This window comes from Paenibacillus cucumis (ex Kampfer et al. 2016) (assembly GCF_019748695.1).
Lineage (GTDB): Bacteria > Bacillota > Bacilli > Paenibacillales > Paenibacillaceae > Paenibacillus > Paenibacillus polysaccharolyticus.
The window spans coordinates 1-115,343 of the sequence record NZ_JACLIC010000025.1; the positions used below are offsets into that span (position 1 = coordinate 1).

Here is a 115,343-nt window from a genome sequence, read left to right on the forward strand (position 1 = left end):
ATCGCACCCCGGACATCCTTGGAAAAAACGTTACTATCCATTTGGGAGGGCGTACTTGGTATAGATACAGTTTCTTTGATGTAGGAGGTAACTCTTTACGCGCGACAAAGCTGGTGTACAAAATCAATCAACACCTGAGTGTTCGTATCTCCGTTAGAAACGTCTTTGAATGGCAGACAATAGAACAGATGGCCCAGTACATTAATCAGATGGAGCAGCAGGTTAACCAGTCTATTGTAAAAGCGACGGAAAAAGAATATTATCCTATTTCTTCAGCACAAATGAGAATGTACATTATGAGCATGAAAGCCGGTGAAGAGCTCACCTACAACATGTCAGGCCTGTTTATGCTGGAAGGAGCGCTTGATCAGACACGATTGGACGCAGCTTTTCAGCAGTTAGTAGATCGTCATGAATCGCTCCGGACTGCTTTCAAAGCCATCCACGGAGAACCCAAACAAATCATATATCCTGAAGTGAAGTTTGTCATTGAATCCATTCAGGCGGTGGAAGAAGAGGTGGAAGACCAGGTAGAGCAATTTGTTCGTGCCTTTGATCTGGGACAAGCACCGCTTATGAGAGCAGGGCTGATTGAACTTCGACAGGATTGCCATGTACTGTTAGTAGATCTGCACCATATCATTGCAGATGGGCTATCTGTGCAGATTTTAATGACCGAACTCGGTCAGTTATATCGCGAGGAAAAGTTACCCCCTCTTCGAATTCAGTACAAGGATTATGCGGAGTGGCAGCAATTCCAACTTCACAGTGATTGGATGAAAAAGCAGGAGCAGTATTGGCTCGAGGTCTTCAGTGAAAAGATTCCACTATTAGAATTGCCAATAGATTATGAAAGACGTGAATCGCCGCGTTATGAGGGAGATTTATTGGAAATTGCTGTGAACGAAGAGCTGGTCATAAGCTTGAGAAAATTGGAAGCTCAGACAGGAGCAACGTTATACATGATCCTGCTCGCGGCTTATACCATTTTGTTGTCTAAATATAGTGGACAAGAGGATATTATCGTGGGTATGCCGATTGCGGGAAGAACACATGCGGAACTGGAGCCGGTGATGGGCATGTTCGTGAATACACTTGCTGTTCGACATCAGCCTGCAGCAGATAAAACATTTGCAGCATATCTACTGGAAGTCAAAGAACATATGCTGAACGCTTATGAGAATCAGGATTATCCGTTTGAGGAATTGATTAAAAAAGTTGATTTAAACAAGGATGTACGGCGGAACCCGCTGTTTGACACGATGTTTGTATTGCAAAATTCAGGTCCGTCAGAGATGCATATGGATGGACTCACCTGTAAACCAGTTGCTCCAAATAATCGCGTATCCAAGTTTGATTTAACGCTGTATGTTACCGAGTCGGATCAGCAGATTGATGCCGCTTTTGAATATAGCACGATTCTATTTGAAAAAACCACGATTGCAGCCATGTCACAACACTTGCTTCTCATTCTGACAACGATATGCTGTGAGCCTCATATTAAAATCAATCAGATTAAATTCCCTGAAGAGGACATGAATGAAGGTACACTGACCGATCTGATCGAGATGGATTTTTTCTAAGTGAATATAAAATATAAATTCTGATTGGGGTGTCGTATGTCTATATTTAAGAAACAAGAATTGTATTGGGAGAGCCGATTCCAAGAAGATGATGTTCTTGTTCATTTGCCTTATTGCAAGATCAATTCCAAACACACATACGATATAAACCAACAAAATTACATTAATAAACCATTGTCAGACGAAGTATCTACTAGAATCAAATCTATTTCAAGAAACATCCCTATGGCCATGTACACGATATTATTATCCGGAGTTCAGTGTCTTTTATATAAATACACCAATGAAACCCAAATAATTATCGGCATGAGAGCGATGGAAGAGAAGAACAGTGACCCGACGCTCTCAAATAAGGTTCTCCTCTTAAAAAATAATATCGATCACACGATGTCTTTTAAGTCCATATTTAATCAAATGAAGGTCAGTTTCAGTGAGGCTGTTCAACATCAACGAATCTCTTTCAGAAAAATGGTTGAACGTTTAAGCATAGAGTACGATTCGAATCACATACCCATGATTCATACATTGGTTTCATTGGGGAAAGCTCAAACTGTTTCTGATGACAATAACGTAAGAGCAGCCACGTTATTTCACTTTAATCTGGAGAACGAGAGGATTCACTTGAAATTAACCTATGACGCAGAGCGTTATGATCGAGATTATATGTTTCAGGCTGCAGAGCATCTCGATCAATTGTTCGCTATCCTATTGAACCAACCCGATCTGGGGTTAAGTCGCGTCGACCTGTTGTCAGTTTCCGAGCGGAACAAACTGTTGTTCGATTTTAACGATACAAAAGTGGTTTATCCACAGCATAAGTTAATGCATCAATTATTTGAAGAACAGGTGGAGAGGACGCCGGATCATCCTGCAGTCGTATTTGAGAACAGTGCATTAACCTACAAAGATTTAAATCAACAGTCCAATCAATTGGCTCGCACACTTCAAGCAAAGGGATTGCAGACAGGGCAATTCGTTGGAATCATGGCAGAACGATCGCTGGAAATGATTGTGGGATTATTGGGTATTCTGAAAGCTGGTGGGGCGTATGTTCCCATTGATCCGGAATATCCGGCAGATCGTATCCGGTTTATCCTTGAGGACTTCAATGCGGCTTGGTTGCTGCATCACAGTTACATGCAAATACCTGAATCATATGAGGGTACGTCTGTTTTTCTCGAAGATGATGCCCATCGCAGCAACAGTCATTTGAATCTGGAGCATTCGACCAGTGATAGTGACCTAGCATATATGATCTACACGTCAGGAACAACGGGCAACCCCAAAGGTGTCATGATTGAACATGCCAGCATTGTGAATTCCCTGCAATGGAAATCGGACTTTTATCATTTTAGCAAAAACGACCGGGTGTTAATGCTGAATCCCTTTGTGTTTGATTCGTTCATTACTCACTTTTTTGGCCCGATCATCTCTGGATCAACCGTGCACGTATTGAACGGGCAACAGTGTAAAGATGCGGTGGCCATCAATTCGATGATCAAAACAAAGGCAATTACGCATATTCAAAGCCCGCCGAGTTTCTTGATGACTCTTTTGGAACAAGCGGAAGCTGCAGATTGGGCTTCGATGAAAAATGTAGTCGCAGCGGGAGAGAAAATTGTACCTTCTTTGATCCAGCGATTGAAACATATCAATCCACGGATCGAAGTATGTAACGAGTATGGCCCGACGGAAAATAGTGTGGTATCTACCGTTCTTCCGATTAATTCGACAGAGCAATATATCTCGATTGGAAAGCCAATTGCGAACAATAGAGTCTACATTTTAAGTGAACACCGTGAATTGCAGCCTATCGGAGTGCAGGGAGAATTATGTGTAGCGGGAGCGGGGATCGCCAGAGGTTACTTGAATCGCCTTGACCTGACGGCAGAGAAGTTTGTCGATGATCCGTTTGTACCTAGAGCGAAGATGTACAAAACGGGTGACTTTGCAAGATGGCTGCCTGATGGAAATATTGAATATATCGGAAGAATGGACCATCAAGAGAAAATTCGTGGATACCGGATTGAACTTGGTGAAGTGGAGGGTGCCCTTTTAAATATAACCCGGATTCAAGAGGCTATCGTGATCGCTATTGAAGATGAAGCGGGAACAAAGCAATTATGTGCCTATTTCGTAGGAGCTGAAGCAATGACCATTGCGGAGCTACGGGAAGAGTTAGCTTGGCATTTGCCAAGCTACATGATTCCATCCTATTTTGTACAGCTGGATCAGATGCCGCTTACGTCCAATGGAAAGGTGGATCGCAAAGCATTGCCTTCTCCCAAAGAACATATGTTGAAGGGAATGCAATACGAAGCGCCGCGCACCATCATGGAACAACAGCTGGTATCTATCTGGGAAAGTGTGCTGGGAGTACAAAATATCGGACTGCGGGATAATTTTTTCGAGCTGGGCGGGGATTCGATTAAATCCATTCAGGTATCGTCGAGGTTATATCAGGACGGTTATCAGGTACAGATGGAACAGCTATTTAAGAACCCAACCATTGCAAGCTTGATTCCGCATGTTCAGCCCGTAAGCACTAAATCAGAACAGGGAACCGTTTCGGGCAAAGTGTTACTGACGCCTATCCAACATTGGTTTTTTGAGCAGTACAAGGTGGATCCCCATCACTATAATCAGTCCATTATGCTATATCGGCAAGAAGGTTTTCACGAGGCCGTCCTACGCCAGGTGTTCGATAAAATGATTGAGCATCATGATGCACTACGCATGGAGTATCATTACAACGAACAAGGTTATGAACCGTGGAATCAAAGGCTGGACTCACCAAAATCATTCTATACGTTTGAAACGATGGATTTTACGTCGTTAGCAGATCCATCTGATCCAATCGAGAAGAAAGCCAATGAACTGCAACGGTTGCTCAGCTTGGAGTGCGGCCCTTTGATGAGGTTGTGTTTATTTCAATGCGCGGACGGTGATCATCTATTGATTGTGATCCATCATTTGGTGATCGACGGGGTTTCATGGCGAATTCTGATTGAAGATATATCAAAGAGCTATGAACAATTCATGCTTGAAAAACCGATGCAGCTACCACAGAAAACGGCATCGTTTCAATTATGGGCGGAGCAGCTTCAGTTGTATGCGGACAGCGAAGTTATGAAACAGGAATTGGACTACTGGAGAGAAATGGAACAAGCCTCCTTTACGCCATTACCGACCGATTTCAGAACGAACGATGCCCTGGAAAAAGACAGCGAAGAACTAACGCTAGAATGGACGGTAGCCGAAACAGAGCAGCTATTGAAACATGCAAATCGTGCGTATAATACGGAGATTACCGATCTTCTGCTTACTGCATTAGCTATGTCTATTTATCAATGGACGGGCAGTGATCAAATTCTTGTGAATCTAGAGGGACATGGCAGAGAACCGATTATTCCGGATCTTGATATTACACGAACGGTCGGATGGTTTACAAGCCAATACCCAGTTGTGCTTAACATGAAAGAACATTCCAATCTATCTCTGCTCATTAGAACAAACAAAGAGGTCCTTCGCAATATCCCTAAAAAAGGGATTGGATACGGGATTTTAAGATATTTAAGCACACATCTGAAAGAGACTCCATTTACCTTGAATCCTGAAATTAGCTTCAACTATTTGGGACAATTCGATCAGGACCTCCAACATAGCGGGATGCAAATGTCTCCTTATTCCGGTGGAGCCGCAGCAAGCGAGAATCATAGAAGAAATGTCCTTATCGATGTTAATGCTTTGATTATGGATGGGAAGTTGTCCTTGTCCTTGAAGTTCAGTCGTACACAATATCATAAAGAAACGATGGGGCGAGTGGAGGCCTATTTCAAGAACCATGTGCGAGAATTAACCAAGCACTGCTTGAGCAAAGAGAAACCGGAATTAACACCAAGTGATCTATCCTTGAAAGGTATGACCATTGAAGAGCTAGAAGGTCTGGTTCGCGAAGTTGAACTCATTGGTGAAGTCGAAGACATATATGCGCTGTCTCCGATGCAAAATGGAATGTTATTTCACGGTTTACTTCATTCGAATTCGGAAGCTTATGTGCTTCAAACGACACTGGATCTTCATGGATTGTTAGACGTGAAAGCATTTGCGAAAAGTTTGGATCAACTGATCGAGCGGAATTCGATTCTCAGAACGAATTTTCATAGCCAATGGAAACACGGTCCCCTGCAAGTGGTTTACCGTCATAAACCAAACGCGATTCTATATGAAGATTTGCGAGAAATGAAAGAAGAAGATCGTGACGCATATGTGGCAGCTTATATTCGAAAAGATAAAAATAAAGGTTTTGATTTGTCCAAGGATGTGTTGATGCGGATATCGATTTTGCAGACGGATGATCAAACCTATCGTTTCATTTGGAATTATCATCATATTTTAATGGATGGCTGGTGTCTTTCTCTTGTGATCCAGGAGCTGTTCGATGGTTATTTTGCAATCCTGGAACGACGGAAAAGTGAACAACAAACAGCTGCGCCTTACAAACACTATATTGAATGGCTAGATAAACAGGATCATAAAGCATCGCTGAAATACTGGAGCGACTATTTGGAAGGTTATGAGGAGCAGACCGCTTTGCCAAAAGAGCATAGCATTCGAAAAAGCAGCGAATATCATTCCGAAAATCTAATTTGCCCACTGAGTCAGGAATTAACTGAACGCATCACACAGGTCGCAAGTCAGAATCAGGTAACGCTGAACACGCTAATGCAGACAGCTTGGGGAATGTTGCTGCAGAAATACAACAACAGTGAGGATGTCGTATTTGGGAGTGTGGTATCCGGCAGACCAGCAGAGATTGCTGGTGTTGAGCGTATAATCGGGCTATTCATTAATACGATCCCTGTGCGAATTCAAACGCAAGGAAACGAAACATTCGCGGCGATGATGAGACGGATCCAGGAGCAAGCTGTCGCTTCGCATCCGCATGAAACGTATCCATTATACGAGATTCAAGCGGAAACCAAGCAAAAGCAAAATTTGATCGATCACATTCTCGTGTTTGAGAATTATCCGGTACAGGGCATCACGGAACAGTTTGGGGATCAAGAGCAGACAGCTCTTCGCATTACGAATGTAGAAGCAGATGAACAAACCAATTATGATTTTAACCTGATTATCAAACCGGGCCAAGAAATGAAATGCATGTTCTATTACAATGCCAACGTCTATGATCGGGCAAGCATAGAACGGATCCAAGGGCACTTGATTCAACTGTTAGAGCGGGTATGCCTGAATCCATATATCTCCATCGATGATATAGACCTGATGACAGCACAGGAGAAAATGCAGATATTGAAATCTTTTAATGACACAAAGGCCGCATACCCTATGGACAAAACGATTCATGGATTGTTTGAAGAACAGGTGGAACAAAACCCTGGAAACGTCGCGGTGGTGTTCGAAGGTCAACAGCTCACCTATCAGGAACTGAACAGTAAAGCCAATCAATTGGCAAGAACATTGCATGCTAAAGGGATTCAACAAGATCAGTTAATTGGAATTATCGCTGAACGATCGTTAGATATGGTCGTGGGAATGCTTGCGATTTTGAAAGCTGGCGGTGCGTATGTACCGATTGATCCCGAATATCCAGAGGAACGTGTGAATTACATGCTTGAAGATTCGGGTGTACATGTATTGCTGCTGCAGCGGCATCTACAGGAACGTATCTCTTATACAGGAGAAAGCATCTATCTCGACGAGTTAGGCGTTTGTCATGAAGATGATTCTAATTTGGGAGTCACGGTGTGCCCGACAGGGCTGGCCTACGTAATCTATACTTCGGGAACAACAGGAAGACCCAAAGGCACATGCATTGAACATAAAAATGTGGTTCGATTGTTGTTTAACAGTCAAAATAGATTTGATTTTCAATCATCAGATACATGGACGCTGTTCCACTCCTTTTGCTTTGATTTCTCCGTATGGGAAATGTACGGTGCCTTGCTCTATGGAGGCAAACTGGTTATCGTCCCCCAAATGACAGCCAGAAGTCCGCAGCAATTTTTACAATTGTTAAGAGATGAGCGAGTAACCATTTTGAATCAAACGCCAACGTATTTCTACCATCTCCTTCAGGAGGAGTTAACAAGTCAAGAAGAAAGGCTGAATGTTAGAAAAGTGATTTTTGGAGGGGAAGCTCTTAATCCGGCTTTATTAAAAAACTGGAGAGAGAAATATCCATCTATTCAGTTAATCAATATGTATGGCATAACGGAAACCACCGTTCATGTAACCTATAAGGAAATTACTGAAATTGAGATACAGGCGGGAAAAAGCAACATCGGTAAACCGATCCCGACACTGCAGACCTATATATTGAACACGCATCAACAGCTGCAGCCGATTGGGGTTCCGGGAGAGTTATATGTTGCCGGAGAGGGACTGGCCAGGGGATATCTGAATCGACCTGAGTTGACAGCAGAGAAATTCGTAGAACATGCCTGGATTACTGAAGGAAAGATGTACCGAACTGGAGATGCTGCCAGATGGCTGGCAGATGGAAATATTGAATATTTGGGACGAATCGATCAGCAGGTGAAAATTCGAGGTTATCGAATTGAACTGGGAGAAGTGGAGACCGCTATTTTAAAAATAGAAACGGTCCAAGAAGCGGTTGTAATCGCCCATGAACAGGAGGACGGATCCAAGCAATTATGTGCTTATTGGAAAGGCAACAGTGCATTTTCAGCCAAGGAGATTAGATCAGCATTAGCTCATGAAATCCCGGATTACATGATTCCGTCTTATTTTGTTCATGTAGATCATATTCCGTTAACTTCCAATGGTAAGGTTGACCGGAAGGCATTACCTTTACCACAAAAAAATGTAGATCAGATAGCCGAATATGAGGCACCGCAGAGCCCAGTGGAACAAGCGATTATCTCTGCCTGGGAAGCCGTGCTTGGTGTTCAGAGAATCGGCAGATCAGATCATTTCTTTGAGCTTGGGGGAGATTCGATCAAATGTATTCAAGTGGCATCACGATTGCTTCAGTCAGGCTATAAAGTGGAAATGAAGCATTTTTTCACCTATCCGGTCGTATCCGAATTAAGTGAACACGTCACCTCTGTGAACACTCATTATGATCAAGGGGAAGTGACAGGGGAAGTCTTACTGACACCTGTTCAGCGTTGGTTCTTTGATCAAAACATGGTGGATGCACATCATTACAACCAGGAAATGATGTTCTTCCGTAAAGATGGTTTCGATATCGGCTTCATTCACAGCATGTTGAAGAAAATGGTCAAGCAGCATGATGCACTTCGCATCGTTTATCGTCAGGTACCAGAAGGTGGATATGAAGCGTGGAACCGCGGAGCTGAAGAAGACGGATTATACAGTTTGGATATCTTCAATCTGACGAATGTAACGGATCCGGCACCTTTGGTTGAAATAAAAGCAAAAGAAATCCAGAGCAGCTTGGACCTGGCTCACGGCCCATTGATTAAACTTGGCTTGTTTCAATGCGCTGAAGGGGATCATTTGCTCATTGCCATTCATCATCTGGTGATTGATGGAGTGTCATGGCGTATTTTGTATGAAGATATTCAAACAGGGCTTGATCAGTTCCTCAGAGGGGAAGAAATCTGCCTGCCTCAAAAAACGACTTCGTATAAACAATGGGCAGAAAAGTTATCTGCCTTTGCTGTTCAGCCTGTGATGAAGCAGGAATATGCATACTGGTGTTCTGTGGATCAAGTCGAGCGAACTCCGTTGCCTAAAGATATGGATTGTAAAGAAAGCATTGGAAAAGACAGCGAAACGATTACCTTGCATTGGACGGCAGAGGAAACGGAGCTGTTATTAAAGCAGACCCATCGTGCGTACAATACGGAGATTAACGACATTTTGCTAACGGCATTGGGAATGGCAGTTCATGATTGGACAGGCATGGATAAAGTGGTCGTGAACCTGGAAGGGCACGGCAGGGAGGATATTCTTCCAGAGCTGGATATTACGCGTACCGTGGGATGGTTTACGAGCATGTATCCAGTCATGATTAGGATGGAAGCGGGAGCTGACATATCTAAAAGAATCAAGTCTGTCAAGGAAGGACTGCGCCAGGTCCCGAGTAAAGGGATCGGTTACGGGATCTTAAGGTATTTGTCAGCATGGACTGAAGGAGACAAATTAGAGCGAAATCCCGAAATCAGTTTTAATTATATGGGTCAAATAAACCAGAATTCGGACCAGGCTGGTATTCAGTTTTCAACGTATTCCAGTGGACCTTCCGTCAGTGAAAATAACAAGAGACCGTTTGTGCTTAATATCAACAGCATCGTTGTAGAGGGGAAATTGGCACTGACTATCAATTATAGTCAAAAGCAATATCAACGAGAAACGATGGAGCAACTGGCCTATTCTTATAAGGATAACCTTCGTAAAATAATCGAGCATTGCACCATTAAAGAACAAAGGGAGCTCACCCCAAGTGATTTTTCACTTAAGGGATTGACGATAAATCAATGGGATCAGATAGTCGAATATACCCGAAGTATCGGTCAAATTGAGAATGTGTATCCACTTACCCCTTTGCAAAAGGAAATGCTGTACGAGAGCGAGCGGAATCCTGTTTCGGGTGCGTACTTTGTACAAATCTTGTTTGATATGGCCGGGAATTTGGATGTGACCTCTTTTGCACAAAGTTTGGATCAAATCATGCAAAGACATGCGATATTAAGAACTAATTTTTACACTGGAATGCTGGACATTCCCCTTCAAATTGTGTATCAGGAGAAGAAATTCGAATTTAAAGTTGAGGATATAACAGGCATAAGCGAATCACAGCGTAAAACGTATATCGATCAACACATCGAGCAGGATCAGGCTAGAGGATTTGATTTGCAAAAAGATTCGTTAATCCGGATGTCTGTTATAAGAACAGCCCCAGAAAGCTATCATGTCATTTGGAGTTTTCATCATATTTTGATGGATGGTTGGTGTATGTCTCTGATCAGTAAAGAGATTTTCGAGAATTATTTTGCGATTCGGGAAAATCGAAAACCTGAAATGAGCCTGTTAACACCCTATAGTGAATTCATTGAATGGTTGGAGCAGCAGAATAATGAAGGAGCGATAACCTACTGGAGTCGTTACCTAGAAGGTTATGAGGGACAAACCAGATTACCCGGAGGGAAAACTAAACCGCAGCATGAAAGACAGGATTCCAGAACGCTAAACTGTCATTTGGATGAGGCACTGGTTCAGAGAATGAAACACATTGCGGAGCAACAACAGGTGACGGTGCATACATTTATGCAAACCGCGTGGGGCGTATTACTGCAGCAATATAATGAAAGTAAAGATGTCGTATTTGGCAGTGTTGTATCGGGCAGACCAGCAGTTATTCCTGGGATTGAAAGCATGATTGGACTATTTATCAATGCTATTCCTGTTCGTATTCGGGCTGAGGGTGAAGAATCCTTTATCACACTGATGAAAAGGACCCAAGTACAAGCTGTGGATTCACATGCTTATGATACGTACTCGTTATACGATATTCAAAATTTGACTCAACAAAAACAAGCCTTGATTAACCATGTGGTCGTGTATCAAAATTTTCCGATACAGGATCGGCTGGAGGATTTGGGCAAAATAGGTGAAGTGCCGCTTGAAATCACGAATGTTGGGGGAACGGAACACAATAGTTTCGATTTTACTTTAATTATTAAACCCCATGAGCAAATGAAAATCATATTAATGTACAATGCTAAGCTATATGACATCGCTACGGTTGAACAGATCCAAAAACACTTTGTTTCTATCATTCAACAAGCGGTGACGAACCCTGAGGTTCATATCAACCATCTTGACTTGATTACATCGGAAAGTTATTAATGTACGTAACAACCCAAACAACTGTTTTCAGTGATTAACAGCTGTTTGGGTTGTTCTTTCTGTTGATATGTTGACCGGGTTCTTAACAATAGCTTCCCTTCTGACCGATATATAATGAGTACGATTACATGCGAAGATAAGGAAGGAGAGATCACATGGATATTGCAGCAATGTCAATGGCAATGAGTCAAGCTTCCATGGCACAGGCAGCAAGTCTAAAAGTCATGTCGATGACCAAAGATATGGCAGAGCAGCAGGGTCAGCAGATGACCGAGTTGTTAAAGTCAACGCCGGCTCCCCACCCCAATCTGGGCAGAAGTCTGGATATTTCGGGTTAAGCGTGTTCCGACGGCATTTTAAGTTTGTTATGCTTTACAAAACATGCAGCAAGCAAAACGCGAAGCAACTTCAATTCATTGGAATTGAGCTGCTTCGCGTTTGTTTTGCGTTATTAAATTATTTCGTGTTTGTTAATATGCAGGTTTTCAGTATAGATATTATGATATTAAACTGATCTTGGTAAGTCCGGTGCTACGTTCTCAAAAGGCAGCTTATCTTTCAATGTCCATAGCTCATCATAGCTGGAAATTTGTACATCTGCTTTGGACAGATTCTGATTGCCTGACCCCGGATTATGATATCCGATACAACGCATGCCTGCACTTTTGGCGGCTTGAACACCGTTGCGTGAATCCTCTATAACCAGACAATTCGCCGGAGATACACCGATTCGCTCGGCTGCGGCCAGGAAAATATCCGGAGCCGGTTTGCCGTGTTCAACCTCTTCACCAGTCAGGCGAACATCAAAGAACGCACCCAATCCCGTTTTCTCCATGATTAGATCAATGAGTGCCCGAGGGGATGAGGAAGCAACGGCAATCGGGATGTGTTGCTCATGTAGCCAGCGTATCCACCGTTCTACCCCAGGCATAGCCACAAGCTTGGCATGAGCTAACATCTTTTCCATGACATGCTGCTGATGATACGCAAGAATCTCTTCCAGCGGCACCTTGACCTGATACTTGTCGATAACATGTTGCCACATGGATTCTAACGTGACACCAACAAAAGAATGATGTTCTTCCAACGTCACGGCTGCCCCAAAATGATCAAATGAACTTCGCTCTATCTCGAAATAAATCGGTTCACTGTCGATCAGAACGCCATCCATATCAAAAATGACCCCTTGAATAGAAAGATGACGATGTTCATCTTGCATCTGATTCCTGTCCAGACGTCCAGCCACTTGATCTGCTGTCATGCTGCATTCCTCCTCTGAATGATGTCTCATATGTTTTAGTGTAACTGCTTTTTATTCAGCATTCCAGCAAGCTACGAAAAACGAATTAATTGGATTGCAGTACAACCTTGATGGCATGAGAGGAGGCTTGTAAGGTGCGTCCCTGTATATCGCATCCAAGTGTGCGGAATGCTTCTTCGTAATCTTCCAGCGGAAAAGAATGGGTTATAATTTTTTTGGCAGGAATAATCTGTTGTTCAATCATATAATGTGCGGTGGCAAACGTTCCAAGCGAATCAATAGAGCCGATAATTTTCAGGCTGCGATCCACTACTTCCTTCGGGTTAAATGACGTATTTCCATCCCGTAAACCAACCAGCATCAAATAGCCGCCACTGGCAAGCTGTGACAATACTTGAGTGCCTACAACTCCAGTAGTATCTACAATCATATCCACTTGTCCGGTTGCAGGAGCGATGTCTGCAATCGCCTGTTCAAAGGAAGAATGAACTTGCCAGCGATCGGGTGCGATGGAACCTGCAATGGCTAAGCGTTCCTCGGAGATGTCGACCAGACTTCCGGTGACACCTTTGGAAGCAAGTGCATAGCTGTACAGGATGCCAATGGGTCCAGCCCCAAGGATAATCGTTCTGAAATTCGGCAACAAATGAATCTGATTAATGCCTGTCAACATACAGCTTAGCGGCTCGGTTAGAGTAGCTTCTTCATAGCTAACATGATCTTTTAATTGATATAAAAAGCGATCTTCTGTCACGTAATAATCCGTGAACGTGCCATCTGCACTTACTCCCGTTTCCGTAACGGACTTGTGAGTACAGTGGTTCTGCCTTCCTGTTCTGCACATCTCGCATTGACCACAGTAATATGTAGGGTCGATGACGACACGATCTCCTGGTTGCAGTGTGGTGACGGCGGAGCCGACAGCAATTACTTCACCTGCGGATTCATGTCCAAGAATGACGGAAGGAATCGCATGATATTTTCCGCTAACAATGCCTAAGTCTGTTCCACAGACCCCGGTTGCCCGTATACGCACAAGCACCTGATTATCTCTGGTAATTTCGGGAACGGGTCGTTCCTCGAGTGCGACATCCCATGCAGATTTATATACTAATGCAAGCATGATGGAACCTCCTTTTTTTGTAGGAACTACATTTTTTCAAACTACATTTCGACGCTAAAATAACTTCCGATATTTAATGAACGCTGGCGAGGACAGAATCCAATCGATCCACAATCTCAACCAGTTCGTCTTCGGTCGTTGTCAGAGAAGGGCGTACTTTAACGACGTTGCCAAAGCCGTACCGTGAACTGCGTAGAATCAAATGTTGATCTTCAAAGGCACGGTCGATGATCGCATTGGTTTTTGGAGTATCTGGCTCATTTTGATCACCCACGATTTCAAGTCCCCACATGAGTCCCACACCGCGGGCTTCTCCGATGCTAGGATATTTCAGAGCGAGCTCGTGTAGCAGTCCGCCAAGCAAAATTCCTTTTCGTTTGACCGCATCCAGAAATCCCAGTTCTGAGACCACTTCCAGTGTGGATTTGGCAGCGGTGACCGAGATGAGATTACTGCCTGATGTAAAAGAATGCTCATGTTTTTCCAGTACATTCAATCGAGATTGCATCAGAACTGCAGCTACAGGTACACCAATACCGCCAAGGCCTTTGGCAAGTGTAATCATGTCGGGCTGGATATCAAATAATTCGCTAGCAAACATCGTACCCGTTCGTCCGACACCCGTTTGGACTTCATCAGCAATGAGAAGCATGTTGTTCTCATCACATAATTGGCGAAGGCGCTTGAAATATCCTAACGGTGGAACGATGTTGCCGCCATTTCCGAGAATGGGCTCAATAATCATACAAGCAACCGAGCCTGAGCTGGCGTACTCTATAGCATCAGATATCGCTTCAACACATTGATATCCGCACTCGCTACTTTCACTTTTGAACGGGCAACGATAACAATATGGTGCAGGTACATGAACCGCATTAGGGGCTGACGAATTAGGAAAACGCTTGCGTCTAAAGGCATTACCTGAGATGCCCGTTGCGAACTGAGTCTGTCCATGATGAGAAAGGTATAAGCTGATGATGTCCGTTGATCCTGTATACTTCTGGGCAATTTTAGTTGCGCACTCATTGGCCGTAGACCCGGTAATATCCCGCATCCATCCGGCATCGATATTGTTCGGAGCATACTCAATCAAGTGTTCCAATACTTCATTGACGTAAGGTTCCGTGAAGGAGGAAGACATATGCGTAAGATTGCCGACTTGTTCCTGAATTTTATTGACTACATGTGGATGATTATATCCCAAGGACAGATTAAACGTACCCGAGACGCCATCTAGATATTCCACACCTGCATCGTCAATCAACTTAATCCCTTTTCCGACTGTAAAGCGGTTGTTGGTTAAAGTTTGCATTCGGATTCCTCCAATAGTTTAGTGTACTAGCTAGGTGAACAATATGACATTCCGGATGGTTTGGGCATCCCCCCTTTCAAGTGTGGAAGTATGTAAGCCTTACAAGTTATATTTCTTTGGTTTGATGCGGGAATGCAGAGCTCAACGATTCATTTCGAGTGTTCCACAGGTGGGAGAGGATCAATGTCAGCAATAAAAGCATACAAAATCCCGCTAAAATCATGATGGTGCCGACGATCGGCCATGCGCTCATACTCCATCCCGTGAGATACTGTAACGTTGCACCGCCAATACCGCCGGAGGCAATCAATATACTCGTTGTCCTTTCCGTCATGCCAGGAATCAGCACATTCGCATAGACGAGTGCGATGCAGAATAAACCCGACATAAATAATCCTGTTCCAAAGATTAGCCCATATGTTACCCATTGACCGGACACGAATACCATAGATACCGTAAACAGCAATGTACCTATCGTGCTCCAGATCAAGAAGGGCATATAATTGACGGCTTCAGCGATTTTGCCAGAGAAAAGGCGTCCTACAATCATTGCAATCCACAGAATGGATACACTTAGGGAGGCGATAGATTCTTTCAGTTCCAAACGTTCTACCAGAATGGAGGGCAGGAAATTCATCAATCCAAGCTCCAGTCCCATGTAAACAAAGAAAAAGACAACGAAGAGGGAGAGCAGCCCCAGATGTTTTTTGGAATAACGGACTTTGTTTGCCCCCTGTTGTGTCGTGTTTTCTCCAGCCTGTTCGAGGTATTGTGCAGCAGGCCGAGGCATGGTGACCCATGGAACCATGAGGATGAGTGCGCAGGCAGCAACCGTGAAGAACGTCAAGTGCCACTGGCCCAACCAGATGAACAGAGCTGCCGCCGCGGGGATGAGAAGTGCGCCAAGGGCGAAATAAACATCCAGTTTGGACATGGCGACCGCTTTCTGATTTTCTGTAAATTCAATAGTGAAGGCTCCAACGGAAGGTTCGATGATGCCTGAGCCAAACCCGACAAGAATGGTTAACAAAAGCAGGACGTTCCACGAAGGCAACCATCCGAGCACCAAATAAGCTGCAATAATGCAGATCAACGCAAGGGTGAGCATCCATTTTCGACCAATTTTAGCCGTTATGGACGGTGACACAAGTACACCGACAAGAAACCCGAGAAACTGCAAAAATAGTAGAAATCCCCCGTCACTGTAACCGCGTTCATAATGAGGTAATAAAACGGGTAGAAGCGCACCAAGTACTACGCTGGTTATGCCAATCAGCAGATAGAAGCCGCAACTTAAAACGAATATTCTTTTCAAATGTCTACCTCCTTGAAATGGATAACATTTTTATAAATTGAAATAAATGTTTATTTTATATTTAACTTATACCATAATTTTGAAATTGTACAAGCTTTTTATTGTAAAATTATGTTAAAGTTTGGCGGGGTCATTCTTTTTTTTTGGTTCATCCTGTCCGATCACAAGATCTATGTCGAAGATGACTCTGTTGCGTCACTTTTCATTTCATGAGAAGATGAGGTTCAGCGCTTTATAAGGTAAACGGAATGACTGATCAAAGGATTGAAAGAACGTAGGAGTACAGATTAAATAATGAGAAGCGGTGAAATATGTTAATCAACAAATACATAAGTGAGACGGGGCATTTTTCCCGCAGGGAAACGACTCGGCGCATTGCAGCCGGAAGAATTACAATCAACGGCAGGGTATGTGTAAAAGGAGATACGGTTGCACCAGGAGACATCGTGCTGATGGATGGGGAGCGCATTCCAGAGCGGAATCCTGAGGCCGTGTATATCGTTCTGAACAAACCCGTTGGCATTACATGCACGGCAGCTGAACATGTTGAGGGCAATATCATTCAGTTTGTGAATTATCCTTCACGCATTTTTGCAGTCGGCCGGTTGGATAAAGCGTCAGAGGGGTTGATTTTACTCACCAATAACGGAGATATCGTGAACAAAATGATGCGTTCGGAGCATCATCATGAGAAAGAATATGTCGTCACCGTGGACAAGCCGGTCACTGATGCATTTCTTCAATCCATGTCACAAGGTGTGGAGATTCTGAATGTGGTTACCAAACCATGTGAGGTGTATAGGCAAGACGAGAACGTTTTTCGAATTATTTTGACACAGGGGCTTAATTTACAAATCCGCCGAATGTGCAAAGCGCTGGGGTACAGGGTTTTAAAGCTGGAGAGAATTCGGATTATGAACATTACACTGGATGAACGGTTGAAAAGGGGAGAGTGGAGACATCTGGAGAAACAGGAGTTGGAGTTACTTATGTCTCAGTTAGATCAAGACAAAGCAGGGGATGAGTAGTGACGGACTTGCCCAATCTCTGTGATATAAGCTAATTTTTTTCGAAAAAGACGCAGAAGACACGACCCCGTTTGCTAGGGATCGTGTTTTTTACATTGTGAACGTGATTACGTAACTTCTAACGAGAAGTGAGTTAAGTGTTGCGACGTAATTTTGCCGAAAATACGTTGCGCTTTTTGCCTCTCGCCGTGCTCTCCGAAATGTAAGAGCCATACAACGTAAGGGATGCACCTAGTATGCTCGCCCATGTCAGTTGCTCATGAAGAATAAGTGCAGATGAACCAACTGTAATCAGAGGTACGAGATAGATGTATACACTTGTTGGAATCGCTCCTAGTAGCTTAACGGCTTGATTCCATGTCACAAAACAAAGGGCTGAAGCGCCCACACCGAGAAAGAGAAGGTTTGATAAATTGGTGAAGTGTGTGAATCTAGCGACATTCAGGTCAGATTCTACTAAACCCAACGCTGGTAGCATGAATAGCAGGCCATAGAAAAACACTTTACGTGTTGCGCCTATAACGTTGTAGTTTCGTAATCCGATTTTACGCATCATAACCGAGTACACTGCCCACACCACAGGAGCGATAAATGCGAGTAGATCACCCAAGGGATTAAGTTGCAACATATAGCTTCCATTCAGGGTAATCAGGATAATGCCACAGATCGCAATGCCAAATCCGCTTACAAAGCGGGTGGTTAACCGTTCCCCATCCAGAAAAAAGTGGGCAAGTACAGCGGTGAAGAAAGGAGCAACGGATACAATGATGCCTGCATTGGAAGCTGTCGTATATACCAAGGCCATATTTTCAATGAGAAAATATAAGGTCACTCCGCATAAACCTGCACCGATAAATAATGCTTCTTCCCGCAAAGAAACAACTTTCTGAGCACGTGGATAGATCATCCAAAGAACGAGATAACCAATCAGAAAACGGAACAATAAGATTTCAACAGGTGTAAAGTCCTTCAGTAACACTTTTGTTGAAACAAAGGTGGTTCCCCAGATGAGAATGGTAAATAAGGCAAGCAGGTGTCCGGCAACATGATTGTGATTACGCATTAAAGTCATCGCTTGTTTTCCTGCAATCGTTTAGTCTCGGCTCCGTGATTAAAAATACGACGATATTGTTTGGGTGTTAGACCAATCAGTTTTTTGAAAAAGTTGGTGAAATGGCTTTGATCGCTAAAGCCCGTCTGAGCAGCGACATCTATAGGCAATAGTCCCTGTTCCAAAAGGCGTTTGGCATGATTGATCCGTATCGTTTCAAGATAGCGGTAGGGAGATATGCCTTTTTGACGAGTAAATTGTCGCAGTAAATGGTATTTGCTTATGCCCGAAATCTCGGATAATTCATTCAAGCTGATGTTTTCCGAGTAATGGACTTCCATATAATCACACAGTTGCCGAATCTCTAACGTTATCTTCTGTTCGGTTTCAGCCATCTCTGCATCAGCGTAGTCCTTCAGCAGTTGATCTAGTAGCAAGAGAAGCATCTCTTCTTTGCGGAAGTCGGGTTGTTCCTCAAGTATGAACTGGTGTAGCTCATGGAGCGAGGAGACCAGCTCACTCTGATATAGAACATGGGTGGAGAACCTTGGCAAATAGGCTTGTCCAGTAATTTCACGCACGTACTCCAGCATAACTTCTGGCTGAATATTGATGCAACGGTAATCCAATTTTCTTCCATCTACCTGCTCACAGGCATGAGGATCTTGGGGGTTGAAAATAATGATGTCACCGCTGTTTAATAGGTATTCCTCGTTGTTGCAGATCAGATGGCGTTTCCCTTCTTCAATAAATCCAATCACATAATAGTCATGAAAATGATTGGGAAATTTCTGCATGATGCCTTCAAATTGATAAGCTTCCAGTTGCAAATCTGGATCATACACGACGGTTCGCACTTCGCGACTCATGATGCACCTTCTTTCTGGTATGTTTAGGTGATTATAACGTGCATCTGAGGCTGAATTCTTGAACAATATTGCTTATTATACCGAAGCGGTGAATCGAGAACATCTATTTGAGTTCAGTTTAGGTTTAATTTAAAATAAGAATGGTAGAGATGAAAAATTTTCCGTCAATGAAATAAATGATTTTCCTTCAAAGGATAAGGAGATGGGATAATATGTTTGAACACTTGGTTATTTTTAAATTTAACGATAAAATCACACCTGCGAAGCAACAGGAGTTTGTAGCTCAGTTGCTTGCGTTACAGGATCAGATTCCTGGAATTGTTGATCTGACGGCTGGCGTGAATGTAACGGAGGAAACCGATCGCATTCAAGGATTCACCCTGGGATTAAGAGTGACATTTGAAGATCAGGAAGCCTTGCGAGCATACGGTCCGCACCCTGCACATCAGGCATTCGTAGCCTCTCTGGATGGCTGGATTGAGAACGTGATTGTAACAGATTATCCGATCCCTGCGAAGTAAAAGGAGCAACGAACACTTGGCTTCATTTCGGATGATTGCGTCAAGAAAAAACTGTTTATACTTTGGAATTTCCATGCGACGACATAAATGAGTATGGGTTCACAAATGCTACATGAAGATAAACAAAGGAATTTCTTTGTTAGGAGAAGGAGTGTGACCCATGGAAAAAAACGATTTAAACGCAGGCTGGAATCTGGAACACAGTTATGCAGAACTGCCTGAAACGTTTTATACAAGACAACAAGCTGTGGCTGTCCAGTCTCCAGACTGGATCATTTTTAATCAAACACTGGCGGTCAGCCTGGGGTTGAATGCAGATGTACTGCAAAGCCCCGAAGGCACAGCTATTTTCGCGGGTAATAACATACCAGACGGAGCCGAGCCCCTTGCACAAGCGTATGCAGGTCATCAATTTGGTAACTTTAATATGCTTGGGGATGGACGTGCTTTGCTCCTGGGTGAACAGATTACTCCGCAAGGGGACCGAGTGGATATTCAGTTAAAAGGTTCAGGACGGACGCCGTATTCCCGCGGAGGGGATGGACGTGCTGCCGTTGGCCCGATGCTTCGGGAGTACATTATCAGTGAAGCAATGGCTGGCCTGGGAATTCCTACGACACGAAGCTTGGCTGTTGTCTCCACAGGAGAGAACATTTATCGTGAAACAGAGCGCCCAGGGGCTATTCTCACTCGAGTCGCGGCCAGTCACATTCGAGTCGCAACTTTTCAGTATGCAGCCCAATTTGGTTCGGTAGAGGATTTACGTGCGCTCGCAGACTACACGATACATCGTCATTTCTCGCAAGTAGAAGGTAACGAACAGCGTTATCTAAGCTTCCTACAGGAAGTGATCAAACTTCAGGCGCACCTTGTTGCAAAGTGGCAAAACGTAGGCTTTATTCACGGGGTCATGAATACGGACAATATGGCAATTAGCGGGGAAACGATTGATTATGGTCCCTGTGCCTTTATGGATACGTATAACCCAGCGACGGTGTTCAGCTCAATTGACAGACAAGGCCGATATGCTTATGGCAATCAACCATACATTGCGGGCTGGAATTTGGCTCGTTTTGCTGAGACATTACTGCCGTTACTACATGAAGATGAAGAGCAGGCTGTTCAAATCGCTCAGGATGCCATTGCACAATTTTCGGAGCACTATCATCATCACTGGTTAACGGGTATGCGAGCCAAACTCGGTTTGTTTACGGAAGAAGCGGAAGATGAGACCTTGATTAAGGACCTGCTCGATCTGATGGAAAAGCATGCTGCAGACTTCACGAATACGTTTGTGACATTGACTCTGAATAAACTGGAAACCTCCACACTTAGTGACAAGTCCGACTTCAAGGAGTGGCATACACGCTGGCAAGACAGATTAGTTAGACAGCCGGAATCCAGCGATGAAGTGATGGAACAGATGAAACGAAACAATCCCGTAGTGATTCCGCGGAACGAGAAGGTAGAAGAAGTACTGGAGCGAGCAGAGCAGGACGGAGACTACAGCTTGATCCAGCCTTTGCTGGATATTCTCCAGCGTCCTTATGCGTATACTCCTGAACAGGAAGCATTTGGTGCGATGCCAGTGTCCTGTGACCCTTCGTATAAGACATTTTGCGGGACTTAACCTCTCTGTGAACCTGAGAGGAAAAGGTGTGGGCTGCCGAGAGGCAGCTTTTTCATTGTTAGCCGTTATAATCGATTATATGAGGTTGATCTCACACTCTAGATGTTAGAGAGAAGGAAGGTGAATCTTGTGTCAAATCTGTTAAGCATGGAGGAGCTAGCCCAGCAACTCCTTGAATTGTTATCACGCACTTCTTACCCGATGGAACAGATGGAAAGTTATGTGAACCGATTGGGCGAGTCGTTCAAATGGGAAGGTGCACCCTATGTCGAAATAGGCGATGGACATTATATTGTTACAATCTATGAACGCGGTATACCGTCCCTGATTAAAAAGCTGAAGCACGTGGAGGAGGTCCTCTACTGGTTGCTGGAAGATATGATTTTTACAGCCGCCCATGTAAGCCTGCTTAAGAAGTATGGTGTCGATAACGTTAACACCCATCTCGATTATACAAGTGAAGTGTGGCAAGAGATCGAAGACAACGTACGGGCAGCTTTTCGAAGGATCGGTGAACCATATTTAACTTGGCATCAAGAGGGTAAACGCCGGGAACTGGAAACGGTTCAACCCAGGAAGGGGAAATCTTCGATATGAGCGAACGGGACATTCAGGATGTGTGGTATGATTACGCACTGACTTTTGTGGAAAAAAAGAACCAGTCTGCTCAAGGATGGACTGCGCTTTCCCAGACGGAACAAGAGATTGCAGCGTTGTGGCTGTTTGAGGCAGATGTCTATAATGGTGGTTTTATACAATTCTTCTGCAACTGGGGAGAAGAGGCTTATAAGATCGCATGCAAGGCACTTGAAACGATTAGTGCGAACCAGGTTCTGAGTAATGTGAAGCAGCAGTATGCTTGTTTTGAGCATTTGGAAAACGATTCTAGACTAACGGGGTTGTGGGACATCCCAAAATATCTGGAGACGGAGCAAGAAGAACGTTTGGATGAGCTGGACCAGCAACTCTGGAATAACGAAGATCAGGTTGCGGAGAAGGCTTACGCTTATTACCATGACGAGCTACGGATCAGGTTATAGTTTTGTTGATGGTTTGAATACTTGCGCTTGCAATGTGCAGAACGTTTCGCTATACTGGCTATAATTAAATACATGAATTACGTTGATAGAGCGCAGTAGCGGCTTTGTCCCTGTTACAGAAAGTCAGGGGTTGATGGAACCTGATACATACAAGGGCTGCGAATTACACTCTGGAGTACTTGGGTAATGCCAAGCGGATGGGCAAACGATAACTTGCTGAAAGTGGTATGGATCGCTATTTCTTGAACATATGAATGTTCGGAGAGGTTGTCCATGCAATTTGGGTGGTACCACGGTTATTCTAATCGTCCCTGTGTCTGTGAAGACAAGGCGGCGATTTTTTTGTGTCCAAAAATGCCCGTAGCTGTGTGAATTCGTAGCAAAACGTAAGTCATGCCTGAATTTTGATGATGAAAAGGGGTTATTACAATGAACATTATTGACGAACTACAGTGGCGCGACGCCATTAATCAACAAACGGATGCGGAAGGGCTACGTGAACTGACGGAGACCAAAGCGATCTCCCTGTACTGCGGTGTAGACCCGACAGGTGACAGTATGCATATCGGACACTTGATTCCGTTTATGATGCTGAAACGTTTCCAATTGGCAGGGCACCGTCCGGTAATTCTTATAGGCGGCGCAACGGGTACGATTGGTGACCCGAGTGGTCGTCAGTCCGAACGTTCTTTGCAGACGTTGGAGCAAGTGCAAGAGAATGTGGACGCGTTAACGGCACAGATGAAAAAGTTGTTTGTTACCGAAGGCGACAATCAGGTTCGCATGGTTAACAACTATGACTGGACACATAAGATTAACGTTATCGAGTTCCTGCGTGACTACGGGAAAAACTTTAACCTGAACACCATGCTGGCAAAAGATGTCGTAGCAAGCCGTCTTGAAGGCGGAATTTCATTCACGGAATTCTCTTACCAGATTCTGCAATCACTAGATTACCTTCACCTGTTCCAGACGGAGGATGTACAACTACAGATTGGTGGATCTGACCAATGGGGTAATATTACGAGCGGTCTGGATCTGATTCGTAAAAAAGAAGGCTCAGAATCGAAAGCTTACGGCTTGACCATCCCACTGATGCTGAAGTCGGACGGTACAAAGTTTGGTAAAACAGCTGGTGGTGCGATCTGGCTTGATCCGAATAAAACGACACCGTTTGAATTCTACCAATTCTGGGCGAATACAGATGACCGGGATGTGATTAAATACTTGAAATACTTCACATTCCTGAGCAAAGAAGAAATCGAAGCCTTGGCTGAGAAAGTTGAAACAGAGCCGCATAAACGTGAAGCACAGAAAGCCTTAGCAGAGGAAATGACCAAGTTCGTTCACGGCGAAGAGATGCTGGAGCAGGCAAAACGTATTACAGCAGCTTTGTTCAGCGGAGATATTCGTTCCCTGACAGCAGATGAGATCGAGCAGGGTTTCAAGGAAATGCCAACATACGAAACAGACGGTGAAGCTAAAAATATTGTAGACTGGCTTGTTGATCTTGGTTTGGAGCCTTCCAAACGCCAAGCTCGTGAGGATGTGACCAAGGGAGCCATCTCTATAAACGGCGAAAAAATAACCGAGCTTGAATTTACGGTATCTGCAGAGCACGCGATTGGCGGTAAATTTATCATCATCCGTAAAGGTAAAAAGAACTACAGCCTGGTTAAGCTTCAAGCATAGTTATTTGCAAATCAAGCAACCAAAAAGACCGTCTCCCATGCTGTCAGATGACAGAGGGTAGACGGTCTTTTGTATAACAAGCTAGAAGCTAGCCATATTTTAATGTTGATTGACAATCGCAGTGATCTCTTCATCCAGATCCAAGGTAACATCTTCACGATACGCACGAATGTTATACTCGCTGTGCAAGTAGCGAAGAATTGCTTCGATCATGTTGGATTCTACCAGGAACTGACTGCGGCCTTGAATCCAGACTTCTGCGGAATAACCTGTATCTTCTTCCCAGCTTAACTCCACATTTACGTCCGTAGGACGCACACCTTTACGCTCTGCCATGTGAATGCAAATTGCATTCACAATCTCATCCATACTTAGAACCATAGAGCTTAGTACCGTCCGTTTCTGTTACGATCATCATCACGATCGTCACGGCGGTCATAACGACCATCCGCAGCAGGCTTACGGCGATTTGTAATGGCTCTGAACAATGCCATAGCCAGCATAACAATCAACATAATTGCTGCTACGTTCACGAGCAATCCAAGAATGTTACCCAGTGCTCCCATACCGCCAAACAGTCCGCCGAACAACATACCGGCCAAACCACCCAGCATCATACCTTTCATGAAGCCGCCGCCACCGCCAAAGAATCCACCACGGTTATTTGCCGCTGCGCCAGTATTGGAATTGTTACGGGAATTGGACTGACTTACGTTATTGTCTGATTTCTTAGGGGTATTCGTGTAACTCTTCGTACCGGATTTGAACCCACCGCCGCCTCGTCTTGCATCAGCACTGTCCGGATTCGTAACACCAACCGTTGCGAACAGTAGTGTGAATGCCATGAAAACCATCATTAGATGTTTAATTCCGAATTTTTTCTTCATTGTATAGATCGTAACCCCCTGAATAAATTTGTTTAACTCCCCAAAATGGGCCTTACTCTAGTAATACGGGTCAACCTGCTGGAACGTTTCAAAATTAATTTAAATTTCTGAAATACTTGGACTCGGGTCTTGAATAGCCGCTTGACCATCGAGAAGCTGGGTGACCCAATGACACCATTCCAACCCCGTCTGGGCATGCATTAACCCTTTTTGCACCAAAATGTAACTTCCAAAATCCCGGTTGCCTACCCGAAGATTATCCTGCGGTATCCGTGATTTCAATTCTTCGAAATACCGTATACGTTCCATGAACCAGCTTTTCCGCTCATTCAGGATACGTCTCATGCTTCCATCTTCGGCAATACCTACACAAAGAATGCGAAGATTAAATTCATCGCGCGTAACGGGCGCCGTAACCGGAGTAATCATCCACTCCAGTAACTTCTGAATGCCTTTTTCCGTAACTGCATACATTTTTTTGTCCGGTTTGTCAGACTGTTGTACCCAGCGGGAGGCGAGTAACTCATCGTTTTCCATCTTGGACAGGAGCGGGTAGATCTGGCTGTGTTTGGCCTGCCAATGCGGCTGAATCTTCAGCATCAGATCATAACCGGAAGACTCCTCGCGGGTAAGCAGCCCGAGTAATCCGTAGGAAAGTATGTTCATGCACATGTCTCCTTAATATTAGGGCTGGGCCAACGAAACAACCCTTGTTTTGTTTCGTTGACCGCTTTCATAAAAGTGTACACTGAAACTGTATGGTTTGACAACCTGACAGGATAACTGCCTTAATTTAGACAAAAAAAAGTACGAACCAAGAAGGTCCGCACTCCAAACCATTTAGAGAGATGCCTGTTGTCCATACCCGTCAGCGACAAGATCAAGCTCGCCTGTGGCAGAGTCAATCACCATACCGTGAACAGGTACATTGGGAGGAAGTAATGGATGCTTTTTAATCACGTCCACAGTTCCTTTTACCCCTTCTTCAACACTATCAAACCCGCGCAGCCATTTTTGCAGACGAATGCCGGAATTTTCAAGCGTAGACATGACCTCTTCGGAAATTCCACGTTCTGTCATGTGACCAATCATTGTTTCGGCATGCAGGGAAGCCATACCACATTCTGTATGACCTACCACGAGCACCTCATCGGCGCCCAATTCATAGATAGCAACCAATACAGAACGCATAACACTACCAAAAGGTTGGGAGATAATTGCACCTGCATTTTTGATGATTTTTACATCGCCATTTTTCAGGTTCATCGCTTTCGGCAACATCTCTACAAGACGGGTATCCATACAAGTGATGATGACCATCTTTTTGGTTGGAAACTTGCTAGCCGTATACTTCTCGTATTCTTTAGTCTCGACAAATGATTTGTTGTAAGCCAAAATCTCTTGAATGTTGTTCATGTCCATTGCCTCCTGTTATCCAATACGACGAGCACGGCCATTTGCATGAGATGCAGCTTGTCCTACACGCCTTTGATTAATTAGAGCACCGCAGTCAGTAGACCGCGCTATCCCTATTTTAGAAGCATAATGCATTATACTTCTGTCAAAAGTTGATTATACGCAATGCAAAAAGTATCATCAATAGGGTGTACAAATTTTTTTTGAAGAGGTGAACGGTAACCATGGACAAACAAACACAGCAACATTTGCAATCTTTCCTTATTCTGGCCCGTAAAATAAAAAGTTATCACGAAGCCATTGGTTTGCTTCACTGGGATTTACGCACAGGAGCACCGAAAAAAGGCGTTCCAACTCGCTCGGAGACGTTGGGCTTGCTCTCTACTGAGGCATTCAAACTGCAAACCTCCGCTGAGATGAAAGCTTATCTAGATACGTTGACTGAGCCGGATGTGCTGGAGCAACTCGAAGACACCGACCGCCGCCAAGTGGAGGAGTGCAAGAAGGAATATGATCGCAGTCAGTCGGTTCCACCTGAGAAAGTTCAAGCCTACACCGTACTTACTGCCAAATCGGAGACGGCTTGGGAAGATGCCAAACATAACAGTGACTATGCCGGATTCTCACCATATCTCACCGACATCGTGAAACTTAAACAGGAGTTTATTGACTATTGGGGTGTCAAGGATACAAGGTATGATACACTACTGGACATGTACGAACCCGGATTGACTGTGGAAAAGGTAGATGCTGTATTCGCCCGCCTCAAAGCGCGTCTCGTTCCACTACAAGAGAAAATCAATGCGGCTGAGAATAAGCCTAATACTGATTTTCTGAATCAAATTTTTGACACCAAACAGCAGGAGAAGTTCAGTCTGTTTATTCTGGAACAGATGGGATATGACTTTGAAGCAGGCCGTCTTGACGAAAGTGTGCATCCATTTGCTACAGGTTTGAATCCCGGTGACGTTCGAATAACGACTAACTATTTACAGGATGATGTAACCAGTGCGATCTTTAGTTCTCTGCACGAAGGCGGGCACGCACTATATGAGCAAAATATTGATGAGAGTCTTGCCGGTACGCTTCTTGCCGAAGGCACATCGATGGGTATTCACGAGTCTCAGTCTCGTCTTTGGGAAAATATGATCGGACGCAGTCTGCCTTTCTGGACACGTTATTATAAAGATCTACAGCAACATTTCCCGCAACTGAGCGAAGTGAAGCTGGAAGATTTCTACCGTGCAATAAACCGGGTGGAGAGTTCTCTAATCCGGATTGAAGCAGACGAGTTGACTTACAATCTGCATATCATTATTCGATATGAGATTGAGAAAATGCTTTATAATGAAGGGTTGGAAGTGAAGGATCTGCCAGAAACATGGAATAAAAAATACAAGGAATACCTCGGAATTCTGCCAACGAACGATGGTGAGGGTGTGCTTCAGGATGTACACTGGTCCGGTGGAGATTTCGGTTATTTTGCTTCTTATTCTTTAGGCAATATGTATGCTGCACAGATTATGCATACGTTACGTCGGGAGATGCCGGAGCTGGATCGTCTGATTGAAGAAGGGAATCTGATTCCAATCAAAGAGTGGCTTACAGACAAGATTTATCGCTACGGTAAGAGCCGCACCCCTTCCGAACTCATAGTTGCAGTGACAGGTGAAGAACTGAATCCGGATTATTTGGCAGACTATTTGGAAGCCAAGTATGCTGAGATTTATAAATTATAAAGCGTCTGAATGAAGGTCAGCCAGAAAATTCTGGTTGACCTTTTTTTGTGTGCAAGTTCTTAACCTTTTACTGGGCCTCGGCATATTCATAGTAAAGAGAAACTGCTGAACTCAGAAAAGGAGGGAAATCGAATGAAATATACGCCATGGTTTGTCCGGGGGATTGTAATTTTGTTGATTCTCATTGTAGCGCTGACGAGCTGCAATAAGGAAGAGAATGAAGCCAAGATTACGATTGGTGAAGTGACTCGTTCTGTATTTTACGCACCGGAATATGTAGCCGCGGCTCAAGGTTTTTTTGCAGAAGAAGGGCTTGAAGTGGATATCCAAACAACGGCTGGTGGAGATAAAACGATGGCGGCATTGCTCGCAGGTTCGGTAGATATTGCACTGGTGGGTGCAGAAACGTCCATCTATGTCTATCAACAGGGGGCAGAAGACCCGGTCATTAACTTTGCTCAGCTCACGCAGACCGACGGAACGTTTTTATTCGCACGAAATGCACAGGACAGCTTTGATTGGGAACAATTGAGGCAAAGTGTATTTCTCGGACAGCGCAAGGGTGGCATGCCGCAAATGGCCGGGGAGTTTGTTTTAAACAAACATGGCATTAACCCGTCAAGTGATCTGGAATTGATTCAGAATGTGGATTTCGCGAATATTGCTTCTGCCTTTGCTTCAGGCACAGGGGATTATGTACAGCTATTTGAACCGCAGGCATCGATCTTTGAACAGGAGGGTCGAGGTAAAGTGGTGGCATCGTTCGGAACGGAAAGCGGGCATCTGCCTTATACGGTTTTTATGACCAAACAAAGTTATTTGAACAAAAACAAAGAACTTGTACAAAAATTCACGAATGCATTGCACAAGGCTCAACTTTGGGTAGATTCTCATACAGCGGAGGAGATTGCACAAGTAATCACCCCGTTTTTCAAAGACATTGATCCTGCCATTCTGACCAGCAGCGTAAGCCGGTATAAGGAACAAGGCACGTATGCCACAGATCCGATCATTGATGGCGATGAGTGGAACAATCTGCTGAATGTCATGAGCGCTGCCGGAGAATTAAAAGAGCGGGTTGAATTGAACACCATTGTTGATCCGTCTTTTGCAGAACAGGCGCTCCAGGGAAGGAAGTGAGGAGCAATGCCTAATTCCGGGAACGTGATTCGACTGGACAATATTTCTCAAGTGTATGTCAGTGAACGCGAAGCATCACTCGTCATCGAGGATTTGAATCTGGAGATCAAACAAGGAGAGTTCGTCAGTCTGGTGGGACCGAGTGGTTGCGGAAAAACAACGTTATTGTCGATCATCGCCGGACTGCTAAAACCGACCCGGGGAAAGGTTGAAGTCGAAGGCAAGCATGTTCAAGGTCCCTCTGCCAATATGGGTTATATGTTGCAACAGGACTATCTGTTCCCCTGGCGGACGATTCTGGATAATGCACTGATCGGGCTTGAGTTGACAGGAAATCTGGACGCACAGAGCAGAGAGCGTACCCGTGAACTTCTCGTTAGTATGGGACTTGGCGGGACAGAAGAGCAGTACCCCTCTGAATTGTCGGGTGGCATGAGGCAACGGGTAGCCCTCGTTCGAACATTGGCCACAGACCCTGCGATACTCTTGCTTGATGAGCCGTTCTCGGCCTTGGATTATCAAACCAAACTACAACTGGAAGATCTTGTATCGGATACGTTAAAACAGTATGGCAAAACTTCCGTGCTGGTCACACACGATTTGTCTGAAGCTATTGCAGTCAGCGACCGGGTCATCGTACTTGACCGCAACCCCGGACGCATTCGGCGTGAATTCGATATTCCTGAACAGATTCGGCTGGCACAGCCTTTCCATGCAAGGGAGCTGGCAGGCTTTAATGAGTTGTTCCAGTCACTCTGGGATGAACTTGTTCAGTCTGGAGGAGGTGAGAAAGATACGTGAGTCAGAAAATTCCAGATCAAGGAAAGCAGGAAGTACGTGAAATTTGGCTGGAAGAACTCCATCGTGACCATCATCGTAGGATGGTTAGATGGCGGCAACATATTTTTGCGGTTCAGCTGTCCATGTTAGTCGCTATGTTTTTACTCTGGGAGCTGGCGGGCAGATTACGGTGGATTGATGTATTGCTCTTCAGTTATCCGAGTAAAATCTTTGCTCAGATTGGCAAGGATGTCGTCAGCGGCGAAATATGGGCACATGTCGGGGTAACCGTAGGTGAAACGGTCGTTGGATTTTTACTGGGGACACTTGTCGGAACGTTGCTTGCTGTTCTGATCTGGTGGTCTCCTTTTTTGTCCAAAGTGCTCGATCCTTATATGGTTGTGTTCAACAGCATGCCTAAGGTCGCGCTCGGTCCGATTTTTATCGTTATGTTCGGGGCAGGATTTACAGCCATTGTGATGACAACCCTCTCTATTACGGTCATCATTACAACGCTCGTTGTGTACAACAGCTTTAATGAAGTGGATCCCAATTATGTGAAGGTTATTCGCACGTTTGGCGGTGAACGATCTGAAATTTTTGCCAAAGTTGTGTTTCCTGCTTCATTCCCCACAATTGTATCTACGTTAAAAGTCAATGTGGGTATGGCCTGGGTTGGGGTCATCGTCGGTGAGTTTCTGGTCGCCAAACAGGGTCTGGGATATTTAATCATCTACGGATTCCAGGTGTTCAACTTCACACTTGTGTTATCAAGCCTGCTCATTATTGCAGTCGTAGCTACCGCGATGTATCAACTGGTTGTATATGCAGAACGCAAGTTACTATCGTCTGGTCGCAGATCATAGCTCAAAAATGAAAAGTGACTGACAGAGCCATTTTACAAGTATTCATCATATGTATACAATTTCACAAGAGGTGTCACGTTGCCCCCAATTGTAAAATCAAGTAGGATATTTGATGGAAGGAAAACCTTCATGCCGGGCAGAAACACATGGGATGAGTATAGGTCGGTTACAGGTTTAGACTCTTTCGGTTATCGCAATTGAAAGGGCAGTGTTTCTTCTTCGTGGCATGTTTCTGTGACCGGCATGTGTTGTGCATGCCGGTTGATGTCGTCTAGTTTGTAACCGGTTGAGTCATACTAAACAGGGGACATATGGGCCGCGAACTTTTGTACAGCTTAGAGGAGATGGAATGTTAAATGGGGTTTAGAGTCATTAAAACGGCAATCGCAGCGCTGATGGCTGTACTGATAGCGGACTGGTGCCGCCTGCCAGGACCAACATCAGCAGGCTTGCTTGCGATTCTGGGTGTGGATGTTACACGAAAAAGGAGTATTCGAACGATATCGGCACGTTTTTTTGCATCCGTGGTTGGTCTTTTGTTTGCAAGTGTACTTTTTCACTTTCTCGGCTTCCATTATTGGGTGCTCGGCGTATACATACTCACGGCTTTTCCGGTGATTGTTCGGGTGGGCTTTAAGGAAGGTATTGTGACAGGTTCAGTCGTGGTGTTTCGGGTATTTAGTGGTGGAGAGATGGATGTGCATGTCATTCTTGTACAGATTGCGCTGCTCTTGATTGGCCTTGGTTCAGCGATGGTCGTGAATCTGGCGTATATGCCTGCGGCTGATCCACAGATGTTCCGGATACGCAAACGGATCGACGAATTGTTCTCGAAAATTTTCCGGGAGTTCGCCACAACTTTGCGTAACCCCAATGAAGTATGGGCGGGCAAAGAATTAATTGAAGCGGATAAAGCCGTACTCGGCGGAATTGAAGCGGCCAAACGTTCACTGGAGAATCAGGTCATTCATCCAAATGAAGGCTGGAGCGTATACTTTTATATGCGTAAAACCCAGCTGGATTCCATACAGCACATGATGCATCTTGTATCCCAGGTCTATCAGAAAATGCCTCATGCCGAGATGGTAGCGGAGCTGTTCGATCAGCTCAGTCAGGACGTGTTGACCGAATCGTACACGGGACGAACGGAAAAGTTGCTTGCTGATGTGCAGGAAGAATTCAGACAAATGGAGTTGCCGGATACAAGGGAAGAATTCGAGATGCGTTCCGCTATTCTCCAGCTGTGCCGGGAGCTCTCCATGTATCTGAAAATCGCCAAGAAGGACAAAGCGCCTTCTCCAATCTCAGACCGCTCGCAATCTGTAAACGAATCATAGAAAATAGTTGTCACCCTAGACGGATGTCCTGCATACACTTGTAGTGAATGATTGTATGGAGGAGGTTTAAAGATGTCATTGAGTCATAAACATCAATGTAGAGAGATTATCACGAAGGCGATCTGCGGCAAAGGTCGTAAGTTCTCTACCGTAACACATACCGTGACTCCGCCCAATGGTCCGACCAGCATTTTGGGGGCTTGGATTATCAACCACCAGTATGAAGCCGTATCAGCGGGGGACGGGATTGAAGTTATTGGTACTTACGATATCAACATTTGGTATTCCTACGACAAAAATTCACAGACAGATGTAGCTAAAGAAACGGTATCGTATGTAGAACATGTACCTTTGTCCTATCTAGACCCGAAACACCGGACTTCCACTGTAGAGGTATCTGCGGATGCAACGCAGGAGCCTAGCTGTGTGGAAGCCACAGTGTCCTCGGGGGGCGGCAGCGTAATTATCCGGGTTGAGCGGGAATTCGCTGTAGAGCTTGTGGCTGAAACGAAAGTCTGTGTCAAGGTATGCACGGATGGCTGCGGTGATTACGAAGACAAGGATTATGACTATGGCAGCGCGGATGGAGACTATGATGATCTCGATCCAGACCTGCTGGATGATGAGTTGTAAATCGCTCATTCGAAAAGGGAAAGTGAATGTTCATAACCTAAGGTATCATATGCACCATAAGGTGCGGCGAAGAGGGCGTAAGCCCTCTTTCTTTCATAAAGTACAAAAAATGGGTTGTGACGAGCCTGATTATGTGCCTGAAGAGTTTAACGGGAAGGCTCCGCAGCTGCGGGGTCTTTTTTTGATAAGCAAGAACATGGCGAAGGGAGGGACGGAATGGACTTCATGGAAGAAGCCGAAAAGGGTGTTCAAGCTTATACACGTCTGGGCGCTGGCGAACGGATAACGCGTTTAAAACAGGCAGGGATCGAAGTGCTGTCCATGAGTGAGCAACGTAAGCGGGAAGCTGGACTCCGTGTGCGGTATGATGTGCATATCAGCTGCCTTCAGGCCATTCGGATTATACGCAGAGACACGAGCGGAATGGGAGCGAGACAGGAAAGCGAACTGGACCGTGAAGCGTCATCATCTGTTTATAAACGGGTAGAGCGCCTTGCGATCAAGACGTTGTATACATTAGGTCTAGATCATGGGGCTGTCCGTTTGGAAGCTTCGGGTAATGGCGGGTGTGCAGTCATTTCGGTTAATCCCGACCCGTGGAAAGGTGTAACAGACCTTGCTCTGCTTTATAGGGAAAGCTGGCAGCAACATCAGACGTTATTGAACCAGGAGCGGCAGGAGAACCTGGTTCCTGTGCTCGGCATGGACCCTGAGTTTCTACTGGTGCAGATGCCTGAGTCCAAAATTGTACCTGCTTCTCGTTTTCTCGAACGCACGGGTATCGCAGGCTGTGATTCAGTAACGATTGGTGGCAGACGGGTGTACCCCGTTGCCGAGCTTCGTCCAGCTCCGAGTGCAGAACCGCGTGAGTTGTTGTCGCATTTATTGCGAGCCTTTGCGGTTGCCTCACGCAGCATAAGTGACTCCTCTTTGATCTGGCAGGCAGGTGGAATGCCGCAACGAGGATTGCCGCTAGGTGGCCACATTCATTTTAGTCGCTTGCATCTAACGGGGGGATTACTCCGTGCTCTGGATAATTATTTGGCACTACCACTGGCAGTGTTGCAAGATCCACGCGGATCAGGAAGAAGACCAAGGTACGGAACGTTAGGTGACTTTCGTCTGAAAGCCTATGGTGGATTCGAATATCGGACACTGCCGAGTTTTCTTGTTTCGCCGGTTGTTGCTAAAGGGGTTGTTGCTCTTGCAGGTCTGATTGCATGCCACTACGATCTGTTAAAACAGCGTCCTTTAGCAGAGGAGAAGGTTCATTCCGCGTTTTACGAAGGACAGCGTCATGTCATGATGACCTGTATCCCGTCACTGATGGACGATCTGAAACAGTTACCCGGATACGCTAGGTATGAACGATATGCTGCGCCTCTCATGAGGCAATTCAAACGGGGGCATACCTGGGATGAGAGCCGGGATATTCGTAAACTTTGGAATATTCGGGCAGGCTCATGAAGAAGCGTCATTTTTTTGTTATAATGAAATATAGGACTTTTAATACGTTAAGATACGGAAGATATGAAGCAGTAAGCCCATGAAGGAACAGGCGGATAGCCGAACATAAGGCGGAGGTGCGCGATCTTGGTGCCTGACCGCCTTATTGCCTTCCAGGGAACTTTCTTCCTGAAATCATAGGAACGGATGGTGGATCGATATCATGGCTCAGTACACGCCAATGATTCAACAATATTTGCAAGTGAAATCCGAAGCACAGGATGCATTTCTTTTTTTCAGATTAGGTGATTTCTACGAAATGTTCTTCGATGACGCAATCAATGCTGCAAGAGAACTGGAGATCACGTTAACAGCACGCAACGGAGGCACAGACGACAAAATTCCGATGTGTGGCGTGCCCTATCATTCGGCGGAAAATTACATACAGCGTCTGATTGAGAAAGGGTATAAAGTAGCTATCTGCGAGCAGATGGAAGATCCGACAGTAACCAAAGGCATGGTACGCCGCGAGATTGTTCGTGTCGTTACACCCGGAACGGTGATGGAAGGAAAGACGCTGGGGGACAAGTCTAACAACTACATGGTATGTCTAACCGGTAACCAAAACACGCTCGCTCTTGCTGCCTGTGACCTCTCTACAGGAGAACTGTACGTCACATCAGTTCCATACTCCAAGGAGTGGCTTAAGGACGAAATTGGCATCTATGAGCCGTCTGAACTTGTTGGAGATGAAGCCCTGCTGGAGCTCGTAGAATCCGAATCATCTCCAATCGGCCGTCCGGTAGTCTATACCGCATGGACTAAAAGCAAGGAAAACCTCGTGCGTCAGCAGTTTGGCGAGTCGGTATGGGCAAGGCTGGAGCCGGAGCGTCAAGCATGTGTAGCACGTCTTTTCTCGTATCTAAGTGAAACGCAGAAGCGCTCGCTCGGACAATTGACACAAATCTCTACGTATGAGCCGGATCATTATATGATTCTTGATCCGTTTACACGCCGTAATCTGGAGCTTGTAGAAACGGTGCGAGAACGTTCGAAGAAAGGCTCTCTGCTGTGGTTGCTGGATCGCACGGAGACGTCCATGGGCGCCCGCATGATGCGGCGCTGGGTGGATAAACCTCTTTTGCAAAAAGGAAAGATCAATGAAAGACTGGAAGCAGTAGATACCTTGTATAACCAGTTTATTCTTCGTGAGGATCTGCGAGCTGAGCTGAAAGACATCTATGACTTGGAACGTCTGGTGGGACGAATTGCTTTTGGGAATGCGAATGGTCGTGACCTGAACGCGCTCAAATCGTCACTGGACAAAATTCCGAGTCTGCGCCACCACTGCGCGGCATCTTCGTCTGTAACGCTCCAGCATATCGCTGAAATGATGGATGATTGCGCTGATTTGCGTGATGCGATTGGACAGGCTATCGTGGATGAACCGCCCGTGTCGGTTAAAGATGGGGGCTTGATCCGCGAAGGATACCACGCCCGTCTGGATGAGCTTCGGGAAGCTTCGGTGAATGGTAAACAGTGGATTGCCGAGCTGGAAGCAAGAGAACGTGAAGCAACGGGCATCCGCTCGCTGAAAATCGGGTACAACAAGGTGTTCGGTTATTATATTGAAATCACTAAATCGAATCTTGCTTCACTTCCTGAAGGACGGTATGAGCGTAAACAAACACTTGCGAACGCTGAACGATATATTACACCTGAACTGAAAGAGAAGGAGACACTCATTCTTGAAGCTCAGGACAAAATGGTCGATATCGAGTACGGTCTGTTTGCAGAGCTACGTGAACGTCTTAATCAAGAGATTGCACGTCTACAGAAGCTTGCTGAGCAAGTGGCTGAAATTGACGTATATCAATCGTTTGCAGTGATTAGTGCAGAGCGTAACTTTGTGCGTCCCGTATTGACGGATGGATATAATCTGGTCGTCGAGCAAGGACGGCATCCGGTCGTGGAGGCCGTCATGCGTGATGGGGCGTTTATTGCAAACCATACTGCGATGACTGAGGAGGAGGCACGTATTCTGCTGATTACCGGACCGAATATGGCTGGTAAAAGTACGTACATGAGACAAGTTGCACTCATCTCGATTCTGGCGCAGATTGGTTGTTTTGTCCCTGCTGGTCAAGCTGAAGTTCCGATCATGGATCGTATCTTCACACGGATCGGTGCTGCCGATGATCTGATCGGTGGTCAGAGTACGTTTATGGTGGAGATGGCTGATATTCAGGTCATGACCGAAAAAGCAACGCCGCGCAGTCTCATCATCATCGATGAGTTGGGCCGAGGGACTTCCACCAGTGAAGGCATGGCGATAGCACAATCGGTCATTGAATATGTACATGACGTGATCGGCTGTAAAGCTCTTGTATCCACCCACTTTCATGAGCTGGCTCATCTGGAGGAAAGTCTGGACAAGCTGGCAAATTATTCGATGGCAGTTCAGGAGAGCGGTGACAAAGTAAACTTCCTGCGCAAGTTGATTGCGGGTGCGGCAAGTAGCAGTTACGGCATTTATTGTGCAAGGCTTGCGGGTCTCCCTGATAGCATTATTGAGCGTGCTAATGGACTACTGCATGGTTTCGAACAAGCAGCCTCACAGGTAGCGGTTGGCAGTGAGTTTGTGAGTGAGAACAGAGCGTCATCCGAACAGTTGGCAAAGGTGCAAGCGGCGACTCGTTTGGAGTCATCGAACGTTGCGGAGGAGCCGTTCATTCGGGAGGAAAGCCCGAAGAATCTATCCAAACAGGGACAGCAGGAGGTTGTACAGCTGTCGATCTTCGACGACGAGCAGTCAGCAACTGTGCAACCTACAAAAACAGTTATAGTTGAAGATAAACCTGCACGCGAACTGATCCGTCATATGAAAGAAATTGATGTGATGAACATGACGCCTTTGCAGGCGATGCAAATCTTGAATGAACTTAAATTAAAGGCACAGCAATTATCCTGATTAACCGGGAGGAGGAGAATCTGTGGCTAAAATTCATGTGCTTGATGAACATATTGCCAACCAGATTGCGGCGGGTGAGGTGGTTGAACGGCCTGCATCTGTCGTAAAGGAACTGCTGGAGAATGCAGTGGATGCAGGGGCCACCAAGATTGAAGTGGCAGTGGAGGAAGGCGGTCTGCTTCGCATCCGGGTAAAGGATAACGGCTCAGGCATAGAGCCGGATGATCTGGAGACAGCTTTCTACCGCCATGCGACCAGTAAAATAACCCACGGACGTGACCTGTTTCAGATCACAAGTCTCGGGTTCCGCGGAGAGGCGCTGCCAAGTATTGCAGCCGTCTCCAAGGTGGAAGTGCTGACCGCTAGTGGAGACGACGGGCGGGGACGACGAATCGTGATTGAAGGCGGCAAGCTCTGCACTCACGAGGATGCTGCATCACCACAAGGAACGGAGTTTGTGGTTAAGGAGTTATTTTACAATACGCCTGCAAGACTAAAGTATATGAAAACCATTCAGACCGAGCTGGGACACATCTCGGATGTGTTATATCGGATGGCGATGTCGCATCCGTATATTTCGTTCACTCTTCGGCACAATGAGAATACGTTACTGCAAACGCTGGGTAATGGTGATCTGTTACAAGTGGTTGCGGCGATCTATGGTACGAGTGCGGCTAAAGCGATGCTGCCTATTGAGGGCGAAAATCTGGATTACAAGATCAGCGGTCTGATCAGTCTGCCGGAATGGACACGTGCGAATCGTGCGGGGATGTCAACGATTGTGAACGGACGATATATTCGCAACTATGGATTAAATCAGGCGATTCTGAAAGCCTATCACACGTTGCTCCCTATTAATCGTTTTCCGCTCGTGGTACTGCAGTTGGAAATGCATCCTTCACTCGTGGACGTGAACGTTCACCCGGCGAAGCTGGAGGTTCGCTTTAGCAAAGAGGCGGAACTATACGAGTTTGTGGAAACCACGTTGCGTGGGATTTTAAGACAAGAGGTATTGATTCCGCAAGTAAGGAAACAGCAAATTAGACGTGGAGATGACAGTTCATTTATCCAAGAACAATTTTTGTTCCCTCGTGGACCCGTGAAAGAGCAGGAAGTAAGTGAAGGATATGGCCAACAAGGACCGCTTGGTAAACCGGTTTTAGAAGATGATCATTCCGACCTGGATGCGCCAGCGGAAATTGAATCAGGAGCAGGAATAGCTACAGTAACAGGAGTCGGCGCAGGAAATGGCTCAGAACCAGCATTACAGCAAAGTTCTTCCGATTTCTCGCAATCGGCTCCTTTGCCCGAAGCACCACCGGAATCTACTCCAGCGTACGGTTCGCTCGATCTCTTGAACGGAGCCCAGTTTGATCAAAGGAATGATTCTGAGCAGGAGAGTAAGGGGGAGTTTCAAGGTGTAGACTCTCCTGTACCTTCAGATGCCCATATAACTGAATATCAACGTGAGAATCCAGGCCAACATTCTCGGAACAATGTGGGTGAAAGTGCAGATGTGCGTGCCGACAAAGTAGCTGCTACGAGCACATCTGAAACCCCAGCGGCTACCGGGATCCAAACCGAAGCGTATCGTGCGCCATCTTACGGCGCTCCAGTAAGGGAAAGCCGTACGCCATACACATCGGCAGGTCAAAAAGGAGAGCGTAGCTGGAAAAAAGCATCGATACCTGATCCGGTCAAACTGTCGGCTGCAATGCACGCAGATCCTTCTATGCCTGCGTTCCCTGAACTTAGTCTGATTGGTCAGCATCACGGAACGTACTTGATCGCACAAAACGATGAAGGGTTATATTTGATCGACCAGCATGCGGCGCATGAACGGGTAAATTACGAGTACTATTACGAACAGTTTGGCAATCCGGCTCAGGCCTCACAGGAGCTGCTACTGCCGATTACCCTTGAATTCACACCTTCCGAGACAGAAAAGCTAAAAGCAAGACTCGCCTGGTTTGAACAAGCGGGGGTATATCTGGAGCATTTCGGCGGCCAAACCTTCCGTGTGCGTTCTCATCCTTACTGGTTCCCTAAAGGGGACGAAAAAGACATTATCGAGGAAATGTCGGAATGGGTGCTCAGTGAACGAAGTATTGATGTGGCTAAAATGCGTGAAGCCGCATCGATTATGTGCTCCTGCAAAGCTTCCATCAAAGCGAATCAAAAGCTTACCGACCGGGAAGCTGAAGTGTTGATTCAGCGTCTGGGTTCATGCCGGCAGCCATATACGTGTCCGCATGGGCGACCGATTGTGATTTCGTTTTCAACATATGATCTGGAAAAATTATTTAAACGAGTGATGTAGTTTTATAGGGGGATATTATGTATATAACGACGGGTGACAAGGAGGCGGCTTCTCTGGTAGAACGTGCGCGCGCATTGGCCGCTAAGACTGGAGGCACCTATGTAGCACGCAACAGAACATCTCTGCCCAAATTGCTTGAGCAGTATAAGGTTCAGGAGATTCTGGTGGTGCTGAAAGGGAGAGCGCGATTGTTCCGGAAAGATGCATCCGAGCTTGAATTTCACCCGAGTATGGGATTTGTACGTGCCAAACGTGTGTTACGGGGAGAATCTGATCCGATGCTGGAAGCAGGTGCTGTTCGCGAAGGAGATACGGTTGTGGATTGTACCGCAGGGCTTGGCTCGGATTCACTCGTTTTTGCGGTGGCGACAGGTGTTCGAGGGCATGTGATTGCCTGTGAAAGCTCCGCGCCACTCTATACACTTTTACTTGATGGCATGTCCCATTATGAGAGCAACGAACCATCCATAGACGAGGCGTTCCGGCGCATTGAACTGCGAAATCAGGATCATCTGGAACTGCTTCGTTCATTGCCTGACCATAGCTGTGATACGGTTTATTTTGATCCGATGTTTCGTGAACCGATGATGGATTCGAGTGCAATCAAGCCTTTACGGGACTATGCCAATGCCCGTGCATTAGCCGAAGAGAGTATTAAAGAGGCGAAGAGAGTCGCACGCAAGCGAGTGGTCATGAAAGAAAAACGCGGCAGCGCAGAGTTTGAAAGGCTTGGATTCCAGGTGCTGGATCGGGCGAATGCAAAAACCTTGTACGGAGTGATTAATGTTGAAACCAGAAGTTGAAAAAAAACCAAAGCTACTGGTGCTGGTTGGACCGACAGCTGTAGGCAAAACAAGATTGAGCATTGAGCTGGCACAGGCTTTTAACTGTGAAATCATATCGGGAGATTCCATGCAGGTTTATCGTGAGATGGATATCGGAACGGCGAAAATAACGACGGAAGAAATGAAGGGCATTCCCCATCATCTGATTGACATTCATGAGCCGGAGTATCCGTATTCCGTAGCGGAGTTTCAGGAAAGCTGCACACGTTTGATTCCTGAAATTCATGCACGGGGTAAACTGCCCTTTATCGTGGGTGGCACGGGTTTGTACGTGGAATCGGTTTGTTATGGCTTTCAATTTTCGGACAGTGGCTCAGATGAAGCTTTCAGGGAAGAGCAGTTCAGTTATGCTCAGCAGCATGGGGCACAGGCACTTCATGATCGGCTCAGGGAAGTTGATCCAGCCAGTGCGGATCGTCTTCATGCGAATGACCAACGGCGAATTGTGCGTGCGCTCGAAATTTTCCATCTTACAGGAGAGAAATGGTCAGAGCAGCTGGCTGTTCAGAAAAAAGAGTCTCCGTACGATCTACTCATCATCGGTTTGACGATGGATCGCCAGAAGTTATATGCACGAGTCGAAGAGCGAATCGATCTGATGATCGAGCAAGGGCTGGTCGATGAGGTAAAAGCGTTGCTGGAACGCGGAGTCGCGCGAGGTCATATTTCTATGCAGGGCTTGGGATACAAGGAGATTGCTGCATATTTGCAAGGTGAAGTTAGCTGGGATGCTGCGGTAGAGTGGCTTAAAAGGGATACACGCCGCTTTGCGAAACGTCAGTTGTCCTGGTTCCGTCATATGAAAGATATTCACTGGGTGGACATGACGGACACCGGGAATTTTGAAGGCCAGTTTAAGCAAATAAATGATTTGATTACACATACATGGAAATAAACTTAGTCAGGCAAGACCTCTACTTTTCGATGAAAAGCTGGAGGTTTTTTTATTTTTGATTAGGTATGCTACCCATATATGAAAAAGGGTTCTATCAATATGATTCAAATCGTTGATTTCAGGATAAGATTAAAGTGATCATTCTTCGGAAATCTGAGGTTTTGAGATCGAAGGTAGGGGGAACTGATCTGCTATTCAGTCTGCTACGTAACGTTCTCATAGAGCAAATGGTCGTTCCTGTGTGGAACCATTTACTAGTAGTGTGATATTACTTAACACGGTATAACGCATTAAAACTTGTTTAGTGAAGCCTTGTTATACGGTTATTACGTGAAATTTGTTCCTCTTTTGCAAATCTGTAAGGCAGTGTATAATGGATAAGTCTACTAATTTTATAGCCTCTCCTCTGGGAGATGTGAAAAAGGGACAAGGGGTTTTTGTGGATTATATGAAACTGTTCATGATATAATAGCACGAAAGCTACTCAGCGATATTGAATAATACTTACACTACGAATTCAAATGAACCAATGGGGGTACGGCTAATGAACAAGTCCATCAACATCCAAGATACGTTCTTGAACCAACTGCGGAAAGAAAACATTCCGGCTACGGTCTATCTGACCAATGGCTTCCAAATCCGCGGGACGATCAAGGCATTTGACAATTTTACGATCGTCATTGACAGCGACGGACGCCAGCAAATGGTCTACAAGCATGCCATCTCCACGTTCACGCCGCAACGCAGCGTATCGCTGATGCAGCAAGACAACGGCGGCGAAGCTTAAAAAATCCGAAACCTTTTCACAAACCATTTCGTCTACAAGTATAGGTATTGAAACAGAGCAACCTAATAAGGGTTGTTCTTTTCATTCCGGGCAAAATAGGTTTAATATAAGCTTGTGCTCGCCAGAGAAATAGAAAACATGCAACTGAAAGGGAGTCAGGAGGTAACATGCCAAACGATCCGTTATCGAGGTCTAATAATCGCAACACCAATAACAAGTCAAACCAAAAAGCGAAACCTAAGACCTCTAAAAAGAAAAAAATTACGGGGAAACGCGTTGGATGGACTTTGTTTTTCACCATGGCAGTCGCCATATTCTGTGCGCTAGGCGGATATTTGTTTATTTTGATTAGTGGTGAACGCCTGCTTACAGCCAACATGGATAAAACAACAATCAATGAAACGTCAAAGGTTTATGATCGCAACAATAATATTATGGGCGAGCTGTCCATCAAAAAGCTGGAGCCTGTGGAATCCGATGATATTCCGAAATTGGTCAAAGAAGCCTTTGTTGCTACAGAGGATAAACGATTCTATGAGCACCAAGGTGTAGATATCTGGTCCATTGGTCGTGCAGCCGTCAAAGATATCATGGCACGTTCCATGGTAGAGGGCGGTAGTACGCTGACCCAGCAATTGGCCAAAAATATGTTCCTGTCGCGTGATAAGACGTTTTTCCGAAAAGCAACCGAAGTATCGATCGCGATGGCGCTCGAACGTAAATTTTCCAAAGATGAGATTTTGACGATGTACCTGAACCGGATTTTCTTTGGCCATCAGCGTTATGGAATCAAGGCTGCATCGGAGTTTTATTTTGGAAAGAGTAACCTGAACGACCTTAAGCTGTGGCAGATCGCTACACTGGCTGCTATGCCTAAAGGGCCATCTGCATACAATCCGCTGAGTAATCCAAATGATTCGAAAACGCGTCGGGGCGTAGTATTGCAATTAATGTATGAGCAAGGTTACATCACCGAGGCGGAGATGAACGAAGCGAAGGCCGTGGTTTATAAATATACGCCGCCTGAGAAAGACAGAAAGTATCAAGCCTTTATTGACTATGTGCTCCGTGAAGCAGAGCGTGTAACGGGCATGACGGAAGACGATCTCAATATTGGCGGTTTCAAAATCTATACAACGATGGATGCGCAGGCTCAAACAGCAGTGGAGAATGCTTTCTCGGATGACAGTTTGTTTGAGGCAAGCAAGGATGATCAACAGGTTCAAGGTTCGATGGTGATTATGAATCATGAAAATGGCAGTCTTGTTGCCTTGTTAGGCGGACGTGATTATCAGACCAAAGGATATAGTCGTGTAACGCAAAGTCGGAGACAGCCAGGGTCAGCGTTTAAACCAATTGTATCTTACGCTCCTGCTCTGGAGACAGGAAAATACAGTGCGAACTCGCCGCTGAGCAATGAGAAGCAGTGTTTCGGCAATTATTGTCCGGGCAACCTGCATGGCTACTCTTCTACGATCAGCATGACCGATGCCATAACAAAATCGGAAAATATACCTGCTGTATGGTTACTGGATAAGATCGGGGTAAATACGGGAGTTAATTTTGCGAAAAGTGTAGGCATTCAGCTGACGGACCAAGACAAAAACCTGGCAATCGCTCTGGGTGGTCTTAGCAAAGGTACGAATACACTGGAGATGGCTCAAGCTTACAGCTCCTTTGCTAACCTTGGTGAGTATCAGCAAGCCTACTCCATAAAAAGTATTGTGGATAGTAGCGAGAAAACCATTTACAAACATGATAAATCAGAAACCAAACGTGTGATGAGTGAACAGAACGCATATCAACTTACGCAGATGTTGCAAAACGTAGTAAATGACGGTACCGGACGCTCCGCTCGTCTGGATCGGCCAGTAGCCGGTAAAACGGGAACTGTGCAAAGTGGTATTGCTGGCAACAGTTCGAACCGTGACGTATGGTTTGTCGGGTACACTCCTGAGTGGACTGGTGCTGTCTGGATGGGTTATGACAATCCGGATGCAAAACATATGCTTAAGAACAGCAGTAAGCTGTCTGCAGCGTTCTTCGCCAAAGTCATGGGAGATGCATTAAAAGGTGTCCCTGTGAAAGAGTTCAAAACGCCAGCTGGCGGTCAGGCACCTCCTCCCGTGGAGCAACCACAGCAACCGACATTATCAGTGAGCGGTTTGAATGGATCCTATGATCCATCTACTCAGACCGTTTCACTTAGCTGGACTGGAACTGGTGATGCGAATACGCAGTATCGTGTCTACCGGAAGGAGACATCGGAAGCTCAGTTTACTCATCTGATTGATGCTGTTGGCTCAACAAGTGCGCAGGATTTAAGTGCATTACCTGGGCTAACCTATGAGTATTATGTAACGGCTTATGATACGGCTTCCGCACAGGAAACTAGCCCATCCAATACCATTTCGCTTATGATCGAAGCTCAGGAGATTAATCCGCAACAACCTGATCCAGGTACAGATCCTGAAACAGGTACAGATCCTGAAGTGCCAGGTACGGATAATCCGGACAATGGTGCGGGCGATAATGGTAACCCGAATGGTAACAATGGTAATGGAAGCGAGAATGGCAACAATGGTAATGGGAATAACGGAAACAACGGAAATGGTAATGGCAACAATGGTAACAATGGTGGATCGGGTCCTGGCAATGGTCAACCGGAAGGTGGTGGTACTCCGCCAGGACAAGGAACGACTGATCCTGGAAGTGACGGCTCAAGTGATGGTGGAGTGAGTACACCGGGTCAAGTCGTTACACCACCAGACAGTGGAACCAGTGGAGACGATGGAGGAACAGAAGTTCCTTCTACCCCTCAATCAGGTTCAGGAGGATAAGATTCCTATTTAACAATAGTCTAAATGTGTTCACAAAACTGCTTCCCGGTTCGCCGGTGAAGCAGTTTTTGTTTTGTATGAACAAAAGGAAGGTTACAATTCGATATCCAAGATCATGTGAACCATGAATAGCAACATAACAAGCTTAGTTTTGAGTGTATCCTTTAAATATGGTAAGCTGTAGCTATTCGTAATACGTTGTATAGAGCAGATTCATAGCACTTGTTCTCTAGTAGACGTATAAATGTTCACCAATCCAAAATGCAGATCATAGATCTGCAGTCGGCAAAGAGGGGTTCGTATGAAACGGAAATTCGGGGATCGCGCAAACTGGCGCCGGATTACGAACCGACAATTTACATGCCGGTTCGTTCAGTCCAAAATTTTCACAGGTTACATTACGCTGTACACCATACAGGATTTAAAAGAACCCTTGTGGAAGACGTATGGAGGTACAACCTTCTGTATTGCTGACAAGGGATACTCCTGGCTACAGTACTATCCGAAGGGAGAACACTTTGTTGTTACAGCCATGTTTGATGATCAGCAGCAAATTGTAGAGTGGTACATCGATACTTGCCGTAGCCAGGGAATTACCGATCAGGGTGTTCCTTGGTTTGATGACCTCTACTTGGACGTTGTTGTGCTGAAGGACGGAGAGATCTTTTTGCTGGATGAGGATGAGCTTGAGGATGCCTTGTCACGGAAACATATTACAACCGGAGATTATGATCTCGCGAACAAAACGGCGAAGGAGCTGCTCCATGCCATTGATGCTCATGTGTTCCCATACTTTCAGTTATCACTGAAGCACAGACAAACGTTATTTGAGAATGGGGAGTTTCGCAAAAACATCCAGGTCTAAAACGAATTTTTCTGACCAGAACTTTTCTTGTACATCCTTCTAATATCTGGACACCTGATAGAATACATTAATAATCAGGAGAGATCAGCCCGATAAAATAGAGGTGATGGCGAATGAACGGACGGGTCATGGCTGCAGGAGGGCAACCGGGAGGCAGACCATCCAGGCAAATTAATGTGGTACTACGTAACCAGGAACCTCAAATACTCGCTAAAGATGAAGCACTCTCGGTACAAGCGGCTAAAAGTTTAACAAAACATGCGCATTTTCAGGAGATTCAGGGTGAACTTGAGCAACTGGTGGGACTCGAAAATATCAAAGATTTGGTGTTCGAAATTTATGCATTTCTTCAGATTGCGCAGATGCGCTCCGAGGCAGGTCTGCTAAGTGGTGCACACGTGTATCATATGATCTTTAAAGGCAACCCCGGAACGGGCAAAACCACGGTAGCCAGAATCGTAGCCAAAATGTTTCAGAAGATGGGCGTGCTGAACAAAGGACATCTTATTGAAGTGGAACGTGCTGACCTTGTGGGGGAATATATTGGTCATACGGCTCAGAAGACCAGAGATTTGGTTAAGAAAGCCCTTGGAGGCATTTTGTTTATCGATGAGGCGTACAGTCTGGCTCGCGGCGGGGAGAAAGATTTTGGCAAGGAAGCGATCGATACACTTGTAAAATCAATGGAGGACCATAAAAACCAGTTTATTCTGATCTTGGCGGGATACTCGGAAGAAATTGATTTTTTTCTACAAACGAATCCAGGTTTACCTTCTCGCTTTCCGATTCAGGTTGAATTTCCAGACTATACGATTGACCAGTTGATCCAAATCTCTGAGATTATGGCCAAAGAGCGTGATTATATTTTGATGCCTCAGACCATACTCAAGTTAAAGCAACATCTTCTTCAGGAGAAGAATGATTCGTTGCACGCGTTCAGTAACGCCAGGTATGTAAGGAATGCAATCGAGAGATCAATCCGGCATCAGGCTGTTCGTTTGCTGGAGCAGTACTCGGATGGAAGTCCGGGTAAGCTGGAGCTCATGACTATTCGTACAGAAGATTTGAAGTTTGAACGAAAGTAAGCGATAATAACCTTTTAACAGAGCCGGCCGGGCTAACCGGTTCGGCTTTAACCATGCCACGGGCATTTCGTGGTTTAATGTATTTATACGGAGCAGGGGAGTTGGTATATATATGACAATGGGCACGCACGATACAGATACAACCAAAAAAGACCGCGCAATATTGGTCAGTCTGGTTACCGATGAAGTGAAGCGTTCAGGCATTAATCATGAGTATTCATTACAGGAACTTGTGAAGCTGGCTGAAACCGCAGGCGTTGAAGTTCTCAGTGTATTAACCCAGAACCGGGAAACAAGGGACACGAAATGGTTCATTGGTAAAGGTAAAGTGGAAGAACTGCGTTTGGTTGCAGACGAGCTGGGAGCAACGACAGCTATTTTTGATCAGGAGTTGTCTGGCGCTCAGGTTCGAAATCTGGAAGAGGCTTTGGATCTGAAAATTATTGACCGTACACAGCTTATTTTGGATATCTTTGCGCAACGTGCCAGTACACGGGAAGGGATCATTCAGGTAGAACTGGCGCAACATAGCTACTTGTTGCCGCGTTTATCGGGGCATGGTAAAAACTTGTCACGACTTGGGGGCGGCATCGGGACAAGAGGCCCAGGTGAGAGCAAGCTGGAGACAGACCGTCGTCACATCCGGGGACGGATCGATGATCTAAAGCGTCACCTCGAGGAAGTCACACGTCATCGTAAACTGCACAGAGAGCGTCGTAAAAAAACTGGGATTATTCAAGTTGCTTTAGTAGGTTACACAAATGCAGGTAAATCAACATTGTTGAAGCAGTTAACCGCAGCGGATGTATATATTCAGGATCAACTTTTTGCTACGCTCGATCCAACATCACGTACAATGGAGCTACCGAGTGGTAAAGAAATTGTACTGACGGATACCGTTGGTTTTATTCAAAATTTACCTCACGATTTGGTTGCGGCTTTCCGCGCGACATTGGAAGAAGTGAATGAGGCTGATCTGATTTTACATGTTGTAGACGCTTCATCCGAAATGCGTGACGATCAGATGAGCACAGTTCATACCATTTTGCAGCAACTTGGTGCAGGGGACAAGCCTCAGCTTGTTCTGTATAACAAAAAAGATGCCTGCACGCCGGAACAACTACAGATGCTTCCTTTGGATAAAAAGCATATTAAAATAAGTGCACTTGATGAATCAGATTTGATCAAGGTTCGTGAACTGATTCAAGCGGAACTGACAGGCGATACGAAGCGATTCCGTATTCCGGCGGAACGTGGGGATCTGACATCTGTACTCTATAAAATCGGAGACGTTGTAGGAACGGAATATGATGAGAACGATGTTATCTATCAAGTCGAGCTGCAAAAAGGTGAATATGAGAAGTTTGCATATTTACTCGAAGATTTCATTGAACTGTAATATTCATGACATATTAATGTGATAAGTTGACACGAGAATTGATTCGAATGCGTCAGTTTCGTGCTATAAAAGGGGAATGAAGCAAGATGGCAAGGTTTGATTCAACTATTCTAGAACTTCAACATCAGGTGGAACGTCAGATCGAGGGACAACTTCATCAGGTTGATCGTATTGTAGATCACAATCAATGGAAAGTTATCGATGCCTTTCAGCGCAGAAAAGTAAGTGATTATCATTTTGCGGGCTCAACGGGGTATGCCTATAACGACCGTGGACGTGAGGTGCTTGATGAGGTGTATGCGGATGTGTTTGGTGCAGAAACTGCACTGGTGCGTCCTCATTTTGCCTCAGGAACACACACGATAAGTACGGCCCTGTTCGGCGTATTGCGGCCAGGAGACAATCTGTTGTACATCACAGGTAAGCCCTATGACACATTACATAAAGTGATCGGCAAGCCTGGGGATGGAACAGGGTCTCTCCGTGATTTTGGGGTTGGCTATGCTGAAACTGAACTCACAAACGCAGGGCAAGTGGATTGGGGAGCGGTGGAAAAGTCTATTACGCCAGCAACGAAGGTTATAGGCATTCAGCGCTCACGCGGTTACGACTGGCGTTCTTCGTTTACAATTGAGGAGATTGCAGATATGGTGGCACGTGTTAAATCGTTGAAACCAGACGTTATCGTGTTTGTGGATAATTGTTACGGCGAATTTACTGAAGAACGCGAACCTACGGAAGTAGGTGTGGACTTGATGGCAGGTTCGTTGATTAAAAATCCTGGTGGTGGGTTAGCAGAAACCGGAGGATACATATGTGGTAAAGAGAAGTATGTACAACTGGCAGCGTATCGCTTGACTGCACCTGGTATTGGGGGTGAGGTGGGTGCTATGCTGGGGACAACACGAGGCATCTACCAAGGACTTTACATGGCTCCGACCATTGTTGGTCAAGCGATTAAAGGAAGTATTTTTGCTGCGGCGATGTTTGCTGCATCCGGATTTGTAACGAAGCCTGCGTGGGATGAGCCGCGTACCGACCTGATTCAGGCGGTGCAATTCAGCTCTGCGGAGCATCTAATTGCTTTTGTGCAAGGCATTCAGCAGGCAGCAGCTGTTGATAGCCATGTTGTGCCTGAGCCTTGGGATATGCCTGGATATGAGCATCCTGTCATTATGGCGGCAGGTACGTTTATCCAAGGAGGAAGCTTGGAGTTATCCGCCGACGCACCGATTCGAGAGCCTTTTATCGGTTATATGCAAGGTGGGTTGACTTACTCTCATGTTAAATATGGCGTTTTGATGGCATTACAAGCGATGAAAGATCGTAAATTATTGTGAGTTTATCTAACATGTCATTGACACTTTGTAACAACTAAATGTACAATAGGGTCAAGAATAGATGACTGGAAGGTTGATGAACATGGGCGACGAGATTCGCAGAAATATGGCCTTATTCCCGATCGGTATCGTAATGAAACTTACCGACCTGTCCGCGAGACAGATTCGTTATTATGAGCAGCATAGTCTCATTGTTCCTGCAAGAACTTCAGGGAATCAGCGTTTGTTTTCCTTTAACGATGTTGAGAGATTGCTAGAGATTAAAGCTCTGATTGAAAAAGGAGTTAACATTGCTGGCATCAAGCAAGTGATGAATCCTGTCTCAAAAGAGTCTGAAGAGGCAACGGTGATTACGCCAGATACGGAAGTTAAACGTAGAGAGCTGTCCGATACGCAACTGCACCGCTTGCTGAAGCAACAGCTGGTGTCAGGCAAAAGACCAGGCCAAGTATCTCTCATCCAAGGTGAACTTTCTCGTTTTTTTAATAAAAAATAATCGGTTCACCTAACGAGGCGGGTAAGGTAAATTTCAAACTTCTGATGTCAGACTCCTTGACCCGTGGAACATTCTAATGTACAAATATAACATGCAAGCCAAATACGCAGATAAGAAAGGGAGAGGAATCATGAGTTATACAAAAGAAGACATTCTCCGCATCTCCAAAGAAGAAAACGTACGATTCGTTCGATTGCAATTCACCGACTTGCTGGGAGCGATTAAAAACGTTGAGATTCCTGTAAGCCAGTTAACGAAGGCTTTGGATAACAAAATGATGTTTGATGGTTCTTCCATTGAAGGTTATGTTCGTATCGAAGAATCCGACATGTACCTCTATCCGGATCTTGACTCTTGGCTTATTTTCCCATGGGTATCCGATAATCGCGTCGCGCGTTTGATCTGTGACGTATATCTGCCAGACGGCAACCCATTCCCAGGTGATCCACGTGGCATCTTGAAGCGAAACCTGAAGGAAGCCGAAGAAATGGGATTCACTTCCTTTAACGTTGGTCCTGAACCAGAATTCTTCTTGTTCAAAACGGATGAAAAAGGAAATCCAACAAACGAACTGAATGACCAAGGTGGATATTTCGACCTTGCACCAACAGATCTTGGTGAAAACTGTCGTCGTGATATCGTTATTACACTTGAAGAAATGGGCTTTGAAATCGAAGCTTCTCACCACGAGGTAGCTCCTGGTCAGCATGAGATCGACTTCAAATATGCGGATGCATTGAAAGCGGCAGACCAGATCCAAACCTTCAAACTCGTTGTTAAAACGATTGCACGTCAGCATGGATTACATGCTACGTTTATGCCAAAACCATTGTTCGGTATGAACGGTTCCGGTATGCACTGTAACCAATCCTTGTTCCGTGGCAATGAGAACGCATTTGTTGACGAGTCGGACGAACTGGGCCTGAGCAAAACTGCACGTCACTTCATGGCTGGAACGCTGAAGCATGCACGTGCGTTTGCAGCAATCACGAACCCGACTGTGAACTCATACAAACGTCTTGTGCCAGGTTACGAAGCACCATGTTACGTAGCATGGTCTGCAAGTAACCGTAGCCCAATGATCCGTATTCCAGCTTCACGTGGTCTGAGTACTCGTGTTGAGGTTCGTAACCCGGACCCAGCTGCTAACCCTTACCTCGCTTTGGCTGTTTTATTGAAAGCAGGTCTGGACGGAATCAAACGTGAGCTTTCCTTACCAGCTCCGATCGACCGTAACATCTACATCATGTCAGAAGAAGAGCGTGTGGAAGAAGGCATTCCTAGCTTGCCAGCTGACCTGAAAGAAGCATTGAACGAATTGATCCGCAGCGAAGTCATCTGTGATGCTCTCGGCGACCACGCCCTGGCTCACTTCTACGAGCTGAAAGAAATTGAGTGGGATATGTACAGAACACAAGTCCACCAATGGGAACGCGATCAATATATCACGTTGTACTAATCCCCGAATCCCTTGCGCCACCTGGCGTGAGGGGTTTTTCTTTTTGGGGATAAATAATTTCTGGATGAACTAAAAGGTGAGTGCCCACAAAATGCCCGCATCCAATAAGATGCAGGAAAAATGCAAGAATAGCGCTCCTCATGGGAGCGCTATTCTTGCATTTAATTTACTCTATTGAGGGCTTTCTAGCAGTAGCTACTCTATTTTAATAAACTCGACACAGGGGCATTAAAATAACCCCATTTTGTTTGTTTTGTTCGTTAATAGCTTACATGAAACTTAAAAAGGATGATATAACTACCATGGTTTGCACTTACAACTGTGAGCCCAGGTCGAATAGGAGTCACCAAAAAATCAGGGCCAATATCACAAGCGCCATCACTATAGATTACATCATAAGTATAGCCACTATACCACTGACCAGGTTGGCCTACTTTTGAGTATCTTACATATTTCTGTGTTGCCTGAATCGTAATACTTTGTGAAGTTAATGAATCTTGAGAAGAAGGTGAAAGCGGCAGCAAATGATGTTGGAACAGCGACGATTGCCACAATAACAGTTAAAGCTCCAAGTGAATACATTTTCTTTTTCATACAAATACCTCCTAATATTTGTAATGAATTGGTAAAACTTTACTCTTTAAAACTACCATATTATTAAATGTAAAATAATATAATTTGTCACATTGTTTACTATATTTATCCTCAGATCACATCCAAACATATATGAAGATAAAATAAGAAAGTCCAAAAATTTATATTTGTGCAAAGTAAATAGTTATATTATTGTGAAATCTCTAAATGAAAACTAAACTCAAATAAGAACATGGAGAGTCAGAAATATGATAAATTCTATGTCTGAAAAATTCATAAAAGAGTCAAGAACATACAAGCAATCGCTGAAAAAATAAAGAAGTATGCGTCATGCTTTCCACTTATTTTGTCTTTTGACATCTGTCTTGTTTCAAAACTATGTTGATAGTTTCATATATAAAAGATATAATTAATTTGATTTTGGACAATATAATTTTTATAAATTAATTGGAGATGATATTTTTGGAACACCAAGCGAAACAACTTGTGACTACACAACGTACGTTTTTTAATACAGGACAGACTAAACAAGTGGAGTATCGGATTCAGGCTTTGCAAAACTTGAAAGAAGGGATCGAGAAGTACCAGCAACGTATTCTGGATGCGCTTCGTGCTGATCTCAATAAATCAGAGGCTGAAGGATATGGCTCGGAGATTCGCATTGTATTGGGTGAATTGGATTACACGCTGGAACATCTGCGTGAATGGGCTACACCACGTAACGTTCCAACGAGCTCTGCAATGCCAGACGCGGCTAGTACGATTTACCCTGAGCCTTATGGAGTTGCTCTGATTATTGCGCCTTGGAATTATCCGTTCCAACTGGCGTTTGGGCCGCTAATCGGTGCAATTGCTGCAGGGAACTGTGCTGTGATCAAACCTTCTGAGCTTACACCAGCGACGTCTCGTTTAATTAACGATCTTATCCAGGACATATACCCTGAGGAGTACATTGCTGTTATGGAAGGAGAGGTTGAAACGAGTACAGCACTGCTTAATGAGAAATTCGATTATATTTTCTTTACAGGCAGTACGGGGGTCGGTCGTATTGTCATGAAAGCTGCAGCAGAGCACTTAACTCCAGTGACGTTAGAGTTAGGCGGTAAAAGTCCAGCCATTGTGCATCGGGATGCTGATCTGAAACTGGCAGCACAACGTCTTGTGCGCGGTAAATTTCTGAATGCAGGGCAAACCTGTGTTGCACCGGACTATTTAGTAGTAGATGAACAGGTACATGATCAACTCATCGAGGAAATCAGAGCCGAGGTTCGCGATAAATTTGGGGATGATGTGATGCAAAATAAGGATTTTCCTCATATCGTTAACACACGTAACTTTGATCGTTTGAATGCTTTCCTTACGAATGGCAAAACTTTAATGGGAGGGCGTTCGAATCGGGATCAGCTTATGATTGAACCGACTGTTCTTGGCGATATCGATTGGGATTCACCAGTAATGCAGGAAGAGATCTTTGGACCTATTCTGCCCGTATTTACGTATCGTGATTTGAATCCAATGCTCGATGAAATCGCTCGGCGGCCTAAACCACTCGCTTTGTATTTATTTACTGAAAATGAAGCTGTACAGGAGCAGGTATTAAATCAGGTTTCTTTTGGTGGAGGCTGTATTAATGAGACTCTATCTCACATGACCTCGCATTATTTGCCATTTGGGGGTGTGGGAGAGAGCGGTATGGGTTCTTACCATGGACAACAGAGTTTTGAAGTATTCTCGCATCACAAAAGCATTCTTAAACGCACTAAATAATCTCTTGTTCAGCGCATGCACTTATTAGAGTAGTTGGTTAGTAAATGATATGCCCCAATTATTAGAGTAAAAGAAAGAGGTTGTCCTGTTGATCAGGGCAACCTCTTTCGTATTCTATCGGGTAGAACGTATTAGCAATTTAATAAACCAATATGCATTAATGAATATCGCGGAAAAGACCAATGACCTTGCCTAGAATACTAACGTGTTTCAACCGCAACGGTTCTAATGTAGCATTTTCCGGTTGAAGGCGAATGTGATCCTTTTCCTTATAAAAAGTCTTCACTGTTGCTTCATCGTCCTCAGTCATGGCAACGACAATGTCACCATTATCAGCGGTTTGTTGCTGACGAACGATTACATAGTCTCCATTAACAATACCGGCTTCAATCATACTGTCCCCAACAACGGAAAGCATAAATACTTTCTGTTCTCCTACATAATGTGTAGGAAGTGGGAAGTAGTCTTCAATATTTTCTGTTGCCGTAATCGGCACACCAGCTGTTACTTTACCCACGACCGGAATTCGTGCAACGCTGTGGGCGAACTGATGAGAATGCTCAGACTCTTCCTGGCTTAACAATTCAATCGCTCTTGGTTTGGTTGGGTCACGTCTGATTAACCCTTTCTTCTCCAAACGATCCAAATGTCCATGCACTGTGGAACTGGAAGCCAGTCCAACGGCTTCGCCAATTTCTCTTACGGAAGGAGGATACCCCTTCAAACGGACTTCATTTCGTATAAACTCCAGGATAGCCTGTTGCCTGCTGGATATCTTCGACATACCGTATCAACCCCATTTTAGTAACGTTTGGGAAAATTATAACATAGAACCTCCGTTCGTACAAACATAAGTTCTAAAGAAATCATATTATTTCTACTTTTTTCGATTCAGACTCATTAGTTTTTTTGAAAAGAGAGTTTAATTGTTCACTACGCAAGAATTTCCAATACGAAAGAAGATGTTTTAATGTCGAAAAAAGAGCGAACAATTGTTCTAAAAAAGTCTTGAACAAAACAAATGTTCGTGTTATATTGATTCCAAGAGATAGGAACAAACGTTTGGAGGCGGGGACAAATGAGATATTCTACGTATCAGAGCATTTATAAACCAGTAAATTCAGAAGCTTTAAAGTCTAATATAGGGCAATTCAGAACGTTCATGACACGTCTTAAGTTCTCTAAGGGATTGATTAAGCTGGCAATTGCTTCATTAATTATATTTATTGGATGTAGTACAGTGCTAACTGTCTTTGCTGGTAACGAGAATGATCTACTACCTGGTGGTAAGATTGCTGTATCACAGGGAGAAACATTGTGGAGTATTTCTTTGGAACATAAACCAACGTCGATGGATACGCGTGTATATATAGAAGCAATCAAAAAAGTGAATCAACTTGAATCAGCAACAATCCAGACAGGACAAGTTCTAATTTTACCTCAGTTTGTTAAATAGAGTGCGCATCTATGCAGGTTGGCGCGTACTAACTTGACAAGCCGCCTTTCTCATGTCAAAGTTAATATGACTTTGTATTTTTGGAGGGGACAAACTTGGATATAGATAGTCTGGTAGCACGTATTAACGAATTGGCTCGCAAGCAGAAATCCACTGGACTATCAGAGGAAGAACTTGCTGAACGTGCCAAATTGAGAGAAATTTACCTAGGTAACATTCGTAGCAACTTCAGACAGCAACTCGATTCAATTGAGATTGTTGACGACGACAAGGGCCAAGGCCACCAAGGCAAACTCAAACATTAATTTACGAAACCTAAACATATCGTTATGATATTTAGGTTTCTTCATGTTAGCTGGGGATGCTTACTATAAGGGGGAACATCGGTTTGCAGTATAATTATGTAAGCCGATACAAGACACATAAGGGGGATTCACATGTCACGGCGTTCGTTCGAGAGAACGGTTCGGAAAAATTCGAAGCAATTGAATCAGCAACGTAAAAAAAGCGGTCAACCAATTACAGGTAATCCAGGTGAGGATGTTTACAAAGGCAGAAGCCTTTTGTTCCCTATCTTTTTAATTGGTTTAGCGTTCTTGTATCTGTTCATGAGTACTTTTTTAGTGAAAGCACCGATGACAACCTGGGATTGGGTCACAATGCTGCTCTATGTATTTTTGGCTGTCATTTTTATGTTGCGCCGTCCTTACGTTAAAATTAGCAGTAATCGGATCATTACAACGAAGGGGAATCGTGAACGATCGATCGGGGTTGACGATATTATCAAATTCCGTTTTGAGCCAGGTACTGTTGTTATTGAACACAACAGTCGTGGAAAAAGATGGGTTTTCACCAAGTTGTTAAATCGTTACGATACAGAAGCGATTACCGAGCGGTTGTTGAAATTTGCAAAAGCACACCAGATTACCGTAGAAACGATTGATAAGTAATTAACGTGTAAAGGGGCAGATGATCGGAATGGCGTTAAAAGCGATTATGTTTGACCTGGATGATACTTTATTATGGGATGAACGGAGTGTACGAGAAGCCTTTCATGAAACTTGTCTAATTGCTGCAGCAGAAACAGGTGTTAATGCTGAGGCACTCGAAGAGGCTGTTCGTAATGAAGCACGTGAACTATATGAATCTTATGAAACGTTCCCTTTTACCAAAATGATTGGAATTAACCCTTTTGAAGGACTTTGGGCGAACTTTACGGGAGGAGAACAGCCGGAATTTCGTCAGCTTGAACAATTGGCTCCAATTTATCGCAAGGAGTCTTGGCGCCGTGGTTTACTAAAGCTGGGTGTCGATCATGATGAGCTTGCAGAGCGCCTGGCCTCTCAGTTTGGTGCAGAACGTAGATCGAGACCTCATGTATATGAAGAAACGATGGAAACGTTGCGCCATTTGCAAGGTAAGTACAGATTGTTGCTTTTGACTAATGGATGTCCTGCTTTACAGCAAGAGAAACTTGATGGTGTTCCAGAGTTATCTCCTTTCTTTGATGAGATTATTATCTCAGGTAGCTTTGGTAAAGGTAAGCCAGATCCATCCATTTTTGAGCATGCGCTAAGTAGACTGGGTGTTCAACCAGAAGAAAGTATGATGGTAGGCGATAAGTTAACAACAGATATTCGTGGTGCGTTGTCTTCAGGTATTCGTGCAGTATGGATTAACCGCGAAAACAAAACAAATAATGAAAGTTATTCACCGAACCACGAGATTAAACATTTGTCTGAATTAGAGGGGCTTATCGCAAATTTTTAAAATCATAGATGACATAAAATCTTCGCCCAAATAGCTATTCATTTAACATTGGTTATGACATGAATGATCGTTTGTTCATGTATCGTAACCAATGTTTTTTTGTTTTAATACATTCCATATAAGAGTGTTTTTAATGCATTGTTAGGGGCGATTATTTAAATTTTTAATGAAAAGTTATTGAAATTAAAAAAAAGCTGCTTTAGAATACAACTAACATACTAGTATGACTAGTTTTTATTTCTACAATATTTCGAGAGCATTCACTGATCAACTACAAGTACATTTTCAGATGCATGAAAAAAGAAAAGGCGAATGATTTAATGGCCATTTTGTAAGCGCTTTATACAATGACTGATTCAATTTAACGACATTCAAGCAATGCATGCTCAGTCAGGTTCACACGTTTGCATATGCTTGAGTGTACATATATCCCAAATTGATACCGTTTACATTTTTGATTTTGTAGTGGAGGTGAATCGAATAGACAGGTATCCTTTGCAACACGAGGGAGAGAAAGACTTGTCAAACAGCGATTAAAGCATTTTTAATCAAGCATGGATCGGAGTGAATGACACATGAAGTCAGAAACATCTAAGGCAACGATACCGATGATATCTTCACGTAAAGAAAGCAAGTTGCGAACAGCTACCATATTGATTCGTAAAGATTGGCAGTTGTACTCGCTACTAGTTCTTCCCATCATTTATCTGATTATTTTCAAATATGGCCCGATGTTAGGCAACATAATCGCCTTTAGGCGATTTGTACCGGGTGGCAGTATTTTTGGAGAAACCTGGGTTGGATTACGATACTTCAAAATGTTCATTGAGGACCCAACGTTCTGGCGAGTTTTTAGTAACACACTTATGCTCGGCGGGCTTGCGTTGTTATTTACGTTTCCCGTGCCGATTATTTTCGCACTGATGCTTAACGAGGTGAAGAGCAAACGATTTAAAAAATTTGTGCAAACAGCGTCGTATCTGCCTCACTTTCTATCGATTGTTATCGTAGCAGGTATGATTCTGCAATTAACGGCAGTGAATGGTTCGATCAACGGTCTGGTTGCATTTTTTACTGGCGATAACATTCCATTCATGCAACGTGCAGAGTGGTTCAGAACCATCTATATCTCTTCTGAAATCTGGCAGGGTATGGGTTGGGGAGCTATTTTATATCTGGCAGCACTAACTACGATTGATGAATCTTTGTATGAAGCAGCACGAATCGATGGAGCGAATCGCTGGAAGCAAACGATACATGTAACCATTCCAGGCATTTTGCCAACGATTGTTACGTTGCTGATTTTAAACATGGGGAACTTCCTGGCTGTAGGCTTTGAAAAAATCTTGCTTTTGTATAATCCGCTTATTTATGAGACTTCCGATGTAATTTCGACTTATTTGTATCGTGTAGGTCTTGAATCGAGCAACTTCAGTTATGCAACGGCCATTGGTTTGTTCGAATCGGTCATTGGACTAACTCTAGTATTCACTGTAAACGCTATCTCACGCAAACTGACACAACGAAGTTTATGGTAAAGGAGGAACACCATGCAGGAATCACGATCATACAAGGTATTTAAGGTATTTAATGTAACATTCTTGTTATTTATTGTTTTTATTACACTATATCCATTCCTGAATGTTGTTGCGCAATCCTTCAGTAGTGAAGCGTACATTAACTCAGGTAAGGTAAGCTTGTTCCCGAGAGGGTTCAATGTGGAAACGTATAAAACCATTTCGAAGGACAACATGTTCTGGTTGAACTATAAAAATACGATCATTTACACTGTGGTGGGGACTTTAATCTCAATGTTTATGACGACGATTTTTGCTTATGCATTGTCCAAAAAAAGATTGATGGGACGTAAATTTCTGACCATGTTTGCCGTGTTTACGATGTTTTTCAGCGGGGGTCTGATTCCTAACTACGTACTCATTAATTCCCTTGGTTTTAATAACACCATGTGGGCACTGGTTGTCCCAGGTGCAATCAGCATATATAACATGCTCATCATGAAATCCTTTTTTGAGAACATGCCAGAAGAGTTAGAGGAAGCAGCCGCCATTGACGGGTTAAACACATACGGTATTTTGCTTCGTATCATTTTGCCTCTCAGTAAAGCGGTCATGGCCACGATGGTGCTGTTCTACGCTGTTGGACATTGGAACTCCTGGTTTCCTGCCTTCTTGTATTTGGACAAAAAAGAGCTGTTTCCGGTCACGATCTATTTGCGTAATATGATTGCCGGGGCAACGAGTGGTGCCACTGCGGGAGCAACCTCTGCGGACAATCTCACTCAGATTGCTGCCAACATCAAATCGGTAACGATGGTGTTAACGATCCTGCCTATTTTAACTATCTATCCATTTGTACAGCGATATTTTGTAACCGGTATCATGTTGGGTTCTGTTAAGCAGTAACCTTTGCACACATAGGTTTGGAAACTAAACAAAAGGGGATGAATGGATTGAAAAGAAAGCCTCGTAAACGGATTGGTAAGATGATTCTGGTAATGACAATGTCGGCTGTACTTGCTGCTTGTAGCAGTGGTGCCGGGACTGGCCCAGATGTTACCGAAGTGGGCACGAAATCAGCCATGGAGAGTTATAAAGTGGGCGAAACATTCAAAGCGACGGAACCATTTAATCTTTCTATTTTGTATAGTGATCATCCAACGTATCCTTATAAAAAAGACTGGCTGTTATTCAAAAAAATATCGGAGATGACAGGAGTTACGTTGGAGCCAACCATCGTGCCGATGAGTGACTATCCACAGAAGCGATCGCTGTTAATCAGTTCTGGCGATGCTCCGCTCGTTATTCCAAAGACTTATCCGGGTGAAGAATCTGCTTTTGTATCTTCTGGAGCGATTCTGCCGATCAGTGATTACATTGATTTGATGCCAAATTTCAAGGACAAAATTGAAAAGTGGAAACTTGAACCTGAACTTGAAGGACTGCGTCAGGAGGACGGCAAATATTATGTTTTACCGGGATTACATGAGGAAGTATGGCCTGATTATACTCTGATCATAAGAACAGATATTTTTAAAGGAAATAATATTGCCATTCCAACAACTTGGGATGAACTCTATACCGCAGCCAAAAAATTAAAAGAAATCTATCCGGACTCCATTCCATTTTCAGACCGTTTCAAATTCAACAGTACACTTGGCATTGCAGCTACGGGTTTTGGGACTAAGGCTGGATGGGGATATGGAAATGGCTTGACCTACAAAGCCGACCAGGATGAATTTGTTGCCACGGCAACGACGCCAGAGTACAAAGAATTACTGACGTTTTTTAACAAAATGGTTGCAGAAGGACTTCTTGATAAGGAAAGCTTCACGCAAGACGATGATCAAGCTACTCAAAAGTTCGTTTCGGGTAAATCATTTATTATTAACGGTAACTCACAGACACTTGTACTGCATCGAAATGATATGAATAAAACGTTGGGTGAAGGGAATTTCTCGATTGCTAAGATCACAGTTCCGGGAGGGCCGAAAGGGCAGCTGATGTCGGGTTCCAGACTCGAAAACGGTGTGATGATTTCCGGGAAGATTAAAGATAGTGACAATTTCAAAGCGATTTTACAATTTATCGACTGGTTGTATTACAGTGATGAAGGACAGGAATTTGCGAAGTGGGGTGTAGAGAACGAGACATACACTAAAGAAGGTGGCAAACGCAAGTTAGTAAATGATATTAATTACAATGGTTTGAACCCTAAGGGTACGAAAGACCTTCGCGTTGACTTCGGATTCTCTGGTGGTGTATTTGCTTACGGTGGAACAACAGACCTGCTTCAATCCATGTTTAGCGAAGAAGAACTTGAGTTCCAGAAAAATATGAAAGAGACAAAGGAAGTGATTCCGGCTGAACCACCTATCCCTTATTCTTCCGAAGATCGTGAACGTGTAACACTGATGAGCACGCCGCTCAAAGACTACACAGACCAGAATACGTTGAAGTTTATTATAGGTGAACGGAAGTTATCCGAGTATGATACATTCCTAAAAGAGCTGGAGAGTCAGGGTTTGTCCAATTATGTGAAGATGGCGAACGACACTTATAAGACGTATAAGGAAAACAAAAAGTAATTTGTAAGATCTGAAGCCGAGCTACCGTTTCGCTAAAGTTATTTAAGTGAATCGGTAGTTTGTGCTAATATGAAAGGAATATGGCTGAGAGAAAGAGGTCAAGGCATGGCATTTAATCAGAAAACAAGAGGCTCTACCAGGGCGTATTCTTATAATTTGCTCAAAGAACGAATTCTTCATCTGGAGCTTGAACCAGGTACCAAAATTTCCGAAAAAGAGATCGCAGATGAATTACAGGTGAGCCGCACACCGGTACGAGAAGCTTTTATGAAGCTTGCCGAAGAAGAACTACTGGATATCATTCCACAGAGTGGCACGATTGTTTCGCATATTAACCTGGAGCATGTGGAAGAAGGCAGGTTTATGCGCGAGAAGATGGAGAAGGAAATTGTCATGTTAGCCTGTACTTCGTTTCCTGAAGAGTACATGTTCAAATTAGAAACCAACATTGCCATGCAGGAAGTGTGTATTGGGAAAAAGAACTTCTATCGACTGTTCGAATTGGATGAGGAATTCCACCAGATTTTGTTTCAGGGCACTGGAAAGCTACGGACGTGGAAAATGTTGCAACAGTTGAACATGCCGTTTAATCGATTACGACTACTCCGGTTAGCAGAAGACTCGAATCTTGAAGTGATTATCTCTCAACATAAAGAGATTTTGAGGCTGGTTACAGAGCGTCAGACGGAGGAAGCAGCACAGGTTATGGAAGCACATCTTAGGCTTGTAGTATACGAGCAGGAGATTTTAAAGGACAAGTATCCTCACTATTTCATATAGGTTATCACACTAACCCCCGACTCTCATGAGCAGGGGGTTAGTTAAGCACGTTAACTTTTTAATCAAAGTTAGGCGTTTTTGATAAACGTTGGATCAGGATACGGATCGGCGATCCAGCCGTCTTTTTCGATGAACAGGCGCACCGCAATAATTTGTTTGTTCTCCATTAAAGTGAAGAAGTGCGGTGTGTTTTCAGGAACGGAAATAACGTCACCCGGAGACAGTTCTACATTGAAGTAACCTGTATCATCAGTTGCTTTAATGACAAAGATACCTTTACCTGCAACAATTGCACGGATTTCATCTTCCGCATGCGTATGGATCTCTTCGAACTTGGCCAGTTTCTCTTCGATGTCTGGTGTTTGCTCGGAAAGGGTAATGACATCCCAGATTTGATACCCGCGGCGTGCCGCCAAGTCTTTGATCTCATAATCGAAGGTTTCTAATACTTCTTGCTTCTGATCATCCGTTAAGCCGAAGTTGTTTTGCAGTTCCGTGTTTAATTTGGAAGCGTCCCACTTCTCGTATAATACGTCATATTTGTTCAAGAAATTTCGAACGTTCTCGTCTCCAGTGATTCGTTCGTTCGTATTTCGGATAACAATTTCAGCCATGCGCTTTCCCTCTTTTCCACTTGGATTAATTGATATTATATCGGATTGCTCAAAATTTGTCGATTCACAATTCTGCTTCATTCCTGCAAATCCGCGACCTTTCGGGAGCAAAACCGATCTTTCACATTAAGTAAGTTTCTGTTAAACTAAGATTTAACGTTTTGCGGGGGTGAAGATATTGGATAAGCTTAGTCTACACGATGCAATAAAACAACGAATATTAATCCTCGACGGCGCAATGGGGACAATGATTCAACAAGTGGATCTGACCAGCGAAGATTTCGGCGGCGAAGATCTGGATGGATGTAATGAAATGTTGGTGCTAACCCGTCCAGACTTGATCCAACGTATTCATGAGGATTATCTGGAAGCTGGTGCCGATTTAATCGAGACCAATACATTTGGTGCAACTTCAGTGGTTCTCGCCGAATACGATATTCAAGATCGTGCACTTGAAATAAATCTCGAAGCGGCCAGAATTGCAAAAGCAGCTGTTGACCGCTTCTCCACACCGGAGTCACCACGATATGTGGTCGGAGCGATGGGACCAACAACCAAAACGCTGTCTGTGACTGGCGGGGTGACATTCCAAGAGCTGGTGGACAGTTATTTCGAGCAGGCCCTCGCTTTAATAGAGGGAGGCGTTGATGCGCTACTGCTTGAAACTTCACAGGATACTCTTAATGTCAAAGCAGGTAGTATCGGTATTCAGCAAGCATTTGATCAAAGCGGTATCAAGCTGCCTCTCATGATCTCAGGAACCATAGAACCGATGGGTACGACCTTGGCCGGTCAGAACATCGAATCTTTTTATATATCCTTAGAACACCTTAACCCAATCTCGGTAGGACTAAACTGTGCGACGGGTCCGGAATTCATGCGTGACCATATTCGATCTCTGTCTGGCATGGCATCTGTGGCTGTGAGTTGTTATCCCAATGCAGGTTTGCCTGACGAGAATGGTAACTATCACGAATCACCGGATTCACTTGCGCAGAAGATCGGTGCTTTTGCAGAACAGGGTTGGTTGAACATTGCAGGAGGATGTTGCGGAACAACGCCAGCACATATCCGGGCCATGCGTGATACACTCGCCAAATACCCCCCAAGAGAATTGAACGGAACACACCCGCCTGCATTGTCGGGAATTGAACCGGTATATGTCGAACAGGACAATCGTCCATATATGGTTGGTGAGCGCACCAACGTGCTTGGTTCACGGAAATTCAAACGACTAATTGTCGAGGGCAAGTACGAAGAAGCTTCCGAAATTGCCCGGGCTCAAGTGAAAAACGGTGCACACATCGTTGACGTCTGCGTACAGGACCCTGACCGTGAGGAAACGGAAGATATGATCAAGTTCCTTGAACTTGTGGTCAAAAAAGTAAAGGTTCCGCTGATGATCGACACAACAGATGCCTCAGTTATTGATACAGCGCTTCAATATTCTCAAGGGAAGGCGATTATTAACTCCATTAACCTTGAGGATGGCGAAGAGAAATTTGAGTTGGTAACACCTTTGTTGCATAAATATGGCGGAGCGGTAGTTGTCGGAACGATTGACGAGCGTGGTCAGGCGATCAGCCGCGAGGACAAGCTAGACGTAGCCAAACGTTCGTATGATTTGCTGGTGAACAAATACGGGTTGAAGCCAGAAGACCTTATTTTTGATACACTGGTCTTTCCGGTAGGTACGGGTGATGAGCAGTACATCGGATCTGCGAAAGAAACGATTGAAGGTATACGTATCATTAAAGAAGCGCTCCCAGAATGTCATACGATTCTGGGTATCAGTAACATCTCCTTTGGTCTGCCTGAAGCAGGTCGTGAGGTGTTAAACTCTGTTTTCTTGTACGAATGTACCAAAGCAGGGCTGGATTATGCCATCGTGAATACCGAGAAGCTGGAGCGTTACGCATCCATCCCGGAAGAAGAACGCAGACTCTCGGAAGAGCTTCTGTATAATACAAACGATGATACGCTGGCTGCCTTCGTAGCGGCATTCCGTAACAAAAAGGTAGAGAAGAAAGAAAAAATCTCGAACCTTTCATTAGAAGAACGTCTCGCATCTTATGTGGTTGAAGGAAGCAAAGAGGGTTTGTTGCCCGATCTGGAGCAAGCTCTAGCCAAATATACAGCGCTTGAAGTCATCAACGGTCCGTTGATGCGCGGCATGGAAGAAGTCGGGCGTCTCTTTAACAACAATGAGTTAATTGTAGCGGAGGTTCTTCAGAGTGCAGAAGTGATGAAGGCTTCCGTTGCATATTTGGAGCAGTTCATGGAGAAGAACGAAACTTCTGTCAAAGGAAAGATCATTCTTGCCACCGTTAAAGGGGATGTACATGATATCGGTAAGAACTTGGTGGAGATCATCTTGTCCAACAACGGTTACCGGATCATTAATTTGGGTATAAAAGTACCACCAGAGCGTATCATTGAGGCGTATAGGGAAGAAAAAGTGGACGCTATTGGCCTCTCGGGTTTGCTCGTTAAGTCTGCTCAGCAGATGATTCTTACCGCTCAGGATCTGCGCACGGCTGGTATTGATGTGCCAATCATGGTAGGTGGAGCGGCATTGACTCGTAAGTTTACCAAAAACCGGATTCGCCCTGAATATAACGGTATGGTAGTCTATGCGAAGGATGCAATGGATGGTCTGGATCTGGCCAATAAGCTGATGAATCCTGTGACACGGGAAGCCATGCAAGCAGAGATGGATGCGGAAAAAGAAGCCGATGCTTCAAATGCGGGAGAGGTTCAAGCACTACCTGAGTTAACCCGGGTAGAACGCTCGTCCATTTCAGCTGATCATCCTGTGCTTGTACCACCTGATTTAGATCGTCATACATTGCGGAATTACCCGTTATCACACATCCTGCCTTATGTGAACATGCAGATGCTGCTCGGGCATCATTTGGGACTTCGTGGTTCAGTAGAGCAATTGCTCGCTGCGGGTGATCAGAAGGCAACCGATTTGAAAGCGGTCGTCGATGGCATTATGCAGGAAGCGGTTCGTGACGGAATCATTCAGGCTCATGCGATGTATCGTTTCTTCCCGGCGCAGTCGAGCGGCAATAGTGTCATCATTTATGATCCGCAAGATACGAGCAACATCCTGCATACCTTTACGTTCCCACGCCAGAAGGTGGAGCCGTTCCTGTGTCTGTCCGACTTCCTGAAGCCAGTTGAATCCGGTGAAATGGATTATGTGGGCTTCCTCGTTGTCACTGCGGGACATGGTGTGCGCGAGCTTTCGACGGCATGGAAGGATCAAGGGGATTATCTACGTTCGCATGCGTTGCAGTCTGTAGCACTGGAAGTGGCGGAAGGACTGGCAGAACGTGTGCATCATATGATGAGGGATATCTGGGGCTTCCCAGACCCGGCTGATATGACGATGAAACAACGTCATGGCGCACGTTATCAGGGGATTAGAGTATCTTTTGGATATCCGGCTTGTCCGGATCTGGAGGATCAGGGTCCGTTATTCAAGCTGATGCAGCCTGAAGATATCGGAGTAGAATTGACGGAAGGTTTCATGATGGAACCTGAAGCATCGGTGTCCGCGATGGTATTTAGCCATCCGCAGGCCAAATATTTTAACGTCGAAAAAGCATAAATTGATAAGTTGTTCAGGCAAGCCCTCCGCATGGTCGGAGGTTTTTTGCTGGCAACAGAAAGAGGTGCGATCCAGAATGGAACTATATTTCCTGGGAACTAATGCTGGTGTACCTACACTGCAACGGAATGTAACGTCCATTGGACTACGCATGTTGGATGAGCGCAGAGCGCTGTGGTTGTTTGACTGCGGGGAAGGGACACAGCATCAGATTTTAAGTTCTCCGCTTAAACTAAGCAAATTGGAGAAAATATTTATTACCCATCTGCATGGTGACCATGTGTTTGGATTACCTGGTTTGCTGTCCAGTAGGGCATATCAGGGGGGAACGACTCCGCTCACGGTGTATGGACCACCAGGGACGGAGCGCATGATTGCAACAACGATGGAGATTAGCCAATCTCGTTTGAATTATGATTTGAATATTGTGGAGCATACTGGCGGTGTACTGTTTGAAGATGACAGCTTTATCGTCGAATCGGCCCTGCTCGAACACCGTATTGACAGCTATGGGTATCGGGTTACGGAGAAAGATCGCCCAGGTAGTCTTGATTCGGCTAAATTAGCGGCTTACGGTCTGAAACCAGGCCCGTTGTTCGGACGGTTAAAGCGGGGAGAGACGATTACATTAGACAGTGGTGATACGGTACGTCCTGAGGATGTTTTAGGAGCACCGAAACGTGGAATGGTGATTACGATTCTGGGTGATACCCGTCCTTGCGAAAACGTGAAACCTCTGGCCCAGGATGCAGACGTTCTTGTTCATGAAGCGACGTTTATGCATGATCTGGCTGACACGGCTCATGAGTACTATCATAGTACGTCCAGACAAGCGGCGGAAGCGGCCCTGGCGGCGAATGTGGGTCAACTCATTATGACTCACTTCAGTTCCCGTTATAAAGATGAGGAACAGCTTCAGCCACTACTCGATGAAGCGAAGAGTATCTTTCCGAACACAAGGCTTGCGAACGAGCACCAACTGATTCCTGTGGTTCATGGGAAGCTTGATTCTTCGCAATAAAGCAGAGGCCTTGATTCATGACGCAGGCCATATCAACAACCGGCGAGTGAGACGGGACTGAGGGAGAAATATTCCCGAGGTCCCTTTTGCAATCTGCTCAGAAAGCGTGTAGGATGGGCAATATGAGCAGGGAAATTTTCCGAATTATTTTCCGGGAAAGCGCAGGAAATGACAAGCTTGTACAGAAGACGCGCGAGTTAAACCGTCTGTGTTCGATCCGGTTCGACTTGTTATGTGCCTCTTTCAATGAGGCTGAACCCTCCTACATGCTTGAATACATAGTATAAAGGTTTGTTTGCATCGCCTGATTTTGTTAAGGGGATGAAATGTTAACAGAATGAAGGAATGAAGAGAGGAAGTGCAATGTATGATTAAGGCCTATCTGATCGATCTGGATGGTACATTGTATCATGGCAGGCATCGTATTGATGGAGCCGATGAGCTCATTCGCACGTTGCGAAAGCAGGGAGTACCTTATTTGTTCGTGACCAATAATTCTTCCCGTACACCTCAAGGTGTGGCTGATCATTTGAATGGCATGGGGATAGAAGCGGATGCTTCCGAGGTATGTACCTCTGCGGTTGCCGCGGCTGAATACGTTGCTGCAGATTTTCCGGGGGCGAAGGTGGCATGCATCGGGGAAGGTGGGCTGTTACAGGCCATTGAAGAAGCGGGTTTAATTCTGACGGATGATGAGCCAGATGTTGTGATCCAAGGCATCGACCGTGAATTTACCTATCAAAAATTAACGAAGGCACTCCGCTGGATTAATGGGGGAGCTAAGTTTATTATGACTAACCCTGATCTTCAACTTCCCGCTGATGATGGATTAACGCCTGGCGCGGGTACGATTGGGGCTGCCATCGAGGCAGCGACGGGCGTGCAACCAACGGTGATCGGCAAACCTTCAAGCATTATTATGAGATCAGCCATTCGCCGGTTGAAATTGAAGGCGGAAGAAGTGGCTGTTATCGGAGATAATATGCGCACGGATATTGCTGCAGGCGTGGCAGCAGGTTGTGAAACGATACTTGTTCTGACAGGTATTACTACACATGAAAATATGGATGGACATATTCAGGCCGTGAAAGCACGTCCAGATCATGTTTTTGAAGATTTGAATACACTGACTGCATGGTTAGCCCAAAAGGCAGGCCAGGCTTCCAAGAAGGAGTAGATAAAGAATGCCAGAGTTACCAGAAATGGAAAATTACAGGGTGTTATTGTCCGAGCATATACTTGATTTACCGATAACAGGGGTAGTTGTGAACCGTGAAAAGACGATCAATACGACTGCTGATGTGTTCATAGATGAGTTAACAGGCAATCGGATTATATTTGTGGAACGGCGCGCTAAACATCTGATCTTTCACCTTGCAAACGGCAAACGTCTTGTGTTGCATCTTATGCTGGGTGGCATGTTGTTCTGGGGGACAGAGAACGATCGTCCTGACCGCACCACACAGGTAGAGATTCAATTCGGAGAACATATTCTGTTCTTCATCGGTTTGCGTCTTGGGTATTTGCATCTGATGACTTCCAAGGAGACAGAAGAAGCGATGTCCGATTTAGGTCCAGAACCTCTGGATCGAAGAATGAATAAGGAACGTTTTGCTGGACTGCTTAAAGGTCGCCGGGGAACACTCAAAACAACCTTGGTAAATCAACATATTATCGCTGGCATCGGCAACTGTTATTCAGATGAAATCGCCTTCGCTGCGGGACTTAGACCAAGCTCAAAAACGCAGAACATTGCAAACTCGACTGAACTGACAGAGCGACTGTATCACTCTATGCAATCGGTGTTACGTGAGGCTGCGCACGAGGGCGGTTATATGGAAATGCCGCTAATGCAGGGTGACAACAAAACAGGAAAGTTTGACGAGCAGTGCCGGGTCTATGACCGGGAGGGTGAAACTTGTCCTCGCTGCGGGGGAACCATTGAACGAGTTGAAATTACGGGCAAAAAGGCATTTTTCTGTCCGCAATGTCAGCATGAGGCCTAAAACCGGCATCGGCGCACATGTAAGCACTAAAGGTGGATTTTTACAGGCGGCTAAGAGAGCATATGAGATGGGAGCGACGGCTTTTCAGTATTTTCCGAAAAATCCGCGCAGTCTTAGCCTGAAAAGTCTTGATCAAAAAGATGCTACATTGTGCAGGGACTGGTGTGAAGAACATGGTATGGCATCCATTGCTCACTCACCTTATCCTACGAATCCGGCACTAGGTATGACCCGTGGAGAGGCGGGGTTTCATGCTATTGTTTCATCGATTCGCAATGATCTTGAGATTTCTAATGCATGTGGTTCGGTTGGAACGGTTGTTCATTTTGGCCATATACAGACGAAAGATCCGCTAGAGGGATATCGTAATTTGATTCACTGTCTGGACACCGCGCTGGAAGGGTGGCAAGGCGAATCCAAAATTTTGCTTGAAAATCAGGCAGGGGATCATGGACCCATGGGGACAACGATGGAGGAAATGATCCAGATTCGCAAGCTGAGTCGATTCCCTGAGCATATTGCATTTTGTTTCGACACATGTCATGCTTTTGCTTCAGGGATGTGGAAGGCTGGAGATGAGAACATTTTGTTGGAAAAAGGCAGGCAGCTGGAATATTGGGATGACCTGGCGGCTGTTCATTTTAATGATTCCAAATATGCATCTGGTCTGAACAAAGACAGACATGCGAGAATTGGTCATGGACATATGGGCTATGAATCAATGAAGAAACTGTTGCAATCACCCCATATTAAGCAGGCGGTAGTTGTAATGGAGACGGAAACAGGAGAAGACGGAACGCACAGTGACGATATACAGCTCATGCGTTCGTGGTTATAAGTGGGGAGGTGCGAGACGATGAATGTTTTTCTGGATGACTATCGTTCTTGTCCAAAAGGGTTTGTTCTGGCTACCAATGCTGAGGAATGCCTCTTGTTATTGCGAGATGGCGAAGTAGACATTCTATCGCTGGACTATGAACTTGGGCCGGATTCGATGAATGGCGGTGAAGTAGCTGCAGCGATTGTACGGGAAGGGCTCTATCCGCGTGAGATCTATTTACATACGTCGAGTATGTACGGAAAACGCCAGATGTACGAGAGGTTGTATAGCAACAAACCTGATTCCGTTATAATTCATAACGGTCCGATGACAGGTGAAGTCATGTTGCGAGTGGCTGCGGAGGCTGAAAAGTTATGAAGCCGATTACGTCTAAAATGGTAATGCGCGGTGTATGGGAAGGGTTGCCTCAAGCGGTATTTATCTATACTCCGTTATGCGGAACGTGTGCAGCGGCACGTCGTATGCTGGAGGTCGCTGAGCATATGTTGCCAGAGGGTGTTTTATATGAGATGAATATTCATGATATTCCGGAGCTTGTGCAGCAGTTTCAGATTTCGAGTGTACCGGCTTTAATGTTGTTTGATGGTGAGCAAGATGTACCCAGGATGGTCTATCGGATGAACTCGGTTGAGCATCTGCTCAATGAGATTCGGAAGGCGGTGCTAAAATGAGTGTTGTAGTGATGGAGAACATTTCGCTTCGTCGCGAAGAAAATCAGATACTTGATGACGTTCATTTACGCATTGAACCAGGCGAACATTGGGTCATCCTGGGGCGTAATGGATCAGGTAAAACTACACTGCTGGAAATGATGAATGGATATATGTTTCCTAGTTCGGGACGCATTGAAGTGCTCGGTAATGTGTACGGGCAATGCGATGTCCGGGAGGTTCGCAAAGAGATCGGTTATATCAGCCAAACATTGATTGAAAAATTGACCTTACGTGATCCGGTATGGGAGGTTGTCGCTACAGGAGCCTATGCCTTTTTACGCTTTTATCAGACGATTCCAGATGAAATGAAAACAAAGGCGATGCAGCTGCTGGAGGAGATGGGTTTCGCAAAACTGGCAAATCAACCGCTGGGAACGTTATCCCAGGGAGAACGCAAAAAAGTCATGTTGGCACGTTCGTTAATGGCTGAACCAAAGCTGCTTATTATGGACGAGCCTTGTGCTGGCCTTGATCTGTATGAACGTGAGAAGATGCTGATTGAGATTGATCGTCTGCGCCAGCGGAATATGACGGTGGTGTACGTCACCCATCATGTGGAAGAGATCGTGCCGTTGTTTACTCATGTCGCATTGATCCGTGATGGACGCATTGCTGCGGCGGGGCCAAAACATGAGATTTTAACAGAAGATACAATTAAGCATACGTATGATATTCCGGTGGAAGTTCAGTGGCATGAGGATCGTCCATGGATACACGTACGTTCTGGAGGGTAACACAAGTTGAGTACACAATCGCTTTCGGGAGAAACAGACTTTTCCCGTTTTATATGCACGGCCAATCACGGCTTTGCACCTTATGCGCAGGAGGAGCTGCGCCGTACTTTTGGAGCAGTGAAGAGCACGGTGCTGGTTCCAGGTGAGATTCTACTGGCTGGTTTACCAGTTGCAGAGGAAGAAGTCTCGATTAGACTTCTGCAAGAGTCTCCGACGTTTTTACGTCACATCCAGCCTGTTCAATTTCAAGAGAATACAGAGGATACGGAGCAGTCTCTGGAGAAATTGATTGCATTTATCCTGAACCATAAGGAATTGTCTGGGGCAAAAGTAGTCATGCAAACTCGCAAAACGGAGAGTTCTTTTTGGGGCGAAAACGCAGCTTCATTGAAACAAATGCTGACGGAAAAACTGGGTGATCTGGGCTGTGAATGGGTTATTCGGGATGCGGAATATGTCATTTCGGTATTTGCTGCTAAAGATATGTTATATGCAGGTGTATCCAGACCCGAACAGAATCTGTCCGACTGGAGTGGTGGAGCGATCCGTTTTCAGAAGGAAGAAGGACAAATCTCTCGAGCCAAGTTTAAGTTGCTTGAAGCGGAGCAAACGTTTGGTATTGATTTTACTTCGTTTCACAAGGCACTTGATATTGGCGCAGCACCTGGGGGATGGACATCATTTCTGCTTGAGCGCGGGCTTGAGGTAACAGCAGTAGACCCGGCAAAGATGGATGCAACCTTGCTCGCTTCGCCTAAATTGACGTTTTTGAAAAAAAATGCAGGCGATGTGCGTTTCCGCGAAGGTGAATTCGATCTGCTTGTATGTGATATGAGCTGGAGTCCGAAGCTGATGAGCAGACTGGTATCTGACCTTCTGTATAGTCTCCAATCCGGTGGGACAGCCATTGTTACGGTGAAATTGCTTCACAAAAAACCACTTGCGCTTATAAAAGAAGTGATCGATACGTTTGAGCGTTCACGGATGCAGATTCAGCGTTCAAAGCAGCTGTTTCATAATCGTGAAGAGATCACATTATATATGATTAAATATTAAGTCATTTAACTTATAAAATATTCTGCTTTACAACGGTTGATTATGTGTACTATAATGATACCAATATTAACCATAACGACAATAAATTTGAGGGAAAGCATCCCGAAGTGAGCATGACTGGAATTCCAGTGTGCTCATTATCGGTGAAGCTTTCCCTTTTTATGTTGTTTGGAAGGAGGTAGACCTATGAGACATCCGGCGAGGCTGGAACGCGGGAGCCTGCTGGGAGGTAGATATCGCATCCTATCGATTCTTGGTTCAGGAGGAATGAGCCATGTGTATGAGGCAGAGGATTTGAAGCTGCCAGGGAAGATCTGGGCTGTGAAGGAAAGTGTCACGAAGATGCCCTATGAAGGCAGTATGGAGAGAGAAGCGGCTCTGTTGACATCACTTCGGCATCCGAGACTTCCGCAGATTGTTGATTTTTTTGCTCCTGACGATGACGGTTATACGTACCTTGTCATGGAATATATTGAAGGGTTAACGCTGAGCGACTACTTCAAACAGTGCCGGGGTAAAATTCCGGTGGAACAGTTGATGGAATTTGTACTTCAATTACTGGATGTTCTAAGTTATTTGCATAACTTGGATCCTCCTGTCATTTACCGAGACCTGAAGCCGTCCAACATTATGATTACACCAGAGCATGAAGTGCGCTTGATTGATTTTGGCATTGCCCGCAGTTATAAGACGCATCTTGCTGAAGATACGGTTAAACTCGGGACTGCTGGATTTGCGGCACCAGAACAATATGGTTCCGGACAAACGGATGCCCGTTCAGATCTATATGGTCTTGGAGCCCTGATGCTGTATCTAATGACGAGTGGAGCTTACACCGAATGGATTCAAGGCGTGGAAAGTTCTATACGGAGTGATGTCCCGCGAACATACGCCCCTGTTGTCAGACGATTGCTACGATATGACGTGAATGAAAGGTTTCAAACGGCGAATGAGGTGAGGAAGGAGCTGCTTCGAATACCGGGAATAATGTCCTCGCCTGTAGATCAACAGCTAACGCTTGGCGGGGGCACGAGAGTGATTGCTCTTACCGGGGTTTCTGCTGGGGCAGGTGTTACTCATACAGCGATAGCGATTAGTCATTATTTGGAGAGGCAGAACTTTAAGGTCGCGGTGATCGAAATGTCACCTCGCTCTCAATCATTTACACGTATCCAGCACATTGCACTAGGTGGTAAACCTGTAGCATCAAGCAGGCAGTTTGCGGTGGATGGCGTGCATTATTGGAAGCAGTCTGGCCGGGCCGATATTTTATCCCTGCTGGGCGGCAGCTATCAATTTATTGTGATGGATCTAGGAAGCGGACAGGATCAGAATCGATTAGAGGAGTTTTTACGCGCGGATCTGCCTATCATTATTGGTTCTGGTGCCGAATGGAAACAAGCGGAGATTGGAGCTTTTGTACGCACGCATTATCGCTTTCCCCGGGAGAAATGGATATACTGCCTTCCCCTCGCTGCAACAGACGCAGTGGAGCGTGTACGTAGAACACTGGATACATCCCACGTATACGGATTACCACTGCAGCTGGACCCATTTGACAAGGATGTTCATATGGATAAGGTATTCTCACAAATTCTAGGGCATTTAATGGTAAGGCAGACCCCAAAACGTTCATTTTTTTCACTTAAAAAGTACATGAGTAGAGGAGATTAGGAAAGGAGAGCCTCTTTTGTCCAAATTAAGAAAACAAAGTCGTCAACTGATTTATGCAGGACTGATTGGAGCAGGAGCTGTCGGTATGATTTTTGGAGGTTATGTGGTATATCAGCTGAGCACCAAAGAGAATGTCAGATTAGCTATGGAGGCCCGTTATCTGTCAGCGTATGAGGAGAAAGAAGCGGAATTGTTGCAACAGTGGAATTCTGGTGCCCGAGGGTGGGTAACCATCAGGGATATCGAAGCGGGAGAACTTATCTCACCAGAGGATCTGAAACTGATTGCCATACCGGACGCTCAGGCTCCACGCAATCTATGGTCTAGTTCGCAGAAGCTGGAAGGGCATTCAGCTAAAATTGAGCTTAAAAAAGGAACGGCGATTACAACGGAGATGGTATATGAGGGGACACCTGCATCGGCTGATTTAAGAAATCGCGAGTTGCAAGTGGTATTGCTACCATCTTCGCTAGCCAAAGGAGACATGATCGACGTACGTATTCAGTTTCCTACAGGTCAAGACTACATTCTCTTGTCCAAGAAAAAGGTGGAACGGTTAAACGCAGCAACACTATGGATTACGATGACAGAAGAAGAAATTTTGTCGTTGTCCAGTGCAATCGTGGATGCCTATTTACATAAAGCTTCAATCTACGCTCTAACCTATGTAGAACCACAATTTCAGACAGCAGCTATTCCGACGTATCCAGCCAATTCCGAAGTGTTAAAGCTACTGGAGAGTGATCCCAACATCGTTCGTCATGCCGAGCAGGAATTATCGAGACAAGTTCGAAGTTCACTCGAAAGTTCGCTCGCTGCCTCCATGTCAGCCCCATCTAATGGTGTCGAACAAGATGTGGCACAATCTTCTGTTACGTATAATAAAAGGCCAACAGTTCAAGATTCATCTGAGCATCAAGGAACGAACTGGAACGACGGATCAGGCAATAGGGGAACAGATCACACGGGAGAGGCACCGGACGCTATTGAATCTTCAAATTTGAACGAGCAACAGCAATTGCTGACGGGAAATGAGTAATTTGCATTAAATCATTAATTCTTATAACAACATTAAATTGAGATTGAGGGGCGCTGATCAGTGCACATTTGGATTTTTGCAGGTTTATGTGAGAAAAATGATCTGATGTTATATCTGAGTAAAATACTTGCTTCAACAGGTAAGCGGGTTCTCTTAGTGGACGGTACGTTGCAACAAAAATATGGATACAGTGTCGGAGATCATCAGCAATCATTACGAGTTGTGGAATTTGAGGGATTTGATATTGCATGTCATTTTGTTACTTCAATGGCGGTAGAACAGCATTTGCAGATCAACGGTGAGAGCCTGGATGGTTATGATTATGTGTTATATGACATCGAGACCTTGCACTTTGCTTCACGTCATTTATGGCTTACCGCAGAAGTTCGCGTCTGGGTGAGCGATTATGAACGATATAATCTGGAACGAGGGAAAGGGTGGCTGGAAAAGTTATTCAACGAGCATGAGTTTCCTGAAGAGCTGGCTTTCCAACGAATGCTGATTAATGGAGTGGATTGTAGACTTGAAGCCCGTTATCTGTGGGCCTACCTTGAGGGTGTTCCCTTTCGTTGGACCGGGGAGTCCCTGATCCTCCCGTGGGATGAACTAAGTGCTGCGGTCAAGCTTGAAAATGAACATTACCACCGTGTGAATCTCGGCCCACTGTCCAGAAATTACAAAAAATCCTTATGTCGTGTTGTGGAACAACTGACCGGGTGGGAGAGCGTTCGCAGCCGCCGTGCGATCAAAGAAGCGGGGAGGATGAGGGCATGAGTACGATTGCTTTTTGGAGTCCATTTGCTGAAACGGGATGTTCCTCAAGTGCATTAATGAGTGCCTATGCGACAGCATTCCAGTATAGAGCCAGAGTATTGCTTGTCAACACAGGTCCGGCAAATTATGGTGTAGAATCAGGAATATTTCAGGATGAGAAGAGTTCAGCCGATGTCTCATATTCTTTTGAAGAAAATGGTTGGGATGCTGTCGAACGGCTGTTTATTAGTGGTAGCCTTAACAAGCACAACCTGAAAGATTACACCAAACCGCTGTTGAAAGAGCAGCTTGATCTACTGACTGGGAGCGTGTATAGAAAGGAGCGCTCTGTGAGTGAAAAAGAGGAGTTGTTAAAAAAACTGCTGGAGACTGCTAATCAATGTTATGATCTTGTGCTTCTGGATGCAGGGCAATCTAATGTTGATTCACAGCTTATTGTGCAGCAGGCTGATTATGTTGTCGTTGTTCTGAATCAGAATATGAGGCATCTGGAACACTTTTTCGAAGAGATCCTGCCTGAACAAATAACGGAACGGAAGCTACATGTACTTATCAATAAATATGATTCGCATTCTCGTGCTACACTCTCCAATATAAAGCGTGGTTTTAGATACAAGGGAAGTCTTTCCGCAGTCCCGTATACGACCGGGTATCTGGATGCGATCAACCGCAGAGATGTCGCCAGATACTTGCAACTGGAGAGTCTGACTGAGAAAAAACAAGTTCAAAAAGGGAGTTTTGCCTCAGCTATGGCTGAACTCGCTCGCCTGATTATGGATGGTACGGGCATGCGTACTGTGCTGAAGAGGCTGGAAAGGGGAGCCTGAATCTCTAGTGGTCTGGAATGCGATATTCATCACAATGATTCTAATTACAGGTATATGGTATGTATGGTTCAAGTATCGAGCCTATATCCGGGAAAAAAATGAACGTATACCTGAGCAAGAGTACTTTACGTTTGAGACATTGATTGAACAAGTGAAAAATTCATTGCATGAAATAAGCCATAGCCAGCTTGCCGATGCCGGTTTACATGAAGAAGAGTATCGCCGCAGAATCAATCAACGAGCTGAGATGAGAAAGGCGCTCAAAAGCTGTGTATCAGGAAGCATCAGTGACAAGACGTATGTCAAAAACCTGATTAGTGACTTGTTGACACGAAGTATTGGTTTGAATAAATCCAACGTCGACGAAGTGATGATGTTTGCTGAACCAGAACGGTTAAGCGTGCAAGACCGCTTCGAGATCATCTTTTATTTATACCGTGAGCAATTTGGAGTAGATGCTCTTTCCAGAATGATTGATACCTATGATTTAGGTAAACTCCGATTGGAAGAAGGCTCAGAAGATGGCGGAAGTTACTATATTTCCGATCAAGATATCCAGCATGTTTTTGATTGTGAATACCGGGAATTGGGATTTAGAGAAAAGGTAGAAATTATCGTGCAGCGTATATATCAGCAATATAAAGGGTTCTCAGTAGTAGATGAAATCAGGGATCAACGGATCGATGGTGTCAGTGGAGGGGTAAGCGGGGCTCTTGAAATACTGCCATATACGGGGAATCATGTACCCGCTTCATGGAATGATCTTTTGGAACATGCTTTTGAGGATGATCATAACGAGGAACCGCTAAGCGGGATGGAGAGTGTATGGATTTTTTATAAAGGGAAGTCTATTCATTTGTCTTTCTTAAGCTTTGGCAGTATCCGGGAATTGAAACGAGTGTGTCAGAACATATATAAATACAATTATCCTGGTCAATTATCGGAAGCAAGTGGTTATAAAGTGAATGAGATGAAAGACGGCTCACGTGTTGTCGTTGTGCGTCCTCCTTTTGCGGAATCCTGGGCATTCTTTGTTCGGAAGTTTGATATTCCCAACGCCTCCCTTGAACAATTGATTACAGGTAACAACGCACAATTACCAATAGAACTGTTGCAATATTTGATGAAAGGTAGTCGGATCACGGCAGTAACCGGTGCACAGGGCTCTGGTAAAACAACATTGCTGATGGCGATGGTGAAACATATCTATGCTTCCTATACTTTGCGGGTACAGGAGATGGCATTTGAGTTGCAATTAAGACGGATATACAGTCGCCGTAACATTCTGAGTTTTCGGGAAACGGAACATATATCGGGTCAGCAAGGACTGGATTTACAGAAAAAAACAGATGGGACAGTAAACATTCTCGGTGAGGTTGCGAGTGATGAGGTGGCTGCCTGGATGATTCAGATGTCACAGGTGGCGAGTTTGTTTACCCTGTTTACACATCACGCCAAGACATTCCGTGATCTGGTGTTTTCACTCCGGAATTCATTACTTAAAACAGGTATGTTTCAGCATGAACATATTGCCGAAGAACAGGTTGTCAGTCTCATTAACTTTGATGTTCATATGAAAAAAGATGCAGAGGGCCGCAGATATATTGAGCGGATTACTGAATGTATTCCCCACTCCCTTGAAGCAGAAAATATGAAAGAAAGTGCTGGGTTCACATTTAGAAATGTCGTAGAGTATCGCCAAGGGAAATATGTGGCTACTGCTCCGATCTCGGCTTCTAGCATCGAAGACATGCAGGAGCAGATGACGCTACCAGATGCCGAGAAGTTTGGGCGGTTTATTGGACAACACTGGGGTGAAACCTATGAGCATTAAATGGCTATTGTTGGTTGTAGTCAGTTTTTGTGTAGTTGGTTTAGTCATCACGCTGATCATTCTTCGTATGCTGAGGCAGAGAGAGTCAACCTCAATGTACGCTGCGGGGAAAATCGTGAATTTTCAAGGTAAGAAGTATAGAGATTGGGGAAGTTTCCTGTTGCAGGCATATCAAGTCGGTATGAAGATACCCTTGCTTTCCACGTATATTTTGCAAGTGCAAAAAAGAATCTCATATCGTTATGCCAGTGATGAACCAGCGCTTCGCAGAGTCACGATGACTGTTGTTCTGATTATTATGGGCGGGTACGGAAGTGTAAGTACAGTGTTGTTTTGGTTACAGCCAGGTATCGCTTTTATTCTTCTGGCTGCGCTGTGTGCTATCGTGCTGAACAGTCTTGTGTTAGATATGTGCCTGAGTCGTATGGAGAAAAAACTGCTGGTGCAAATGTTAGATTTGTTCGCCGATGTAAGACATCGGTATCATCAGCATGGCATGGTTGAGGAAGCGCTCTATGAAGCGTCCGAAGCAGGTACAGGAGAAGCTGCCGAGCAGGTGAGGCTAATCTATGAAGCGTTGACTTCTCCCGACCCCAATGAAGCACTTGAACGATATTATGAAGTGGCACCCAACCGTTTTCTCAAAGGTTTTGCCGGGATATCTTATATGGTGATGGAGTTCGGAGATAAGGATAAGGAGCAGGGCTCCATCTATCTGAAAGGTATAGGTAATCTTACTCAGGAGATACACCTGGAGATATTAAGGCGTGACAGGCTTGATTATCTGCTACAAGGGTTAAACGTGATTGCTCTTGTACCTGTACTCTTTACAGGGCCAATTGAGCGTTGGGCTCGGGTCAGTTTCCCGACGATGGATGATTTTTATCGAAGCAAACTTGGTTTTATCACTAAAATATCCATATACATTATCATCATTGTTGCTTACTTGCTATTACAGCGTCTTCAGCAATATGATGAAACCCGCTACCGCTCCGGGAAGAAACAATCCAGACTGGATCGTTTTTTGTATAAGCATATTTTTTTGCGGAGGCTGGCGATGCTCTTTGCAGCCAAACCAGGAACAACTCCTTACAATCAGACGATCAGGTTAATGAGAGAGAGCAGTACCGAGCTGAAATACGAATGGTTAGCTATTCGCAGATTATTGTTATTCGCAAGTTGTCTGGTTCTGACTGTAGGCTTGATTCTTTTGCTACATCAAGTCGAGCGTAATCACATATTGCACGATCCAATCAGGGATGACCGCATGTTTGGTGCAATGTCAGAGGCAGATTTGAAAGTTGCCCGAGATAAGACCGCACTGGATGGAAAGGTTATGGCGTATGTTGAGATGAAGCGGGCGGCCACATACGAAGATATTTCCGTCGCGCTGTTGCAGCTTGCACCAGCCCAGCTTGATCATGATGCTCAGACAGCAACAATTCAGCGGATTATAGACAAGATCGAATCATATAACAACCAATATATGCGATGGTGGGAAATTGTTTTGGCACTGCTTATAGGTATAGGGGGCTATAATCTGCCCATCTGGCTTATGTTGTTCCAGCGTAAAATGCGAAGGTTGGATATGAGGCATGAAATTTATCAATTTCAGACAGTCATTTCGATTTTACGAGAGATGGATCGAATGTCTGTGGAGGAGATCGTAGAATGGCTTAATCGATTCGCTGTCATTTTCAAAAGGCCACTACAAAAGTGTTTGTTGCACTTCGAACATGGGGCTGAACAAGCGCTTGAACAATTAAAAGAGGAGGTGGGTTTGCCTGAATTTCAACGTTTGATTGATAAACTGCAACTGGCTCTAGGTAAAATATCCATTCGAGAAGCTTTTGATGATTTAGAAAGCATGATGGCCTTTTATTTTGAACAGCGCAAACAGGAGTATAGCAAAATCATTGATATCAAGGCTGGATGGGGGAGGACGATCGGTTTTACACCCATGTACGCTCTGATCTTCATGTATCTTGTTATTCCGCTGGTAGGCATGAGTTTTGTACAGATGAGCATGTATTATGAACAAATCCAGAAACTGTAGTGTTTCGCTTTTACGAAGAACTGAAAAATAATCATTCATAACACTCTAGGAGGGTATTTAGTATGAATAATGCATCAAGTGCTTTGAAGGTGGCAGCGGGGATATTTTTGACGATTGCTTTGATTACGATTGTGGTGTTGTTATTTATTTCGGCTCAGGAGGCAACGAAAACAGCCCAGAATAACTTTGCAGATATTCAAACCGAGCTTTCTCAGGCAGCATTTACGGTGTATGACGGAACAACCATCAGTGGATCACAAGTGACCAATGCTTTACGGAAATACGCGGACAAGGACCAGTTTGGTATTCAGGTTATTACAGGTAAAAACAAAGGCGGACAGTGGTACGGTAATCAGCTCAACATCTCTCAGGACGTTAATAATGCGGACTATGGTTCTGTCATTGCACCTGATGACAAGGTAGGCAGCATTAATCAGACGATGAGTGAAAAGGACAATCAATACGTTAATCCAAGCGGTAAATTTAAGGCCATTATCGTTAAAGACCGATCCAATGTGGTTAGAGGTCTGATATTCCAGCAATCCTGACTGGAGCTGGTTGAATATGACCCGGAACACACAGCATATGATGCTGTTCTGTACGGCGGTTGTCCTTTTTGTGACAGCCTGCCTGTACGGGCAGTGGAATATCCGTATTTTAAACGAAGCCTTGAATGACAGGGTGAAAACAAATGCGGCTATGGAAGGAAGAGTTCATACGACACTTCTTACAGGTGGTTTTGTCGGATACACCGGAGCTGAGGTTCTGCATACGGTGCGGCAAATGACAGGTACAGGGGTTCATGTTGAGTTAGACGGTCATGAGTATGTGGTTGATCCACTTGAACATCGATCAGCTATGATTCCGGTTGAGCTGGATGGGAATTATCGAGTTGAATATAACCGAAGTGCATCGGGTGAATTGTTAAAGCTTTCTTTTTGGAAGGAGGTACAGAGACCGTGATCAATGCAGTATCCAAATTGTTTGCGGTATTGCTTGCCGTTCTACTGCTCTATGTGTATCCTGCAGCCGAGACTGCTGAACGTCAGGATGATATTGCACGCTTGACAGCGACTCAGAGTGTCATACGATTTGTGGATGCTGTCCGCACCAAGGGATATATCTCACCTCGAATGCTCGCGGAGTTTCAAGAACAGTTAGCCCAAACGGGCAATAACTATGACATATCCATGGAACATTTACACAAAAAATATGTCCCCCAGTATTCAGATCCGATGATTCAGAGTAGCTTCACGGGTACATACGAGGTTGTTCATGATGCATACTACTTGTCACAGATTCAGGAGCGGTTATATCCGTTGTCTAGCACATTGTCCGTCGATGATCCCGGGCGCAGATATACGCTCAATATGGGTGACTTCTTCACCGTGAGTCTTAAGAGTACCAACCGCACACCTTCCATGATGATACGAGAATGGTTACAAGGTACAGTTCAGGCTTCTGCGGTTTTTGCTTCTTATGGAGGTATGGTACTGAATGAAGATTACTGAGCTTTCTATCGTGTTTATTCTCATTTTCTTTCCGTTATTTTATATCCTCTCGTTTCATACGCAAGATGCGCAAGAGGCCAATGAACTGGCTTATCGCTACAAAACAGCGTTACAAACCGCAGTGATGGATGCTGGCGCGGTCATGCACCAGAATGAAAAACAACATGCTGAAGCAGGTTATGATTCTGCCAAGTTTGTTAAAGCGGATAAGGAACTAGCATTGACTACCTTTACCCAAACGATGGCATTAAACATGGGCATACAGGATGACAAGGAAGCTATTCAACATATGTTTGATTATATTCCAGCGATTGTAGTTCTGGATTATGATGGTTATTACATTTTTGCCAAGGAAACCGAGATGACTGGGGAGATGGAAAAGTCTCATAGACATGTGTGGAGTCCCAAAAAACCTTATACATATTCAGATTCAGACGGAAATAGCATTAATTTCACACTTGACGGTTATGTGTATGCTTATGATGCTGGTGCAGGGAAATGGATCGAAGGATTTCAGCAGGAGCTGGCCTCGAATTCCACGATTCCATTGCTTCAGGACTCTACAACTTTTGAACAGGTGCGGCGTAGCCGGATCGTGACCCGAATACAGGAAGAGCTTGCAGACGTAATCAATCGACATAATGAATTTTCCAGGAGAAATGGTGTCGCTTATCTATTCACGATGCCTTTAGTCTCGCAGGAAGATTGGTACAATTCGATCAATGATACGGGTATTATGGCTTTTATACAGGGGATCGCTGTAGGGGGTCAGAAGATTAACAATTATGCCATTGGTGGAGGCCGGCTAGTCAAAAAAACAGCGATCATTGGCGGGATTGATCCCGAAACAGGCATAAAATATCATTATCCTGCCACCTGTAACCCCGGTTTTCGTGCTGAAGAGGTGTTTACAACTGCAAGACAGGCAGCGGCCAGAGGTTATTTCGAATATGATTGCTTCGCGCAAGTGTCATTACTTTCAGAAAAGACTGAACCTGTGCTAGAATAGGGTTTTGGAACGTGAACTAAAAGTAATGTATATAGATAGGAGCAGTCTCATCTTATGAGTTTATTGTCAGTAGAGAACGTCAGTCACAATTTTGGAGACCGTACGTTATTTAAAAATGTTTCGTTTCGTCTGCTTGCTGGAGAACGAGTGGGTCTGGTTGGGGCTAATGGTGCCGGAAAATCAACCCTAATGAATATTCTCACCGGAAAATTGCTTAAGGATAGCGGTAAAGTGGAATGGACGCCAAAAGTTCGATATGGCTATTTGGATCAACATACGAAGTTAACACCAGGCAAGACCATTCGTGATGTGCTTAAAGATGCTTTTTTGCCGCTACTGGAACTGGAGAAGCAAATGATGGCCATTACGGATCAGATGGCTGATGCCGATCCAGACAAACTTGAGCAGTTGCTTGAAGAAATGGGCGATATTCAGGAACAGCTTGAACAGGGCGATTTTTATCTGATTGATGTGAAAGTGGAAGAAATGGCAAACGGTTTGGGATTAAATGCAATTGGCCTTGATCGGGATGTTGCAGCTCTCAGTGGTGGACAACGTACGAAAGTCCTGCTTGCAAAATTGTTGTTGGAGAAACCCACTGCCCTTTTGTTGGATGAGCCGACAAACTATCTGGATGTAGAGCATATTGAGTGGCTAACTAGATATTTGAAAGACTACCCATATGCTTTTCTATTGATTTCCCATGATACAGAGTTCATGAATGAAGTGGTTAATGTCATTTATCATCTGGAATTTGCAAAATTGACGCGTTATGCGGCCAACTATGAGAAATTTCTTGAAATGGCGGATATGCAGAAAGCACAGCATATTGATGCCTATGAGAAGCAACAGGAATACATCAAAAAGCAGGAAGATTTCATTCAACGAAACAAAGCTCGAGCTTCGACCTCTGGTCGAGCGAAAAGCCGGGAAAAACAACTTGGAAAGGTCGAGCGAATTGATCGACCAGACGAAGCAGCAAAACCAACATTTAAGTTCAAGGATGCCCGCGCAAGCAGCAAAACCGTTTTTGAAGGTATTGATTTTGAGATCGGTTATACGTATCCATTACTACCTAAGATGACCATGACGATTGAACGTGGTGAAAAGATCGCGATTGTGGGGTGTAACGGGGTAGGTAAATCAACACTGCTTAAAACAATCTTGGGTAAAATAGCGCCAATAAGCGGAAAAACGTTTCTTGGAGATTATTTGGAGACGGCATACTTTGAACAGGAAGTGCGAGCCGGGAATATTACACCGATCGATGATGTATGGAACGAGTTTTCACATCTAACGCAGAACGAGGTGCGAGGACATCTTGCACGTTGCGGGCTCAAAAATGAGCATATTACGCGTCCGCTTAACATGCTGAGCGGGGGGGAGCAAGCCAAAGTCCGTTTGTGCAAACTATTGATGCGTGAGAGCAACTGGGTCTTGTTTGATGAGCCGACAAACCATCTGGATGTAACGGCGAAGGCTGAGCTACAGCGGGCGCTGAAGGAATATAAAGGAACCGTTTTACTTGTATCGCACGAACCGGATTTTTATGAAGGCTGGGTCACCAAAACGTGGGATGTAGAAGAGTGGTCCGAAAAAGCACGATGACAAAAAAAACCGGTTGTGGTAATATAGGCTACAACTTCATATGAACACTGGGGGGGCCGCACGATGCGGCTGAGATGGAAGAATGCGATTCCGGACCCTTTGCACCTGATCTGGATCATACCAGCGTAGGGAAGTGGCGCGTTTCAGCGAAAACGATAGTAATGATTCTTAACGTAAGAACAGGATTTTATTACATCGTGATGCCAAGCGGTTCAATATCAAATAAACAGTTATAGATTTGACTATCAAACTGTTTAACAGGTATTTGTCAGACGCTTGTGATTGAACTGAACCTTTGTTTATACGCAGCCACTCCCCTACGGGAGTGGCTTTTTTGGTTTTATATTTGTCATTACTACTTCTCCAAGCCTGTAGCTGAAAGGAGCGAGAACGAGATTGCATACCTTGATGTTTGATTATGATGCTCATGAATCAGGTAAAACTTCAACAGACCAGTGGTACAAGCGGACAGATAAATCTGTACCAACCTGTGGACTAGAGCAAGACTTTTTTGAGTTACATGTGATATCTACGAATAAAGCGGAACAGTCAGTCATGTTGAAGGCAGTCAAAGATATTTGGCCTTATGTGCATTACATTCATATCCGGGAAAAGCAACTCTCGCAACAGGAATGTTTTAACTGGGCCAAATTGATGGCAGAAGCGGGTGTTCCAGCTTCCCGCATTGTAATCAACGGTGCGAACCTATATTCGTCAGGCTATTTTTATCAAGGGGTACATTGGAGCCAAGATATGCTGGAAAGGGCAAAAGTAATGGTAAAGCCGGAGAACAAGCATGATTTGAGGCTCCGGTTGGGGATATCGGTGCATTCGTTGCATGAAGCGAGAATTGCCGAAGAGTATGGCGCGGATTACCTTTTTTTCGGGCATGTGTACGCAAGTGCAAGCAAACCGGATTCTGTAGCGAGGGGATTAGATGCGTTATCGGAAGTGTGCTCCAGTGTCAAGGTGCCTGTTATTGCAATTGGGGGGATTCAGCCAGATAACATTCGGGCCGTCAGGTCTGCGGGAGCCAGGGGTGCTGCTGTGATCTCAAGTGTGTTAAAACATGCAAACCCTGCTCATGCTGCTGCGCTTCTTAAACAGGCTGTGGAAGCGGTGAAGTGAATGTTTCTCGATCAAAAAGTTGGAAATGACGCCAACCTAATAAGATCGGAATGTTGTTCAAACAAGGAGATGACAAAATGGTACAGAGAGGACCGAGTCAACCCGAGGAAGTGATCGACTCATCGTGTGAACAAGATAAGTTTAAGCGGCTACCGCTATCCGAAACTTCAACTAAGAAACCAGAAACCTTTCATGCAGAAACAATCATTGTGGGCGGTGGAGTCATAGGCTGTGCGATTGCTTTTGAACTGGCATCCCGAGGTCAGGAAGTACTGCTTGTTGAGCAGTCGGAGATTGCTAGCGGAGCTTCATGTGCAGCTGCCGGCATGCTGGCAGCAGATAGTGAGGATTTTGCTCATCCACTCATGGCACAAGCCGCATATGACAGTAGGGAATTACTTCATAAGCACAAAGAGCAAATATCCGCTTTAACAGGTATGGATCTTGGCTTACGGCGCAACGGATTTATCACACCGTTTCGTTCATACGGTGATCTAAGTAAATACAAGGATAGACGAAATACCACTTCCGGAGTGCAGCAACTTTGGTGGGATCGAAGCACAGTGCAACGAGAAGCGTTGTGGTTGAATCGGGATACGTACGGCGCTTATTACCGATCATTGGAGAGCGAAGTGTTGCCCGTGTCATTGACAAGAGCTTATGCGAGGTCAGCTGAAATGATGGGTGCCCGCATTTTGGAAGGAGTTCAAGATGTTCAGCTGATCGTAGATAAGCATGGTGTTCAAGGGATTAAAACGGCTAAGGGAGAGATGTGTTGCAAACATATTATCATAGCTGCTGGTTTACACGGGGAGCAACTCATGCATCAAGTGGGGATCGTTTTGCCTTCAAGTCCGGTGAAAGGTGAAATTATGGCCGTTCGGTTTACTACAGATCAGGCTGGAGGCAGACCCGATCGCACGGTATATGCAGAAGATGTCTATATTGTTCCGAAAGCAAACGGAGAGGTATGGATCGGAGCAACCAGTTTGCCAGGAAGAAAAGATCACAGTGTATCGGCAAATAGTATGCAACGATTGATTGGAGCGGCAAGTTATTGGGTTCCGGGAATCAAGGAGGCGGACTTTGTGCGGGCATGGGCAGGTATAAGACCTTCCACCCCTGATGGGCTGCCGTATATAGGCAAATGTGAAGGGATTTCAGGCTTGTATGCAGCGTATGGACATTTTCGTAATGGGATATTGCTTAGTGCAATAACAGGTCGCTGGATCGCAGACATGGTAGAGGGCAAGAGTGCCGAAGAGATCGGGATCGAAGCATTTTCGCCTGAACGATTGAACAGAAAGGGGGTTATGTCGTGAACATTATCGTGAACGGCCAAAAGATGGAGGTTGACGACGGGTTAAATCGTGTCGACAAATTACTGCAATCATTTAACTTACAAGTGAAAACCGTGGTGGTTGAGTTGAATCGCAATATTTTGACCAAAGATCACCATGGAACAACAACACTAAGAGAAGGAGATCGGATTGAGATTGTTCATTTCGTCGGAGGCGGCTAAGCAAAGTGATTCACAGGCGTGGTTGAATCTTGTTGATTGAGTAGTTGGTAGTTGAAACTTGCTAAAACCTAGGAGGTTGAATGATGTTAACGATTGGTAAATATTTGTTTGAGTCAAGGTTGTTGCTTGGAACAGGCAAGTTCAGCGATATGGAAGTACAGAGTCAGGCTGTGGAAGCTTCAGGTACCCAGGTGCTGACCTTTGCTGTACGTCGTCTGAATCTGGAGGAGGCGGGCAAGCAACACTTTCTGGATACGCTGGATCTGAGCAAATACACATTGCTACCCAATACGGCGGGTGCTTCGACTGCGGAAGAAGCCGTAAGGATCGCTGAGCTTGCGCGAGCTTCGGGGCTTTGTGATATGATAAAAGTCGAAGTCATCGGAGACGGAGTAACGTTACTCCCTGATCCGCTTGAAACGTACAAGGCCTGTAGCATTTTGCTCGAAAAAGGATTCACCGTGTTGCCCTATATTTCGGACGACGTTATTTTAGCTAAACGGCTTCAATTGCTTGGTGTACATGCAGTCATGCCTGGAGCTTCGCCAATTGGAGCAGGTAGAGGGATCATTAACCCTTATAATCTCGAAATCATCATAGAGCAAGCGGCAGTGCCTGTTATTGTAGATGCAGGGTTACGCTCTCCCAAAGATGCCGCTTATGCCATGGAACTTGGGGCGGATGGTGTATTGCTTAACACAGCCGTATCTGGATCAGATGATCCGGTTGCCATGGCAAAAGCGATGCGGCTCGGGGTCGAAGCGGGCAGACTGGCGTATACGGCAGGCATGATTCCGGTGAAACGTTATGCAGCAGCTAGCAGTCCGGTGGAAGGAATGGTTCATACATGACAGATCAGTTACATCATGCGGAGCAGAGCGATCGTTATTCCAGACAGGAACGATATGCTCCGCTCGGCAAAGAAGGTCAAGCGAGGTTAAAAGACAGCAAAGTTTTAATTATCGGAGCCGGCGCACTTGGAACAGGTATTGCAGAAACGCTAGTGCGTTCCGGTGTCGGGCAAATTACCATTGTAGATCGGGACTATGTGGAGTGGAGCAACCTCCAGCGGCAACAACTTTATGTTGAACAGGATGCGATTGAGCGCATGCCCAAAGCGATGGCGGCTGTCAAACGTTTAACAGAAATCAATTCAAGCGTTCGCATCGAAGCCAAAGTGATGGATGTGCGCGTGGATGAACTTGAAGAGCTAGTGGAGCATACCGATTTAATCATGGATGCAACGGATAATTTTGATACAAGATTACTGATTAATGATATGGCACAGAAACACAATATACCTTGGATATACGGAGGATGTGTGGGTAGCTATGGCATTACGTATACGTTTTTGCCTGGCGAAACACCTTGCTTAAACTGCCTCTTAGGAGAAGTACCACTTGGTGGGGATACTTGTGATACGTCGGGCATCATTCCTCAAGCGGTGCAAATGGTGACAGCCAATCAGACAGCGGAAGCGATGAAGTTGCTAAGTGGTAACACAGCTGCTCTTCGGCGTAAATTGTTGTCATTTGATGTGTGGAGGAACGAGTACATATCCATTAACGTAAATGGGGCAAAAAAGCAAGAATGTGCATCATGTAGCCCAGCAGCTACGTACCCGTTTCTTTCTGCATCCAATCTGGAGAAAACCGATGTGTTATGTGGTAGGGATACTGTTCAGATTCGTCCTGCGCGCCGCATACAACTGGACCTTCCGCAGACAGCAGATCGATTGGAACGGCTTGGTGAAGGAAAAGTGGAAATGAATCCTTTTCTGGTGTCATTCACAACAGGTCAACATCGGTTGGTCATTTTTCAGGATGGTCGTGTCCTTGTTCATGGCACAAAAGATACGTCTGAAGCGCGTACGCTGGTTCATCGATATTTTGGCTAAACCACATCAATTACTTGTAATATCAAAACTCATGCATTGACAAAGTCTGTTCCCCGCGGGGGATGGACTTTTTCTTTTTATGGCATCCTAACGGTACAATCCATGCCAAGTAGCAACGGAAACCAGACGGGCCGGGTGAGAAATGATGAAAACAGCTATCATATTAGTGGGTACTGGGGATTTAGTGGGCCGTATAGAGCGTATCATGCAAGACGAGGGTTATGAGGTGAAGCATGTAGAATGGTATGAGTTGAACGACATAGAGGACTTTAGGGCTGTTCGTCCGCATTTGATTATTTTGGTGGATCGAGAGTCTGAGGATATGCATCAGAGTGAACAGGATAAAATTGCATTGAAGCGGTGGATGAATCCGAGTGTATCCACGCCTCTAATCGTAATTATTCCTGAAGTTTCGCCGCAACGGGTCATTAATTGGCTTGATTTTGGAGCGAATGATGTAATGGAGGAGCCTCTTCATTGGAAGGTTATGCTTGCGAGAATTCGTAGCCTGCTCCGGTTGTTTGCCAGTGCTTCCCATGAAGGTGAGGAAATGATTATAGTTCAAGACCTCAGAATTAATCTGCGTTCGCGTAGAGTGAGTCGTGGAGGGCAATATTTGAACCTGACCCCGAAAGAATATGAATTATTGGAGTTTTTAGCCTTGCATTTGAATGAAGCCTGCACACGGGGAGATATTTTGCGCGATGTGTGGGGATATGAGTTTGCCATGGATACGAACGTTGTTGATGTTTACATTAAACACCTACGGGTGAAAGTGGATAAAGGCAGAGAGGTGAAGTTAATCCAGACGGTTCGAGGGATAGGTTATATGTTGGTGGATAGCTGATTTTTAAATATTCCACCATTCTCCAGTTTGAAGCAAGGATTAATCCGGGTATTTAAAGGATAGGATGATATGAAAAAACCGGATCAATTGATCCGGTCGTCAGTTTAAATTATAAAGGCAGATGGACTAAAGGACGCGGCGAGCTGTAATGTAAGTTCTTTTCCACGTACCGGAGTTCAGATCAGACAGGGTTACACCTGGAGAGCCGTACGTGTGAAGAATTTTACCGTTTCCAGCATACACACCAACGTGAGTAATGTTAGAACCCGTAGAGCGGCTGCCGCTCGAGAAGAACACCATGTCACCAACACGAAGGTTGGCTTTAGAGACGAATTTACCTTCTTTGGATTGTTGTACGGAAGTGCGCGGAAGATCTACACCATATTTTTTGAAAATGTACTTCATAAAAGAAGAACAGTCAAAGTATCTGGTTGTCGTTGTTGAAGCACCAAATTTATATGGAGTTCCAGTGAATTTTTTACCATAGTTTACAATTTGCTGTCCTGTTGATACGGATGCCGTTGCGGCTTGTGCAACAGGTGCATTTGTCATTAATACAGCTCCAAAACCTAGTGTAGCGCACAACCCGACGGTTACGGCCTTTTGGATGAAGAAGTTTGTTTTCATGTAGTTAGTACCTCCAAAATTCGTTTTCGTTAAGTTGCTAGAGCGAGTATAACAGGTTTGTAACACCCTAGAAATTGGATACATAAGCAAAAAGGTTGATAGGACAGTACTTTAGATGTAATTATTAAAATACGATTAAAAATGTCAAAAAATTAATCATTGACGAATCCAGAAATAACTATAAAACAAAAATCCCCTTGATAATCAAGGGGATTTCTTCATTTAATTTGATTTAGGAAACAAAATAACAGGTTACAAAAACGTAATAATTAAGCGTTGAGCTGTAGGTTTTGACTCGTATTAACTTAAAAATGCCTTACTAATATAGTATTTAGTGTTCAGTCTTTGCTTTGAATAATAAGTAACAGGCCGCTATCAATCGTAACTGTGCCTGACTTGTCCAATAGCTTGTTACTGATCCCTAAGGATTGTCCCATACGTATAGTAGCGTGATCCAAAGGGTACATGAATCCTTCCAGGCATATCCCTGTGACCTCATGTGTTAATGGAAGCAAAGAGACATAGGTAAAACCGCGTTGTTCGACAACAGCACTTGAAGTGGTTAACGTCATATAATTGTGCTCATCCTGAAGCGCACAAGAGATATGATGTTGCATAGCACGAACCATGATATGAACATTGGCGAGAGTGTGATCCATTCGTGTGCCCGTTGCGCCAAAGATGAGAATATGAGTAGGTTCATGATCCAGAGCTGTTTCAAATGCCATTTCGGTATCTGTCAAATCTTTATGGATCGGATCACAAGCAATGAATTCTACACTGTTACTGTTTACGATCTCTCGTTCTTCTTCCGTTATAGAATCGAAGTCGCCCACTGCGATGTGCGGTTGGATACCATGTTCGATTAAATACAAGGCTCCGCGGTCTGCCGCAATAATAACGTCATCGGGCTGAATCTCCTGAAGGAATTCCTGCGTGAGTTGACCACCTGTGAAGATGACAATACGTTTATAATCCATTCTATTTCATCCTTCCTTATTTATAGAGGGACACCATTTGATTTTCTAATTGAAGCTAAATCCTGCGCTAAGCTATAAAACTATACACCAAACCAGTATAATCGACAAAATGTGGTTGCACAATTTCCGTACTCGCGGATACAATGGGGAGAGCGACATGGAGATGACTTGAAAAGTGAGGTTTGAACAGGTTGGACTTACACATTTTTGAAGTATTCAGCATTATCGGTACGATCGCATTTGCAATGTCCGGTGCATTTGTAGCTATGGAAGAGGAATATGATATTTTGGGTGTATTGGTACTTGGGCTTGTGACAGCATTCGGAGGCGGAGTGATCCGGAATGTGCTTATTGGCGTGCCTGTAACAACATTATGGAGTCAGGGCTCGTTAATCATGCTTGCGCTGGTTTCTGTAGCTGTTGCTTTTGTATTGCCCTTGAAGTGGATCAGTCACTGGAAACGGACTGAAGCTTTGTTTGATGCAATTGGACTGGCTGCCTTTGCAATTCAGGGCGGATTGTATGCGGCTAATATGGGTCATCCCATCAGTGCTGTAATCGTTGCAGCTGTACTGACGGGAATTGGCGGAGGAATCATTCGGGATCTTCTTGCCGGACGTAAACCACTTGTTCTTCGTGATGAGATCTATGCAGTATGGGCAATGGCAGCAGGGTTTGCCATCGGAATGGGCTGGTTTACAACAAACATTGGTTTGCTGATCTGTTTTGCAACAGTTGTCTTTTTCCGGATGTGTTCCGTGCACTACAAATGGAAGCTGCCGCGCCGCTCGTTGACGCCTAATGAAACCGTCGTTTTGAAGCCGGAGAAACTTATTCCGCAACATGCACCGTCCGTAATTCAAGGTACTTTGAGCAAGGGGGAGTAACTTATCATGATTAACGTTGTATTTGTATGTCTCGGTAACATTTGCAGATCCCCTATGGCGGAAGCAGTAATGCGTCATAAAGTGATGAAGAAGGGGCTTGGCGAACAGATTCGGATTGATTCGGCTGGTACAGGCAACTGGCATGTGGGCAAACCTCCGCATGAGGGTACACGTAAGTTGCTTGATGGTTATCAAATCTCTTATGCCAACATGACAGCAAGACAATTTGTGAGTGCAGACTTCACTGAATTTGATTACATTATATGTATGGATAATTCTAATGCAGAGAATGTACGTAGCCTGCCAGGTGGAGAAGAGGCAGAGATTATCAAGTTCATGGATTTGCTACCGAACGAAAAGCTGAGAGAAGTGCCTGATCCGTATTACACAGGGAACTTTGAAGAAGTGTACGAGCTTGTGAACGCAGGTTGCGATGTCTTGCTGAACAGAATTCAAGAAGAGCATCCTTTAACCTAATTTTAATTAGATAAAATACAAGCCAAGCTTGAGTAGCTCATTATTATTGGTGAAATGGCAAAGAAGCAGGAACGGAACGAATTAGAACTCCTGCTTCTTTTTCAGGGCATGAATGTAAGCGGTAACAACGTATTGTCCAAAAAATCGTAAAAAGAAAAGCGGCTATGCAGCCGCCTGTTCAACGAAATATTTAATTGTAGCTAGAACCTTTTAGCCATTCCTGCATTAACTTTTTGAGACAATCTTCTATTAACTTTCTTGTAAAAAGTAAAGCAAGGCATCAGGCAGTTCCTTTTGCCAGAAGCCCCATTGGTGATTCCCGTCTTTTTCCTGATAGGAGATGAGAGCACCACGTTTCTCCAGCAGATCACGAGTATCCCGGCTCAGCTGTACAAAATCATACGTTCCGGTATCGGCTTCAAAGGCCGTCTCCTGCAAACCAACAATCATCCAGATCGACAACCAGGACAAGTCTTCGGCTGCAGCATAGATTTCCTGAGAAGCGGAGTAGAAGGCACCAGACATGCTGATAACGCGGGTGAACAACTCAGGATATTTCAGTGCAAGATGTAATGAAACACTGCCTCCCAATGAATCACCAGCAAGAACACGTTCCTGCGGAGAGCGCCTTACAGGATATTTCTCTTCGACATAGGGAATAATCTCTTCTGCAAAGCACTTCGTATAAGATTCAAACCGACTGCCAAAGGGAGCGTACTCCTGCGTCCTTACAGAGACGTCCACTTGAACCCCTACAATAATGAAAGGTTCGGCGCCTTCATCCAAAATGATGCGGTTAGCTGTGGTAGCGATTCGGCCAAAGTTGAAAAACTCTTCGCCATCCTGACAATAAACGACAGGGTAGCTAAGCAGTTCGTTATAGCCTGGGGGGAGATAAATACGTAAGGTTCGTTTCTCGCCGAGATAACGGCTTTCAATCTCTTCCTTAACAATTGTACGTTTCAAATAGCGGGAATCCGTCATAAAACGTCACCTTTCCGGGTTATTTTTGCATTCACCCGCGCAATACGGTAAGATTAACCTGGTGCGGGGATGGGTCAAACACGCAATCATGTATTATGCTGTTATACCAATATTAAACCCCTGTTATACATACAATCCAAAAGGAAACATAAAAATATTACGGATTTCTTTGACGTATGCAGTGAAACAGGTGTATAATAATAATATAACAGCGGAACTTGATATTCAAATTTTTTGTTGAGGTGAAGAAAAAAATGAGCAAGGTTCCTTATGAAGTATACACGGAGGATGTAGAAGCTCTGTCCGTGCTGTCTCCTGACGGCGAAATTGTTAACAAAGACATGATGCCTAAGCTTTCCGACGATCAATTAAAAGAAATTATGTATCGCATGGTATTTACCCGTACTTGGGATGACCGTGCAGTAAACCTTGGCCGTCAAGGTCGTCTTGGTTTCTATGCTCCAGTATCTGGTCAAGAAGCTACAATGGTTGGTAGTGAATTTGCAATTGAAAAAGAAGACTTTGTATGTCCTGGCTATCGTGACATTCCGCAACTCGTATGGCATGGACTTCCTCTTTATCAAGCATTCTTGTACTCCCGTGGACACCAACATGGTGGACAAATTCCGGACGGCGTTAACGTATTGATGCCGCAAATCATCATTGGTGCTCAAATTCTGCACGCAATGGGTATTGCTATGGGTTACAAATTGAAGAAACAAAAACAAGTGGTTATCACTTACACAGGTGATGGTGGATCTTCCGAAGGTGACTTCTATGAAGGTCTGAACTACGCTGGTGTTTACAAACTGCCAGTTATCTTCTTTGTACAAAACAATGGTTATGCCATCACAACTCCTTTTGCTAAACAAACAGCAGCTCTGTCCATCGCTCATAAAGCGGTAGCAGCAGGGATCAAAGGTGTTAAAGTTGACGGTATGGACATCTTCGCTGTTATCAAAGCGGTTCAGGAAGCTGCTGAACGCGGACGTAACGGAGAAGGCGCTACTTTGATCGAAGCGGTAACTTATCGTTTCCGTCCACACTCCCTTTCTGATGATGCTTCCAAGTATCGTACAAAAGAAGAAGAGGCTGAGTGGAGCGAAAAAGATCCAATCGCACGTTTCGCTAAATATCTGGAGAAAAAAGGTCTGTGGACTGAAGAAGATACAGCACGTGTGAAAGAAGAAGCAAAAGCAAAAGTGAACGAAGAGATCAAAAAAGCGGAAAAAACCGAGAAAATGACGATTTCAGGCTTGATCGACAGCATGTTCGAACAAACGCCTAAGCACTTGGAAGAGCAAAAAGCTGATTTCCAATAAGTTTTTTCCGATAAAGCATAAACATCCGGCGCCGGTACTGGTGTCTCGGTATACATGTATGAATTCAAATGTGAACTGTCAATGTTTAAGGAGGAAATGAAGCAAATGGCACAATTGAACATGAAAGAAGCAATTCGTGATGCGCTTCGCGTAGAGTTGAAACGTGATCCTAACGTTCTGCTTTTCGGTGAAGACGTAGGTAATGTAGGCGGCGTTTTCCGTGTAACGGAAGGCTTGCAAAAAGAGTTTGGCGAAGAGCGTGTATTTGATACACCACTGGCTGAATCCGCAATCGGCGGTCTGGCTGTAGGTTTGGGTATTCAAGGCTTCCGTCCGGTAGCTGAGATTCAATTCGTAGGTTTTATCTTCGAAGCCCTTGACCAAATGGTAGTTCAAGCTGCTCGTATGCGTTTCCGCTCTGGCGGCAAATACAATTCTCCGATCGTATTCCGTACACCATTCGGTGGCGGCGTAAAAGCGGCAGAATTGCACACAGACTCTCTGGAAGGTTTGCTCACGCAAACTCCGGGTATTAAAGTGGTAGTTCCTTCTAACCCTTACGATGCAAAAGGTCTGATGATCGCTTCCATCCGTGACAACGATCCAGTATTCTTCATGGAGCACTTGAACCTGTACCATGCTTTCCGTGCAGAAGTTCCTGAAGAAGACTATGTTGTTGAACTGGGTAAAGCGAACGTTGTTCGTGAAGGTTCCGATGTTACCATCGTTACTTACGGTATGATGGTTCATACTTCTGTAAAAGCTGCAGAAGAGCTTGAAAAACAAGGGATCAAAGTTGAAGTGATCGACCTTCGTACGATCAGCCCGATCGATATCGATACCGTTGTTGCTTCCGTTAAGAAAACAAACCGTGCAATCGTTGTACAAGAAGCTCAAAAGAGCGCAGGTGTTGCAGCTGAAGTCATTGCACAAATCAATGAAAAAGCAATCCTGCACTTGGAAGCACCGGTTCTGCGTGTAGCTGGCCCGGATACGGTATATCCTTTTGCACAAATCGAAGATACATGGTTGCCTAACCCGGCGCGTATCGTTGCTGCGGTTAACAAAGTCATGAACTTCTAATTCAATCATCTGACATGCCGCAAGGCGCAGTATGGTGATTCACATCGTAGCGCAAGCTGCACTGTAAACAGCCATTAGTCCCTTGATTGACAGTTATTTGCGCTCGCAGTAACAGTTGGTTTTTGGAGCTAAGGGTTGTTTTCAGGATGGAGCAAATAATCAAGGAGGTTTTTCAGTTGGCTAAATTTGAATATAAATTCCCTGAACTGGGCGAAGGCCTTCACGAAGGCGAAATCATCAAGATGCACATCAAAGTCGGGGACAAAGTAACTGACGACGATATCATCATGGAAGTACAGAACGACAAAGCGGTTGTTGAAGTTCCTTGTCCGGTTAACGGAACAGTAACTGAAGTTTTCGCTAAAGACGGTCAAGTCTGCCACGTTGGTGAAGTTGTAGCGGTTATCGATGCAGAAGGCGAACTGCCTGAGCAAGATGACGCTCCTGCTGAAGACCAAGGTGCACAAGAGAAAGACGCAGCACAAGGTGGAGCTGATACTAGCGGTTCTTCTGCGGCAGCTTCAAGCTCCAATGCAGCTCAAGAAGGCGGCAACAACAGCGTTCCTGCAGTTCCTGCAAAAGACGTTTTGGCTACGCCAAGCGTTCGCAAATTTGCTCGTGAGCAAGGTGTAGACATCGCTCAGGTTAACGGCACTGGCAACAACGGTAAAGTAACCAAAGAAGATGTGGAATCCTTCAAAAACGGTGGCGGATCTTCCGCAGCGGCAACTTCTTCCGACGCTCCAGCTCAAGAAGAGAAAAAATCTGCAGCACCTGCAGCTGCAGCGGCTGATCAACGCCTTGAAGAAGAGCGCGTACCTTTCAAAGGTATCCGTAAAGCGATCTCCAATGCAATGGTTAAATCGGCTTACACTGCACCTCACGTTACAATCATGGACGAAGTGGACGTAACTGAACTGGTTGCATTCCGTACTCGCATGAAACCAATCGCAGAGAAAAAAGGCACTAAAGTGACTTACTTGCCATTCATCGTTAAAGCATTGGTTGCAGCTTCCCGTCAATTCCCAGCGTTGAACGCAATGATTGATGAAGAAGCAAATGAAATTGTGTACAAAAAATATTACAATATCGGTATCGCTACAGATACAGACAACGGCCTGATCGTTCCTGTAATCAAAGATGCTGATCGTAAATCCATCTGGATGATCGCTGATTCCATTCGTGATCTGGCAGCTCGCGGACGCGATGGCAAACTGAGCGCGAATGAAATGAGAGGAAGCACAATCTCCATCAGTAACATCGGTTCTGCTGGCGGTATGTTCTTCACTCCAATCATCAACTTCCCAGAAGTTGCTATCTTGGGTACAGGACGCATCAGCGAAAAAGCGGTTATCAAAAACGGCGAAGTTGTTGCAGCACCTGTAATGGCATTGTCCTTGAGTTTCGACCACCGTATCATCGATGGCGCAACAGCACAAAACTTTATGAATTACATTAAACAGCTGCTCGCTAACCCTGAGTTGCTTGTTATGGAGGTGTAAGATATGGTAGTAGGCGACGCTTCTCTCAATATCGACACATTAGTAATTGGTGCAGGACCTGGCGGCTATGTAGCTGCCATCCGCGCTGCACAACTGGGCCAAAGCGTATTGATCGTAGACAAATCCGAGCTGGGCGGCGTATGTTTGAACCGTGGATGTATCCCATCCAAAGCTCTGATCTCTGCTGCACATCAATATGAGTCTGCTCTTCACGGCGAAGCTTTCGGTATCTCCGCCGAGAACGTAAAAGTAGATTTTGCTAAAACTCAAGAATTCAAAAACGGCGTTGTTAAGAAAATGACTGGCGGCGTAGCTGGTTTGCTCAAAGGCAACAAAGTTGAAGTTTTCAACGGTGAGTGCATGTTCATCAACGAAAACGAAGCTCGTGTATTCAACGATCACGAGTCACCACGTTACAAGTTCAAAAATGCAATTATTGCAACAGGTTCCCGTCCAATCGAACTGAAACCTTTCCCGTTTGGCGGACGCATCTTGTCTTCGACAGAAGCATTGAACTTGCCTGAAGTACCAAAAAGCATGATCGTAATCGGTGGCGGTTATATCGGCGCTGAGCTTGGTCAAATGTACTCCAAATTCGGTGCTAAAGTAACAATCATCGAAGGTTTGGATACGGTACTGCCAGGTTTCGATAAAGACATGACTAGCCTTGTAGCTAAAAACATGAAGAAAACAGGCATCGAAATCGTAACGGGTGCAAAAGCGGAAAGCGCTGAGCAAACGGATAAAGATGTAACTGTTAAATATTCTGTAAATGGTGAATCCAAAGAAGTAACTGCAGATTACCTGCTCGTTACTGTAGGACGTCGTCCTAATACAGACGGAGAACTCGGTCTTGATATGATCGGTGTTGACGTTGATGAGCGCGGATTCGTTAAAGTTGACCACCAAGGTCGCACTAGCATCCCGCACATCTTCGCAATTGGTGATATCGTATCTGGTCTTGCTCTGGCACACAAAGCTTCTTATGAAGGTAAAGTTGCTGCGGAAGCAATCGCTGGACAACCATCTGTAGTAGACTACAAATGTATGCCAGCTGTTGTATTCACAGATCCTGAGTGCTCCAGCGTAGGTTACACGGAGAAAGAAGCAAAAGAAAAAGGTTACAAAGTAAAAGCAGGTAAATTCCCTTACGCGGGTAATGGCCGTGCAGTATCTTTGAACCATGCAGAAGGCTTCGTGAAAATCGTTGCTGACGAAGAAAGTGGCCTTGTATTGGGTTGCCAAATCGTTGGTCTGGAAGCTTCCAACTTGATTGCTGAGCTTGGTCTTGCAATCGAGATGGGCGCAACGTTGGAAGATCTGGCGCTTACTATTCACGCTCACCCAACTTTGGGCGAAATCGTGATGGAAGCAGCGGAATTGGTAATGGGTCACCCGATCCACATCATCTCCCGTTAAGATCATCGAAGTATCGGATTCGTCCGGCATTATATGTAGATTCGAAAGAGACGAGTGGCGCTAATTGCGTTGCTTGTCTCTTTTTTTTGAGTTGTAATTGAGAAGATCAAGATATCGGTGTCCATAGAATGATAGAAGCATACACGCCTCAACTTGTTTAGCGAATTCATTTCTTCCTAGTACTCAATTGTGGTACACTTTAGTAATGAACAGACCTCTCGAAGTCTGTGGCCCAGATGGGTATGAGTGCGAAACATATATAGAGATGCGAGGAGATACCAACATGAAAAACTATCTCGATTTATTACAAGATATATTGGATAATGGGGTCCACAAAGGAGATCGTACCGGAACGGGCACACAATCCGTGTTTGGCCGACAGCTTCGTTATGATTTATCGAAAGGTTTTCCGCTTGTAACAACCAAACGAATTCACCTCAAATCCGTTATTCATGAGTTGCTATGGTTTTTGAGTGGGGATACGAATATTTCTTATCTGAAAGAAAATGGTGTGAAGATCTGGGATGACTGGGCAGACGAAAATGGCGATCTTGGACCGGTTTACGGCTCACAATGGCGGACATGGGAAGCGCCGAACGGGGAGAAAATAGATCAGATCGCTGCTGTAGTGGATTCAATCAAAAATAATCCCGATTCCCGCCGTCATCTGGTGAGTGCGTGGAATGTAGCCGAAATTAACAACATGAAATTACCGCCTTGTCATTTTGCGTTTCAGTTTTATGTGGCGGAGGGTAAACTATCTTGTATGCTGACGATGCGCTCCGTGGATACCTTCCTTGGTTTACCGTTTAATATAGCCAGTTATGCACTTCTGACACATATGATTGCACAGCAATGTGATCTGGAAGTGGGCGACTTCATCTGGTCTGGTGGTGATGTGCACATCTATTCCAATCATGTGGAGCAGGTGAAAACGCAACTAGAGCGCGAGCCTTTTGCTTTGCCTAAGCTGGTGATCAAACGTAAGCCTGATTCGATTTTTGATTACAAATTTGAAGATTTTGAATTTGAAAATTATGAACATCATCCAGGTATCAAAGCACCGATTGCAGTATAAACACAATAACGTATTCGATGAAAGGGATGTGCAGCCTTTGAGTATTGAATTGGTATGGGCAATGGGAGAGAATGGTGTGATTGGACATCATAATTCTCTTCCTTGGCGATTGCCAAAAGATATGGCTTTTTTCAAGCAACAAACGATAAACAAAACGATTATTATGGGACGTAATACGTGGGAATCATTCGGCGGCAAGCCACTCCCTCACCGTCGTAATATTGTTGTGACTCGAGACTTGAATTATAGAGCGGATCAAGCAGAGATCGTACATACGATTGAAGAAGGTCTGAAGGCTGCTCAAGGTGAAGAACTTTGCGTAATTGGAGGTTCTCAGGTATATCGGGAGTTTCTACCGTTTGCGGATCGGCTTGTCGTCACCAAGATTCATGAGCAATTTGAGGGAGATACGTTTTTCCCGGAAGTGGACTGGAGCGAGTGGGAGTTAAAGAAGCAGATCGAAGGCGAGCAGGATGAGAAAAACGTATATCCTTTTACATTCGAGTTTTACGAGCGTAAACGTTAGAAAAACATGTAAAGACACTGAACACAGGAATTTTCCGTGAGCAGTGTCTTTTTTTAATATAATGTTTTGTATTGATTGTGAACAATCATGTCAAATCTTATTCCGTTACATCAATATGACACATTGACTGGTGAATTTTGCATAATATACATTGGATCAACATTCGTTTATGGTCGAATAGTCTAAAAACTGTAGGGATTCAACGTTGTAAAGCTTTAAATTGAGCTTTATTTTCGTAAATGAGTATAAATTTCACTAAAAAGCTTGATTTTAATGACAATTTATCTTACATTTATATGACGTTATCGCTTTTTTTATTCTCAACTTTCGCTTGTAAAAAAACATTATACTCTGGTTTAAGACCAAATTTAAGCTATTGACCATACGTTCAGTTGAACGCTATGATGTATAAAATACAAATAATTATGCGGATAATCCATTTAATATTCAATGTCGTAAGTGCTACTATAATTGAAATATCTTTGAGTAGATTTTGTGATACAATAGACAAAAACTCAAGTAAAAGAGTAATCCATTTCATATAGAGCCATACGCATGAAGGGATTAAGACAAGAACGGATGGGGGAAACGTAAGATGTCTACACCTACTGGATTTATGGAATACAAACGGCAGCTCCCTGCCGATCGAGAGCCAGCGGAGCGCATCAAGGATTGGGAAGAGTTTCATAAACATATGGCTGAAGAAGAGCTCAGAACACAAGGTGCAAGGTGCATGGATTGTGGTACCCCTTATTGTCATACAGGTATAGATATGACTGGCGGTACGTCAGGCTGCCCGGTTCATAACCTGATTCCAGAATGGAATAATCTCGTTTATCGCGGTTTGTGGAAGGAAGCGCTGGAGCGTCTTCACAAAACGAACAATTTTCCGGAGTTTACAGGCCGTATCTGCCCAGCCCCTTGTGAAGGATCATGTACAGTGGGCCTGATTGGTCAGCCTGTAACGATCAAAACGATTGAAGAAGCCATTATTGAAAAAGGCTTCGAAGAAGGTTGGGTTGTACCACAGCCACCGGAGAAACGCACAGGTAAGCGTGTAGCTGTAGTCGGTTCAGGTCCGGCGGGACTTGCAACAGCGGCTCAATTAAACAAGGCTGGACATACGGTAACGGTATATGAACGTTCAGACCGTGTCGGCGGATTGTTGATGTACGGAATCCCTACGATGAAGCTGGATAAAAAAGTGGTACAACGCCGTGTAGATTTGCTGGCAGCTGAAGGAATTGAGTTTATTACGAATACAGAGATCGGAAAAGATATTCCGGCTGAGCAACTTGTTAATGATTATGATGCTGTTGTTCTGTGCGGCGGTGCAACCAAACCTCGTGAGTTCAACATTGAAGGTGCTGATCTTAAAGGAGTTCATTATGCAATGGATTTCCTGAATGGTAGCATCAAAAGCTTCCTGGACTCTAACCTGGAGGATGGCAACTACATCTCTGCAAAGGATAAAGATGTTATTGTAATCGGGGGCGGAGATACAGGCTCTGACTGTGTAGCTACATCGCTGCGTCACGGATGTCGCACGATCACACAATTCGGTACGCATACTCAGGCGCCGATGGAGCGTGATCCAATTAACAATCCTTGGCCACAATTTCCGAACGTATACACACTGGATTATGCACAAGAAGAAGCCAAAGCGTTGTTTGGTCAAGATCCACGTGAATTCTCCATCATGACTACCAAATTTGTGGGTGATGAAGAGGGCAATCTCAAAGAACTGCACACGATTCAAATCGAACGTATTGTCGATGAGACAGGCCGCAAGATTTATCAGCCAGTTCCAGGTACAGAGCGTGTATTCCCTGCGCAGATGGCAATGATTGCGATCGGTTTTGACGGACCGGAGCAAACGCTTGTTGAGCAGTTGGGACTTGAAACGGATCGCCGCACGAACGTGAAGGCGCGTTATGGCAAATACAACACGAACGTAGATAAAGTATTTGCAGCAGGTGACATGCGCCGTGGTCAAAGTCTAGTAGTATGGGCTATCAATGAAGGCCGTGAAGCCGCTCGTGAAGTGGATAAATATTTGATGGGCGCAACAGTACTGGTATAAACCAGCACCATTGTTCGATCTTTCTGTCTTCTTAATTTACATCATAAAGTATTTACATTATCAACAAAGCGATGAATACCCCTCGTATATGCGAGGGGTATTTGCTATATATTTTGATCAATAAACTTTCTTTAAATTTTTCCATTTCTGATGACAATGTGAATAAGAGCATTGCATTTTCTAAGATAAAGACTTATTATTAGATTATAATTATTATAAATAAGGTTGAAGTCGAATTCAATCATAATGGGAAATAGAATTTTAACTTTGACGATGCTGTCTTATAAAGATGACATTGAATTGAGTACATGATTGCAGATACGTTTAAGTAAAGATAGGTAACATAACATATAACGGAGGTGCACCCGTATGGCAAGTAATCGGGACAAGTCCATTTCGGAGCAAATTGATCAAATCAAAAGCCAATTGGTTGATAAAGGATATAAGTTAACTCAGCAACGTGAAGTGACGGTACGTGTGTTGTTGGAACATGAGAAAGATCATTTTAGCGCAGAAGAAGTATTTCTCCTGGTAAAAGAAAAGTTTCCGGAGATTGGACTCGCAACCGTTTATCGTACGCTAGAGCTACTCAGTGACTTGCAGGTTGTAGAGAAAATTAACTTCGGTGATGGAGCTGCACGTTTTGATTTGCGTAGCACAGACGGCTCTCACCATCATCATCACTTGATCTGTACGGAATGTGGAAGTGTGGAAGAAATTATGGAAGATGGATTGCTTCGATTGGAGCAACAGGTTTTGCGTCAGTATGGTTTTGCTGTGACCGATCATCGACTTGATTTTCAAGGTGTGTGTAAAGAATGCAGACAAAAACATGAGCTTGATGAGCCAGCGGCTGGTTAATTCATCCCGAATAGGTGCTCTTGAATCCAAAATCTGATATAATAAGTTTCAGAAGCAGGGGCTTCCGTCGGCGGAAGGCCCCTTTTTGCCGTCATAGTGACGGTTTAGGAGGAGAGATGGACGGATGAAGACACTGGTTATTGCGGAGAAACCCGATATGGGGAGAACCATTGCCGCCGTCATAGAACCAAAAGCCAAAAATAATCGCACGTATCTGGAAGGTGAACAGTACATTATCACCTGGGCGATTGGGCATTTGCTTGGACTGGCTGAACCGGATGCCTATGATTCGAAATACAAACGCTGGAATATTGCGGACTTGCCGATCATTCCGGATCAATTCAAAATTGTACCGAATCCACGGACAAAGGATCAGCTCAAAATCATCGGAGAACTCGCAAAGCGTGCTTCAGCGATTGTTAACGCTTGTGATGCAGGGCGGGAAGGACAATATATTTTTGCGCTGATTCAGCAGCAATTAAAGTTGCGCCAGCCTGTAAAACGTCTGTGGATATCGGATTTGACAGCTGAAAGTATTCGGCGTGGATTTGATGGATTGAAAGATGCCGCAGAATTCGAAAATCTGACTTATGCTGCCCGTGCACGCAGTGAAGCGGACTGGCTGATTGGCATGAATGCCTCACGGGCGTTTACAACAAGGCATAATGCACTACTGTCTGTTGGACGAGTGCAAACACCTGTATTGGCTCTCATCTATGATCGTGAGATGGAGATTGAAGCGTTTCAGTCACAGACGTTCTATGAAGTGGCGGCCTGGTTTCGGCAGGAAGGTGTTGAATACCGGGGTGTACGTCAAGGAGATAAACTTACGGATGCAGCAACAGCAGAGGCTATTGCAAACAGTGTAAAGGGCAAGACAGGTCAGATTATTAAATATGAAGCCAAACAAACCAAGGAGTATCCATACCGGTTGTATGACTTGACTCTTTTACAGCGTGAAGCGAATGCGAAATTTGGCTACGGCGCGAAAAAAACACTGGATATTGCACAGGCCCTGTACGAAAAACATAAAGTGATCTCGTACCCGCGTACCAATTCCAACTATGTTACGGAGCAGAACATTGAAGGCATGCACAAAACATTGAATTTGCTCAAAAACGGAACGTACAGTGAGCTCGCTTTGGGCGCAAAGCCGGAATTGGTGCATAAAAATAATAAAGGGGTCTGCAATCCGAGCCGGGTGGAAGACCACCATGCGATTTTGCCAACACTGAAACGACCAGGGACACTATCCAAGGAAGAACAAAATATATATGACTTAATTGTGAGACGTTTCCTGTCTCATTTCTATCCCCCCGCCGAGTATAAACAGCATACGGTACTTACGGAGGTTGAGAAACATCAGTTCAAAACGTCTGTGAAAGAACTATTATCCATCGGTTGGAAAGTAGTGCTTGGTTCTGGCGATCAGGAACAAGGTGCTTCTGGTAGGAAAAAAGCGAAGAAAAATAGCAATGAAGAAGAGGAAGCAGAGGAATGGACGGACAAAGCTTTCGCTGTACAGCCTGACTTGCCTATTCAATGTACGAAGAGCGAGTTCAAGGAGAAAGCTACTCAACCGCCCAAAAGTTATACTGAGGGCACACTGCTCAAAGCAATGGAGAGTGCAGGTAAACAGATCGAGAACGAAGAACTTCGTGATGCGATGAAGGATAGCGGTCTGGGAACCCCGGCTACACGGGCGGCTACGATCGAGCGTCTCAAAAACGTAGGTTACATTACGATGCAAGGGAAAAAGATGCAACTGACGCTGAAGGGACGAACAGCGATTGAATTAATTCGTCGTGCCGGTGTAGATTTGCTGACTTCGCCTGAGATGACGGGGCAATGGGAGCGTCGGTTACATCAGATCTCTAAAGGTGAAGCTGGACAGGACAAGTTCATGGAAAATGTCAAGAAATTCACATTATCAATCATTGAAAAAGTGCGTGTACAGGCTCCCGCTGCTGCTGATGCCTTTGGTGAAGATGCGAGAGGCAAAGGTAAGGGGAAAGCGAGAGGATCTGGCAACAAAGGAGGTAACAAGGTAACGAGTAGTAGCAAAGCGACCAGGACTTCAACAGCAAACGCAGCTTCAAGTACAGGCACAACTGTGCAATCGGGTACCGCAAGTTCTGGTGTACGTGAAGTGCTTGCTTCATGTCCTTCACCTGGTTGTTCCGGGCATATTATTGAGGGCAAGAAGGGGTATGGCTGTTCCCGTTTCAAAGAAGGATGTACATTTGTCGTCTGGAAAGAATACGCTGGCAAAAAAATAACAAGCACAATGCTGAAGTCATTGGTAGAGAAGGGCAGTACGCAAGTTCTCTCATTCAAACGCAAGGATGGAAGCACGGTGAAGGCACGTATTATTTTAAAAGATGTGGTCACGGGTCAATTATCCGGTGAAAAACAGGAAGCATGATCATAGGCCGCTGTAGATTTTATAGTTGAAAGTAAAAAAAGAACCCTTTAGCCAAGGGTTCTTTTTTGTTGTTTCTGCTCTATATCTTCATGAATGACTTTCGGGACCTCTTCCAGTGCTGTGATGGTATACATGGAAGTTTCCGGATTCGGTTGCAGTTCAACAATGTTATATTGCCATTCATTGGGCTGTTTGATATAGATGCTATGAATTCCGGCATTTACGGCAGGCATAATATCTGTGCGAAGTGAATTGCCAATCATCCATGTTGCTCGCCGGTCAAAAGGGCCTTTGGACAGAATGCCTTCCAATGCTTCAATATTTTTGTGCTGACGAATATAGATTCGATCATCGAAATAGATGGAGAGTTTCATCTGGTCAATCTTTCTTTGTTGAATGACGGTCTCACCGCCTGTGTACAAATAAAGAGAGTGCCCTGCAGACTTCAGTTCTTCCAACGTTTCTACCATATGCGGATAAGGCTCAACTTCCTGGGTGTAGACACTCATGCCCAGTTTGCTCAAATACGTTTCTTCTTTAGTTGATGTTACACGTGCATATTTTTGGGAAAAATATCGATACGTATCAATCAAAGATTGTGGAAAATGGTGACTAGCAAACCCGACTTTGTTCACTCCCGTCACGTCTATTTCGAGTTGCTTCTCCCGAATCTGCTGTGTGGTCAGGGCATGTCCGTCGAACCATTGTTGCATGTTCTCAAAGAATTCTCCCAGAACAAGATTGAAATATTTGTTGCAATATACAAGTGTATCATCAAGGTCAAACAAGATATGTTGTTTTAATAAGGTCAATGCTAGTTCACTCCTTGCCTGCGCTTGCCTGCGGATCATTCATTATCCTATAAAATAAAATAACGAGTTAGATGCGAATGTAGGATTCTAAAAACATATTCAATTCAGATACTCCGTCAGGTCTGATGCTATATTTTTCTTTACGATTGCTTCCTAGTAAATGTGTACGCAGTAGACCTGCAATGCGAAGAGCTGTAACCTGATCTTTGACAGGATCTTGTTCTTTGCCAAGCTCCTCACACATCTCCGAGAGTGACTTCGGTTCGTCCGAAACATATCTTAACAGGCGAAGTCTTTCCGGGTCTGCCAATGCATGTGTGAACCTGAGCAAACACGTTGGCGGCTCATCTTCACTCTCTTCAGGTATATCTACGGGATACTGAATAATCATCATGCCTTCATAGAAGCAGTACATGTTAATAGGACGGTTATGCACCGTTGGGAACAGAATCACTTCGTTTAATCCAGCGATGGGTTCCACAATAACACCTGCGGTAGCATATTCTATTAACAGTTCAGGGCCCATTTTTTCGAGCAAAATGCGTTTTTCTTCAGCATCCTCTTCAAGCCATACACGATGATCTTCGCTAATGTTCCGGCAATAGTGCTGATCCCATAGTCGCAGTAATGGGACGTAGCTGTTTCGAATACGCGTCGATTCTTCTATCGTAAGCGAAGGCATTAATGAAGACACGCGCGCAAATAATTCGTCAGCCGAAAGCTCTGTGAGCATGTCCAGAAAGTCTTGATTTTCTAAAGTGGTATTCTTATATGCTGCCCAGGCGAACAGGACATCAAAATCGTCAAAAGGCCACGTAGCAGCGGGTGCAAGCGCAGCACGTACGTTGGAACTTAGCTTGCGCTCAACGTCCAGAATCCATTCAGGACCAATGTCCAGATGCTGAATCCACTTTTTCGTGACATAAACTAAAAAGCTGTTGAGCATCTCATATATCGGTGAAACATCAATTTTAACGTGATAAGCCATAATGATGCAGAATCCTCCCGTCACATCTAGGTATTCACAGCGACTTATGTACTATTATGGCTTGTTTTACCGGGCGTTGTCCACTATAATGTTCAAGTTCGGGGCTTAGACCCGATTTATAAAGAAAGTATATACCCATATAAATAACAGCCTAGAGATCGTCAGCAATGGCGATTTTTCTTTGTTTGCGCTTGCAGGAGGAATGAAATGTCGTGGCATTGATGTTCAAATCTAAAATATCACCCTCAACTTTTAATTATTTGATTTTAATTACCGTGATCGTTGCAGCAGGGATCAGTCAGGGATTGTTGCTACCTGTCTTATCCATTTTTCTGGAACAGCAAGGGGTTTCTCCAGGGTTAAACGGGTTAAATGCCGCTGCGCTCTACATTGGCTCATTCGCAATGACACTGGCAGCCGAACGTTTACTGGGGGTACTGGGATTCAAAAAACTGATTGTTGGCGGCTTGATTCTGGTTATGCTTCCCTTGATCCTGTTCCCGTATTTTCCTGATATTAAAATTTGGTTTGTGCTACGCCTGATTGTCGGCATCGGAGACAGTGCTTTACATTATGCAGCGCAGCTATGGGTGCTGTTAGTCACTGCGCCAGAGAAGCGAGGACGTTATATATCCCTTTACGGTATGTCTTACGGACTGGGTTTCAGTATCGGGCCATTAGGAATCAAGTTGCTCGGGTATGGTGATGCTGTGCCATTTTTAGTGCTGTTTGTTGGCATGGCCGCTGTACTCATTCTGGTGCTGATGAAGCAACCGGATACCAAGCCGGAAAAAGCAGAACATGCTCATTTTCCAGAAAGACGCTTTCGCCGCAGTTTCGCTTGGGCATGGTATGCGCTGTTGCCAGCTCTTTTATACGGTTATATGGAAGCAGGCATGAACAGCAACTTTCCCGTTTACGGACTTCGTGTGGGATATGATACGGATCAGATAGCCTCTTTGCTTCCTTTTATAGGGATTGGTGGACTATTCCTGCAGCTTCCGCTCGGAATATTAAGTGACCGATATGGTCGAAAAGTAATTCTTATGATAGCCGGAATGGGTGGCGGTTTAGCATTTATGCTAGTTCCTTTAGCAGGTACGAATTTCTGGCTGACACTTGTACTGTTGCTTATCGCCGGAGGACTCGTAGGTTCATTTTTCTCGCTGGGACTCGCTTATGCCGCAGATATTTTACCTAAAGTTTTGTTACCTGCAGCCAATGTGGTAGCGTCCTTTCACTTTACGATCGGAAGTATCGTGGCACCGAATCTGGGAGGTCAGTTGATCAACTGGGTTTCACCTGGCAGTATGTTTACGATGCTTGGTTGCTTGTATTTCATTTTTGGTGTTACAGGACTATTATTTCGGCGTAAACGCGAAGCAGAATTTGTGTTAAAATAGAAGCTGGTGTTCGCATGGAAATTGATGTCCATTTCCGAGTACACTAGTAGTAGGGAAAAACATGGACAAGAGGAGACATCGCGATGATCAGAGTGGAGAACTTGAGTAAATCCGTTGGAGCGGATCGTATTCCGATTCTACGTGATATTCGTTTTGATATGCAACAAGGGGAAATGATTGCGGTAGTCGGCTCCAGCGGGAGTGGCAAAAGCATGTTGCTGAAATGTTTGGCGATGAAGGAGACGTGGGATTCAGGGCGTTTTACTGTTGACGGCATGGATATTCTGAAAGAAGGCTGGAGCGGTAAACAGAAAATTCGGCGGGAATGGGCATACTTGGAACAGAACCCACAGTTATATCCCAGAAAAACGGCGCTGAAGAATGTACTTATCGGGCGTTTTGGTCAAACTCCATTATGGAGGATGGCAACGGGCATGGTGCGTTCGGATGACTACATGGGAGCGATGGACCACCTCGAAGGTTTAGGTTTACTGGATAAAGCGCATCAGCTTGCTGAAAAAATGAGCGGCGGCGAGAAGCAGCGTGTTGCTATTGCAAGGGCGCTTGCTCATGGTGCCAAGGTTGTGTTGGCGGATGAACCTGTCATTGGACTCGATCCTCATACGGCTGATGCCGTGCTGGAAACGTTACGCAAATTGTGTGAAGAGGAACGAGCTACAGTCATTGCCGTGTTACCGATTGAACTAGCAGAGAAACATGCTTCGCGAATCTGGGGAATCGCAGAAGGCCGGATCGCTTTTGATATACGAGGACGGAGATTAACACAGCAGGAGAAAAATCAGATTTAAAATGAGTGCTTAATGAAAAGAGTGATGAAATTGCTTAATTCGCGATGGGGACGCTGCATGGCAGCAGGTACAATGGCTGTTTTGCTCGGAACCGTGCTAAGTGGCTGTACAGTGATCAGTGACCCCAAGCTTCTAATGAAGCCGCCGATGATGTCGACGGACAAAGAGAAACTGTATAATATTGTGCAGAAGGAAACACCGCCTGAAAGTAAGTTGATTCGGCCCAAAGATATGAGCAATACCAGCATGATTCGTGTGGAAGATCTGAACGGTGACGGTATTCGCGAGGCCATTGTTTTCTACGAGACGCCTAATGAGAATGTACGTATCCACGGTATGATTTTGGAAGAGCAGGGGGGAACCTGGGTCAAGAAACTGACGTTTGATGTACCAGGCAATGAGTTGGAATCGTTCAAAGTAATGGATATTACGAATGATGGGAACCCGGACATTATCGTAGGTGTCAGCTTGCAGGATCAGAAAGCCTTAACGGCATATTCATATAAAGGCGGAGTCTTGGAACAAGTGCTGGGCGGCGTGCCTTACAATCAGGTCATTATCGATGATATGCAGGGTAACGCGCTGGATTTAAGTGGAGATGGAAAGAGTGATTTTGTTGTTGTTTCGCTAAACGCCAGTGGTTTTGCCAGCATAGCCTTGTATCAGTATCAGGATGACAGCTTTAAGGAAATGGATCGTGTTGTTACTGACTATACGGTTAAAGAAGTGTATAACGCTCTTGGCGGTGAGATCGCTGACGGAAAAATGGGGATTGTACTTGATGCGGATCTGGATGATCGCAGTTCGTTTACACAGAACATGTATGTGAAAGACAATAAACTTGTTAGTGCTTTTAAATCACCGGATCAAACGTACAGAGATGACAAAATTTTAAGCGGTGATGTGAATAATGATGGTATTATTGAGTTTGGATTAAAAGAAACACCAAAAGGTTGGGAGCACTACGTATTTGATTCGCGCATGTGGTTTTATACATTCTACCAGTGGGATGGCAAAGAGGGGAAAAAGTTTGTGTCGTTCCAGTTCCGGGATGATGCGGATTTGTTCCATTTGAACTTAAAGCCTGAATGGTATGGCAAGATCACGATTGACACCAAATCGGAGAAGGAAAAATACATTCGATTTAAGATGATCAAAACGGATGAAACCGTGGCCGAAATCAAATATTTCACGTTTTCTCAGTGGGATCTTGAAAAGGGAAAGAGCTGGAAGGAAATTACTCGAACAAAAGATCGGGTGATTGCATCGCGTGTTGCACAATCTGAGGCGGGCAAGGATGCATTAAGTAAAAACTTCTCAGCTGAATAGAAAGGAAGAACTTGATGAGTAAAGTACTTATTCTTGAGGATGAAGAATCTATCCGCAGTTTTATCGTCATTAATTTAAAAAGAAATGGATTCGAAGTGCTGGAAGCGGGCGATGGTCATGAGGCCTTACGCATTTTGCAATCTGTACCCGATATTGATCTTGCACTGCTGGACGTTATGGTTCCTGGCATTGATGGTTTTGAAGTATGTAGACGGATTCGTGAAACGAACGAACGGCTCGGTATTATTTTCTTGACAGCCAAAGTTCAGGAGCAGGATAAAGTATACGCTCTTTCAGTAGGGGCAGACGATCACGTAAGCAAACCTTTCAGCCCGACTGAACTGATTGCACGGATTCAATCACTTCTTCGTCGTGTCAATGTACATCGTGAAACTGCGGCTAAAGTAACGTTCCAATCGGGGCCGTTTTCACTGGATCTGATCTCCAAACAGTTTAAAAAGAATAATGAAGCCATTGAATTAACACCTACGGAATTTTCTTTAATTCAGTTCTTCTTGGAAAAAGAAAATACGCCGCTGAGCCGTGACTTGCTACTGGACCATGTGTGGGGCAAAGAATATATGGGTGATCCCAAAATTGTTGATGTTAACATCCGTCGTCTACGTCAAAAAATTGAGAACAATCCTTCCGAGCCTGAATACCTGCAAACTGTATGGGGTCACGGGTACAAATGGAAGGGCCGGGATCAATGATCAAAAAGGGGATCACGCGGCAGATCGTATTACACTACTTTATTGTCGTTTTCCTCGCTCTGGTGCTTGTTGAGTTTGTGTTTATGCTAGCTGTGCAGCGGTATTATTATGAGAGCATTTACAATACCATTAGCACACACATTACCAATAACAGAGACTTTCTTGAGCCAATAGCCAGAGCTAGTAATGGAGAAGACGGCAACAACAACTTGTCCAGACTCCTTGTTCGACTTGCATTAGACAATACTGAACTGGAGATCCTGGATCTGAACGGCCGCGTGCTGGCGAGTTCGACGGCCTTTGAGTCAGATCGAGCAATGTTACAAACGAGCGACGTTATGCAGGCTTTGAACGGGGATATGGGACGATGGATTGGCAGACAACCCAACACCGGAGAATCGGTGATGGCAGTTGCCAACAAATTCGACCTTGGTGGTGAAAATACGTACATTGTACGTTATCTGACTTCGCTCGAATCCGTAAACTCTAAACTACTTGTCATGGGGTTACTGGCTATTGCCGTAGGCGTTGGTGTACTTGCCATCGTGTTAATTATCAGTATTGGAATGGCTAACTCCATTGTAAGGCCTATTAACAGTATCACAGCGGTATCTGCTCAGATGGCGAAAGGACGGCTGGATGTCAGAGTCAAAGGGAATTATAAACATGAACTGGGCGAACTAGCGTCAACGCTTAACTTCATGGCCCACGAAATTGTACGTAGTAACCAGATTAAAGACGATTTTATTTCGTCCATTTCCCATGAACTGCGTACACCGCTGACCAGTATTAAGGGTTGGAGTGAAACGCTTGATTCAGGTGGATACGATCCGGAAGAAACACGTATTGGTATGGGGATTATCGCGAAGGAAACAGAGCGGCTAATCGGGTTGGTAGAGGAGATGCTTGATTTCTCCAAACTGCAACAGAACCAGATGAAGCTTGTGAAAGGCACAGTTAATATTCGTGAGGTTGTGCAAGAGACCATGCTGAACGTATGGGCCAAAGCTGAACAAAAGCAGGTACATCTGAAGTTAGAGACGGACGAAACACGCGCCTACAATGTATATGGCGATGGCAATCGTTTGAAGCAGGTGTTCTTAAACATTGTGGACAACGCGATCAAGTTCTCACATGAGAACTCGTGGATATTCCTTACGGTCAAAGAAGAGAATGGTCAGATTGTGGCTGTTGTGCAGGATACAGGAATTGGGATCAGTGAGGAACATTTGATTAAGGTAAGGGATCGTTTCTTCCAGGTAAACCACCAAAATGGAGGCACGGGACTTGGTCTTGCCATTACTCAGGAGCTTGTGGAACTGCATGAGGGCACCATTACGATGCAAAGTGAGCTTGGTTCAGGGACAACGGTGACTGTATCCTTACCTATGCTTAATCAGGAGATAGCTTCAGTTGAACAAGGTATAACGGATGAGGTAGCACTGATCGAAGCTGGTACACCGGAGAAACCGGCAAATACAACTTCGGAGCCAGACCAGAATGAGCAGATACAGGCTCATGACTCATCAACTGAGGGCGAGAAGCGCTAGTTCGTCATTATCACACGTACGGTGGTAGCAGACGATGAAATCTTATACAGCGAAACCAGAAAGGCGAGCCATTATGGCTCGCCTTTTTACATTTAAGGTACATCTTAAAGAATTTATGAGGATAATTCACCAGCACGGAGACGACCACTTTTTTCATACACTTCTTTGAGCATACGTACAGGTTGCGTGCGTACGGCTGGTTTAGGTGCGACAATCTCATTTGGGCCAACGACCACAATTTCATCGGCTGTACCTTTAACAATGGCACCGTCTTTGATAATGGCTCCCTCGCCGATAATTGCGCGTTCGATATGAACACCGCGGCCTACGCGTGCGTTAGGCATAATGACACTGTCAAGCACTTCAGAGCCTTTGCCAACTTCGGCACCGCAGAAAATCACGGAGCGTTCAGCCCGGCCTTCAATAGCGCAAGAGTCGTGAACCATGGAAGCCAGATGTTGCATCTGATTTTGTCTCGCTTTGATCGCGCTTGGTTTGGAGCGCCATTCGCGGGTGAACATAGGCCAATCTTCTCGTTGCAAGCTCCAGTTTTCTTCGTTATATAACAGATCCATATGCGCATCCCAAAGACTTTTCACCGTACCGACATCTTTCCAATAACCATTGAAGTTATATACATAAAGCGAATTAGTTTCGTTTAACATCTGTGGAATGACATCTTTCCCGAAGTCATGACTGGAATTTGGATTCGCAGCATCTTCAAGCAAGTGACGTTTCAGATATTGCCAATTGAACATGTAAATGCCCATCGAGGCCAAGTTACTTTTAGGTTCAGCCGGTTTTTCGGCAAATTCGGTCACGCGCATATTTTCATCTGCTGCCATAATTCC

99 protein-coding genes, 1 riboswitch and 1 other annotated feature (1 of these 101 running past the window's edge) are annotated in these 115,343 nt (G+C 44.8%); of the genes, 80 read left to right on the forward strand and 19 right to left on the reverse strand.

Features of this window, described 5'->3' with window-relative positions:
- The 3 genes from H7T88_RS16295 to H7T88_RS16305 form a co-directional block, all read left to right on the forward strand.
- The coding region (locus tag H7T88_RS16295; protein WP_260510960.1) for a condensation domain-containing protein at positions 1–1,583 on the forward strand (1,583 nt) is incomplete at its 5' end.
- A 36-nt stretch (positions 1,584–1,619) separates the two neighbouring features.
- The gene (locus tag H7T88_RS16300; RefSeq protein ID WP_221789362.1) at positions 1,620–11,444 is read left to right on the forward strand and encodes a non-ribosomal peptide synthetase; all 9,825 of its coding nucleotides are present in this window, start codon (positions 1,620–1,622) and stop codon (positions 11,442–11,444) included.
- A gap of 155 nt (positions 11,445–11,599) precedes the next feature.
- Positions 11,600–11,782, forward strand: coding sequence for a YjfB family protein (locus tag H7T88_RS16305; protein ID WP_221789363.1), 183 nt, complete (start codon positions 11,600–11,602; stop codon positions 11,780–11,782).
- A 167-nt stretch (positions 11,783–11,949) separates the two neighbouring features.
- Here H7T88_RS16305 and H7T88_RS16310 read toward each other — a convergent pair whose 3' ends face one another.
- The 4 genes from H7T88_RS16310 to H7T88_RS16325 all read right to left on the reverse strand — a co-directional run bounded on the left by H7T88_RS16310 (position 11,950) and on the right by H7T88_RS16325 (position 16,455).
- Positions 11,950–12,663 (reverse strand): HAD family hydrolase, encoded by a 714-nt coding sequence (locus H7T88_RS16310; RefSeq protein WP_221789594.1) that lies wholly within the window; start codon positions 12,661–12,663, stop codon positions 11,950–11,952.
- A gap of 127 nt (positions 12,664–12,790) precedes the next feature.
- Positions 12,791–13,828 (reverse strand): zinc-dependent alcohol dehydrogenase, encoded by a 1,038-nt coding sequence (locus tag H7T88_RS16315; RefSeq protein ID WP_154890502.1) that lies wholly within the window; start codon positions 13,826–13,828, stop codon positions 12,791–12,793.
- 73 nt (positions 13,829–13,901) lie between these two features.
- Positions 13,902–15,140: an aspartate aminotransferase family protein gene (locus H7T88_RS16320; protein WP_154983577.1), complete on the reverse strand. Its 1,239-nt coding sequence runs from the start codon at positions 15,138–15,140 to the stop codon at positions 13,902–13,904.
- Positions 15,141–15,246: 106 nt separating this feature from the next.
- Complete coding sequence (locus H7T88_RS16325) at positions 15,247–16,455, reverse strand: MFS transporter (RefSeq protein WP_221789364.1); 1,209 nt, start codon at positions 16,453–16,455, stop codon at positions 15,247–15,249.
- Positions 16,456–16,766: 311 nt separating this feature from the next.
- Here H7T88_RS16325 and H7T88_RS16330 point away from each other — a divergent pair, with 311 nt between their 5' ends.
- The gene (locus H7T88_RS16330) at positions 16,767–17,483 is read left to right on the forward strand and encodes a pseudouridine synthase (protein WP_221789365.1); all 717 of its coding nucleotides are present in this window, start codon (positions 16,767–16,769) and stop codon (positions 17,481–17,483) included.
- A 133-nt stretch (positions 17,484–17,616) separates the two neighbouring features.
- On the opposite strand, the gene H7T88_RS16335 is transcribed toward H7T88_RS16330, so the two are convergent.
- Both H7T88_RS16335 and H7T88_RS16340 read right to left on the reverse strand, forming a co-directional pair.
- On the reverse strand, positions 17,617–18,546 hold the full coding sequence (locus tag H7T88_RS16335) for a DMT family transporter (protein ID WP_221789596.1): 930 nt from the start codon (positions 18,544–18,546) through the stop codon (positions 17,617–17,619).
- A gap of 5 nt (positions 18,547–18,551) precedes the next feature.
- Positions 18,552–19,403: an AraC family ligand binding domain-containing protein gene (locus H7T88_RS16340; RefSeq protein WP_221789366.1), complete on the reverse strand. Its 852-nt coding sequence runs from the start codon at positions 19,401–19,403 to the stop codon at positions 18,552–18,554.
- Positions 19,404–19,615: 212 nt separating this feature from the next.
- On the opposite strand from H7T88_RS16340, the gene H7T88_RS16345 reads away from it, so the two are divergent.
- The 5 genes from H7T88_RS16345 to tyrS all read left to right on the forward strand — a co-directional run bounded on the left by H7T88_RS16345 (position 19,616) and on the right by tyrS (position 24,286).
- Positions 19,616–19,924: a Dabb family protein gene (locus H7T88_RS16345; RefSeq protein WP_090916867.1), complete on the forward strand. Its 309-nt coding sequence runs from the start codon at positions 19,616–19,618 to the stop codon at positions 19,922–19,924.
- A gap of 160 nt (positions 19,925–20,084) precedes the next feature.
- A complete protein-coding gene (locus tag H7T88_RS16350; RefSeq protein ID WP_221789367.1) occupies positions 20,085–21,554 on the forward strand; it encodes a protein adenylyltransferase SelO in 1,470 nt (489 codons plus the stop codon).
- Positions 21,555–21,683: 129 nt separating this feature from the next.
- Complete coding sequence (locus H7T88_RS16355) at positions 21,684–22,151, forward strand: Imm63 family immunity protein (protein ID WP_221789368.1); 468 nt, start codon at positions 21,684–21,686, stop codon at positions 22,149–22,151.
- Positions 22,148–22,594, forward strand: coding sequence for a DMP19 family protein (locus tag H7T88_RS16360; protein ID WP_221789370.1), 447 nt, complete (start codon positions 22,148–22,150; stop codon positions 22,592–22,594). Before H7T88_RS16355 ends, H7T88_RS16360 begins: the two co-directional genes overlap by 4 nt.
- Positions 22,595–22,667: 73 nt before the next feature.
- Positions 22,668–22,910 (forward strand) — a binding site (T-box leader).
- 113 nt (positions 22,911–23,023) lie between these two features.
- Positions 23,024–24,286 (forward strand): tyrosine--tRNA ligase, encoded by a 1,263-nt coding sequence (gene tyrS / locus H7T88_RS16365; protein WP_090916859.1) that lies wholly within the window; start codon positions 23,024–23,026, stop codon positions 24,284–24,286.
- Between the two features lie 99 nt (positions 24,287–24,385).
- Here tyrS and H7T88_RS16370 read toward each other — a convergent pair whose 3' ends face one another.
- The 4 genes from H7T88_RS16370 to H7T88_RS16385 form a co-directional block, all read right to left on the reverse strand.
- A complete protein-coding gene (locus tag H7T88_RS16370) occupies positions 24,386–24,667 on the reverse strand; it encodes a YxcD family protein (RefSeq protein ID WP_090916857.1) in 282 nt (93 codons plus the stop codon).
- 5 nt (positions 24,668–24,672) lie between these two features.
- Entirely contained in the window at positions 24,673–25,173 is a 501-nt protein-coding gene (locus H7T88_RS16375) for a hypothetical protein (RefSeq protein ID WP_090916855.1), read from the reverse strand.
- A gap of 99 nt (positions 25,174–25,272) precedes the next feature.
- Positions 25,273–25,839, reverse strand: coding sequence for a PadR family transcriptional regulator (locus tag H7T88_RS16380; protein ID WP_154957481.1), 567 nt, complete (start codon positions 25,837–25,839; stop codon positions 25,273–25,275).
- Positions 25,840–26,013: 174 nt separating this feature from the next.
- The gene (locus tag H7T88_RS16385) at positions 26,014–26,589 is read right to left on the reverse strand and encodes a beta-class carbonic anhydrase (RefSeq protein WP_090916851.1); all 576 of its coding nucleotides are present in this window, start codon (positions 26,587–26,589) and stop codon (positions 26,014–26,016) included.
- Positions 26,590–26,813: 224 nt separating this feature from the next.
- On the opposite strand from H7T88_RS16385, the gene H7T88_RS16390 reads away from it, so the two are divergent.
- The 19 genes from H7T88_RS16390 to glnA all read left to right on the forward strand — a co-directional run bounded on the left by H7T88_RS16390 (position 26,814) and on the right by glnA (position 51,832).
- Positions 26,814–28,328, forward strand: coding sequence for a carboxypeptidase M32 (locus tag H7T88_RS16390; protein WP_154957480.1), 1,515 nt, complete (start codon positions 26,814–26,816; stop codon positions 28,326–28,328).
- 132 nt (positions 28,329–28,460) lie between these two features.
- The gene (locus H7T88_RS16395) at positions 28,461–29,468 is read left to right on the forward strand and encodes an ABC transporter substrate-binding protein (RefSeq protein ID WP_221789372.1); all 1,008 of its coding nucleotides are present in this window, start codon (positions 28,461–28,463) and stop codon (positions 29,466–29,468) included.
- 6 nt (positions 29,469–29,474) lie between these two features.
- On the forward strand, positions 29,475–30,269 hold the full coding sequence (locus H7T88_RS16400; RefSeq protein WP_221789374.1) for an ABC transporter ATP-binding protein: 795 nt from the start codon (positions 29,475–29,477) through the stop codon (positions 30,267–30,269).
- Between the two features lie 80 nt (positions 30,270–30,349).
- Entirely contained in the window at positions 30,350–31,114 is a 765-nt protein-coding gene (locus tag H7T88_RS16405) for an ABC transporter permease (RefSeq protein ID WP_090917310.1), read from the forward strand.
- Positions 31,115–31,470: 356 nt separating this feature from the next.
- Complete coding sequence (locus H7T88_RS16410) at positions 31,471–32,451, forward strand: aromatic acid exporter family protein (RefSeq protein WP_090916842.1); 981 nt, start codon at positions 31,471–31,473, stop codon at positions 32,449–32,451.
- Positions 32,452–32,523: 72 nt separating this feature from the next.
- Positions 32,524–33,084: an outer spore coat protein CotE gene (gene cotE, locus H7T88_RS16415; RefSeq protein WP_090916840.1), complete on the forward strand. Its 561-nt coding sequence runs from the start codon at positions 32,524–32,526 to the stop codon at positions 33,082–33,084.
- A 216-nt stretch (positions 33,085–33,300) separates the two neighbouring features.
- On the forward strand, positions 33,301–34,551 hold the full coding sequence (locus tag H7T88_RS16420) for a putative amidoligase domain-containing protein (protein ID WP_253493829.1): 1,251 nt from the start codon (positions 33,301–33,303) through the stop codon (positions 34,549–34,551).
- A 202-nt stretch (positions 34,552–34,753) separates the two neighbouring features.
- Positions 34,754–37,501 carry a DNA mismatch repair protein MutS gene (mutS, locus tag H7T88_RS16425; RefSeq protein WP_221789375.1) on the forward strand — a complete coding sequence of 916 codons (2,748 nt, stop codon included), beginning with the start codon at positions 34,754–34,756 and terminating at the stop codon, positions 37,499–37,501.
- Positions 37,502–37,523: 22 nt separating this feature from the next.
- Positions 37,524–39,821, forward strand: coding sequence for a DNA mismatch repair endonuclease MutL (gene mutL, locus H7T88_RS16430; RefSeq protein ID WP_221789376.1), 2,298 nt, complete (start codon positions 37,524–37,526; stop codon positions 39,819–39,821).
- 17 nt (positions 39,822–39,838) lie between these two features.
- The gene (locus H7T88_RS16435; RefSeq protein WP_221789377.1) at positions 39,839–40,624 is read left to right on the forward strand and encodes a class I SAM-dependent methyltransferase; all 786 of its coding nucleotides are present in this window, start codon (positions 39,839–39,841) and stop codon (positions 40,622–40,624) included.
- On the forward strand, positions 40,605–41,561 hold the full coding sequence (gene miaA / locus H7T88_RS16440; protein WP_154890487.1) for a tRNA (adenosine(37)-N6)-dimethylallyltransferase MiaA: 957 nt from the start codon (positions 40,605–40,607) through the stop codon (positions 41,559–41,561). Before H7T88_RS16435 ends, miaA begins: the two co-directional genes overlap by 20 nt.
- 544 nt (positions 41,562–42,105) lie before the next feature.
- A complete protein-coding gene (gene hfq / locus H7T88_RS16445) occupies positions 42,106–42,348 on the forward strand; it encodes an RNA chaperone Hfq (RefSeq protein ID WP_090916826.1) in 243 nt (80 codons plus the stop codon).
- 167 nt (positions 42,349–42,515) lie between these two features.
- On the forward strand, positions 42,516–45,188 hold the full coding sequence (locus H7T88_RS16450; protein WP_221789378.1) for a transglycosylase domain-containing protein: 2,673 nt from the start codon (positions 42,516–42,518) through the stop codon (positions 45,186–45,188).
- 301 nt (positions 45,189–45,489) lie between these two features.
- Positions 45,490–46,053: a ribonuclease FAU-1 family protein gene (locus H7T88_RS16455; protein ID WP_090916821.1), complete on the forward strand. Its 564-nt coding sequence runs from the start codon at positions 45,490–45,492 to the stop codon at positions 46,051–46,053.
- A 113-nt stretch (positions 46,054–46,166) separates the two neighbouring features.
- Entirely contained in the window at positions 46,167–47,138 is a 972-nt protein-coding gene (locus H7T88_RS16460; protein WP_090916819.1) for an AAA family ATPase, read from the forward strand.
- A 112-nt stretch (positions 47,139–47,250) separates the two neighbouring features.
- A complete protein-coding gene (gene hflX / locus H7T88_RS16465; protein ID WP_154890484.1) occupies positions 47,251–48,537 on the forward strand; it encodes a GTPase HflX in 1,287 nt (428 codons plus the stop codon).
- Positions 48,538–48,623: 86 nt separating this feature from the next.
- A complete protein-coding gene (locus tag H7T88_RS16470) occupies positions 48,624–49,877 on the forward strand; it encodes a methionine gamma-lyase family protein (RefSeq protein ID WP_090916816.1) in 1,254 nt (417 codons plus the stop codon).
- An 82-nt stretch (positions 49,878–49,959) separates the two neighbouring features.
- Positions 49,960–50,373: a MerR family transcriptional regulator gene (locus H7T88_RS16475; RefSeq protein ID WP_056689944.1), complete on the forward strand. Its 414-nt coding sequence runs from the start codon at positions 49,960–49,962 to the stop codon at positions 50,371–50,373.
- A 130-nt stretch (positions 50,374–50,503) separates the two neighbouring features.
- On the forward strand, positions 50,504–51,832 hold the full coding sequence (glnA, locus tag H7T88_RS16480) for a type I glutamate--ammonia ligase (RefSeq protein WP_090916813.1): 1,329 nt from the start codon (positions 50,504–50,506) through the stop codon (positions 51,830–51,832).
- Positions 51,833–52,240: 408 nt separating this feature from the next.
- On the opposite strand, the gene H7T88_RS16485 is transcribed toward glnA, so the two are convergent.
- Positions 52,241–52,426, reverse strand: a complete 186-nt coding sequence (locus tag H7T88_RS16485; RefSeq protein ID WP_221789379.1) for a hypothetical protein — start codon at positions 52,424–52,426, stop codon at positions 52,241–52,243.
- Positions 52,427–52,888: 462 nt separating this feature from the next.
- On the opposite strand from H7T88_RS16485, the gene H7T88_RS16490 reads away from it, so the two are divergent.
- Complete coding sequence (locus tag H7T88_RS16490; RefSeq protein WP_260510961.1) at positions 52,889–54,193, forward strand: aldehyde dehydrogenase; 1,305 nt, start codon at positions 52,889–52,891, stop codon at positions 54,191–54,193.
- 157 nt (positions 54,194–54,350) lie between these two features.
- On the opposite strand, the gene lexA is transcribed toward H7T88_RS16490, so the two are convergent.
- Complete coding sequence (lexA, locus tag H7T88_RS16495) at positions 54,351–54,977, reverse strand: transcriptional repressor LexA (protein WP_090916776.1); 627 nt, start codon at positions 54,975–54,977, stop codon at positions 54,351–54,353.
- A gap of 294 nt (positions 54,978–55,271) precedes the next feature.
- On the opposite strand from lexA, the gene H7T88_RS16500 reads away from it, so the two are divergent.
- The 8 genes from H7T88_RS16500 (at position 55,272) to H7T88_RS16535 (ending at position 62,304) form a co-directional block, all read left to right on the forward strand.
- The gene (locus tag H7T88_RS16500; RefSeq protein WP_221789381.1) at positions 55,272–55,649 is read left to right on the forward strand and encodes a LysM peptidoglycan-binding domain-containing protein; all 378 of its coding nucleotides are present in this window, start codon (positions 55,272–55,274) and stop codon (positions 55,647–55,649) included.
- Positions 55,650–55,744: 95 nt separating this feature from the next.
- Positions 55,745–55,954, forward strand: a complete 210-nt coding sequence (locus tag H7T88_RS16505) for a DUF896 domain-containing protein (protein ID WP_123065749.1) — start codon at positions 55,745–55,747, stop codon at positions 55,952–55,954.
- A gap of 132 nt (positions 55,955–56,086) precedes the next feature.
- On the forward strand, positions 56,087–56,599 hold the full coding sequence (locus H7T88_RS16510) for a hypothetical protein (protein ID WP_221789382.1): 513 nt from the start codon (positions 56,087–56,089) through the stop codon (positions 56,597–56,599).
- A gap of 28 nt (positions 56,600–56,627) precedes the next feature.
- On the forward strand, positions 56,628–57,419 hold the full coding sequence (locus tag H7T88_RS16515) for an HAD family hydrolase (RefSeq protein WP_090916768.1): 792 nt from the start codon (positions 56,628–56,630) through the stop codon (positions 57,417–57,419).
- A 608-nt stretch (positions 57,420–58,027) separates the two neighbouring features.
- On the forward strand, positions 58,028–58,957 hold the full coding sequence (locus H7T88_RS16520; RefSeq protein WP_253500072.1) for an ABC transporter permease: 930 nt from the start codon (positions 58,028–58,030) through the stop codon (positions 58,955–58,957).
- A 12-nt stretch (positions 58,958–58,969) separates the two neighbouring features.
- A complete protein-coding gene (locus H7T88_RS16525) occupies positions 58,970–59,842 on the forward strand; it encodes a carbohydrate ABC transporter permease (RefSeq protein ID WP_090916763.1) in 873 nt (290 codons plus the stop codon).
- A 47-nt stretch (positions 59,843–59,889) separates the two neighbouring features.
- On the forward strand, positions 59,890–61,524 hold the full coding sequence (locus tag H7T88_RS16530) for an ABC transporter substrate-binding protein (protein WP_260510962.1): 1,635 nt from the start codon (positions 59,890–59,892) through the stop codon (positions 61,522–61,524).
- A 105-nt stretch (positions 61,525–61,629) separates the two neighbouring features.
- A complete protein-coding gene (locus tag H7T88_RS16535) occupies positions 61,630–62,304 on the forward strand; it encodes a GntR family transcriptional regulator (protein ID WP_090916761.1) in 675 nt (224 codons plus the stop codon).
- 68 nt (positions 62,305–62,372) lie between these two features.
- Here the strand turns inward: H7T88_RS16535 and mtnD are convergent, their stop codons facing one another.
- Positions 62,373–62,918, reverse strand: coding sequence for an acireductone dioxygenase (gene mtnD, locus H7T88_RS16540; protein ID WP_090916759.1), 546 nt, complete (start codon positions 62,916–62,918; stop codon positions 62,373–62,375).
- A gap of 238 nt (positions 62,919–63,156) precedes the next feature.
- Here mtnD and metH point away from each other — a divergent pair, with 238 nt between their 5' ends.
- The 27 genes from metH (at position 63,157) to H7T88_RS16675 (ending at position 90,634) form a co-directional block, all read left to right on the forward strand.
- Positions 63,157–66,537, forward strand: a complete 3,381-nt coding sequence (gene metH, locus H7T88_RS16545; RefSeq protein WP_423246143.1) for a methionine synthase — start codon at positions 63,157–63,159, stop codon at positions 66,535–66,537.
- Positions 66,538–66,613: 76 nt separating this feature from the next.
- Positions 66,614–67,558: a ribonuclease Z gene (gene rnz / locus H7T88_RS16550; protein WP_221789388.1), complete on the forward strand. Its 945-nt coding sequence runs from the start codon at positions 66,614–66,616 to the stop codon at positions 67,556–67,558.
- Positions 67,559–67,680: 122 nt separating this feature from the next.
- Complete coding sequence (locus tag H7T88_RS16555) at positions 67,681–67,845, forward strand: hypothetical protein (protein WP_186809716.1); 165 nt, start codon at positions 67,681–67,683, stop codon at positions 67,843–67,845.
- Positions 67,846–67,925: 80 nt separating this feature from the next.
- Positions 67,926–68,735: a 5' nucleotidase NucF gene (nucF, locus tag H7T88_RS16560; RefSeq protein WP_221789391.1), complete on the forward strand. Its 810-nt coding sequence runs from the start codon at positions 67,926–67,928 to the stop codon at positions 68,733–68,735.
- Positions 68,736–68,742: 7 nt separating this feature from the next.
- On the forward strand, positions 68,743–69,564 hold the full coding sequence (locus H7T88_RS16565; protein WP_221789393.1) for an Fpg/Nei family DNA glycosylase: 822 nt from the start codon (positions 68,743–68,745) through the stop codon (positions 69,562–69,564).
- Positions 69,554–70,402, forward strand: a complete 849-nt coding sequence (locus tag H7T88_RS16570; RefSeq protein ID WP_221789394.1) for a deoxyribonuclease IV — start codon at positions 69,554–69,556, stop codon at positions 70,400–70,402. Before H7T88_RS16565 ends, H7T88_RS16570 begins: the two co-directional genes overlap by 11 nt.
- 18 nt (positions 70,403–70,420) lie before the next feature.
- A complete protein-coding gene (locus H7T88_RS16575) occupies positions 70,421–70,762 on the forward strand; it encodes a cyclic-phosphate processing receiver domain-containing protein (RefSeq protein WP_221789395.1) in 342 nt (113 codons plus the stop codon).
- Positions 70,759–71,076, forward strand: coding sequence for a thioredoxin family protein (locus H7T88_RS16580; RefSeq protein ID WP_145331543.1), 318 nt, complete (start codon positions 70,759–70,761; stop codon positions 71,074–71,076). The genes H7T88_RS16575 and H7T88_RS16580 overlap by 4 nt, the downstream gene beginning before the upstream one ends.
- Positions 71,073–71,852 carry an ABC transporter ATP-binding protein gene (locus H7T88_RS16585; RefSeq protein WP_221789396.1) on the forward strand — a complete coding sequence of 260 codons (780 nt, stop codon included), beginning with the start codon at positions 71,073–71,075 and terminating at the stop codon, positions 71,850–71,852. Before H7T88_RS16580 ends, H7T88_RS16585 begins: the two co-directional genes overlap by 4 nt.
- Before the next feature lie 6 nt (positions 71,853–71,858).
- Positions 71,859–72,908 carry an SAM-dependent methyltransferase gene (locus tag H7T88_RS16590; protein ID WP_221789397.1) on the forward strand — a complete coding sequence of 350 codons (1,050 nt, stop codon included), beginning with the start codon at positions 71,859–71,861 and terminating at the stop codon, positions 72,906–72,908.
- Between the two features lie 186 nt (positions 72,909–73,094).
- On the forward strand, positions 73,095–74,582 hold the full coding sequence (locus H7T88_RS16595) for a serine/threonine protein kinase (protein ID WP_221789398.1): 1,488 nt from the start codon (positions 73,095–73,097) through the stop codon (positions 74,580–74,582).
- Between the two features lie 16 nt (positions 74,583–74,598).
- Positions 74,599–75,621, forward strand: a complete 1,023-nt coding sequence (locus H7T88_RS16600) for an SAF domain-containing protein (protein ID WP_221789399.1) — start codon at positions 74,599–74,601, stop codon at positions 75,619–75,621.
- Between the two features lie 60 nt (positions 75,622–75,681).
- The gene (locus tag H7T88_RS16605; protein ID WP_221789400.1) at positions 75,682–76,395 is read left to right on the forward strand and encodes a hypothetical protein; all 714 of its coding nucleotides are present in this window, start codon (positions 75,682–75,684) and stop codon (positions 76,393–76,395) included.
- Entirely contained in the window at positions 76,392–77,222 is an 831-nt protein-coding gene (locus tag H7T88_RS16610) for a CpaE/TadZ family protein (RefSeq protein WP_221789401.1), read from the forward strand. Before H7T88_RS16605 ends, H7T88_RS16610 begins: the two co-directional genes overlap by 4 nt.
- 34 nt (positions 77,223–77,256) lie before the next feature.
- Positions 77,257–79,056, forward strand: coding sequence for a P-loop NTPase family protein (locus H7T88_RS16615; RefSeq protein WP_221789402.1), 1,800 nt, complete (start codon positions 77,257–77,259; stop codon positions 79,054–79,056).
- A complete protein-coding gene (locus H7T88_RS16620; protein WP_221789403.1) occupies positions 79,046–81,112 on the forward strand; it encodes a hypothetical protein in 2,067 nt (688 codons plus the stop codon). Before H7T88_RS16615 ends, H7T88_RS16620 begins: the two co-directional genes overlap by 11 nt.
- A gap of 62 nt (positions 81,113–81,174) precedes the next feature.
- Positions 81,175–81,660: an ABC transporter permease gene (locus H7T88_RS16625; protein ID WP_090916729.1), complete on the forward strand. Its 486-nt coding sequence runs from the start codon at positions 81,175–81,177 to the stop codon at positions 81,658–81,660.
- A 16-nt stretch (positions 81,661–81,676) separates the two neighbouring features.
- Complete coding sequence (locus H7T88_RS16630; protein ID WP_221789404.1) at positions 81,677–82,075, forward strand: hypothetical protein; 399 nt, start codon at positions 81,677–81,679, stop codon at positions 82,073–82,075.
- Positions 82,072–82,623, forward strand: a complete 552-nt coding sequence (locus tag H7T88_RS16635; protein WP_090916724.1) for a hypothetical protein — start codon at positions 82,072–82,074, stop codon at positions 82,621–82,623. The genes H7T88_RS16630 and H7T88_RS16635 overlap by 4 nt, the downstream gene beginning before the upstream one ends.
- Positions 82,610–83,632 (forward strand): hypothetical protein, encoded by a 1,023-nt coding sequence (locus H7T88_RS16640; RefSeq protein WP_221789405.1) that lies wholly within the window; start codon positions 82,610–82,612, stop codon positions 83,630–83,632. The genes H7T88_RS16635 and H7T88_RS16640 overlap by 14 nt, the downstream gene beginning before the upstream one ends.
- 54 nt (positions 83,633–83,686) lie before the next feature.
- On the forward strand, positions 83,687–85,240 hold the full coding sequence (locus tag H7T88_RS16645; protein WP_090916720.1) for an ABC-F family ATP-binding cassette domain-containing protein: 1,554 nt from the start codon (positions 83,687–83,689) through the stop codon (positions 85,238–85,240).
- A gap of 39 nt (positions 85,241–85,279) precedes the next feature.
- Positions 85,280–85,389: riboswitch (TPP riboswitch) on the forward strand.
- A 259-nt stretch (positions 85,390–85,648) separates the two neighbouring features.
- Positions 85,649–86,368, forward strand: coding sequence for a thiamine phosphate synthase (locus H7T88_RS16650; RefSeq protein ID WP_221789406.1), 720 nt, complete (start codon positions 85,649–85,651; stop codon positions 86,366–86,368).
- A gap of 77 nt (positions 86,369–86,445) precedes the next feature.
- Positions 86,446–87,690 carry a glycine oxidase ThiO gene (gene thiO, locus H7T88_RS16655; RefSeq protein WP_221789407.1) on the forward strand — a complete coding sequence of 415 codons (1,245 nt, stop codon included), beginning with the start codon at positions 86,446–86,448 and terminating at the stop codon, positions 87,688–87,690.
- Positions 87,687–87,890 (forward strand): sulfur carrier protein ThiS, encoded by a 204-nt coding sequence (gene thiS / locus H7T88_RS16660; protein WP_145331528.1) that lies wholly within the window; start codon positions 87,687–87,689, stop codon positions 87,888–87,890. Before thiO ends, thiS begins: the two co-directional genes overlap by 4 nt.
- Before the next feature lie 83 nt (positions 87,891–87,973).
- Positions 87,974–88,741, forward strand: coding sequence for a thiazole synthase (locus tag H7T88_RS16665; protein ID WP_221789598.1), 768 nt, complete (start codon positions 87,974–87,976; stop codon positions 88,739–88,741).
- Positions 88,738–89,787: a ThiF family adenylyltransferase gene (locus H7T88_RS16670; RefSeq protein ID WP_221789408.1), complete on the forward strand. Its 1,050-nt coding sequence runs from the start codon at positions 88,738–88,740 to the stop codon at positions 89,785–89,787. Before H7T88_RS16665 ends, H7T88_RS16670 begins: the two co-directional genes overlap by 4 nt.
- Before the next feature lie 142 nt (positions 89,788–89,929).
- Positions 89,930–90,634, forward strand: a complete 705-nt coding sequence (locus H7T88_RS16675) for a response regulator transcription factor (protein WP_154957388.1) — start codon at positions 89,930–89,932, stop codon at positions 90,632–90,634.
- Positions 90,635–90,760: 126 nt separating this feature from the next.
- Here the strand turns inward: H7T88_RS16675 and H7T88_RS16680 are convergent, their stop codons facing one another.
- Both H7T88_RS16680 and H7T88_RS16685 read right to left on the reverse strand, forming a co-directional pair.
- Complete coding sequence (locus H7T88_RS16680) at positions 90,761–91,261, reverse strand: C40 family peptidase (RefSeq protein ID WP_090916703.1); 501 nt, start codon at positions 91,259–91,261, stop codon at positions 90,761–90,763.
- A 338-nt stretch (positions 91,262–91,599) separates the two neighbouring features.
- Positions 91,600–92,241, reverse strand: coding sequence for a thiamine diphosphokinase (locus tag H7T88_RS16685; protein WP_090916701.1), 642 nt, complete (start codon positions 92,239–92,241; stop codon positions 91,600–91,602).
- Between the two features lie 191 nt (positions 92,242–92,432).
- On the opposite strand from H7T88_RS16685, the gene H7T88_RS16690 reads away from it, so the two are divergent.
- Together H7T88_RS16690 and H7T88_RS16695 are read left to right on the forward strand one after the other, a co-directional pair.
- Positions 92,433–93,128, forward strand: coding sequence for a trimeric intracellular cation channel family protein (locus H7T88_RS16690; RefSeq protein ID WP_090916699.1), 696 nt, complete (start codon positions 92,433–92,435; stop codon positions 93,126–93,128).
- 6 nt (positions 93,129–93,134) lie between these two features.
- A complete protein-coding gene (locus H7T88_RS16695; RefSeq protein WP_221789409.1) occupies positions 93,135–93,605 on the forward strand; it encodes a low molecular weight protein-tyrosine-phosphatase in 471 nt (156 codons plus the stop codon).
- A gap of 249 nt (positions 93,606–93,854) precedes the next feature.
- On the opposite strand, the gene H7T88_RS16700 is transcribed toward H7T88_RS16695, so the two are convergent.
- On the reverse strand, positions 93,855–94,589 hold the full coding sequence (locus H7T88_RS16700; protein ID WP_221789410.1) for an alpha/beta hydrolase: 735 nt from the start codon (positions 94,587–94,589) through the stop codon (positions 93,855–93,857).
- Positions 94,590–94,843: 254 nt separating this feature from the next.
- Between H7T88_RS16700 and pdhA the strand changes: the two genes are divergently transcribed.
- The 9 genes from pdhA to H7T88_RS16745 all read left to right on the forward strand — a co-directional run bounded on the left by pdhA (position 94,844) and on the right by H7T88_RS16745 (position 106,888).
- Positions 94,844–95,911, forward strand: a complete 1,068-nt coding sequence (gene pdhA, locus H7T88_RS16705) for a pyruvate dehydrogenase (acetyl-transferring) E1 component subunit alpha (protein ID WP_090916691.1) — start codon at positions 94,844–94,846, stop codon at positions 95,909–95,911.
- A 105-nt stretch (positions 95,912–96,016) separates the two neighbouring features.
- Positions 96,017–96,994, forward strand: coding sequence for an alpha-ketoacid dehydrogenase subunit beta (locus H7T88_RS16710; protein WP_090916689.1), 978 nt, complete (start codon positions 96,017–96,019; stop codon positions 96,992–96,994).
- A 176-nt stretch (positions 96,995–97,170) separates the two neighbouring features.
- On the forward strand, positions 97,171–98,496 hold the full coding sequence (locus H7T88_RS16715; protein WP_090916687.1) for a dihydrolipoamide acetyltransferase family protein: 1,326 nt from the start codon (positions 97,171–97,173) through the stop codon (positions 98,494–98,496).
- Between the two features lie 3 nt (positions 98,497–98,499).
- The gene (lpdA, locus tag H7T88_RS16720; protein WP_123065714.1) at positions 98,500–99,915 is read left to right on the forward strand and encodes a dihydrolipoyl dehydrogenase; all 1,416 of its coding nucleotides are present in this window, start codon (positions 98,500–98,502) and stop codon (positions 99,913–99,915) included.
- Between the two features lie 283 nt (positions 99,916–100,198).
- Positions 100,199–100,993, forward strand: coding sequence for a thymidylate synthase (thyA, locus tag H7T88_RS16725; RefSeq protein WP_090916685.1), 795 nt, complete (start codon positions 100,199–100,201; stop codon positions 100,991–100,993).
- Between the two features lie 37 nt (positions 100,994–101,030).
- The gene (locus tag H7T88_RS16730) at positions 101,031–101,519 is read left to right on the forward strand and encodes a dihydrofolate reductase (RefSeq protein ID WP_090917302.1); all 489 of its coding nucleotides are present in this window, start codon (positions 101,031–101,033) and stop codon (positions 101,517–101,519) included.
- A 595-nt stretch (positions 101,520–102,114) separates the two neighbouring features.
- A complete protein-coding gene (gene gltD / locus H7T88_RS16735; protein ID WP_154983531.1) occupies positions 102,115–103,602 on the forward strand; it encodes a glutamate synthase subunit beta in 1,488 nt (495 codons plus the stop codon).
- A gap of 369 nt (positions 103,603–103,971) precedes the next feature.
- On the forward strand, positions 103,972–104,463 hold the full coding sequence (gene fur, locus H7T88_RS16740) for a ferric iron uptake transcriptional regulator (protein WP_090916681.1): 492 nt from the start codon (positions 103,972–103,974) through the stop codon (positions 104,461–104,463).
- A gap of 124 nt (positions 104,464–104,587) precedes the next feature.
- Positions 104,588–106,888, forward strand: coding sequence for a type IA DNA topoisomerase (locus H7T88_RS16745; protein ID WP_221789411.1), 2,301 nt, complete (start codon positions 104,588–104,590; stop codon positions 106,886–106,888).
- Between the two features lie 47 nt (positions 106,889–106,935).
- Here the strand turns inward: H7T88_RS16745 and H7T88_RS16750 are convergent, their stop codons facing one another.
- Positions 106,936–107,700 carry an HAD family hydrolase gene (locus H7T88_RS16750; RefSeq protein WP_154890436.1) on the reverse strand — a complete coding sequence of 255 codons (765 nt, stop codon included), beginning with the start codon at positions 107,698–107,700 and terminating at the stop codon, positions 106,936–106,938.
- Between the two features lie 67 nt (positions 107,701–107,767).
- On the reverse strand, positions 107,768–108,688 hold the full coding sequence (locus tag H7T88_RS16755) for an ArsR/SmtB family transcription factor (protein ID WP_090916674.1): 921 nt from the start codon (positions 108,686–108,688) through the stop codon (positions 107,768–107,770).
- 221 nt (positions 108,689–108,909) lie between these two features.
- Here H7T88_RS16755 and H7T88_RS16760 point away from each other — a divergent pair, with 221 nt between their 5' ends.
- From H7T88_RS16760 to H7T88_RS16780, 5 genes are all read left to right on the forward strand, one after another.
- Entirely contained in the window at positions 108,910–110,091 is a 1,182-nt protein-coding gene (locus H7T88_RS16760) for an MFS transporter (RefSeq protein WP_221789600.1), read from the forward strand.
- Positions 110,092–110,174: 83 nt separating this feature from the next.
- Positions 110,175–110,900, forward strand: coding sequence for a phosphonate ABC transporter ATP-binding protein (locus H7T88_RS16765; RefSeq protein WP_154890435.1), 726 nt, complete (start codon positions 110,175–110,177; stop codon positions 110,898–110,900).
- A gap of 57 nt (positions 110,901–110,957) precedes the next feature.
- Entirely contained in the window at positions 110,958–112,229 is a 1,272-nt protein-coding gene (locus H7T88_RS16770; RefSeq protein WP_221789412.1) for a hypothetical protein, read from the forward strand.
- A 14-nt stretch (positions 112,230–112,243) separates the two neighbouring features.
- Complete coding sequence (locus H7T88_RS16775; protein ID WP_090916668.1) at positions 112,244–112,942, forward strand: response regulator transcription factor; 699 nt, start codon at positions 112,244–112,246, stop codon at positions 112,940–112,942.
- On the forward strand, positions 112,939–114,492 hold the full coding sequence (locus H7T88_RS16780; RefSeq protein WP_260510963.1) for a sensor histidine kinase: 1,554 nt from the start codon (positions 112,939–112,941) through the stop codon (positions 114,490–114,492). The genes H7T88_RS16775 and H7T88_RS16780 overlap by 4 nt, the downstream gene beginning before the upstream one ends.
- A gap of 113 nt (positions 114,493–114,605) precedes the next feature.
- Here H7T88_RS16780 and H7T88_RS16785 read toward each other — a convergent pair whose 3' ends face one another.
- Positions 114,606–115,343, reverse strand: the 3' portion of a protein-coding gene (locus H7T88_RS16785; RefSeq protein ID WP_090916666.1) for a glucose-1-phosphate adenylyltransferase. 489 nt of this gene lie beyond the right edge of the window; 738 of the gene's 1,227 nt are visible here — the last part of the coding sequence; its start codon lies beyond the right edge, outside the window — the gene reads right to left on this strand; it ends in the stop codon at positions 114,606–114,608.

What these genes read in the sequence shown, in the direction of transcription:
- H7T88_RS16300 (WP_221789362.1), top strand. Translation starts at nt 1,620, where the DNA reads ATGTCTATATTTAAGAAACAAGAATTGTATTGGGAGAGCCGATTCCAA.
- H7T88_RS16305 (WP_221789363.1), top strand. Translation starts at nt 11,600, where the DNA reads ATGGATATTGCAGCAATGTCAATGGCAATGAGTCAAGCTTCCATGGCA.
- H7T88_RS16310 (WP_221789594.1), bottom strand. Translation starts at nt 12,663, where the DNA reads ATGCAAGATGAACATCGTCATCTTTCTATTCAAGGGGTCATTTTTGAT.
- H7T88_RS16315 (WP_154890502.1), bottom strand. Translation starts at nt 13,828, where the DNA reads ATGCTTGCATTAGTATATAAATCTGCATGGGATGTCGCACTCGAGGAA.
- H7T88_RS16320 (WP_154983577.1), bottom strand. Translation starts at nt 15,140, where the DNA reads ATGCAAACTTTAACCAACAACCGCTTTACAGTCGGAAAAGGGATTAAG.
- H7T88_RS16330 (WP_221789365.1), top strand. Translation starts at nt 16,767, where the DNA reads ATGTTAATCAACAAATACATAAGTGAGACGGGGCATTTTTCCCGCAGG.
- H7T88_RS16335 (WP_221789596.1), bottom strand. Translation starts at nt 18,546, where the DNA reads ATGCGTAATCACAATCATGTTGCCGGACACCTGCTTGCCTTATTTACC.
- H7T88_RS16340 (WP_221789366.1), bottom strand. Translation starts at nt 19,403, where the DNA reads ATGAGTCGCGAAGTGCGAACCGTCGTGTATGATCCAGATTTGCAACTG.
- H7T88_RS16345 (WP_090916867.1), top strand. Translation starts at nt 19,616, where the DNA reads ATGTTTGAACACTTGGTTATTTTTAAATTTAACGATAAAATCACACCT.
- H7T88_RS16350 (WP_221789367.1), top strand. Translation starts at nt 20,085, where the DNA reads ATGGAAAAAAACGATTTAAACGCAGGCTGGAATCTGGAACACAGTTAT.
- H7T88_RS16360 (WP_221789370.1), top strand. Translation starts at nt 22,148, where the DNA reads ATGAGCGAACGGGACATTCAGGATGTGTGGTATGATTACGCACTGACT.
- tyrS (WP_090916859.1), top strand. Translation starts at nt 23,024, where the DNA reads ATGAACATTATTGACGAACTACAGTGGCGCGACGCCATTAATCAACAA.
- H7T88_RS16370 (WP_090916857.1), bottom strand. Translation starts at nt 24,667, where the DNA reads ATGGTTCTAAGTATGGATGAGATTGTGAATGCAATTTGCATTCACATG.
- H7T88_RS16375 (WP_090916855.1), bottom strand. Translation starts at nt 25,173, where the DNA reads ATGAAGAAAAAATTCGGAATTAAACATCTAATGATGGTTTTCATGGCA.
- H7T88_RS16380 (WP_154957481.1), bottom strand. Translation starts at nt 25,839, where the DNA reads ATGAACATACTTTCCTACGGATTACTCGGGCTGCTTACCCGCGAGGAG.
- H7T88_RS16385 (WP_090916851.1), bottom strand. Translation starts at nt 26,589, where the DNA reads ATGAACAACATTCAAGAGATTTTGGCTTACAACAAATCATTTGTCGAG.
- H7T88_RS16390 (WP_154957480.1), top strand. Translation starts at nt 26,814, where the DNA reads ATGGACAAACAAACACAGCAACATTTGCAATCTTTCCTTATTCTGGCC.
- H7T88_RS16395 (WP_221789372.1), top strand. Translation starts at nt 28,461, where the DNA reads ATGAAATATACGCCATGGTTTGTCCGGGGGATTGTAATTTTGTTGATT.
- H7T88_RS16400 (WP_221789374.1), top strand. Translation starts at nt 29,475, where the DNA reads ATGCCTAATTCCGGGAACGTGATTCGACTGGACAATATTTCTCAAGTG.
- H7T88_RS16405 (WP_090917310.1), top strand. Translation starts at nt 30,350, where the DNA reads ATGGTTAGATGGCGGCAACATATTTTTGCGGTTCAGCTGTCCATGTTA.
- H7T88_RS16410 (WP_090916842.1), top strand. Translation starts at nt 31,471, where the DNA reads ATGGGGTTTAGAGTCATTAAAACGGCAATCGCAGCGCTGATGGCTGTA.
- cotE (WP_090916840.1), top strand. Translation starts at nt 32,524, where the DNA reads ATGTCATTGAGTCATAAACATCAATGTAGAGAGATTATCACGAAGGCG.
- H7T88_RS16420 (WP_253493829.1), top strand. Translation starts at nt 33,301, where the DNA reads ATGGACTTCATGGAAGAAGCCGAAAAGGGTGTTCAAGCTTATACACGT.
- mutS (WP_221789375.1), top strand. Translation starts at nt 34,754, where the DNA reads ATGGCTCAGTACACGCCAATGATTCAACAATATTTGCAAGTGAAATCC.
- H7T88_RS16435 (WP_221789377.1), top strand. Translation starts at nt 39,839, where the DNA reads ATGTATATAACGACGGGTGACAAGGAGGCGGCTTCTCTGGTAGAACGT.
- miaA (WP_154890487.1), top strand. Translation starts at nt 40,605, where the DNA reads ATGTTGAAACCAGAAGTTGAAAAAAAACCAAAGCTACTGGTGCTGGTT.
- hfq (WP_090916826.1), top strand. Translation starts at nt 42,106, where the DNA reads ATGAACAAGTCCATCAACATCCAAGATACGTTCTTGAACCAACTGCGG.
- H7T88_RS16450 (WP_221789378.1), top strand. Translation starts at nt 42,516, where the DNA reads ATGCCAAACGATCCGTTATCGAGGTCTAATAATCGCAACACCAATAAC.
- H7T88_RS16455 (WP_090916821.1), top strand. Translation starts at nt 45,490, where the DNA reads ATGAAACGGAAATTCGGGGATCGCGCAAACTGGCGCCGGATTACGAAC.
- H7T88_RS16460 (WP_090916819.1), top strand. Translation starts at nt 46,167, where the DNA reads ATGAACGGACGGGTCATGGCTGCAGGAGGGCAACCGGGAGGCAGACCA.
- hflX (WP_154890484.1), top strand. Translation starts at nt 47,251, where the DNA reads ATGACAATGGGCACGCACGATACAGATACAACCAAAAAAGACCGCGCA.
- H7T88_RS16470 (WP_090916816.1), top strand. Translation starts at nt 48,624, where the DNA reads ATGGCAAGGTTTGATTCAACTATTCTAGAACTTCAACATCAGGTGGAA.
- H7T88_RS16475 (WP_056689944.1), top strand. Translation starts at nt 49,960, where the DNA reads ATGGGCGACGAGATTCGCAGAAATATGGCCTTATTCCCGATCGGTATC.
- glnA (WP_090916813.1), top strand. Translation starts at nt 50,504, where the DNA reads ATGAGTTATACAAAAGAAGACATTCTCCGCATCTCCAAAGAAGAAAAC.
- H7T88_RS16485 (WP_221789379.1), bottom strand. Translation starts at nt 52,426, where the DNA reads ATGAAAAAGAAAATGTATTCACTTGGAGCTTTAACTGTTATTGTGGCA.
- lexA (WP_090916776.1), bottom strand. Translation starts at nt 54,977, where the DNA reads ATGTCGAAGATATCCAGCAGGCAACAGGCTATCCTGGAGTTTATACGA.
- H7T88_RS16500 (WP_221789381.1), top strand. Translation starts at nt 55,272, where the DNA reads ATGAGATATTCTACGTATCAGAGCATTTATAAACCAGTAAATTCAGAA.
- H7T88_RS16510 (WP_221789382.1), top strand. Translation starts at nt 56,087, where the DNA reads ATGTCACGGCGTTCGTTCGAGAGAACGGTTCGGAAAAATTCGAAGCAA.
- H7T88_RS16515 (WP_090916768.1), top strand. Translation starts at nt 56,628, where the DNA reads ATGGCGTTAAAAGCGATTATGTTTGACCTGGATGATACTTTATTATGG.
- H7T88_RS16520 (WP_253500072.1), top strand. Translation starts at nt 58,028, where the DNA reads ATGATATCTTCACGTAAAGAAAGCAAGTTGCGAACAGCTACCATATTG.
- H7T88_RS16525 (WP_090916763.1), top strand. Translation starts at nt 58,970, where the DNA reads ATGCAGGAATCACGATCATACAAGGTATTTAAGGTATTTAATGTAACA.
- H7T88_RS16535 (WP_090916761.1), top strand. Translation starts at nt 61,630, where the DNA reads ATGGCATTTAATCAGAAAACAAGAGGCTCTACCAGGGCGTATTCTTAT.
- mtnD (WP_090916759.1), bottom strand. Translation starts at nt 62,918, where the DNA reads ATGGCTGAAATTGTTATCCGAAATACGAACGAACGAATCACTGGAGAC.
- metH (WP_423246143.1), top strand. Translation starts at nt 63,157, where the DNA reads ATGGGGACAATGATTCAACAAGTGGATCTGACCAGCGAAGATTTCGGC.
- rnz (WP_221789388.1), top strand. Translation starts at nt 66,614, where the DNA reads ATGGAACTATATTTCCTGGGAACTAATGCTGGTGTACCTACACTGCAA.
- H7T88_RS16555 (WP_186809716.1), top strand. Translation starts at nt 67,681, where the DNA reads ATGAGCAGGGAAATTTTCCGAATTATTTTCCGGGAAAGCGCAGGAAAT.
- nucF (WP_221789391.1), top strand. Translation starts at nt 67,926, where the DNA reads ATGATTAAGGCCTATCTGATCGATCTGGATGGTACATTGTATCATGGC.
- H7T88_RS16565 (WP_221789393.1), top strand. Translation starts at nt 68,743, where the DNA reads ATGCCAGAGTTACCAGAAATGGAAAATTACAGGGTGTTATTGTCCGAG.
- H7T88_RS16570 (WP_221789394.1), top strand. Translation starts at nt 69,554, where the DNA reads ATGAGGCCTAAAACCGGCATCGGCGCACATGTAAGCACTAAAGGTGGA.
- H7T88_RS16575 (WP_221789395.1), top strand. Translation starts at nt 70,421, where the DNA reads ATGAATGTTTTTCTGGATGACTATCGTTCTTGTCCAAAAGGGTTTGTT.
- H7T88_RS16580 (WP_145331543.1), top strand. Translation starts at nt 70,759, where the DNA reads ATGAAGCCGATTACGTCTAAAATGGTAATGCGCGGTGTATGGGAAGGG.
- H7T88_RS16585 (WP_221789396.1), top strand. Translation starts at nt 71,073, where the DNA reads ATGAGTGTTGTAGTGATGGAGAACATTTCGCTTCGTCGCGAAGAAAAT.
- H7T88_RS16595 (WP_221789398.1), top strand. Translation starts at nt 73,095, where the DNA reads ATGAGACATCCGGCGAGGCTGGAACGCGGGAGCCTGCTGGGAGGTAGA.
- H7T88_RS16610 (WP_221789401.1), top strand. Translation starts at nt 76,392, where the DNA reads ATGAGTACGATTGCTTTTTGGAGTCCATTTGCTGAAACGGGATGTTCC.
- H7T88_RS16615 (WP_221789402.1), top strand. Translation starts at nt 77,257, where the DNA reads ATGATTCTAATTACAGGTATATGGTATGTATGGTTCAAGTATCGAGCC.
- H7T88_RS16620 (WP_221789403.1), top strand. Translation starts at nt 79,046, where the DNA reads ATGAGCATTAAATGGCTATTGTTGGTTGTAGTCAGTTTTTGTGTAGTT.
- H7T88_RS16625 (WP_090916729.1), top strand. Translation starts at nt 81,175, where the DNA reads ATGAATAATGCATCAAGTGCTTTGAAGGTGGCAGCGGGGATATTTTTG.
- H7T88_RS16630 (WP_221789404.1), top strand. Translation starts at nt 81,677, where the DNA reads ATGACCCGGAACACACAGCATATGATGCTGTTCTGTACGGCGGTTGTC.
- H7T88_RS16640 (WP_221789405.1), top strand. Translation starts at nt 82,610, where the DNA reads ATGAAGATTACTGAGCTTTCTATCGTGTTTATTCTCATTTTCTTTCCG.
- H7T88_RS16645 (WP_090916720.1), top strand. Translation starts at nt 83,687, where the DNA reads ATGAGTTTATTGTCAGTAGAGAACGTCAGTCACAATTTTGGAGACCGT.
- H7T88_RS16650 (WP_221789406.1), top strand. Translation starts at nt 85,649, where the DNA reads ATGTTTGATTATGATGCTCATGAATCAGGTAAAACTTCAACAGACCAG.
- thiO (WP_221789407.1), top strand. Translation starts at nt 86,446, where the DNA reads ATGGTACAGAGAGGACCGAGTCAACCCGAGGAAGTGATCGACTCATCG.
- H7T88_RS16665 (WP_221789598.1), top strand. Translation starts at nt 87,974, where the DNA reads ATGTTAACGATTGGTAAATATTTGTTTGAGTCAAGGTTGTTGCTTGGA.
- H7T88_RS16670 (WP_221789408.1), top strand. Translation starts at nt 88,738, where the DNA reads ATGACAGATCAGTTACATCATGCGGAGCAGAGCGATCGTTATTCCAGA.
- H7T88_RS16675 (WP_154957388.1), top strand. Translation starts at nt 89,930, where the DNA reads ATGATGAAAACAGCTATCATATTAGTGGGTACTGGGGATTTAGTGGGC.
- H7T88_RS16680 (WP_090916703.1), bottom strand. Translation starts at nt 91,261, where the DNA reads ATGAAAACAAACTTCTTCATCCAAAAGGCCGTAACCGTCGGGTTGTGC.
- H7T88_RS16685 (WP_090916701.1), bottom strand. Translation starts at nt 92,241, where the DNA reads ATGGATTATAAACGTATTGTCATCTTCACAGGTGGTCAACTCACGCAG.
- H7T88_RS16695 (WP_221789409.1), top strand. Translation starts at nt 93,135, where the DNA reads ATGATTAACGTTGTATTTGTATGTCTCGGTAACATTTGCAGATCCCCT.
- H7T88_RS16700 (WP_221789410.1), bottom strand. Translation starts at nt 94,589, where the DNA reads ATGACGGATTCCCGCTATTTGAAACGTACAATTGTTAAGGAAGAGATT.
- pdhA (WP_090916691.1), top strand. Translation starts at nt 94,844, where the DNA reads ATGAGCAAGGTTCCTTATGAAGTATACACGGAGGATGTAGAAGCTCTG.
- H7T88_RS16710 (WP_090916689.1), top strand. Translation starts at nt 96,017, where the DNA reads ATGGCACAATTGAACATGAAAGAAGCAATTCGTGATGCGCTTCGCGTA.
- lpdA (WP_123065714.1), top strand. Translation starts at nt 98,500, where the DNA reads ATGGTAGTAGGCGACGCTTCTCTCAATATCGACACATTAGTAATTGGT.
- thyA (WP_090916685.1), top strand. Translation starts at nt 100,199, where the DNA reads ATGAAAAACTATCTCGATTTATTACAAGATATATTGGATAATGGGGTC.
- gltD (WP_154983531.1), top strand. Translation starts at nt 102,115, where the DNA reads ATGTCTACACCTACTGGATTTATGGAATACAAACGGCAGCTCCCTGCC.
- fur (WP_090916681.1), top strand. Translation starts at nt 103,972, where the DNA reads ATGGCAAGTAATCGGGACAAGTCCATTTCGGAGCAAATTGATCAAATC.
- H7T88_RS16745 (WP_221789411.1), top strand. Translation starts at nt 104,588, where the DNA reads ATGAAGACACTGGTTATTGCGGAGAAACCCGATATGGGGAGAACCATT.
- H7T88_RS16755 (WP_090916674.1), bottom strand. Translation starts at nt 108,688, where the DNA reads ATGGCTTATCACGTTAAAATTGATGTTTCACCGATATATGAGATGCTC.
- H7T88_RS16760 (WP_221789600.1), top strand. Translation starts at nt 108,910, where the DNA reads ATGTTCAAATCTAAAATATCACCCTCAACTTTTAATTATTTGATTTTA.
- H7T88_RS16765 (WP_154890435.1), top strand. Translation starts at nt 110,175, where the DNA reads ATGATCAGAGTGGAGAACTTGAGTAAATCCGTTGGAGCGGATCGTATT.
- H7T88_RS16770 (WP_221789412.1), top strand. Translation starts at nt 110,958, where the DNA reads ATGGCAGCAGGTACAATGGCTGTTTTGCTCGGAACCGTGCTAAGTGGC.
- H7T88_RS16775 (WP_090916668.1), top strand. Translation starts at nt 112,244, where the DNA reads ATGAGTAAAGTACTTATTCTTGAGGATGAAGAATCTATCCGCAGTTTT.
- H7T88_RS16780 (WP_260510963.1), top strand. Translation starts at nt 112,939, where the DNA reads ATGATCAAAAAGGGGATCACGCGGCAGATCGTATTACACTACTTTATT.